The sequence below is a fragment of the Acidobacteriota bacterium genome, from assembly GCA_016208495.1.
Lineage (GTDB): Bacteria > Acidobacteriota > Blastocatellia > Chloracidobacteriales > Chloracidobacteriaceae > JACQXX01.
In genome coordinates, this window is sequence record JACQXX010000083.1 from 1 (window position 1) to 101,488 (window position 101,488).

Below are 101,488 nucleotides of genomic sequence, written 5' to 3' on the forward strand. Positions count from 1 at the left end.
GCAATAAATCGTTGAGTGATGGACTTATCTGCTTGCGGTAATTGACATAATACCCGGTCAATTCCTTGAGCGTCCAATCGTCGAATGGTTCTTGTAACGACTTGTAACTCACCAGGTTATGATCCGCCAGATTCTCTAAACCATCAGGCAATGGCTGCTCCCACTGCCCATCACCCCGCCGAATGATCACAATATCGAGCAGTTGCCGCTTCACCGACAGGTCTTTTTCCAACTCCACCTCATATGGCGACCCTCGGAAGAAATCCATCAACGCTATCCCAAACAACCGATGCCAGTTGATCATGTCGGGTACAATTCCTTATCTGGGTGATACTGACCAGAAAAGCGGCGTCAAGCCGCCGCACTCCAGAGGCAACTCCTTATGCGGGCGGCACTGAACCAACGATTTGAGGCTGTGCACCAGTACTCGATGCCACATTGACCGGCGCCGATGGAATCACCACGTGCAAGGTACTGCCTTCACCTTTTCCTTTGGATTCGGCCCAAATCTGACCGCCGTGGGCGTCAACATAACTTTTGGCAATTGCCAGCCCGAGCCCCGTGCCGCGAGCTGAAAACTCATACCGCCCGGAACTATGCGTCGAAGGATCCGGCGTCGTGTAAAACTTGTCGAAGATGCGCTCTAACTCGCTGGCGTCAATCCCGATCCCGGAATCAGTCACCCGAATGTGGGCTGACTCCCCTTCACGCTCCAGCGAAATTTGAATCGTGCCGGTGTCCTGGGTGAATTTGATGGCGTTTTGCACCACATTGAGTAAAACCAGGCCAAATTTTTCCCGATCAACCGTCGCCATTACATCCGGCCCGACAATTGTCAGTGTTTGCTTTCGTTTTTCAACAAAGGGCTGGAGTTCTTCCAAAACCGCCTGAACCAGGTCCTTGATATTGGCGGGCTCTCGCTTGAGCGTAAACTGGCCTTCGTTGATCTTGAGCATTTCCAGGATGTCATTGAAACTATTGACCATCCGGTCAATCATCCGCTGGGTGACCGAAAGCGATTTGTGCTGCATCGGATTTAATTCACCAAAAAATTCACCCAGGAGCGCTTCGTTATAGCCGCGAATGACCGTCAATGGTGTCCGCATTTCGTGCGAAGTAACCACGATGAAGTTGGTCTTCATCTGGTTGAGTTCCTGTAGCGTGCGCGAAACTTCCTGCTCCTGTTGATAGAGGCGTTCCAATTCGCGAAACGATTCGGCAATCATCAAATTCTTTTCTTCCAGTTCGCCATACAAACTGGCATTTTCAATCGCCACGGCGGCCTGACTCGCCAGCGATTCAATCAGGTTGATGTCTTCGTTGGTAAACGGAGGTCGCCCTGGTCGGTGACGAATATCCAGAACCGCCGCGACTTCACCGGTTCGGGTCAGAATCGGCACATCCATCCATCCGTCAGATGCGCTTTTTCGGGCTTGCTCAGGAACAAAACTGACAGGCTCATCATCCGGGTTGTTAACAATAATTGCTTTGGCTGACCTGGCGACTTTTCCCGGAGTTCCTTCCCCAAATTGGAAGGAAACATCACCCGCCTGCCAGCTTCCATTGACCCACTGCCGTTTAAACACCACCCGATCATCCTGAACCAGTCCAATGCCGCCGGGTTTGCCATCCACCAGCCGCGCGCTTTCTTCAGCGATATTTTGCAGTACAGCCGTGGTTTCCAGTTGTGAATTGATCACCTGGATGCTTTCGAGCAATTGCCGCATGACCATCATTCGCTGTTCCTGCAATTGCCGCAAATGCTCAAGTTTCTGTTGTTGCCGCTGATTGAGGGTATGAATTCGCCAGGTATAGAGCGCCGAAACCAGGGCGATGAACACAATCGCACTCAGGGCACGAAACCACCAGGTTTGCCAGAAAGGAGGGCGAATGGTGATTTCGAAATACTGTGGGTCGCTCCAGGTTTCCTGGACCGAACAGGCTTTAATCGCAAAGCGATAGCGGCCAGGCGGCAGATTGGTAAACCGGGCGGTGCGCTCTGAACCTGGCGCCGACCACTCCTGGTCAAATGGTTCAAGCCGATACGTGTACCGAACCGCCGTTTCATCAAGAAAGGTCAGGCCCAGAAATTCAAACGTCAGACTATTCTGGTCATAATCAAGAGTTGGGAGTGGTGGTGATTGTTCTTCACCTGGCGCCACCAGATTGGGGGCACCCGCGCCCGTCACGCGAATCCCGGTCAGGTGAACTTTGGGAGGCATCGGGCGCGCAATTTCCCGCGCAACTCGATATCGAACGACGCCTTCGGTCGTGCCAAACCAGACACTGCCATCCCGTCGCTGGAGACAGGCATTATTGACAATTTCATCATTGACCAACCCATCCCGAACCGAGTACACCCGTACCACGTGCTGTCCATCAAATTCGGCAATGCCCCGCTGGGTTCCAATCCACAGGTTTTTGTCAAAACGCTGGATGGTCCGAATCAGACTCCCCGGTAAGCCTTCTTTTTCCTTGAAGATCTGAGTCACCCGCGTCCCGTCGAACCGGCATAGACCATCGGTGGTCCCAACCCAGTATGTACCGTCTTGATCCTGGTAGAGGGTCCTGACACGGCGTGAAGGAAGCCCATCTTTTTGGGTAAACGTCTGAAACCGCTGTCCGTCATAGCGGGTCAATCCATTTTCGGTACAAAACCAGACATCTCCTTTCTGATCAAGCCGAATCCCCGAGACCTGATTGCTGCTGAGTCCATCCTGGTCAGTAAATCGTTGAAAGGTTTGCCCGTCATAGCGCACCACGCCATTGCTGGTGCTGGTGGCTGAACCAAACCAGATATGACCCTGGCGATCTTCGGCAATCGCGGTAATTCGATCTTGAGCCCCCATCTTTTCGCGCGGAAACTGGACAAACCGCTGGCCGTCAAAACAGGAAACTCCCTGGTATCCGCCAACCCACACTCGATTTCGATGGTCAACCAGAAGACACCACAAGTTGTTTTCTTCCAAAATGCCATCTTTGCTTGTATAGCGGCGCATTTCCCCAGATGGACCGAGCGATGACAGCCCGGTGGTCATTGAGGCAACCCACAACGTTCCATCCGAGGCTTCGCCAACCCCGGTCACCATGCCACGGGTCAAACCAGAGGTGTTATAGCTGGCAAATAACTCGCTACTGAACCGAAAAACCCCGTTGAGCAGTGTTCCGCACCAGAGATTTCCTTCTGTGTCTTCCAGGAGTGTCGTCAGGTAATTGCTTGGCAACCCATTGATATCATTAAAGTTGATAAACCGGTCATTTTCCAGCCGCGACAATCCACCGCCAAATGTCCCGCACCAGACGCGTCCGTGGCGGTCAACAATCACGCTACTGACCAATGGGCTCGAAAGTCCGTGTTCAGTTGAATATATCTTGATCTTCAATCCATCAAAAAAACACAACCCGCCACTGGTTGCAATCCACATTCCTTGATTGGGGTCTTCGGCAAAATCAAAGACATTGGCATCTGGCAAGCCCTGTTCACGACCCCAGGCAGTAAAGGTCAAATCATCTGGATACGCACGGTCCACAAAACGTTCAGCTCTGACAAACCCACCGCCGCGAATGCCGATCCAGAGGACTCCGGCACGGTCTTCGAGCAGTGTCCATACCCGGCCTGGTGGCAGCTTCCCAGCCCCATAGGAAAGAAAGCGCTGACCGTCAAACCGACTGATGCCCGTGGCGGTGGCAATCCAGACGGTTCCGTCACGTGCACAGAGCCCGGCGTAGGTTTCATTGCTGCCAAGGCCAGACTCCGCACGAAACGTCCGGGTGGTATCCCCGGCAATGCAATTCACCCCGCCCTGGGTTGCAACCCACCGACGCCCCTGATGGTCCTCAAAAACCGACCGAATGCTTGGGTCAGCCAGTCCATGCTCAACACTTTTCACCACGTAGTTCACCCCATCGTACCGACAGGCACCACTCCCGGTTGAAAACCAGAGATATCCTTTCTGATCCTGATACAGGTGATAAATGGCATTACTGGGCAGACCGGCACTGGAAGTGTAGGTTTTAAACCGATACACCTGCCCCTGCCCGCCAACTGTCAGAAACAGCCAGCAAACGGCTGTCAATACCCAATTTGCGCACAGAACTTTCCAATTTCGTCCCAACAGCGACGAATTACGGTGGCGCATGATCTTACCTTGAAACGCAGGCGGCTGCCGGGACCGGGATTTGGTTGCTGATCACGCAAGCCTGCGTATGGTGTTGTTTGGATTGTGGTTGAGAGCGTTGATGAGGAATGAGCGCCCTAGACTGCTTTATTGTTCTTATGAGTTGTAGCCAACCAGTATCCCACGGCCCGATGAAACGTGCAAGATGCAAGGTGACTGAATGACAAAATGACAAGGGGACAAGGTGGGGAGGGAGAGACGGAAATACCGGGACAACCGACAGGGAGACACAGGGGCACAAGAGCCATATGTGCCAAGATCAGAACTCACGTCCTAAATTGGACACACAGGTTATGAGCCGCATAAGCCCAGGATAAGGAAGAATCGGTCTTTCCGTTGTTTTTGAATGATGTGATGGTGAGACGCTGGGTTCGATCTGACCGAGACTGTGGGCTTCGCACCACGGCTATCCCCGACGACGACTCCGCAGGTCTGGAACCCTTATCTTGGCGACTATGGTGTTTCACCCGAGGCGTTTCCTGGGCTCTCAATCAATTCGATGCCTGAGTTTTAGGATAGACTCTCAGGCATCTTCCGCCCGGCACTGATTGGCTCCTGCGGGGATTGGGTTCAATTTGGGTTCGGTCGGGATAACCAGATGGAGGGTGCATCCTTTATCTTTGCCGTCAGAACTGGCCCAAATTCGCCCACCGTGCGCGATAACGTAGCTTTTGGCAATCGCGAGGCCCAATCCCGATCCGCGAGTTGAAAATTCATAGTATCCAGAACGGTGTGTGGAAGGATCAGAGGTGGTGTAAAACCGGTCGAAAATCCGATCTAATTCATTCGCTTCAATGCCAATCCCGGTATCTCTAATCTGAACGTGAATTGATTTTTCCTCACACTCCAAAGAAATTTGAATGGTGCCGTAGTCCGGCGTGAACTTGATGGCATTCTGCACCACATTGAGCAACACCAGGCCAAATTTCTGACGATCCACACTGGCCACAAAATCAGCTCCAAGGACTGTCACCGTTTGTTTCCGTTTCTCGACAAAGGGACCCAGTTCTTCCTGGACTTCCTGGATCAACTCTTTCAGAGACGTTGGTTCTGGGCAGAGTGTGAACTTCCCCTCATTGATCTTGAGCATCTCCAGGATGTTATTAAAGTTATCAATCATCCGGTCAACCGTGCGTTGGGTCACTGAAAGCGAGTGGTGTTGAACCGGGTTTAATTCGCCGAAAAATTCACTCAACAATGCCTCCGTGTAACCGCGAATCACGGTCAGCGGCGTCCGCATTTCGTGTGAGGTGACCACGATGAAGTTGGTCTTCATCTGGTTGAGTTCCTTCAGCGCACGCGAGACCTCCTGTTCCTGTTGATAGAGCCGCTCCAATTCGCGGAACGATTCGGCAATCATCAAATTCTTTTCTTCCACCTCACCATATAAACTGGCGTTTTCAATCGCCACCGCCGCCTGACCAGCCAGTAACTCGATCAGGCTGATGTCTTCACCGGTAAAGGGAGGTCGCCCAGGGCGATGACGGATATTCAGCACTGCGGTTACTTCACCTGACCGGGTCAGGATTGGCACATCCATCCATCCCTGGGGTGCGCTTTTTCGAGCCTGTTCCGGAGCAAAACTAATGGGCTCATCCTCCGGGTTGTTGACAATTATCGCGGTGGCGGATTTGGCGACTTTCCCCGGCGTTCCCTCCCCAAACTCGAAAGAAACGTTGCCAGGTTGCCATCCGTCATTGAGCCACTGGCGTTGAAAAACCACCCGATTTCCTTGAACCAGCCCAATGCCGCCTGGCTTGCCGTCCACCAGCCGGGCACTTTCTTCGGCGATGTTTTGCAAAACAGCCGTGATGTCCAGTTGTGAATTGATCACCTGAATGCTCCCCAGTAACTGCCGCATCGTAATCAGGCGCTGGTTCTGTAACTGCTTGAGATGCCTCAGTTTTTGTTGTTGCCGTGCATCCAGGGCCTGGATGCGCCAGGTGTACAGGGCATACACCGTGGAAAGAATCAGAAGTCCAGTCAGTAGCTGAAACCACCAGTTGTGCCAGAAGTGTGGTCGAATGGTGATTTCAAAGGATGGAGGTTCCCCCCAGGGTTCTGGCACCGTACGGGTTTTGACCGCAACCTGATAGTACAGGGTGGTAAAGCCCTTGGCCTGATCGAAAAAGGTAGCTTTGAGCGCATCAAGTGTCGGTAACAATGTCGCTCGTCGGTTACGCGTGGTCACCGGATTAGGGGCACGAGTTCCGATTGCGTGAATGCCAGCCACGGTTGTCAGCAGCCACATCATCACCACCAGTACCCTTTTGGCATACAGCAGTTCTCCACGTCGAATTTGCGACGAATCGCAATGGCGCATAATCTTGCTTTCCAATGCAGGCTATTGCCAGGGCTGAGCCTGAGCTTCCGGGAATACCAGAACCTGCCTATCATGTTGTTTCAATTAAGGTTGGAAGGGCGAATATAGGGCAACTTTTGAAATGAACGGTGAGCGGGAATGGATGAACGATGAAAATTCAATCACCCCTCAAACCCTCTTGGTTCAGTGGTTTGATTGAAAACCGGCGGAGTTTCTATTTTCAACATCACCTGAGTGCGGCACATAATCCTGAATCAGCCGCGATACCTCACCAATTCGTTCGATTTGTTGAATAACCAGTCTGTAATCTTGCAGTTGCTTAGATTTGAAGAAATGAGGAAGGAAGTAAATCGAAAGCTGTAAACTCGAGATTGGATACCAATAGCACTCTTTTTCTGAAAAAAACCTCAATAAAAGATCATTTTCCTCAAAATTGAGAGGTTTTGACACGTACGGGCTCTGTTTCTTGAGAATCTTGAGAAGCACTTGAGACAAAAAATACCTGGATTGAGTTCACTCAATCCAGGTATTTGCTTTTGGTAGGTTGTGACGCGTGAAATCGCACCCGTTTCGGGATTTTTCCTGGGTGCGTTCACTCAGGTTATGGTGCTATGGAACGATAAACTGAAATGGGGCTGAGGTGACTCCGTTCGGATTGACCACAACCCAGGTTGACGTGGTACCGCTTGGCAGAAATTCTTTTGGCGTCCGGTTGCCCGGTGTACTGCGGGCACTGGCTTTCACCAAAATCTTCCCGTTGACGGTGTTGTTGGTAATATCAAATGTTTCAGTCACCGAACCAACCGTGATGCGGAGTTTGGCCCCAGCTTGAATGTTGGAATTGGCGGCCACAAAAACGATTTTTCCAGTGCGTCCAAGTTTTACGCCGGGCTGGATGACTGGCGGTGGAGCAATCAGGAAATTAGCGTCGCTGTTGGCGCGGGCAATGTTTCCTGAAGCATCCGTCACAATAATCTGCACCCTGGCGCTGGTGGTATTCAGTCCACCGGGTACATTCCAGATCAAGCTTCGTGAATCAGCCGGGATGCCCGTCATAATCAGTGTTGAGTAGCTCACTCCGCCGTCGGTTGAGAGCCGGAGTTCCTGCGCGGTAATGCGGTCATTATCGGTGGCAGTCCACTCGATTGGTCGCTCAAATGGACGACCAGAGGCAATCGCTTCGCCACCGTTGGGCGATATGATTTTGACAACTGGCACAATGGTGTCAACCACAACAATCGCGGTGGATCGCGTGTTATTGGTTTCAACCGCTTCAGTCACCGTATTGGTGGCGTCGGCAATCACACCAATAAATTTGTTCCCAACTGTGGCATTGGTTGGAATTGGAATCGTCACAGTAATGGTTGCCGTGGCACCTGGTGTCAGCGACCCGGTTGGTCGGCTGATGAGAAAGACGTCTTCGCCGTTGCGGATGACTTCGTCATTTGACAGCACCACATCGTGGGTTGCACCGTCAGCCGTGGTCCCGCCCTGATTGCGAATTATGAACGTGAGCGTCACGTTGTTGCCAGGAATGACCTGGGTCGGTGAGACTTCCAGGCTGGTCACAACCAGGTCTGGCAATCCAGAAACTGAAAATGCCTGGGTCGCCGTGTTGTTGTCTTCCGCCGATTCATCAACCGCATTGGTGGCATCCACCAGTGCCCCGATAAAGTAATTTCCGGGTGGGACATTGGCGGCAATCGTGACATTGGCTGTTAACGGCAATGCCGATCCACCAGCGATGGAACCAGTGTTGATACTCATCAAAACGGTGTCGCCAGTTCCAATGACAGCATCTGTTGAAAGGACAATGCGTGTAATTGATGCTCCGGCATTGCCGGAACCAGCATTGCTCACCGTCACATTCACCGTCAGACTACCGCCCGGAGGTGTGGCTGAAGCCGACAAGGTCAGCGCCCCAACCACCAGATCGGGTTGCGGTGCCGCAATTGTCAGGTTATCGGTGGCGGTGTTGTTGTTTTCATTCGACTCGGTAATTGCATTTCCAGAATCAGCCCGAATCCCGATGAATCTGGCCCCAGGTGTCGCCGAAGCCGGAATGGTGACATTATTGGCGGTCAAATTGACCGATCCTGCCGCTGCCAGCGGTTGCGTCGAAACGGTGGCCAGAACCTGGTCTTCGGCATCAACCGTGTTGTCATTGGACAACACGATGGTTGCAGTGCTGGTCACCGACGTCGGCGCACTCCCCTGGTTGCGAACCGTGAACGTTACGGTGACGGTACCCCCAGCCACAACTGAAGTTGGCGTGACATTCGGAGTTTGAACAATCAGATCCGGCAGGGCCGTGACCGTCGCCGCATCCCCAAATTCAGAAGTATTCCCCTGGGCATCAGTCGAGGTGCCCGTGATGGTAAAGCTTCCAGATGGCGCCGGGACCGTCTTTGAGAAATCGCCGTCGGTTTCAGGCGTCACTGAATCCAGATACAGTTGGGTTGGCTGGCTCGCTGGCTGGGTGCTTGCGGCAATGTTGGCAAACAGTTCAACAATCGCCGTGTTTGGAGTGGTTCCATCCAGCTTTCCGACAATCACAATGTTGCTGCCATTGACAGTGACACTGTTGATCTTCGGACGCGGTTGGAGAGCATTGGGCCCGCTGCCGGTGGCATTCGTCGCTCCGTTGTTGGCCAAATCAATCCCCAGTTTATCGTTGGCATAAATTGAATTTCGTCGAAGGCTATTGCGAACGGTGCCGGTGTCCTGCAGGTTGATCCCAATCGTCACCCCATTACCACCATTAAACGCAATGCCATTGGCGGCATTGTCAGCCGTTCCACCAACCAGGTTGAGCGACGAATCATTGATGATTCGGATACCGTCTCCGCCATTCCCCAGGTCGGCCCGGCTGGCGTTGGTGCCAATCAAGTTTCCCTGAATCGTGTTGGAGATTGATCCATCCAGCGTGATACCGGTGCTGTTGGCACCAGTATTGCCACCGATCAGGTTTCCATCCGAGATTCCAGTTCCGCCGATGACGTTATTTGAAGCACCGGTGCGAATGGTAATTCCGTTGCCACCATTTCCAACGGCGGCAGTCGCGGTTCGATTCAGTCCAATCAGGTTGTTGCGAATGATGTTATTGGTCGTGCCGATCCCTTCGATCAGGATCCCGCCGTCATTGTTTCCGGAAATGATGTTTCGGACAGCCGCCGTGCTTCCACCGATGGTATTGACAGCCGCCGTGCTCCGGATCGCAATCCCCAGATCGTTCGGGTTGTCGTCAGTCGCATCGGCATTGGTGCCGATATAGCAGGACTCGATCCGGTTGTTGGTGGCCCCAGCGCCACTAATTTCAATCCCAACTGATGATGCCCCAACAATGCCCAGATTGTGGACCACGTTGTTTCCGGCTGAAATAATCCGGAGCCCGGTTGCCACGCCGGCATTGCTGGCATCAATAAAAATTTCTGGGCCGTTTGGATTGGTGTTTGATGTAGCCGCTTGTGAGTCGCCATTGATGGTAATGCCATTTTTATCAAGTGGCGGAAGCGGCGCACTGGCGGGCGGTTTGATAATGAAAATATTGCCGGTCACCTGAGCGCCAGGAATCGCAAACACAATTGAATCACCCGCCTGGGCAGCCAGCAACGCGGCGCGAAGCGAACCAGCCGTGGGGGATTCATTGTCGCCGTTATCCTGGGTTGTGGTCACGGTGCGGGCGGTTTGCTGGGTCACAAAGGTTCGAGTGGCGCCCGACTCAAGGCTGATCACATCGGCCATTGCATCCAGATTCATTCGACCGGTTTCCCAGGCAGTGGCACCGCTGGCTGGCAACCCTTGTGGTTGACCAAACCCGCCGTCACCTGTACCAGCGAGCACGACCAGTTGCCCGGTGCTGTCATTCATCACCACATCAAGTGTCCCATCAACATTCATCTGAGCAACTTCGAGGTGAGTACTTCCGGCCACGGCTGGAAATAACTGAATGCCGCCAAAGCCACCCTGGTTGATGCCCATCAGGACAGCCAGGGCGCCATCAGAGGTGGCAGCCAGCACATCCAGATGATGATCCAGGTTCAGATCAGCCACAGTGAGGGCTGAGACTGAAACATTCATTGGAAACGTCGAGGTAACGACCATCTGGCCGCCCTGCCATTCCCAGGTCAATAATTGCTGGGAAGCCGTGTCAACCGTCCAGACCTTTGCCGATGCGGGTGACGCCGCAAGAAATTGCACTGTGGCACCGGCAGGCGCGGCACTATGTTGTCCGGCAGCCAGTCCGTCACGTGTGCCTGAGCACAGGACAATTCCCTGGGCAGCACTGACAACCACATCCTGGATCTCATCCTGGTTGACATCGGCCACGGCCAGACCGGTGGCATCAGGTAAAACCGGCTGGATGGCCAGGATGGAAAGCGGTGACAGATTGGCTTCACCACGGACAGTCTGACTCTGGTCAACCTGCCCCCAGACGGTGACTGTGGCATTGCTGGCGCTGAGGGCCAGCAGTTCCGAATACCCGTCACCATTGACATCTGCAACCGCCAGCGCGGTGGCAGCAGAACCCGTTTCCAGCAGTTCAGGAAGACCAAACTCGGCGACTCCCTGACCACGTCGAAGCTGTAAGCTTCCATCTTTCAATGAGATCAAATCCCACACTCCATCCCCGTCAACGTCGGCATACTTCACGGCGGAAGGTTGGGCTGCGACGGTGGCAATGTCTGAAGCAGCTTCCAGATCAAGTGCAGCATATTGGGGGAGCGAAACAGCAACCTGACGTGATTTCTGCCAGACAGGTTGGGTTGCCGTAGAGTTGGCGGTTACAGAAAAACGACTACCTGCGGCGACAGCAAGTAGCGCTATAAACACCGATAACGCAATAAAATTGTTCCTTTTCTTCATAGAACACACCCTTATTTAATCCCCTTAATTTCTTCCCAATAGATCGCTCAAACTATAAAATATTGATTTCAAATAAATTATCAGATTAAGCAAACCTATCGAAAAAGCTCAATAGCAAATCACCCACCCCATAACGAGTGGGGTGTGGGCACGGGTAAGGCTCAGGTTTGATGAAACGTATGCGGAAAAACCCTATCCAGTGCAGGGTTTTGTGATCGTTGATTTCGGTGGAAGTGCGCGTACGCGAGATGCCGATGATGAAGATATCCAGCATCTGAAAAATGATTCTTGAAATTCAATAGAATTGTGAATTGGTCTGCCAGCTTGGTTGAATAATCCAGATGATATGTTGGTTTTCAAATGCCGGAAGAATAACGAATTGCGCCTACGGCTGAGGCTTAAATGACTGGAAAAACTGGTTAATCGCTGGTTTTTCAATTTCCGCCCGATTTCCTGAAACACAGGCAATCTGATAGAGCCGGGGTCTGGCAACAATATAGACATAGCGGCCATAGATCTTTTGGCCGGCTTTGGTTGCGGAAAAGAGCACCGAAGACGCCGGAAACCCCTGAATGACCAGTGCTTCCTGTCGTTCCACCACGCCGTCGAGTTGTCCAATCGCGCCATTGAGCACGCTTTCCATCACCGATTGCGGATCCATCAGGTCAAAGAGCTGGGGAGGATAATCGCTGTAGGCCACCAGGCACACACTTTCCTGCGATTCAACTGCAACCGTATGCAACGGCAGAGGTTGACCGTCTTCCGTTAAAGCCTTCATTTCATATTTCGGAGGTTGAAATCCTGGCGGGAACCACACGGAAAACCGTCCTTCAGCCGACTTGACTTCAACTGGGCGAGCTGATTGGCAGGCGATTCCAAACACGCCAAAGCTCATAATCAACACCCAGGTTGTGAGACGTGCTTGCCGCAGAAGATCCATCCGTCAGCTCCTGGCACAACTTCACACGTGCAGTTTCAATTTTTCGGGAAAACAGTGACTTGCAATGAGGTGGGACAAAAGATTCGTTCAGACGTGAACTGTCTTGGCACTCTAACGACCCGACACTGTCGTGTCAAACCAGAGAAGGCAGAACCAGGAATGAAGAATGTGGTTAGTGATTAGTGGTTAGTGGTTAGTGGTTAGTTCTTGGGGTTCTTTGAAAGTATTGATTTCTAAGCACTAAGTACAAGTCCCCATAAAAGAGGAATGAAATTCAACCACTCGCTGGGAGAACCATTGGTTTTCGCCCGGATGGGCGCTGGAAAATAGCCGGTGGCCAGTGTCGCTTTGGACACGCGGCCACCGGACAGAGCCGCCATCACGGGTTCGCGCCCGGATGGGCGCTGGAACAGGAGTCGTGAGCCAGAAGCCGAAAATTCGACGAAAACCGGGACCCGAACCAGCTTTCAGCGCCCATCCGGGCGCGAACCACTGCGGACCGAAGCTCCGGTGGTGTGCCCAAAGCGGCAAACCACCGGCTATTGTCCGGCGCCCATCCGGGCGAAAGCCAATTCAGAGTAACCGAATTTCCACCCCTTATTTATGGGGACTTGTACTAACCACTAACCACTAACCACTAAATGGTTTCTTCATTCTTCATTTACAGCGGATAAACCCGCAACTGGCCGTCACCAGTTGAAAAAATCAGACACAGCGTTTTCGAAGCGCCAACCTGAGCAATAATGGGTGAAGTGGCAAAGGCGCCAAGCGGTAGCTGCCAGACGGTATCGCCGGTGTCAGCTCGAACGGCCACCATCTGCCCATCCGCCGTACCAAAAACAAACCAGTTGAGGCCCTCGGTTGGGTCGCTTTCACGTGAGCCAAGCACGGTCACGATGTCGGTGCTGGTCCACCAGCCAGTGCGCTTGACCAGAAAACCATCGCTCATTCGATAGATCGAAAATGTGCCTTCAGGGCCATAATTGGCACCGATAAAGACATCCGCCGAACCAAACCCGGCGGGTGCCACACCGGGCAAGGCCGCCCGATTGATCCGCATGACGGCTTCGGTTCCAATGATTTTGGCAAAATCCCAGACGCGTTTGTTGTCTTTCGCCAGTCGAACCACACGCGCCGGACCAGCCAGCAATACCTCACTTGCCGGCAGCAAAAGAGCAGATGAATACAAATCACCTTTCAATGTCCGGGCATCAACCGGACCAAACAGCGCTTTGCCCGTGGCACCATCGCGAATGCTGTATTTGTCATTCGAAACGATATAAATGTCATCGTCTCCGTCACCATCATAGTCGCGAACGCTCACCGCATTGCTGAAGAAAAAGGCTTCGTTGGTACGCCAGATGGTGTTGCCCTGGGCTCCGCTGAGCAGCAAGCTGCCGGTTCGTGAAATGCTGATAAAAACACCAGCGGCCTGCGCTGCCCCGAGGAACTTCCCAGTGACCATGGTGAGTGCCGTGTCTGATGGGTATTCTGGAAATGTGATTCCCCACCGCTCACGCAGGGCAAAGGTTCCACCCGTAAACGTCCCGCTCGATTCCAGGACACTGATTCGCAGTCGCCCGGCATCATTGCGTGTCACCAGGATTTCCGGACGATTGCCGGTGGTCGCGGGGATGTCGAGGTCATTGATTACCGGGATCGAAGTACCTTCAAACATTGTCAGGCTTTGCGTGGTCCCGGTCAACGGATCACAACTAAACACCCCGATCCGCCGTGAAGGTAACCGCAACAGGATTTCATTGATTCCGTCGCCATCCAGATCCGCTACCCGTGATTCAAGTTGAGACGCGGGTGCTGCCACAAATGATGAAGTCGCCGGCAGAGCTTTGCGGCGGCTCTGGGGTTCATAAAACCCGACTTTGCCGGTCAATGCACCGTTGACTTCTTCAGCCACCAGAAATTTGAGCGCGCCAGTCACCGGATCACGCCAGATGGTTCGAACATTGCCTGACCGAACCAGTGATAAATCAACGGTAATTCCTTCCAACGTCGGCGTGGCTGTCGTGAGCCGGACTTTCCCGTTTCGCTTTTGCTGAAAATAAGAAAAGAAGAGCGGTGCCCGATTTGGTACCAGCAGACCGATTCGGGTTTCATTTGAGGCCCCAATCAGCGGCAAATCCGGAATGGACACACTACGCAGCAAATACTGTGACTGAGTGAGTGTTTTTCCATAAAGCTGAAGGACACCGCTGTTCCCAATAAGTGAAAACGCATACACCTCAAGTGCCGAAGCCAGCGTCATCGAAGGGAATTCTTCGGTGGCCTGTGAGGTATAGAGTTCGGGAACGCCATCACCGTTTATATCACGAATGTCCCACACATAATGGTTGGCCAGCCGGACCAGCAACACCGCATTTCCATTTGCATCCCCGGTCCCATTGTAAATGCGAATGTTTTGGGTGGTTTTGTCCCAAACATTCAGCACAATTTCGGCCCGTCCATCGGCGTTGAGATCAACAACGCTGTTTAAACAAGCGCGCGGGTTTTCATTGGGAAAGGTTCCACCCCACAAACGGGTTGGGGTCGGGGTTAACTTAAAGACTGTAATTGCCTGCAGTTTCCCATTTCCAGCCAAAACCGGGATTTCGTCACCGATCACCACAACTTCCAGGTCTTTCGGGTCAGCATCAACATTGGCCAGGGTCATCAACCCATAGTGGCGGCCTTCGGGGTCACCTTCGCGGAATTCGGTCTGGCTACGCAACGTTCCATCCACGTTGTAAATGAGCAGCCACGGACGGCCAACCACCACCACATCCAGCACCCCGTTGGTATCCACATCCCCGATTGCCAGTTGTGGCGAGTTGAGTTGCCCTCCGTTGAGGTTTTTGACAACTGGCGTGGCATAGGTCTGGAGCTGGGAATCAAAAAAATATCCCATCGCATCGCCTTCGGTCGCGGTGTGATCGGGAAAAACCACGATTTCCTTCCCTGGTCGCGTCGGAATCAGGTCGGCAACCTTAATAAAAGGTGCCGCCAGCAGAGTGAATTCCGGAAACCGGAAGCTGCGGCGAATCCCACCATCGGACTGAATGATCATCAGGTCCTGGGTTATAGTACTAAAGCCAATGATCTCAGCCGGTCCGTCTCCATCGAGGTCGGTAATCGTGGCGATATCCGTCATTCCATAGAAGTTATCAAAAATCAGTTGACCGTTTCGGGTGGCTGAAATCCGGCCATTGCGGATCATCACAATGTCAGCCGTGCCGGTTCCTGACAGGTCGCCAACCGTTGATGCGGCTGGGGACCCACCAGTGTTAATCGCGAAAAACGTCCCTGGTGGACGTGGGGGAGTTGGCAACGGATCCACCCGCGCCGCCAGCGTGTTTTCCTTGCGATATTGCGGCCAACCCTGGGCTGGCGCCGGGGTCTGTGCCCCCACCGAAAACGTGACCAAAAACAACCACACCACACCACACACAACAGCCAATGGTTTCATAAGCATTTCTTTGGAGGGCGGCCCACTTGACGCCGCTTTGAGCCTTAGGATTGAAGAGAATTTGCAGGATTTTGAATACGGCTATGACTAATGCTTGCAGCAACAGGTTGTATCAGCGAGGATTGCATCCAATCATAGCCCGCAAATCATACCAGTTTGTGGTCAGTAGTCAGTAGTCAATAGTCAATAGCTCGCTAAACCTATTTGATTGAACTACCAGGCTGCTTTCTTACACGAGTGCCTCATTGCCAAATGGTATCAGCTTACGGGCAGAGCTTGTCGCAACCTCTGTGATTCGGGCATCATCAGACGCCTGCTGACACGCACCAATTTAATACACAATATCCCAAACAATTGACCTCATTTTATGAAAAATCGGCTGAAGTTTTTGTGCATTCTTTTTTTCCTGGTTATACCAACCTTGCTGGCGGCGCCAGATCTTCCACTCGTCGTCTCAGCCTGGCAGCAAGTCGCCACAACTGAAGCGGCAATTGAAACGGTTGTTCACTCAAAACCAAAAACCACCAGTGGGTCCAAAGTTGACCAGGTAGTTGTCACCCATCCTTTTCCGTTTCAAGTTGGCGAAAGCCTGACCTTTGAATTTAAGTTTTCCCGATTTCCCATCTATGGCACCATCGGCCAGCTCAACATGAATGTGGTTCCACTCGAAAGCCTCACCGATGAAGTTAAAAAAGAAGACCCTGCCCAAATTCCAGCCAGCAAGTCCGCTGCGCAAGAAACGCGATTCGGATTGCGTGCCCTGGCCGAATCCAAAGGGTTTATTCCCGCGCTGTTTGGGCTCAAAGTGCGCGACACCTTTACTTCGATTGTGGATCTCACTGATTTTTCAAGTCTTTACATGCGAAAAGACATTGATGAGGGCAAGAAACACAAAAAACAGGTTTCCTTGTTTCAGCGTGAAAAACCCGAAGTTCAGTTTTTAGAAACTGATTTATCCGTGGCCAATGCCCAGCCGGCTGTCCGAACGATTGAAGGCGTTCCCTGGACCACTGATCTGGTGTCTTTCTGGTATATGTTGCGAATGCAGCCGTTCAAAGAAGGCCAGACAATTCCAATGGTCCTCTATGACGACGGTAAAATCTTTAATGTAGACGTTGTGGTTGGAAAAAGTGAAAAAATCTCGGTCGAAGCCGGAAAATACACTGCCCGCAAACTGACCATTAAAGCCCACGAAGCCCAGTTCATTCGCCGCAAAGGCGAGTATCTCATCTGGATTTCAGAAGATAAAAACCGGCTTCCACTCAAAGTTCGTTTCCGCACCAGCAGCGGTACGTTAACGGCGGAACTGGTCAAAAAGAACATTCCCAGCCTGAAGTGACTGGTGACAAGGTGACAAAGTGACAAGGTGACAAAGTGACAAAGTGACAAGGTGACTGGGTGACAAGGTGACAAGGTGACTGGGTGACAAGGTGACAATAGATCATTCTGTCACTGAGGACTGTCCAAATTTTTCTGTAACCAGTCAATTCAACCTGGAAAAACCAGGTGATCGGCTCTTTCTTTAGTCACTAAATATTGAATACAAACAGTTTATCTAAACTTAAAAACGAGCTAAAAATCCAGTCTAGCCATTTACACAAAAAACTAAAAAGTCTCTGCACTGTGTCAGATGTCACCTTGTCACCCAGTCCCCTTGTCACCTTGTCATTTGGTCACTTTGTCACCGTCTTCCCTGAAGTCGTCGATACTCAGCCACCGCTGCCGCATGTTCGGCTTCGTTTCGGGAAAAACGATGCTTCCCACCTTCATTCAAAACAAAGTAAATATATTCACTTTCAGCCGGATAGAGCGCGGCCTGGATTGATTTCAACCCTGGTGAGGCAATTGGTCCGGGAGGCAAACCCGGCGCCAGGTAGGTGTTATAAGGCGAGAGCGAACGCCGATGCTGAGGGTTATTGACATTTCCATCCCAGGTTCCGTCCAGCATCGCGGCATACATAAATGTTGGGTCACAATCCAGTCTCATGCCGCGTTTGAGCCGGTTGTGAAAGACACTGGAAATGAGCGCCCGGTCCTCGTCCACTTTTCCTTCTTTCTCAACCAGCGATGCCAGTGTCATCACCTGACGCACCGACATCCCAAGCTCTTTGGCACGCGCCTGAAACTGTGGCGAGAATACATCGCGAAACCGGCGTACCATCCGGGTCACAAGCTGGGCGCTGGTGGTATTTCCTGCGTAGACGTAAGTATCTGGAAATAAATACCCTTCCAGGTTTGAAGCCGACGGGTCGAGATCCCGGATCAAGGTAATATCGCGTAATTCGGCGACCACCGCCGGGCCATTGACAGGAGTTGATGAGTCACGATTTTTGAGCAACTCTTCAACTTCAAAGATATTCAAGCCTTCAGGAATCGTGAGTTCCCGAGTAACAACCTGCCCACGTTGGATCTTCTCAATCACCCTGAGCGGCGTAATCGGTGATTCAAACTGGTATTCGCCAGCCTGGAGCGGTCGTTGACTTCGATTGAGCGTCAGATACACCAGCAATGGAAACCGACTTGAAATAACCCCTTCCTGCCAGAGGCGAATCAGGATTCCTCGGGTACCCATACCGGATTCAATTTCAATAATGCGGTCCGCGGCCTCGTGCGTCAGGGGTGTTGTTAACGAGGAATACACCCAGTAGGCGAAGCCTCCACACAAAGCAATGATAATGCCGAGTCCAATCAGAACTGGCCTGATGCGGGCAAGAAATGGTTTTTTGGTCATGAGTGAGTGCACTAGGGCTCAGGGCTGAAAAATCCTCGGGCTGAGGGCTTGGGGCTGAAGAAGTCGGGCTGAAAACATCGGGCTGAAGACATTGGGCTGAAGACATTGGTTTTATACTATTTTGGGCTGAGGGTATCGGGCTAAGGGCTGAGGGAAATACAATTCTTTCAATAATTTAGCCTTCCCATAACAAGAGAGGTTCATTCCAAAATGGTATTATTTCATCCCTCATCCTTCATCCCTCATCCCTTCCTTTGCTCCGAGCTTGCGAGTCTTCAGCCCCAAGCCCTGAGCCCTGGTTTTCTCAGCTCTTATTCGTGCTTGATAGTTCCCTGCAACGAAAGGTCAACCATCATGGGTGGTGTTCCATCGCCAAAGAAAAATGAATCCATGGCGCCAAACAAAAACTTTTGGGCCTGTGGATCAATCGGATTCAGCCCGAAATGATTCATGAGGACAGTCTGCTGGCCAATCCACTTTTTCCAGCATTCGGTACAGGTTGACTGCTGTACCTTGCGACCTAAGTCGTTGTTGAACGGTGCTTTTTGCATTTGCTGCATTTCGCTCAGGCAACAGTACCGATAGGCCGCCCCGTCAGCCTTGGTGACTAACTTCATTTTTTCGAGTTCCGGAATGACCTTGCGGACTTCCTTTTCCGGATAGCCTGTTTCTTTCACGAGCGCCTCAACCGTGAGCGGGCCTTTTTCTTTGAGTAATTGAACAATGATGCGGGGAGTGCCTTTCAAAAGCACGCACAATGTCTCGACTGCCATAGGTTGTACTCCACAATGGAAATTCAAACTGGTTTTGCGAACAGGAAGGATTTTCTGCACCCCTTTCAATAGCAAGGGTGGCAAAGGTGATGCAAGCAGTCTTTGGCGGGCAATTGGGTATCTGCCGGCATTGACTATCCGCCAGCGTCATAAAGAGGAGCGGCCTGACGGAGCCGTTTCAGGAACTCTTCATCAAGCTCGGTCGCTGGATTTTGATTGATCGGAGATTTTGAAGTGTCGGTTGGCACAATGGTTTTTCCCTGGAACCGGACGGCGGCGCTATAGGCTTCATTGGCACCGTTGAGATCTCCGGTTCGATACAGCACGCGCCCCAAATCTTGATAGGCTTCGGAATAGTTTCCTCCACGCTGCTCAATCGCGGTGCGGTAAGCAGCGATGGCGGCGGTTGGATTTCCCTGCTGCGAATAAATCCGCCCCAACCGATAATAGGCTTCGGGATATTTGCCTTTGCGCTGTTCAATCGCGGTTCGAAAGACCTGAGTGGCATCAAGCCCGTTTCCGGCTCGAACCAGCAACATCCCCAGTTCATAGTGACCTTCCGGAAACAGTTGTCCAAGTTGCTCAATGGCAGTCCGGAGCGATTGAATGGCTGCCGGGAACTGGCTGAGGGCGGCCTGGGAATGACTGAGTTGATAGTGGGCTCGCCAGTACACCCCGCCCATTTCCGTGATAGTTAATTGAAATGACTTACAGGCCGCTTCGTGATCTCCCTGGGCAGCCTGGACCCGTCCCAAATCATATTGAGCTTCCGGATAGCGTCCGCCGCGCCGATGGATTGCAGTCGTCAATGCCTGATGAGCTTGAGAGAGTTGACCATTTAATAAACTCGCCAATCCGACCCCACGCCAACTTTCAGCATCAGTGGTTCGCTGCGCGACCGCCTTTTCAAATGCCTGGGTCGCTTCAGCGTATTTTTTCTGGCGCAGGAGCAAGATCCCCAGGTTGTGGTAGGCAGCCACATCGGTATCCCCATGCGTCAGGGCCAGTTGCAGGTGTTGGTGGGCTTGATCAAGTTTGTTTTGGCGAGCCAGCGCATTACTGAGGTTGCGATGGGCAAAAGCAAAATCCGGTTGAGCCTCAATCGCCTGGCGATAGGCTTCGGCGGCCTTTTCGATATTTCCCTGGGCGTAATAAAAATTTCCAAGATTGAAATAGGCTTTTGGATATGGCTGATCTGAATATTCGATGGCCCGCTGGATTGCTTCAAGGGGTTCCTGGGTGCGACGGGTTTCAAAATATTTCCCCTGCTCAAACAAGACGACCGCCAGATTATGATGGGCCCGGGGCAGTCTCGGTTCAATCGAGAGTGCCTCGCGAAAGGCTTCGGCGGCTTCCTCCAATTTGCCAAAATCCCGCAAGGCAATCCCCAAATCCAGATAGGCACTGGTCAAATCAGGATCAGACTTGACTGCGGTTTCAAATTCCTGGACGGCTGCCGCAACATTCCCGCTTTCATAAAACACCATGCCAAGTTCTTGATGGAGCTGGGCTCGACGTGGGTCAAGTTGGAGTGCCGCCTGGAAGCTGGCCACGGCCCTTCCCCAATCACCCAGCAACCGGGAAGCCTGTCCCAGACCAACCCAACCATCAATGGCCTGGGGTTGTGCATCAACCGCTGCCTGAAAACAGACCAGTGCGTCGAGATAATCTTTTTGCCCAAGCGCAATCTGGCCAAGCGTCAAGTGGCCAGCTAAAAATTCAGGCTGTTGAGCTAACAGGTCACGCAATATTTCGCGAGCCCGGTCTGGATTTCCGAGCTCATACCAGATGGTGGCCAGATGGATATAAGACCAGGGCTGCTGTGGTGCCGAGCGAATGGCTTCCTGAAAGGCGGTTTTGGCTTCGGCTGGGCGATGGAGTTGTTTGAGCAGTGCGCCGCGGCTGTAGTGGGCAGCAGCCAAATCAGGTTGCAGCCTCAGCGCCTGTTCAATTTCACTCAGCCCGGCATCGAGCCGCCCCAACTGGGCCAGGGTTAAACCGAGATTATGATGGGCTTCAGGATACGGTGTTGCAGATCGGGAGATCGCCTTCTGATAGGCATCAACAGCCTGTTCGAGCTTTCCCTGGCTGATCAAGGCGATTCCCAGAAAGTACCAGGCTTCAGCCGACTGGGATGGATAGGTGGTGATGACTGATTGAAAAGTGGCAATTGCGTCGGCAATTTCCCCCTGAGCAAACGCCTCTTTGCCGACCTGTAACAGCTCAGCCGCCGTTTCCCCCTCTTGACGCCCACCGCTGGACTCGACTGTGTTTGATAAACTTCCGGTGTTGCGCACAGCCATGTGCCCCCCTTTGCGTCAGAATACAATGTTTGGGATTTCCCTGGCCTGTGAAAATTCCACATCTCAGCTTTCTCAACTCACAAACCAGGGTGGACCCTGGTGTTGAGAAAGCTGCTCGGGTGACTATCATTGGGTGATAGCACGCCGAAGAATAATTGCTGGTTGTGTGCTCCGCGAGGGGATAAGCGGGGACAAAAACCTGCCTGAGGTTGGAATGGGACTCCAGTTCAGAGGTGTTTGTCGCTGAGTACCAGGTGCGGAACCGACGCTGCCAGTTGGTCGGGCTCAAGGCATCGGGCTGAGTCAATCCAAATCCGTTTCCGCCCGCTCAGTACTGAGCCGGGAATCAGGACTCTTCGAGTTGCAAGATGGCAATATACGGCAGATTGCGATACCGTTCGGCATAGTCAAGACCATAGCCGACCACAAATTCATTGGGAATGGTGAAGCCGGTGTATGCCACATCAACCTGCGCCAGTCGCCGTTCCGGTTTGTCCAATAGTGCGGCAACTTGAACGGATGCCGCATCCCGGCGGCGGAAATTGTCAAGCAGATAGTTGAGGGTCAACCCTGTATCCACAATGTCTTCCACCACAAGCACGTCACGCCCTTTGAGACTGGTGTCGAGATCTTTCAAAATTCGCACTTCACCAGACGACTTGGCCGCTGCTCCATAGCTTGATACGGCAATAAAATCAACGGTTAAGGGCAGGTCTACACATCGCATCAGGTCAGAGGTAAAGAGACTGGCCCCTTTGAGAACACTGATCAGCGCCAGCGATTTCCCGCGATAATCGGTTGTAATTTGATTGCCCAGTTGCTGGATGCGCTCCTGAATTTGAGCACGGTCAATTAAAACTTTGAGATTGGGTTGGATAAATTCTGACACAATACCTGTCCAAAAAAGAAAGAATGTGATTTAAACACAAGCAGATCAGCCAGTGCCTGATCTCTGATTGGGGGCTTGCTCGACCACGACCGTCACAAGTTCTGTCCAGAAGGAAACCGCGATCAGATATCAGAGATGGCCAGGTGGTGGCAGCTCAGGAAATGACATCTTCCCCAAACATGACATGGGTTTCTTCGTCAACTGGGCCAAGCCCAAGGTGGCGCTCGCCATTGATGTCGCGGATCCAGACCACGTTCATCAATTCCCGTCGTTCAGGGTTGATTGCCGGAACAACCAGCGCCAGTTGATCTCCCACTTCAACCTGAATGGCGGAAATGACACAGGCCCCTTTCCGGCTGATAGAGATACATTCCCCGGTGCTGTTAAAGAATTCACCGTCTTTGGCAATACCCTCCACCACAGCCGTCAGGCTACAAGGTAATCGTTTCTCTCGACGCGTTGATTCAAAATCCTCACTCATCGAACCCTCCTTGGGCTTCGCACATGAATTGAAAGACACCCCATTTTCTCAACTGGGAAACACAGCCATCGCTCAGTTAAGGACCGGCTTCTTCTATCGTAGCTAGGATTTGTAAGGTTGTTTACTTGGAAAAATGAGTACTTCTTCAGTATTCATGATGTTTTCGTGAAGTGCAAGACCAAACTGTGACTTCAGAACTTCCAACTCAAGACCGAAAGAATTTTTGGGAGGTGGAAATCAGCAGGAAAACTGGGATTTTGGAAACAAAAAAGCTCTGAAGCATGCATTCGACTTCAGAGCCAAAGTGAGGAGACGACCGTGAAAAATGTTCCAAATTCAACTTCACGCCTACACCAAATTGTTTTGCGACAAAGAGGCGGAAAAACAAATCGGTGAAGTCCAGGAACTATATGTCATTGCTGGTGAAACTGCCAAACGATTTTTTACAAGTCCAGGCAGGTTACACAAACTCAAAGCTTTCGCATCTGCTTTTGGAGTTGTTTATCAAATCGTCGAGGGCCTTCATCGTGACGTAATTCCATAAACTTGTGGAGTTGATCGGTGGTCAAAATCTGGCGGAGTTGGGATTGAACTTTGGTTTGGATCATCAACAACTGGGTTTGGGCTTCAGCCAGATCTTTGGCCCGTTGATTCACAGCCGCTTCGTTAAATTCATCGCTAAACAATGCATCATCCAGCGCAAACCGCCTGGCCCGCATATCCTTGAAGGCGCTGGCCATCGCCAGCCCATGTTGGCGATAAACCTGGCGAATCCGTATCTGCTGGTCTTCAGTGAGTCCAAGGGCCGCCGCCAGCAATCTGGATTCATACGGATTGCGCAACAATGATTCAAAAACCGGCTGGCGGCTGTTATAGGGCTCTGATTCGGCCTGATCAGCTTTTGGCCGGACCTGAGATGCGGGTGGCTGTTGGGCCAGCGCACTTGACGTTGCAACAACCATCACGATTCCAAGGACCGACCCGACCAGAAGATAGTTAAGGTTCAACGAGTAACTCACGTTCGTCATATGGAGTGTTTGATCCTTCAAGCCTGGTGAAACTGTACCAATCTTTTCAGTGACTGGATTCTTTGCCAGGGTTAGAGCCTGAGCGAGATTAAAAAGTTTGTCAAAAATCAGGTAAAACCACAATGAAAGAGAAATGAGAGAACCACAAATCCATTTCAGTCCCTAAAGGAGGTTCGGCGAAACTTTTTTGAAACTGGTTGGCTTGCTTCAAATCAGCGGCATAATCCACAAAATTGATCTCGGAAGGTTGGTTTGCTTTTCGGTCAATCAGCGATATAGGTTGAGGACCACAAGCATAACGCGATTCGTTTTGGTTCTTTTTTCTCTCCCGTTTTCCATCCTGGAACGGTACTGATCCGGTTGTCCTTCCTACTATTTACGGCCCTGGCTCTTGTTGCCGGATGGGAAACGTCGTTACGTCCCGTTGTTGGGAAGAAAGCGCATTTCCTGGTATGGACGACGCCCTGGCCATCAACCGATGGCAATTTACCTTTACCATTACCTTTCATTACCTGTTTCCTCAACTGACGATGGGGCTGGCGCTGCTAATTGTCATGCTCAAAAGCCTGGCGGTGTGGAAAAACGACGACCGTTTCAACCGGGCCGCGCAGTTTTGGGGAAAAGTCTTTGGAATCAGCTTTTTCTTTGGCGTGATTACCGGCATTCCCATGGAATTCCAGTTTGGCACCAACTGGGCACGGTTTGCCCGCTTTGCCGGAGGTGTCATCGGCCAGACACTGGCCATGGAAGGCGTATTTGCCTTTTTCCTGGAATCCTCATTTCTGGGGCTGTTTCTGTTTGGCGAAAAACGACTTGGCCGGTGGGGGCACTGGCTGGCGTCGGTGCTGGTTTTTCTGGGTTCGTGGCTGTCGGGCTATTTCATCATCGTGACCAATGCCTGGATGCAGCATCCGGTCGGGTACATTGTCGCCAGCGATGGATCGGTTCACCTCTCCAGTTTTTGGGCCCTCCTGTTAAACCCCTGGGCCATCTGGCAATACCTGCACAATATGAATGGTTCGGTGGTCACCGCCTCGCTTGTCATGACATCAGTGGGTGCCTATTACCTGTTATCACGTGAACAAGTCGAGTACGGTCAAATGTTTCTGAAACTGGGCGTCATCACCGCCTGTATCGCCAGTTTTTTGCAGGCCATGCCAACCGGAGATATGCAGGCTAAACTGGTCGCCCGCCATCAGCCAGCCGCATTTGCCGCCATGGAAGGGTTGTTCAAAACCGAGCAGGGCGCCGCCATGGTGATCATCGGCCAACCGGATGTTGAAAACCAACGGTTGGACAACCCCATCATGATTCCCAATATGCTCAGTTTTTTGACCTATCAGCGATGGGGAGCGGAAGTGAAAGGACTCGAAGCCTTCCCACGTGAAGAATGGCCCGACCATATTCCTCTGCTCTACTACAGCTATCACATCATGATTGGGCTGGGCACCATCTTTATTGGGATTACCAGCATCGCTGTATTCCTACTCTGGCGGGGATGGCTTTTCCAGTCCCGGTGGATGCTCTGGATTTTAATGCTCAGTTTTCCATTTCCCTTCATCGCCAACACCGCCGGATGGGTCACCGCCGAAGTCGGACGGCAACCCTGGCTGGTGTATGGATTGCTGCGCACCAGTCAAGGCACGTCTCCACTTGTGTCAGCCGGCAATGGACTCTTTACCTTGCTCGGGTTTATGGGGATGTACACGATCCTGGCAATCTTATTTTTGTTTTTGATGTGGCGTGAAATTGACCACGGGCCGAAAGCGCTCGAATCAACTCATGATCAGAGCCAACCAGAACAGGAAGGGGGGAAAGCCTGATGCAACCGGTGTGGTTTGTGCTTGTGGCATTGATGCTCACAGTGTATGTGGTACTGGATGGGTTTGACCTCGGCGCCGGAATCATCCACCTCCTGGTCGGAAAAACCGACCGCGAACGCCGGACTGTCCTCCGCTCAATCGGGCCGGTCTGGGATGGAAACGAAGTGTGGCTGCTGGCGACGGGAGGAACACTTTATTGCATGTTTCCAGTTCTGTATGCCGCCAGCTTTAGTGGATTTTACCTGCCCTTGATGATGGTTTTGTGGTTGTTAATGCTGCGCGGGATGGGGATTGAACTCCGTGGTCATATCGAGAACCCAATGTGGCATTCGTTCTGGGATGTAGTGTTTGCCGCATCAAGTGCTCTGTTAGCCATCTTTCTGGGAGCAGCACTTGGAAATGTCATCCGTGGCGTACCACTGAACGCAGAAGGGTATTTCTTTGAACCATTGTGGACCAATTTCCAACCGGGTCCACATCCCGGCATTCTCGACTGGTACACAGTGCTGGCTGGTCTGGTAGCACTCGTTGCTCTGACCACACACGGTGCGGCCTATGTTGCCGCCAAAACCCTTGAGACAGTGAATGAACGGGCCCGTCAGGCTGGCTTGCTCTCAAGCCGAATACTTATTTTGTTGACACCAATCAGCTTAGCGGCCACGCTCGTGGTACGACCCGCCATGCTCGATAATTACCGGGCACACTGGTGGGGGCTGGTCTTTCCACTGCTGGTTGTGGGCGGGCTCATCGGACTGGAATTCTTTTGGAGGACCGGAAAAGATGGAATGGTATTCCTGTCTTCGACAACTTATCTGGTGGGAATGCTTGGGGGTGCCGCCTTTGGACTCTTTCCGACAGTGCTACCCGCCAGTACTGATACAACGCACAGCCTGACAATTTACAACGCTTCAACTGGCGAATATGGCCTCAGTATCGGATTAACCTGGTGGTGTGTCGGAATGCTCCTTGCCACGGGGTACTTTACCTATCTCTACCGTTCATTTCAGGGCAAGGTTTTGGTTGAAGACTCGCAGGCTCAGGGCTGAAAACCAGGGCTAAGGGACTGTAAAAATACAACTTCCCGTTTTTATCGAAAGTCACCCGGAGAGATCGAATTTCAGAACAGGAAACCACGAAATACACGAAAAACACGAAAAAGAAATCCAAAGACTTCAATGGGGTCTGAGCTTTTGTCAGGGAAAGTGCCACCGAACTCAAAAGAAAATGGCTTCGACCCAAATGAAAATCGGGAAGTAATAGCCGTGGTGCGAAGCCCACGGTCACGGCCAGGACGCGCCCAATCCCGATAAAAGCATTGTTCAATTTTCTTTTTAGGGCTGAAGAAGACGGCTGAAGAAGCTTGACTGATTCGAAAGCGTTGATTTCTAACCACTAACCACTAACCACTCTTTAGTTTCTTCATTCCATCAGGGCCAACGACTGGCAATCACCAGAAATCCCTGTACCAGTCCAATCACAAACCCAACCACTGCCCCAAATCGAATAATCATCCGGAGTTCGCGACCAGCCGCCTGGTACACCAGGTCTTCGATCATTTCATCCGAGAACGCCATCAGTTGCTCTTTTAAAATCCGCTCCATATCCAATCGCTGGCTCAGTGTGATGACAAACCGATCAACCGCCGATAGATCCGGTGTTGCAATCGGAGTTCCATCCGGTTCATCCTGAGCCTCGCGAGTTGGAAAAATCTGATGACCCGCAGCGGCAATCGCTTCCAGCAAAGCGGCCCGCGAAAGCGGGTTTTGACTGATTTCGCTGGCTAAATCCCGAAGCGATGCAGCCAAAACTTTGCGCACCAATCCAGCTTCAACCAGAATTTTCGCCACGGTTTGCCCAAGTAATCCATATTTTTCGTCAATGGCGGCAATCACTCCGCGAGCGACAGACACATCCAGCCGTTCGGCTACGTGGCGATTATTGCCGGAATCCTCAATGACCTGAACCAGTCGTTCAGCAATATCGTGCAAAAAGGCATCGCTTCCGGTTTGTTCGGCATACTGCCTGGCGGATACCACTTCCATTTCCCGCCGGATACCCATCCGAAATAATTCATCGGCAATTGTTTCAACCGTCAAGACACGTTCAGCAATCACCTGGGCAAATGTGGTCAAGAAACGTTCGCGTTCGGCAGGGATCATGCCTGGAGTAAAGGGCAGTTGAATTCCCCACACCAGGATTGCTTTCCGCGGTCGAAAGACCATTCGGACGGCGAGCCAGGCTCCAAAAAAACCGTGGAGCGTGGCAATCACTAACTGGAAAAGCGCTGCCCAAATGACTGTGTCGGCCATAAACCTTTTATGCCTGATTCTTCGCTCTTGGTTTCGAAAATCCGGAACCCGGTTCTATACTTCGGGAAGTTCAAGCATTGCGAGGCTGCCTGGGTTTCGGCGATCTACGCGAATTCCAACTTTGCCCCGCAAAATATCAACCAGTAAGTTACCGACCACGGCAGCACGCCATCCTCGCAGCAAATTCAGGTCAGGGAGGGGGGATTGCGGATCCTGGGTGGCGGCCCAGTTGGCCAGCCGAACTAACTCGTCACGGGTGCTGACCAGTGCCGGAGCCAGTTCCAACCGGGTGGCCTGTGCGCGGACCACGGCACCGAGCAGTGAAGCAATCGTGTCGGCATCGGCATCATTTTCACGTGGTTGAAATGGCTCGGGTAATTCTGATTCCGGCAAGGCCAGCCCGCTCCGGATGGCCGCCAAAATTTCCTCCCGTAAACTGGGCGGGAGGTTTGGTTTAAATCCACGAATCTGGCGCAGTTCGGCATCTGTTTTCGGCAGGACATAACACAACTGGCGCATGACATCCTCGCCTAAAATTGTGGTTACCGGACGCGATTCGGCACGCGCGGTGTACTCACGCCACGCAGCCAGTTCACGCAAGACTCCCAGTTCTCGACGGGACAACCCGGCCAGCTTCCCAAAGCGAAGGTACGCCTGTTCCGGAGTCCGGGTCTGAAGGGCCTGTGTCACCATTTCCGCACAGGCTTCAGCGACCCAATCCCACCGTTGCCGCTGCTCGAGTTGCTCAACCAGTAATTGCGATAATGACAACAGATAGCGAACATCATTGAGGGCATAATCAACCTGTTCGCGATTGAGAGGCCGTCGCGTCCAATCGGTGAATTGCTGTCGCTTGCTCAAAAAAACTTTCAAACATCGCGAGACCAGCGCCACATAGCCGACCGATTCCCCAAACCCAAGAAATGCCGCTGCAATCTGGGTATCAAACACCCCAACCGGCGTGATGCCCGTCTCACGTTGCAAAATGGCGATATCCTGGGTGCCGGCATGGAATATTTTTTGAACCTCAGGTGAGGCCAGAATCGGTCCCAGCGGGGCAATATTGACTCGAAATGGATCAACCGCCACGATTTTGCTCGGCGTGGCAATTTGCACCAGACAAAGCTGCGGGACATAACGGCCCTCGCCCTGAAACTCCAGATCAATTCCAATCTGGGGCGATTCGGCAGCTTCATTGCAAAAGGTAGTAAAGGCACGATCTGAATCTATCCACATTCTTCCGTCACACTTTCTATCGTGGAAATTGGGGTCCGAAGACCCATGGGTCTACTTTTTATTGGCAATCGCCTGCCCATCAAAGACAATTTTGATCAGTTCTTTGATCAGAAATGAAATCTGAAAGCCCCTAAGCGGCGTCGAGACTTCCTGAAATTCCACTCGTCATCACTGAGGTTCACAGGTACAATCCCGACTGATCCCAGCATGTCACTCCTCTTGGCGAGAAGCTTCCCATGGCCAGTGCGCAAGACTTTGAATCAATCCCCTGTACCTGTTGCGGTAAACCACTGATGCTCGGTTCACTTTACTACAATGTCAGCCTCCGCGTCGAAGCCGCCTTTGATGGATATTTAAACGTTGATGAGGTGTTGGGCGATGGTGAGTCAAGCCAGTCGCAAATGAACAAGATGCTCAATTTGATCCAACATTCCTCCGCCGAAACCCTGCAACGTGAAGTCAGTCAGGTTGTGACCGCTCAACTCTGTGTCATGTGCAAAAATGCACTCCTGGGATTGGTTTTTGGCCATCTTCCTTCTGTGTAGTGTGAGCCAATTCTGAGCAAGTAGCGAATCCTGAGTGAGTAGTGAGTGGCGAGTAGCCAGTAGCCAGTAGTCAATCCAAAAAAGGTGAAAGAGTACTAACATTTTCGACTAAATCCCTCATATTAGCCGATATTTAAACAATTCAATCAAATAAACTTAGTGAACCATTAACTGCTGACTGGCCTAAGACACAAAAGCCCGCCACCAATGGTTTTTTCAAACCAGAGAGAGCAGGCTTTTAGGGTGTTTTTGAGGAATCCCCCTTAGCGGACCAACCCGTCAAGAGGGCTGCTGGCACTGGCATAGAGGCGTCGAGGCATGCGTCCGGCCAGGTAGGCAAGTCGCCCAGCTTCAATGCCCAGCTTCATTGCTTCAGCCATTTTGACTGGATCTTGGGCCGTGGCAACCGCCGTGTTTAATAAAACACCGTCCATGCCCAGTTCCATTGCCAGCGCCACATCTGAAGCCGTTCCGACACCGGCATCCACAATAATTGGCACCGTCGTGATCAATTCGCGCAAAATGCGCATGGTGGTGAGGTTCTGAATGCCCAGTCCGGAACCAATTGGTGCGGCCAGGGGCATAATCGCCACGGCACCGGCATCAATGAGCTTTCGGGCAGTGATCAAATCATCATTAAAATAAGGCAGAACAATAAAGCCCTCTTTGGCCAGAACGCGTGTTGCTTCAACCAGTCCCTCGTTATCGGGGAACAAAGTTTTTTCATCGCCAATGACTTCGAGCTTCACCCAGGGGGTTTGCAAAACTTCGCGCGCCAGTCGAGCCGTTCGGATCGCTTCTTCGGCGGTGTAACACCCGGCTGTATTTGGAAGCAACAGAAACCGATTGGCATCAATGTAATCAAGCAGTGATTCCTGTGAACGGTCGGTTAAGTTCACCCGTCGAACGGCAACGGTGACAACTTCGGCACCAGATCGCACATGAGCGTCGCGCATGATTTCAAAACTGGGATATTTTCCAGTTCCAATCAACAAGCGGGAGCTGAATTCACGTCCCGCAATTACCAGCTTGTCATTTTCCAGAAGTGTACTCATAAAAACTCGATGGAGAGGAAAAACGGAAAAGAATCCCGACTCAGGCCCTTTGCCCTCCGTGGCTACCATCAGGACTCGCCGCCACCGACAAAATGGACGATTTCAACCCGGTCAGCTTCCTGCATGCAGGTCGTGGCCCACAGCGCACGGGGACAGATCGAACCATTTAACTCAATTGCAAGTCGCTCGGGCTTTAAACCGAGATAAACCACTAACTCACTGAGGGAAATGGGGTTGTCAAAGGTGTGAGATTCTCCGTTGAGTGTAACGTGCATGGGGAGGAAGATCGTTGAAAAATCATCGGCGGCGAATCAACTGCTTAATTTCAGCTTCGCCCGCATCGGAAGATGTCTGGACCACAATGGCCGCGCTCCCTGCTGTGAAATTTGGCAGGGTGATCGTGGTCATGGCCATGCCATCGGGGCCAGTCATCATGGAGTGGGTTTGGGGTTTGAACGAAGTACCGAGCACTTTCACAATCACCGGGGCGGCGCCTAACGGGGCTCGGGTTTGGCCGCGGGTGACTTCAACTTGAAGGACCACGGTTTCGCCCGCATAAAACGCGGTGTTTCCAAGCAGACGGACTTCAACCTTTTCTTCTTTTGATTCGGTTTGCAGGTAATCGGAAATAATTCGATCCAGGTCAAATTCCCGAAATGCCTGTGTTTTTCCAAAACTCAGGCTTCCGGTTTCTGGACGCCCACCTGATTCACCCGGACGGATTGGCTGGGGCTGCATTTGGTTTTGGTCCGGAACTGAAAGATCAGTCGTGACCTGCCCTGACGAAATAATCTGATGGAGCAAGGCATCGAGCGACGCAGCCGTGTTTCCTTTCGAGGATTCAGCCGAAACAGGAGGCTCGGAAAGCAACCCGGCAACCAGCGGGGAGAGAACCTGGGTCACCCCCAAGGGCGCTTGCGGCATTGAGGGTGGCGGTGGCGGGAGCTTCCCAGCCGATTCGCTTGATTCGCCGAGCAAAGCTGAGAGTTCCTCGGAAACACCAACCGATGGAGTTGACTCGATGACTGGCTGTGGAGTTGAAGAAAAACTGGAGAGAAGCTGTTCAGCCAGTAATGGCGACAGCATTTGGGTGGTGCCAAGGGGAGGTGCCGCTGGGAGTGATTCAGCGCCCGGAAGCGTGATATCCGGCAGAACCTCAGCCACCGGTTCCGCTTGAACGGGTGAAGGGACTGACCAAACTGGTGCTTCTTGAGCTGGCGGAGGGGGTGAAAAAATGGGTTGCGGCGGCTCAGGAGCGGCAGGCTCACCACCACTGGTCTGAAGCGCGGCCTCACGCTCAGCCTGAACCTCGCGTTCGCGCATCTTCACCAGCTCATCAATTCGCCCACGACTGATGATGGCCAGGATTAACTTATGTTGTTTATCCAACTTCGCCTGTAACTCATCCTGGCTAATTCCCTCAACCAGGTCTCTGGCATAGTTGGTTCGTTTGGCAGCCAGAATATGACCACCAACATAAACCAGAGACAGAAGCAGCGGATTTTCCGGGCCTTTGTCTTCGGTTTGGACGTGATAGACGACACCATTGTATTTGATGTCGGTGTTAATACCGGTAATCATGGACGGTTACCACTAAAACCGAAATCAGGTAGATAGGCTGAGTTAGGATCAATCACGAAGAGAGTTCTGGATGTGCTCCGAAGGTATCGCACCATACCATAGGGGTTGAAAGGGCGTCAACGCTTCGGGATTTGTTGGATTTAGGCAGTTTTCCAAACCATTTCCGTGGTTGGTGCGTCATAGGCTGCGTTCCGTCTTTTCAAAAATTTCGAACATTCATTTTATTCCCCATCGAACTCATTCACCCCACCAGGCTTGTGAAAGCCCTAGAGAATAGTAAGGAAGGGAGACTGCCAAGACCTATGGCACCTGTAGCATGGAATACTTCAAATGCAGCGCATCTGCTTCGCCGGGCAGGGTTTGCCGGCAGCGATGTTGAGATTGCCGACCTGGTCAAACGCGGCCTTGAAGGCAGTGTTGATTACCTGCTCAATTATGAGTTGATTGACAACAGCGCGTTGGAAAAATTTCTGACTGAAAACATCAGGTTTGATGTCGAAGACCCGCGCTCGTTTAACCGCAATGAAATCCGACGTTTTTTCCTGTTGCGCATGGCCTACACCCGCCGGCCACTGGAAGAAAAATTGACTCTTTTCTGGCACGATCATTTTGCCACCGCCTTTTCCAAAGTCGCCGAGTACCCGATGTATCTCCAAAACCTGACCTTGCGCCGGTTTGCGCTGGCCCGGTTTGATGATCTGCTGCTCAATATTTCCCGTGACCCGGCCATGATTTTGTGGCTGGATAACAACACCAATGTTCGTGGCAACCCAAATGAAAACTTTGGGCGTGAGTTAATGGAACTCTTTACCTGTGGCGTCACCGACGTGGTCACGGGTGAATCCAATTACACCGAAGATGATGTCAAAGAGGGGGCTCGGGCGTTTACTGGCTGGACCGTGAAACGGGGCGAGTTTTTTTTCAATGAGAACCAGCACGATTTCGGGGTCAAAACCTTCCGCGGCACCTCAGGGAATTTTAACGGCGAAGACATCATCGCCAATCTGACCCAGGATCGTTCCACTGCTCGTTTTATTGCCCATAAACTCTTTGAATACTTTATTTATCCTGATCCAGGCCCGGCGGTCATCGAACGGTTCGCCGATGTGTATTTTGCCAATGACCACAGTATCAAAGCCCTGCTCCGGGCAATTTTCGTCTCTGACGAATTTTATTCGAACAAGGCCCGGTTTGCGCTGGTGAAAAGCCCGGTGGAATTTGCCATCGGCGCCATCCGTCAATTGAAAGCCACCGGAGGACTTCGCAATGTGGCCGACACTCTCGCGCTTCAAGGACAGGACATTCTGAATCCGCCGGATGTGAGCGGCTGGACCAGTGGGCTGGGCTGGATTGATACATCATCCATGCTCGAACGCTATAACTTTGCCAACGATATGCTCACCAACCGTAACCGTGAAATCACGGTCTTGATTGACCCGAAACTGCTGCTCCCCCCTGCTGACAAACAAAATAAGGCTGATCTGGTTGATCATTTTTTGAATTTGATGGGACCGCTTGAGGTTTCTTCCAAAACCCGGAAAGAACTTCAGAAATACCTCATCCTGGATGATTCCGGCCAAAAAGGAAAATTCAAACTCGACGATGCCACCATTGATAAAAAAGTGCGCGGCCTGCTGCATTTGATTATGAGCCTGCCGGAATATCACCTCAATTAAGGTCACAGGGAGGAACAACCTATGTTTTCAAAACACATCAATCGCAGAAATTTTCTTAAACAAGGGTTTGGCTTTGTGACCGCTGGGGTGGTTCTGCCGCACCTGGGGCTTTCCGGATTTGCCCAAACGCCGTCTTTTGCCCCATCGGATCGGCGGATTCTGGTTGTCATCGAATTTGCCGGTGGCAATGACGGGCTCAACACAGTAATTCCATATACTGACCCGGCTTATCTCAAAGCCCGACCAACCATTGGGTTAACGGACAAAGACGGGATTTTATCAATCAGCGACACCTATGCCCTCCACCCAGAACTGGCTGAACTGAAAACATTTTATGACGCTGGCAATCTGGCGATTATCCAGAGCGTTGGCTATCCAGACTCAACCTTGTCGCATTTCCGCTCACGTGATATCTGGCACACAGCAGATCCGGTCAAGATTTCGGGTGAAGGATGGCTTGGGAAAGCAGCCGAACAACTCTATGGCAGTAATGTCGGCCTCAAAGCCCTGAGCGTCGGCAATGGACTTCCAAAAACGCTGCAAAGCTCAGTGGCCGTGGTCCCAGCCATCGTGAAATTTCCACGTTACGACTACCAAACTGACTCCAAACATGCGGCAGATGGTAAAAACCAGGAGAAAACCTTTACCAATATTTATGGTCAGACACGTACCAAAGGCGCGCTTGATCAATCAATTGCCTCGGTTGGACTTGATGCACTTGAGGGGGCTGATACATTACAGGCAGGCATTGCGCAGTACCAATCCAATGTGGAATATCCGGCGAATAATCCACTCTCCGAAGGATTGAAAATGCTGGCTCAAATCATCACCACAATTCCCGAATCGCAAATCCTCTATGTCACGCTGGGCGGATTTGACAACCACAGCCAGCAAATTGCAGCGGCAGACCAAAAACTAAGCGGCGACCATGCGGCCCTGCTCAAATATTTCTCTGAAGGCGTGGATGCTTTTTATAAGGATCTGGCAGGTCATGGTCTCGCCGAGCAGGTGGTGGTGATGCAATGGTCGGAATTTGGCCGGCGACCAAATGAAAATGGCAGTCTCGGCACCGATCACGGGACCGCCTCTTCCCTCTTTGTCATTGGAAACCCAGTGAAAGGCGGTATTTACGGGATGCATCCCAATCTTACATCACTTGACCGGGCTGGAAATGTGACCTTCGATATTGATTTCCGCTCAGTGTACGGCACCATTCTGGACGGCTGGCTCAATGTGTCTTCCAGCCAGGTGCTGGGCGCGTCGTTTGAAAATATCGGCTTTTTTTGATCAGCGAATAAAAGAGCGAACATGCGAGTCGCACGTTCGCTCTTCGCCCTTTCACTCGGATTCCAAAAGGATGTATGCAGACTCAAATACCTTTTCTCCGAAAGGTCAAACGGTTGATTTTGTTGTGTTTCCTGGCAACGGGCTGGACGGTTGTCGTGGCAGCTTACTCAGGCGGCCCAGATCCGGGGTACACCAGTGCTCCAGGTGATCTTGGCTCCTGTGTCAGTTGCCATGATTCATTTGAACTCAACTCAGGAAGCGGAGTGGTGACCCTGACCGGGGTTCCACAAATGTATCAACCCGGACAGACCTACCCACTGACACTCACGGTCCAACAGGCTGGCCGCCAGCGCTGGGGATTTCAGCTTACAGCGGTGGCATCAACCGGTGAAACCGCAGGCACGTTTGTGGTGACAGACCCCATCAATACCCAGTTGCGAAGCACCACGTTTGATCAAATCACCCGCACCTACATTGAACATACCCAGACTGGGACCTTTGCTGGAACCCCGCGCATGGGACGATGGACTTTTTCCTGGACGGCACCGGCACAAGATCGCGGATCTGTTTCGTTTTACTTCACCGGAAACGCAGCCAACAACGACACCACCAACCAGCAGGACTTTATCTATTCCGGGGCCGAGATTGCGAACTCCCCCTCAACTCAGCTTGCCGTGCGACTGCTGACTCCGAATGGAGGAGAGAGCTTTGAAGCCGGTCAACCAGTTGAGGTGAAATGGGAAACAACCAATTTCTCACAGGCTGAAAGTCACGAGGTTCGACTTTCGACCGATGGAGGGCAAACCTTTCCAAGCCGGATTGCAGCCGCGCTTTCACCAGAAGCACAGGTCTTTCTGTGGACCTCGACCCCAACAATCAACACCAGCACGGCTCGGGTTCGGATCGAAGCCTACCCCAAAGGCGGACTTCCACCTGTTACTGTATCGAGCGCGGCAAATTTTTCAATTGTGACTTCAAATACAGCCGCACTTACCAGCCTCTCACCCACAAACGGCCAGCGTGGGACCAAAGTGGTCCTCAGCCTGCTTGGCCGGGGTTTTGTTTCTGGCGCCCAGGTTTTGCTGGGTGATGGAATCAAAGTCAAAAAAGTAGAACTGATCAGTTCGACTGAACTCCGGGTCACGATCAAAGTCAAGGCCACGGCCATTCCTGGAACCCGAACCGTTGAAGTGAGCCTGCCTGATGGGTCCAAACTCTTCAAGGACGCGGCCTTTACCATTCAATAAGCTTTTTTCTTCCCACATTTGAACCGGCACTCTATCTGTGTCTTATGCAGACAGAGTGCTTTTTTGTTGGTGCTCTCTGGCAAGCAGTGGAGTTTTGCAACTGTTCTCGGGTATTGTTTCTCGCAACACATTTTCTCCCCACCAACCCAACCAAATTTTTGCGAGCATCCACATGTCCATGACCGAAAAACCGATTGAGACTCAGCCAACCTCTGGCGCCCAGCCCTCAGCCTCACCCGATTTTCCTGACTCAATGAATAAAAAACATCATTCGAAAAAGCTTCCGCTTCACACTCGAATTCTGATTGGACTGGCAGTCGGGGCATCGCTGGGAATTGCGGTCAACAGCTTTGCAAACCGGTTGGGCCCTGAGATGTTGCAACGGGTTGATTGGGTCGTGATGAATATCACAGAGCCGGTTGGCGCCTTGTTTTTACGGTTACTCCTCATGATTGTGGTGCCGCTGGTTTTTTCATCGCTGGTGGTTGGCGTTGCCGGCGTAGGCGACATTCGCAAACTTGGGCGAATTGGGCTGAAATCATTTGCCTACACACTTGTGATCTCAGCCATTTCGGTGGTGATTGGCCTGGGACTGGCCAACACGATCAAACCAGGGAAACGCATTTCGCCCGCTACCTCCACCCAGCTTCAGGAAAAATATGGCTCTGACGCCAAAAAACGGGTTGAGGACATGCAAAAAACCGCGGCGAAAGATTCAGCGGCCATGCAGGTTGTTAAAACCATCGTTCCCTCCAACCCGGCTAATGCCATTGCCCTTGAAACTCCAAACATGCTGCACCTGATGTTTTTTGCCCTCGTGGTGGGTGTTGCCATTACACTGATTCCGGCTGAATCAGCCACACCAGTGCTTCAATTCCTTGAAGGAGCGTTTGCGGTAACCTCGAAAATCGTGGAAATGATTATGTATCTGGCGCCCTATGCGGTGGCCTGCCTGCTTTTCACCAATACCGCCCGATTCGGGTTGGAGTTGCTCCAGGCACTGTCCTGGTTTGTGCTGACCGTTTTGCTCGGCCTGAGCTTGCAAATGTTTGGGGTGTATTCGCTTTCGGTGTATTTTTTATCTGGACTCTCCCCGCTGGATTTCTTTCGTCGAATGGAAGTTGTGATTTTAACAGCGTTTTCGACTTCATCTTCAAACGCCACGCTCCCAACGGCACTGCGAATTTCAGAAGAAAATTTAGGTGTTCCACGTGACATCAACACCTTTGTGCTGACCATCGGAGCAACCGCCAATCAAAATGGCACCGCGCTTTATGAAGGTGTTACAGTCCTCTTTCTGGCCCAACTGGCTGGTGTTGACCTCACACTTGGACAACAGTTGCTGGTGGTGTATCTGGCAATTTTGGGCGGAGTTGGCACCGCAGGCGTTCCGTCAGGTTCAATTCCCTTTATTGTTGCGATTCTGGCCATGATTGGGGTGCCACCGACGTTGATTGCGATTATTCTCGGCGTAGACCGCATCCTGGACATGTGCCGAACGACCCTCAATGTCGTTGGCGATATCACGGTGGCAACCTATGTGGCCAGATCTGAAGGCTATGAACTGCTCAAAACGGCACCCGCGAACAATGACCTGTTGTAAAAAACAGGCTTCACAGGTCAGAAGCCATAATCAATCAACCCTGCTGGTAACGAACTGGTACCACACAAGTTAAAATTCAGCATCTTCCCAGCCGGATGCACTTGCTGATTTTCGCATCCGGCTCACAATGAAATCGTGATAAAATAACTGCTTCTTGTTACTTTCGGATCGGAGAGACGCTTATTGTGAAACGACAGAACCTCATTACCGCATTGGTTGGACTTGGATTGGCAGGTGGCTGGGTATGGCGGTATCAACGCCGTCCGCGCGATATTCGGTGGATTGATTATGCCGGTGAAATCCATCATCCGATGGCCAGTAATTTTGCCGTGGTGGATGAAGTGAGACTCCATTTTCAGGAAAAAGGACTGCACAATCCAGACCCCCTGATGCTCCTTCATGGGTTTGGGTCATCCAATTTCACGTGGAAAGATTGTCTCAATCCGTTGGCTGAAGATGGATATCGAGTAATCGCACCAGATCTGAAAGGATTTGGCTTTTCGGAAAAACCAGCGGATGGGCGCTATCATGTTCAGGATCAGGCACAACTGATGATTGGATTGCTTGATCAACTTGAAATTGAGCAGGCAACGCTATGTGGGACTTCGTATGGAGCCGCCGTAGCTCTGGCCTGTGCGTTAATGTGGCCAGGTCGGGTCAAACGGCTGATCTTAATTGATGCGGCTTACAATGATGCTCCGCTCCACCAACCACTTTCGACAGCACATCTTGCCCTGGCCCGAACCTATGGAGTCGCAGAAGCCACAATCCCAATCCTTTTTGGTTCCAAGGTTTTTGTGCGCAATAGCGTCAAGACGATGTTTGCCGATCCATCACTGGTTGATGCGGAACGGACACAAGCCTATTTCCGACCCGTTCAATCAATCAATTGTCAGCAGGCATTTATGACTGGCGCCCGTCAATGGGATCTGAACTGGCTTGAACTGGAATTAAGCGCCATCACTGTCCCAACACTGATCCTTTGGGGTGAGCAAGACCGGATCATCCCGCTTCATCTCGGTGGACAACTGCACCTGGCAATTCCACAGTCTGAGTTTTATGTGCTTCCGAAATGTGGTCACGTTCCACAGGAAGAACGCCCCCTTGAAACTGTTGAACTGATGATCGATTTTTTGCGGCGGACAGATATTCGAACACTTCCTGAAAAATTTCCTGAAGACGGTCCGGTTTCCGCACCACCCCCCGTCGAATATGGTGATTTAGACAGCTAAATACCTCTGAAAGTTGAGGTTTTGTTTATGGCAATACAACGCAACGACTGGAGTCTGCAGCGGAAAGGCATCATGGACCAGGAACGCCACGCTGAGCGTGTCCGTGAAGCAATCAAAAAAAATCTGGGCTCAATTGTGTCAAATGAATCCATCATCCTGTCGGATGGGAAGAAGTCAGTGAAGATTCCGCTTCGATCTCTGGATGAGTACAAATTCCGCTTTGACTATCGCAAACAAAAACAGGTCGCCCAGGGCGATGGTCATTCGCAGGTTGGAGATGTGGTGGCTCGGGAAGGAAAACCAGGGAAAGGACAGGGAAAAGGACAGGCTGGGAATCAGGAAGGACAGGAATTCTACGAAGCCGAAGTAAACATTGACGAAATCGCGGCTTTGATTTTTGAAGATCTGGCCTTGCCCTTTCTTGAGGAAAAAGCCAAACAGGCGGTGCCCTCCCGCTCGACCCGGTTCACTGAAATCCGACGGACTGGGATTATGTCCAATTTAGATAAAAAGCGGACGGTTCTTGAAAATATCAAGCGCAATGCAATGGAAAAAAAGCGGGTTGGCGTTGGAGGATTTCGCAAAGAAGACCTGCGTTTTAAAAGCTGGGAAGAAACGGTTCGCTATGAATCAAATGCGGTTGTCATTGCCATGATGGACGTTTCTGGATCAATGGGCGAGTTCAAAAAATATATCGCCCGCAGTTTTTACTTCTGGATGGTGCGGTTTCTTCGGACGAAATACGATACCGTCAAAATCGTATTCATCAGCCATCATACCGAAGCAAAAGAAGTGACAGAGGAGCAGTTTTTTACGCAAGGTGAATCAGGTGGAACAGTTGTCTCAAGTGCCTACAAACTGGCTCTCGAAATCATCAAGGATCGGTTTCCACCCCGTGACTGGAATATCTACCCGTTTCATTTCTCTGATGGGGATAACTACTACTCAGACAATGATGAAGCGGTTCGCCTGGCGGACGAGCTCATCAAAACCTGCAATCTGTTTGGGTATGGGGAAATTGGGGATGAAGGTGTCTCAAGCTATCGCCGTTCCTCAGGGGCACTTCTTTCAGTTTTTAAGGAGCACCTCAAAAACAAAGCCCGATTTATCGGTGTTCGCATTGATAATAAAGAGGATGTTTATCCGGCTTTAAAGGAATTTTTTGGGGTTCGGGGGATCAAAGTGTAACGAAACTTAACCCGACTTTAATTTCGAGTCACAAACGGGCAACTGGTAGAACCATTTTTTCACCGTTGCCCGTTTGTTTTCTGCAAATCGTTTGAAATTAAAGTGCCGACGCGCTATCCGATGAGGAGGAAAGCTGAGGGTCGGTGCCAAAGAGAAGTTGGGCTTCCAGAGGTGTTTCCACCTTTTCGTGGGCAAAGGAAAGAATCATTTTGAGATGATCGTCATTCAGTACCCGGTGAGCAATTTCCAGGTCAAGGGGTTTGGTATAACAATCCGGGCAGGAAATGACCTGGACGATTCCCCGGCGCAGGTAAGTGAGGTCAGATGGGGCGCCACAAAAGGAACAATGGGTCACAAGGTAAGAAAGGACTTCTTCCACAACCTGAAAATTGATTCCAGACGGTTGTTCTGTAAGCGTTAATGCAAGTTTTGCCAGCAAAAGATAGGACTCAGTGTAGTGTTTTTTTAAACACTGAGTTGATTGATCAGAAGAAACAAACTGCATATTTCACTTCTCTTTTTTTCAAATATGGCAGTTCCCAGTGTTACCCTGGATGGAACTGACATTGGGTTCCCCTGGCCAAATTAAGCGCATCAGATCACTACCGTTGATATTTTCGAATTAAACCAATTACCACACCTTGAACCTGAACTCGTTCAGGCGCAACCACGATTGATTGATATTCTGGATTGGCTGGTTCAAGCCGAACCTGATCAAGTTCCGAATAAAATCGTTTCACAGTTGCCTCCTGATGGTCAATCAAGGCAACCACAGTCTGTCCATTCTCTGCGGTCGAGCGTGAATCAACGACGATCAAGTCGCCATTACAGATTTGCTCGCCAATCATTGAATTTCCGCGAACTCGAAGGGCAAATGTCTTTTGGCGACCCAATAGGGAACGTGGAATCGAAATGGTCTCCTGATTTAATACGGCTTCAATCGGATACCCTGCCGCAATGACCCCTAAGAGAGGAATCTCGCATTCGGAATCATTTCCACTCGGGGAAACAAGCTCAATTCCTCGCCGGGCATTGGGAATCCGGCGAATACATCCATCTTTTTCCAATTCAGAAAGTAAATGATGAACCGAAGCCGGTGACCGCAATCCTAATTGCTCTTGAATCTCACTGATTGTCGGAGCAAAACCATGGGTTTCAACAAATCGGCGAATGCTCGTGAGGAGTTCTTGCTGACGTGGAGTTATCACAATTCACCCTATTAAACCATAACTTCAATTTCTCAAAAACAATTTTCGAAAACAATAGAAATATATTCGAAAATATTCGAAAAAAAGTCAAGTAAAAAGCTAGTCGTCAATAAGTTACATTTTGCGGCACTACCTGCTTGACAATATTTGTCACCAACTCATCATCTATGATGTAAGGGCTGAATCAATAAAAATTTAAATGTTCAGTATAAAGCACTTAGCAAACTTCATAAAACATCACAGGTTTGGCACGCCATTTGATTCAAGGGAAGTCACAATTCAAGCACTCAATTTCAAGGGGATTAGTTCATTTTCCAACATTTCATCCCCTTATTCACAACACACATTTGGGGTTGACCCATCAACCAAACATAGGGAGAGACTGAGCATGAAGAAGCAAAAGGGATTTTCACTTATCGAATTGCTGATCGTGGTTGCGATCATTGGTATTATCGCCGCTATCGCCATTCCAAACCTGCTGGCCGCCCGTCGTTCAGCCAACACGGCTTCCGCCATTCAAACAATTCGTAACCTCCATAGCGCCAACGTTGTATACCAGACCAGCCTGGGCAAAGGCAGCTTTGGTCCTTCGATTTCAGATTTGGGCGGAACAGGCGACAACCAGGCAGGCTTCCTTGACAACACCATTACCCAATCAGATTCTGCTGGCCCAGCCACTGCCAAGAGCGGATATCTGCTCACCTACACTCAGATGGCAGCCATGGCAGGCGCAGCGCCGACATATACCGTCACCAACACCCCGGTTACACAAAGCGGTGTTACCCGCACTGGAAATGATCAATTCTTTTGTGATGAAACAGGCGTGATTCGGCATTCAGCGGCTCCAGCTACTGCCGCTACTTCCGCGAGTGACCCAATTGAGTAAGCTTTCATCAAATTTGACTATTGCTTATCAATAGCAACCAAAAGGCAGGAGAAAATTTCTCCTGCCTTTTGTATTTTTAGCCATCACTTCAGCTCTGACTTTACACCTCGTCAAATCTCCAATAACATCGGTAATCTGTTGTGCCAGCTACTTTTAAGTTTCTCTGTAAATCGCTGTTACAACAGGCTCTTCATTCATACCGAACCCACCACTTCAATCTTTACTGCACTTATTACGAGGTTGTTATGTCAACAGGTCCATCCAAAGAAACTGAAGCTTTTGCACGCCCCAACTCCAAACGGCTCGCCCACCGATTTGATGAAGTTGGTTTCTCGGAAATTGTCAGGATTCGCAATCGGGTCATGGAACTCAAAGCCACAGGTGAAACCATCTTCCAGTTTGAAGGCGGCGAACCCTATATGAACACGCCTGATTTTGTGAAGGAAGCCGCAATCCAGGCCCTTCACGAAAATAAAACCCGCTATGCTCCGTCAAGTGGAATCAAACCTTTAGTTGATGCCATTACCGAAAAACTCCGCACGAAAAATAAAATTCCCGCCCAATCTGAACACGTTATCGTGGGCAATGGCGGGATGCAGGGACTCTATGGTGCCTTCAATTCCATTTTGGACCCAGGGGATGAAGTTCTTTTATTCTCTCCACATTGGACTCCGACCCGCGATCTGATTTATATGTCAGGCGGTCAGGTCGTCAGTATTAACACGTTCCAGGCCCGACAAACCGGAATTTCCCAGACGTTGCAGGCGCATCTCAGCCCAAAAAGCCGGGCCATCCTCCTCAATACCCCACAAAATCCAACTGGAATTGTTTTTACCCGTGCTGAAATTGAAGAAGTGGCTGCCTTTGCCCAAACACACGATCTGGTAGTCATTGCCGATGAAGCATATGAAGACCTGGTGTATGAGCAGGAACACATTTCAATTGCATCACTGCCTGGCATGTATGAACGCACGATCAGTGTGTATACACTTTCGAAAAGTTATGCCATGACAGGATGGCGGCTCGGATATGCGATTGCCGCCGAACCATTTATCACCGGGTTGAAAAAATCCATATTATATTCTTCGAATGGAGTCAGTACCCCAACTCAGTGGGCCGCCGTGGCAGCACTCTCAACACCTTCGGACTTTATCGAAAAAGCCTTTGAAGGATATCAATACCGCCGCTCATTGATGGTGGACGGACTCAATGCCCTGGGATTTCGCTGTAGTCCACCTCCGGCTGGGGCGTTTTATGCGTTTCCAGATATTTCCTCAATCGCCGCTGACAGCACGGCTTTTTCCCGCGAGCTTTTAGATAAAGCGCATATCGCCACGGTTCCAGGCGTCGTTTTTGGGAAAGAAGGCGAAGGACATCTTCGGTTTAGTTACTCGCTGGCTCCAGAAGTTATTGAAAAAGGGCTTGAGTCCCTCGGTACCTACCTTAAAAACCGCTAACTTCAGGAAATCCTGTCGCTTTGCCATCTGACACTATGCACGCTTCACCACCTCCGGCAGCCTCGTCATCGCCACCAGCGAATCACCCTGAATGGAAGTTTCTCTATCAGAGCGAAGGCTGCCCAATTTTTTTCGACCCAACCAGTCATCTCTTTCATTCGATTGTCCTGCTTGAAGAAACCACATCCTTGTACCAGGAACAGTTCTATGAAGCTGGTTCCGCAGCCCGTTTTTTTTCGCCGATTGAAGTGGTAACCCGCTTCTTTCGGCGGTGGCGAGCTGCCTACATCGCACGGTTTGTTCAATCAACCGGCGGTGTACTTGATATTGGCTGTGGAAATGCCTATGTACTCTACTATCTTCGTGAAGATCACAAGGTTCCAGTGGTGATAGGTACCCAGGTCTCTGCAACGGCTCAAGCCTTTGCCCGCGAGAAACTCGGAATTGACGTTCGACTCGGGGAACTCCCAGTCCTGCGGCCTGACCTTCCTACTTTTTCAGTCATCACGGCCTGGCATGTTTTTGAACATGTGGCCGACTATGAAAATTACTTCAAGGAAAGCTGGGAGATGTTGGCACCTGGCGGACATTTGATTCTTGAGGTTCCAAATGCCCAAAGCTGGACAGTTGGATTTTCCGGCCCAGGTTGGATGGGGTGGGACCCGCCTCACCATGTAGTTCATTTCACACCCGATGGGTTGGATAAACTCTTGAAAAAACATGGGTTTCAACCTGTTGCAAGGTCCACGTTTTCACTTGAATACAGCGTCTTTACTTCGCTTCAATCTATTTGCAACCGATTTTCACGGCTGCGAAATGCATTTTACGATGGGTTGCGACGTGTTGGTGGAAATCGTCCCCCTCTCTGGTTGATCCTGTTTCAGGGAGTATGCTTTTCCATTCTGTTTTTTCCAGTTCTTCTGATCAATCTACTACTTACCCCAACACCGTGGGGTGAAGTTCTCCATGTCATTGCCCAAAAGCCAGCACGCACTGCGTCAAACTGACCCAACTCACCTGGGTACCACGACTGCATTTTTTACTTGACCCGACCAATCACTCAAAGTCAGACTGTCTGGTATCTTCATAGGTTCCTATTTTTTCCAAGATCACCTATCCCCCAATTCTTTTTGTACACGAGTGTCACCATGTCAGAACAAGCCCTCTCCAGCCAAACCTATTGGCGCGAAGTTGATGTTGCCTGCCGACTGGCGCAGGAAGCTGGTAAATTGATCCTTGAATATTATGACCGCACAACCAGGGTCAGTTACAAAGCAGGGGATGAACCAGTTACCGAAGCTGATCAGGCAGCCAGTGATCATATTCTGGCGGGCCTCCATGAAGCATTTCCCGATGATGTTTTGGTTTCTGAAGAAGAACCAGACAATCCGCTCAGACGTGAAGATGCACGATTGTGGGTAATTGACCCACTTGATGGAACCAAAGAGTTTATTGCCCGCAACGGAGAATTTTCCGTTATGATCGGGTTTGTGGTTGGCGAACGCCCGGTGGTTGGTGTGGTGTATCAACCCACCCGTGACCGGCTGTGGTGGGCGGCACACGATCAGGCATTTTTGCGAATTGGTGGTGAACAAAAATCCATGAAAGTATCCTCGACGACCGACTATGCAGCCATGCGAATGGTCGTCAGTCGGTCACATCGCAATGCCCTGGTTGACCAGATGGCAACCCGGCTTGGAATGACCCAGGAAATTGTCTCCGGTAGCGGCGGCATCAAAGTTGGCCTGATTGCTGATGGTGATGCTGAAATTATGTTTAGTCCGAACCCGTATACAAAAATCTGGGATATGTGCGCCTGTGATGTGATTTTGCACGCCGCTGGAGGGAAAGTGACTGACTTGCAGGGGAACCTTTTGGCCTATCGTGGTGAAGAGCTTTTTAATTTGAAAGGGGTGCTCGCCACCAATGGTACTCGCCACGACGATATTATTCAGGCCGTGGCTGGAATTTATGTTCCACCGGTGTAGGCTTCTTCATTGGGGGAACGATAGATTTTCAGAATAAGAAACCACGAAATACACGAAAAAAATAAATCTTTTTCTTTCAATAATTTCTGTAATTTCAACAACTTACTCGCAGGGAAATCTTTATCTGATCTCTAACTGGATTACACAACATCTGACCTTTTGGCATCCTTCCATCTATGAACAGTACTTTTTTTCCGAAACCACCAGAGTCATTTTTCCTGATTGCTGGTCCTTGTGTCATTGAATCCCAGGACCATGCCCTGTTTATGGCCGAGGCAATTCAAAAAGAGGCGGTTGAACTCGGAATCCCTTACATCTTCAAAGCTTCGTTTGATAAAGCCAACCGGTCGTCAATTCATTCATTTCGGGGCCCAGGGTTGGAAGCCGGGTTGCGAGTTCTGGAATACATCAAAAAACAGACCGGGTTGCCGGTCATTACGGATGTCCATGAGATTGACCAGGCCCAAAGTGCGGCTGAAATTGTTGATGTTCTTCAAATTCCGGCCTTCTTGTGCCGCCAAACCGACCTTTTGGTAGCTGCCGCCCGCACTGGCCGAACCGTAAACGTGAAAAAAGGGCAGTTTTTGGCCCCAGGCGATATGAAAAATGTGGTGGAAAAAATACGCGAAGCTGGAGGGAAAGAACTCTGGTTGACTGAGCGCGGCGCATCCTTTGGCTACAATAACCTGGTGGTTGATATGCGGTCATTTCCAATCATGCATGAGTTTGGCTGCCCCGTGGTGTTTGATGTCACCCATAGCTTGCAACGTCCGGGAGGACTTGGAACTGCAACTGGCGGAGATTCACAGTTTATTGAGCCTCTGGCTCGGGCCGGAGTTGCGTGCGGGGTGGATGGATTGTTTATGGAAGTTCACGAGAACCCGGCCAAAGCCTTGAGCGATGGTCCAAATGCGTTGCCATTAAAGCGACTTCGTTCCCTGTTGCACCAACTCCATGCCCTGGATCAAATCCGAAGGCAGTATCCGATTTTGGCGAACAAGGAATAGGAGCGTGTGGTTATCCAGAGTGAACACTATCTTGGGCAACTTCAACCTCGCGTGGCAGATTAGCCAGGGGAAATTTAATGTGGAAACTACTGCCCTGCCCTTTCCCTTTCGATTCGGCCCAAATTTTCCCGCCGTGGGCTTCGACATAACTTTTGGCAATGGCCAGGCCAAGTCCAGTGCCACGAGCCGAAAATTCATACCGACCCGAAGTATGCGTTGATGGATCAGATGTTGTGTAAAACTTTTCGAAAATCCGTTCGAGGTCACTTGGTTCAATTCCAATTCCGGTATCTTCAACCGTCAAATGCGCCATATTGACTTCAGTGGTGATGGTAATGCGAATGAACCCTTCGTCGGGGGTAAATTTGATCGCGTTTTGAATTACATTCACCAGGACGAGCTGGATTTTTTCTGGGTCCGCCGCAATGAAAATATCTTCGGGAGATTCGACCTCAATCGTTTGCTGACGGCGTTCGATAAAGGTGGCCAGTTCAGAAAGAACTTCAGCCACTGTTCCGCGCAGGTTGAGTGCGGTATGTTTGAGCGTCATTTGGCCTTCATTGATTTTAAGCATTTCCAGAATGTCGTTAAAACTTGTGACCAGACGATCAATCATCCGCCGGCAGGTGGTCATTGATTGCTGCTGTCCCTTGCTGAGTGGCCCTAAATATTCTTCGGAAATGGCTTCGATATATCCCTTGAGCACGGTGAGCGGCGTTCGCATTTCGTGCGAAGTGACAATCAGAAAATTGGTTTTCATCTGATTGAGTTCTTGCAACGTGTGTGAAATCTCCTGCTCGCTCTTATAGAGCTTTTCAAGTTCCTGCATTGATTCAACGATAATCAGGTTTTTTTCTTCAAGTTCGGTCTTTTTCTTCTCCAATTCCCCATACAAAGCTGCGTTTTCAATGGCCACGGCGGCTTGATTTGCCAGTGATTCCAACAATTTCTGGTCGGTTTCAGTAAAAGGACCACGCATTGCCGGACGCCTGACATCAAGCACTCCAACCACATTCCCGGTCCGCGTAAAGATCGGAATATTGATAAAACCGTGGACATAGTATTTTTCCAGGATCTCGGGAAAAACAATCTCCGATGACGAGGCCGGATGATTGACGATCATCGGATTTCCAGTACTGGCAACCTGACCCGCCACACCTTCGCCCAACCGAAAAACAACGGGTGTTTCATCCCAATGATCACGACACCAGAGTCGTTTAAAGACGACGTGGTTTGCAATCACCAGACCGATACCACCCGGTTCACCCTCGATCAACTGAGCGCTTTCCTCAGCAATATTTTGCAACACCGTGGTTAAATCAAGCTGTGAGTTAATGATCCGAGTACTGTCGAGTAAATGGCGGAGGTAACGGATGCGTTCTTCCTGACGGCGTTTGATCCGGCGGATTCGTTCAGCATACAACTGATATCCGGCTGTACCGAGGATTGCCAGATACACCAGATACGCCCACCAGGTTCGCCATGGCGCCGGGCGCACGGCAAAGGCCATCCGGACTGGACCGCTGATGTTCCCGGCGTAATCACGGGCCCATAGTCGAAACTCATATGACCCTTCAGACAGATTGGTATACTCCTTCTTATAATCACTGGTCCAATCCGATGGCTGCGCTTCAAATCCAATCAATTGGGTGCGGTACCGGGTATCAGACTCACGAAAATAGTTGAGTAGCGCATATTCAAATATCAAGTTATTTTCGTCATAGGCGAGCGATGCGTGTTCAAACCCAGCCGTCGTTTCCTGCCATTTCCCATTGACCCTGACTCGTTCAATAAATAAGGGTTTGGCTGCTGTGTCATTTTCCTCAGTGCCCAAATCATAGATGGCCGCACCTTGAATGGTGCCAGCATACATTCGCCCCTGTTGATCAACCAGTGCGGCACCTTCAAGGCACTCGTTGCTGGGGAGCCCATCTTCAGAAGTAAATGAAAATACTGAGAATGGTGACGGGTCATCAGGTGTGACCTGACGAGGCGAGAGCCGTGCAACACCTTTATTGGTGAATAAATACAGCCGATGTTGATTGTCTTCACAAATTTTTTGAATGCAGTTATTGGGGAGCGCTGGCTGTGTCAGATCAGAAAAAACTTCCCACTGGATTGTCGGTTGATCAAGTCGGGCACGGGCAACGCCACCACTTTTGGTGCCAACCCACAGCCAGCGGCTTCCATCCATTGCCTGCGTTTCGTGCAAGCTGATAATGATGTTGTTTGGTAACCCTGAGGCAATGTCATAGGTTGTCCAAACTCCTTTTTCAAAGCGCGAAAGCCCTCCTCCATAGGTGCCAGCCCACACGGTTTGCGTTCCATCACCAGCTTTTGTGACGAGCAAACAATTGACTCCATTGTTTTTCAGCGTCTCGTTTCGTTTGCTGTAAGCTGTCCAAACACCATTTTGAAATCGCCCGAGACTGTCATAGGTGCCTACCCAGAGGGTCGTTGCGTTGTCGGGTTCGGTTGTGGCTGCCAGGCATCGAATTTCGCGATGAATTCCCGACCGGCTGAGGTCAACTTTGACCATTCGACCGTTTTCAAATTTGCTTAGCCCATCATCCGTTCCAATCCAGACGGTGGAGTCACCACCTGCTGTCCGTGTTTCAAATAAAGACCGCACTCGATTTCCTAAGAGACCGTCGCCAACCGTCAGTTTTTTCCATTGTCCGTCGGTCAATTGCATCAACCCGCTTCCCATGGTGCCGGCCCAAATCACTGGCGATCCCGTGGCCGAACGGGTTTCTAAAAAACAACGGGCTAAATGGTCAGCATTTGAAACTGGGAGATCAAGATTGGCCCAACGACCGTTTTCGACCCGCACCAACCCGTGCCCATTCGTACCAATCCAAATTGTTCGACGCCCTGAAGGAGAAACAGTCTCGGCCAGGCTGGCAATGTCATTTCCGGGCAGGCCCGTTGTGTCATCCAGTCGCAGCCAGTTTCCATTTTCAAGGCAAGTGACGCCGGCATCAGTTCCTACCCACAAACAGCTTTTTCCATCTGGAAGTTGGGTTATGGCCAGGGTTTGAACATTGTTGCTGGGCAAAATGGTTGGTGACGTGAAGGTTGAAAAAGTATCCCCTTCAAACTTGACCAACCCGCCGCCAATCGTGCCAGCCCAAATGATTGGCTCGCCGTTTGATCCTGGCATCAGTGCCAGAGACTCGACCTGATTGCTCACAAAACCATTGCTGGTTCGGTAGGAACGCCACTGACCATTCCTGAGCACAGCAAGTCCATAGTCGCGGGTGGCGACCCATAGACTCTTGCTTCCATCCGGTGAGAGGACAGGCAAAATGCTCAATACAATCGAATCTGCCGGGACTTCAGGTGATGAAACCTGGGTCCAGGTGTTGTTTTCAAACCGGGCCAGGCCGCCGCCATACATCCCCAACCAGAGAATCGAGTGGCCGTCCGAGGCAATTTCTTCAGCCAAACTAAAGACAGGGTTGGTTGGCAATCCAGAAGTTTGATCAAAAGTCCGCCACTGCCCATCTTTCAAATGTGATACCCCACCGCCATTGGTCCCAAACCAGAGGCTGCCGTCCTTTGCTGCCAACAGAGCACTGACGTCGTTGGAGCGGACTCGATTGGGCATATTCACCAGTGTCCAGACCCGTCCGTTATAATAAGCAGCTCCATCCAGTGTTCCCACCCATAAATATCCCCGCTGGTCAAACACGATTTTGTGCACCGTATTTTCCGGGAGCCCATCTCGATCAGTGAAGACGCGAAAGGCCGGGCGCCCAACAGGCCCAGATGCGGAGGCAAGGTGAGAGAGTGGATTGGACGCCGCCCCTAAGACAGACACACAAAAGCACTTACCGCCAGGCAGCAGAGTGAGGAGAAATAACAAGACCGTGACAAACTGACGCATAATGCGCCTCCAGATTGTCGGTTGATGTGCATTGTTCGGAAGGAAAATGTGGGGCCTCGACCTTCAAGTAAACACCATGAAACCTGGAGTTACAAGCACCTTTCTAGTTTTATGAACTGCTCATGGTTCATCCGAATAAGCACCTGAAGCTCCAGGGAAACTTCAAGTTTAACCAGTTTCGGCTGTGCCGATCTGTCATTTTGTAACTTTCTGCTCACATCGCTGTAACGCAAGGCTCACAGACCCTGGATAAGAATCCCTGTTTTCATTTCTGTCATGACTTCCCTCTAAAATCTTTATTTGTGCACGCTGGCGCAAGCCATTGATCTGGCTTATTCGCAGCAAGTGTGTGGCAACAAATAACTAAGGGAGTCGGATGGAAATATCATACCACCAGGGTTCAGGGTTCAGGGCCAGATACTCCACGTTGCGTGGTACCCGCCAGTTCCCCAGTCTTCATCTTGAGTGGGATCAGTCAACTCATCGCCGAAACCCTGAACCCTGAACCCTGAACCCGATTTCAGTGGGATTTTATGCTTTTCGCGATATGTTCGAATTTGTTTTCTGTTGTGTCTGATGGGGATTTTTGGCACAGGATCCTGGTCACTGGCCAGGTTTCAGACCGCATCCCAGGCAGCAGGTCAAGTGACTGGTGCACCAGCAGCCGTTCCAACCCCAACCCCGAATATTTCATTGACTCAAATCGGAACCTTCCGAACTGGCAAATTTGCCGTCAGCGCGGCTGAAATCGTGGTCCATGACCCAATTTCCCAGCGCTTGTTTCTGGTCAATAGCGACGAAACGGCACCCAGCGTTTATGTGCTGGATCTTTCGGATCCGACCAATCCAACCGAAGTGATGCAACTCACATTTTCATCCGGCCCAGTGATTGGCGACCCAAACAGCGTGGCCGTGAAGAACGGTGTTTTAGCTGTGGCGCTGGCCTCCGATCCCAAAACCGACAATGGAACAGTGGCTTTTTATAACACCAGCACACTCAACTTCTTAACCTCAGTCACCGCCGGGGCGCTCCCCGATATGGTGACTTTCACGCCGGATGCCACCAAAGTTCTGGTCGCCAATGAAGGCGAACCAGACGGCGTCAATCCTCCAGGTTCGGTCACGATTATCCCGGTTTCTTACCCAGGCGGCCCAGGTTCGCTTTCCGTTGGCTCGGTGACAACCGCCACGTTTACCGCATTTAATGGTCAGGAAACCACCCTGCGCACCCAGGGCGTGCGAATCCAATCCGGCGTGGCTGCCACTGACGATTTCGAACCGGAATACATTGCCGTTTCCTCTGATTCAACCACGGCCTGGGTCACTTTGCAGGAAAATAATACCGTTGCGGTGGTGAATCTCGGCACCAGTACCGTCACGTCATTGCTCCCGTTAGGTCTGAAGGATCACAGTCTGACAGGCAATGGCCTGGATACCAGTGATCGCGATCTGACCTCATCAACCGGGAAAATCAATATTCAAAACTGGCCTGTGTTTGGCATGTACATGCCTGATGCAATTGCCACCATGAATTTCAACGGTCAGACCTACTTTCTGACCGCCAACGAAGGCGATGCCCACGACGGTGAAGAAGTTCGGGTTTCATCCGGATCCTATGTGCTTGATCCCGTGGTGTTTCCGAATGCTTCAACCCTGAAAATGAACGCCAATCTGGGACGCCTCACAGTGTCAAATCGGGATGGCCAGTTGGAAGCCGATGGTGACACCCAATATGAAAAAATCTATGTGTATGGCAGCCGGTCATTTTCGGTGTGGACGGCCACCGGCACCCAGGTTTTTGACAGCGGCGATGCGTTTGAGCAAATCACAGCCATGCTCTTCCCTGCTGATTTCAATGCCAACAATGATGAAAACGGTACATTTGACACCCGAAGCGACAATAAGGGCCCTGAGCCTGAAGGTCTGACGCTCGGAGTCGTGAATGGTCGCACCTACGCGTTTATCGGATTGGAACGCATCAGTGGGATTATGGTGTATGACGTCACCAACCCACTCAGTCCGGTGTTTGTACAGTACCTTTCAAACCGTGATTTTGCCGGTGACCCCGAAGCTGACACTGCCAGCGACCTGGGACCGGAAGGCATCACCTTTATTTCTTCAGCCGACAGCCCAACCGGGAACCCATTACTGGTCATCGGGAATGAAATCAGCGGCAGCACGACGATTTTTGAAATTCGAACGTCAGAACAATCCGTCATTTATGTGGCTGACACGCTCAATAATCGAATTCAGACATTTGATGGCGACCAGTGGTCAATCTTTACCGGGGCTTCAGTTTCGCGTGAACTGGGAGCTGAAAAGAGCATCCGAGCCGCAGCCGGTTCCAGCAATGGCCAGTTCCGGTCGCCAGAAGCCGTTACCTCAAACAATGCTGGTGGTGAAAACCTCCGCGTCTATGTTGCCGATACTGGAAACAATCGCATTCACTGGTTTGATGGAGTTCAATGGCAGGATTTTGCCACCTTTGGTTCTGGGTTCAATCAAGTGCGGGCTCCGCAAGGCGTAGTCCTTGATGCCAGCGGACAGTTTCTTTTTGTGGCTGATACCGGCAACAATCGAATCCTGCGTTTTGATGCCCTGACACCATTTTCAAATGCCACCGTGGTGGCAACCACCGGCATCGGTGCTGGTCAGGTTCGTGCTCCACAAGGACTGGCAATTGATCTCAATAACACACTCTATGTGGCTGATACTGGCAACAATCGGATCATTAAATTTGACACGGCGACAACAACCCCTGTTTTTCAGGTGATTGCGACATCCGGTACCTCACTCAATCGCGTGCGTGGACCACAAGGGCTGGCGGTTGATAACGAATTAAATCTTTATATCGCTGACACAGCCAATAGCCGGGTGCTGTTCTTCCCGCTTGGAACCACTGCTGGCGCGCAGGCAATTGCCACTGTGGGTTCAGGTCCAGGCCAGGTTCGGTTGCCGGAAGGTATCACGGTCGTGACCGGACCCGAAGGCAAACGACTGGTGATCAGTGATACCGGAAATAACCGAATCCAAAGTACATCGCTCACTGATACCACCCCACTGACACTTGGAACCTGGAGCCTGGTGAATGGGCCGGGGACTCAAACCGGTGCCATCGGCTCGTTGATTGGGCAATTCAGAAGCCCAGGGAAGATCAGATAAAAATGACAAGATGACAGGGTGACAGGATGACAAGGTGACAAGATGACAAGATGATAAGGTGACAGAATGACAAGGTGACAAATTTGTTTATTTTCAACCTTGTCACCTTGTTGGGTTTGGGTCGTCCTGGCCGTGACCGTGGGCTTCGCACCACGGCTATTACACGATGACCCTCCGGGCCTGAAATCCTTATCCTGGCGCTTATGGGGGGCAGGGTTTTCGAAGAAATGTCGCCCTGTCACCTTGTCACCTTGTCATCTTGTCATCTTGTCACCGTGTCACCCTCTCTCCTTGTCATCTTCACCGCTTTTTTTCTTCCCTCCATTGCCAATTCCTGACTAACTCATATAATCGGGGCACGTCTTTATTTTCTTTTTCCTCAGCACCTTTCATCGCATTTTTTCTTCAGCATGCATCCTGGCATTTCTCAAGACTGACCAGATCAAATCGAAGGTGCCGTCTTCTTTTTTCGTTCAACCGAGGGCCCTGATATGTCAATTATGAATTTCGATCTGACCGAAGAACAGCTTCAGGTAAAGTATTCCGTTCGTGAGTTTGCCGAGGCTGAAATCAAGCCGCATATTATGGAGTGGGATGAAGAACAAATCTTCCCGCTCGACCTGCAACCCAAACTGGCGGACCTCGGGTTGCTGGGCATTATTATCCCGGAAGACCTTGGCGGTGCCGGAATGGGCTATGTCGAGTACGCCACGATTCTTGAAGAGCTTGCCCGCGTGGATCCATCCATCACCCTGAGTGTGGCCGCACATAACTCATTGTGCACCAACCATATCTACCAGATGGGCAATAAACAGCAGCGGGAAGAATTTGTGCCGCCGTTGGCACGTGGCGAACAAATGGGCGCCTGGGCGCTGACTGAGCCAGGCTCCGGAAGTGATGCAGCGGGAATGCGCACTCTGGCCGTGCGTGAAAATGGCTCGTGGGTTATTAATGGAAGCAAAAATTTTATTACCAATGCTTCACATGCCGCAGTCACCGTCGTGATGGCCATTACCGACAAATCCAAAGGAAATCATGGGGTTTCGGCTTACATTGTGAAAAATGACACGCCTGGATTTACCGTCGGCAAGAAAGAAAACAAACTCGGGATGCGCGCCTCAAACACGGCCAGCCTGAGCTTTGAGGATTGCCATGTTCCTGCTGAAAGCATGCTTGGCGAATACAACCACGGGTTTGTTGACAGCTTGAAAATTCTGGATGGTGGACGCATTTCAATTGCGGCTCTGTCACTGGGTATTGCCCAAGGCGCCTATGAATCCGCGCTGAAATATGCCAAACAACGTCAGGCTTTTGGCCGGGTGATTGCCGAATATCAAGCGATCCAATGGAAACTGGCGGATATGGCCACCCAAATCGAGGCCGCCCGACTTCTGCTGTATCAAGCCGCCGTGTCGAAAGACCGGGGCAAAATCACCACCCGTCAATCAGCGATGGCCAAACTGTATGCCTCAGAAGTGGCCGTGAAGGTCTCGGAAGAAGCCATTCAAATTCATGGCGGATACGGCTACACCAAAGACTATCCACCTGAAAAATTCTGGCGGGATTCCAAACTCTGCACCATCGGCGAAGGAACTTCCGAAGTCCAACGCCTGGTGATTGCCCGCGAAATTTTGCGCGCCAGCTAAATGTGGAGTGCGGCGGCTTGACACCGCTTTGGTTTTGATAAGCCGCCGCACTCTAAAAATTTCAGTGGATTGCCTTGTCAGAACTCCCTCTCTCCAAACGACTGCTTTATCTGGCACTCCCACTTGGTTGGATGGCCTGCCTGTTTTTCTTCTCAACCGATGTCCTGTCATCCAATCAAACGGGCTCGGTGATTGAACCCCTGATTCATAAAGTTGTTCGCACCATTGATCCAACGGCTTCGCCAAAAGCGGTCTGGCTGGGTCATCTCTTGCTTCGCAAACTTGGCCATCTCACGGAATATGCCTGTCTGGCAATTCTGTGGGCAGTTGTATTGCGGAAAGTCAGCGGGTGGTCACATCGCAGTGTGCTGTTGATGGCACTGATCTTTTCGGTGGGATATGCCGTGATTGATGAATGGCACCAGACCTTTACTTTGGAGCGATCTGGAACCATTCAAGATGTCATTATTGATGGGATGGGAGCACTTATTGGACTTGGAATCCTGAGTCTGATCTGGTGGTGGAAAATCAGGCGCGAACAATCGGTTTCGTTTCGCCGAACCATTTGACTACAGAATGAAGAATGAAGAAATAAAGCGGGTACCACCTTTTTTCGACATTCATCATTCTCAATTCTTTATTCCCTCAGACTTGCATAATGACTGGTAGAATCGTCGGACGCTGTTTGGTTAACTTTTGAATGTAGCGTTTGAGGCCGAGTCGGATTTTCTCTTTAAACGCTGACATATCGGAACGTTCGTCATACGGCACGGTGGTCAGTGTTTGATTGATCACTTCCTTGAGTTCATCCATCCACTCTTCATTCCCATCAAGCAGCATATATCCGCAGGTGGCAATTTCCGGATCGGTCTTCATTTCACCGGTTTCTTTATTGACCACCAGCACTGGGATAATGATTCCATCATACGCCAGATGCTTTCGGTCACGCATCACCGCCTCATCCACAATGACTGAGCGGCTGTCATCCATGTAAATCTTGCCCACCTGAATCTTATCTGAAATCAGCGCTCGCTCTCCGTCAAGGGCCAGGACTTCTCCGCTCTGCATCAGAATGACATTCTCTGGCTCATAATCAAGCTCCTGACAGGCATAGAGTTTGTGCCGATAAAGCTGGCGATATTCGCCATGAATCGGGATGAAATACCGTGGCCGGGTTGATTCGATCATCAAGCGCAAATCTTCCTGGGCACCGTGGCCTGAGACGTGGATACGTGCCGAGGAAGAGTCATACACAAAAGCATTGCGCTTGTAACATTCATTGATCAACCGGGAAATTGATTTTTCATTGCCTGGAATCTGGCGCGCTGAGAGGATGACCGTGTCACCGGCTTCAATAATCGCCTGTTTGTGGTTTTGATTGGCCATGCGCGACATCGCCGCCATTGGCTCGCCCTGACAGCCAGTGGCCAACACCACCACATCTTCTGAATTGGTTTGCTTGTATTCCGAAGCCGTGAGCAAAAGCCCGTCTGGAATGCGCAAAAATCCATTCTGGTCAGCCGTTTCCAGCGAACGCAACATTCCGCGCCCAACCGGAAAAACCGAGCGACCGAAATCATCGGCCAGATCCAGAATAATCTGAATCCGATGGATGCTCGACGCAAAACAACTGACGAAAATTCGCCCATCCGTTTGATCAAAGATATCTTCAAGCGCTGGAATCACTGCCCGCTCAGACGGCATTCGCCCAGGTCGTTCGACATTGGTGGAATCAGAAAGTAAAGCAAGCACGCCCCGGCGACCATATTCTTTCAATCGCTCGATATTAATTGCATCGCCACAGACTGGGGTTTCGTCAAATTTATAGTCGCCGGTATGAATAATCACCCCCACCGGCGTTGTCACAGCCAGCGCGACACAATCAACGGTTGAATGGGAAACCCGGATAAATTCAACTGTGAAAGGGCCAACCGTAAATGATTCTCCGGCATGGATGGTATGGGTTTGAGTGCAATCCGTCAGCTTATGTTCATCAAGCTTACGGTCGGCGACACTGAGTGTGTAGGGGGTGCCATAGACGGGTACATTTACCGCCTGAAGCAAAAACGGAAGCGCTCCGATATGGTCTTCGTGGCTATGAGTCAGCACAACCGCGAGCAGTTCGTCACGATGTTCTTCCACATAGGAAAAATCCGGGATCATGATGTCTACCCCATAGTGCCCAACTTCAGAAAACATCAAGCCCACATCAATAATAATCATTGAACCATCATAGCGAAGCGCCAGACAGTTCATTCCAAATTCACCTAACCCACCAAGAGGAATAATTTCAACCGGGGTATTTATCACGATACAAACGGCATCCTTTCAACATGTTGATCGAAACAGGCATATTACCACGCATCGGCCTCGGCGACACCCGAAGTACCGGTTTGGGGCTGAAGAAGCCAGGCTAAAGACATTGGGCTCAGGGCTTGGGGCTGAAGAAGACAGGTTGCAGAATTGGTTTTATTTCATCCCTCATCCCTTTGATCACCCCGAGCTTGCGAGTCTTCCACTCCAAGCCCTGAGCCTGACTTCTTCAGTCCGTTGTCTTCCGCCCGTCGTCTTCCGCCCGATGTCTTCCGCCCCAGAACAAGGGATAATCGCTTGCCGCATAACGGGTTTGCGCTTACCCTGGCGGTATTCCCGTTTTATCTTCAACCAGTCAATTTTTCAGAGGAGTCTTTCCAATGCCCAACGTCGGAGATCTCGCACCAGACTTTTCAACCAAAGATGCGTTTGGCAACACCATCACGCTTTCCGCCCTGCGCGGCCAGAAGGTCGTGCTGTTTTTCTACCCGAAAGACGATACCCCAGGCTGCACCAAAGAAGCCTGCAGTTTCCGGGATGCCAACTCGACGTATGCCGATAAAGGGATCCGAGTCCTTGGCGTATCGCTCGATGATGAAACCTCACACCAGGCATTTGCCACCAAATACTCGCTCCCCTTCACCTTGCTCGCCGATACCGATCACACCGTTTCTGAAGCCTATGGTGTTTATGGCGAACAGGAGTGGAAAGGCCATAAATTTTTAGGTGTCGCCCGCAAGACCTTCCTCATTGACGAAAATGGCGTTCTCAAGCAGGTTTTCGATACCGTCAATGTCGAAATTCACGCCCAGGAAGTTCTTGACGCGTTTGAAGCCTGATTGCTTTGGGGGCTGAGAAAACCAGGGCTCAGGGCAATCGAAGGGATGAGGGATGAAAGAAAACCAATTCTTCAGCCCTCAGCCCCAAGCCCTCAGCCCTGGTTTTCCCAGCCCAATGTCTTCAGCCCCAGATTCCTATGCTTAAAGTCGGTCTCACCGGAAGCATCGCCGTTGGCAAGTCCCACGTTTCGAGCTATTTGCGCGAACTTGGCTGCCAGGTGCTCGATTCTGACCAGATTGCCCGTGTCGTGGTTGAACCGGGAACACCAGCGCTGGCAGACATCGCGGAAACATTTGGCCCGGAAGTCCTCAATGACGACGGCACGCTCAACCGTCAGCGGCTCGGGACCATCATTTTTGGCCATGACAAACTCCGGCAAAAGCTCAATGCGATTGTTCATCCACGGGTTCATGCCGAGCAGGAACGCCAGTTTGCTGAAATCGCCAGCCGTGATCCGAAGGCCATTGTGATTGTGGATGCCGCCTTGTTGATTGAATCAGGCGGATATCGGCGGTTTGATAAAATCGTCGTGGTCTGGTGTCCGAAAAAATTGCAGGTCAACCGGCTTCGCAAGCGCAATCAACTCTCGCGAGCCGAGGCATTACAGCGCATCAACGCGCAAATGTCATCGCAAGAAAAGCGAAAATTTGCTGACTTTGAGATCAACTCGGCTGGAACTTTCGAAGAAACGCGCCACAAAACCGAAGAAGTCTACCATCAGCTTCGCGCCTTAGCCGATCAGACACCTGTAACGTAATCCACAACTTACCGACTTTTCCACAGACTTTTCCACAGGCCGTTTTGGTCGAAACTACGGCTTGTAGCTAGAAAAATCCAGCCCACAATATCTAGTATTTTTCCTTCTTGAAAACCTTGACAGGTTCGCCCTGGCTGAGTAGATTCAGGACATCAAACACAACTCCCAAGGACATACAAAATCCCCAAAAAGCTTCATCTGCGTTCACCAAAAAACCCAGGATGAGGTTTGCGTGTGCCTGCGTCGTTTTATTTTTTTCAGAGCACACACGTCGTTTTCATTTATTCAAGGGAAACAATTTTTTTGATCAAGGGGTTTGCTACGGGATACGTGTGACCATTTTGCAGCGGGACCAAGGCCAGGACGGCCTTTTTTTTGTCCTCACGCAAGGCTTCGAACTTCAAATCTGGGAGAACTCACCATGAAAGCTGCCGAATCAAAGCACCCCCACGCTGATGCACCAGCCGGGATCGGAATGCGCGTGCGGAAACGGAATGGATCGTTTGAGCCGGTTGACGTCAATAAAATTGTGCGCGCGGTCAGCCGCTGCTGCCATGGACTGTATTATGTTGACGCCCTGCGCGTTGCGACCAAGACCATCAGCGGTCTCTATGACGGAGCAACCACCAAGGAACTCGATCAACTTTCGATCCAAACCGCCGCGTCGCTGATTGTCGAAGAACCTGAATACTCACGCCTCGCCGCCCGGTTGCTGGGCACCTACATTGATAAAGAGGTCACCAATCAGGAAATTCACTCGTTTTCACAGTCCATCACGGCTGGTCACAAACTTGGGCTCTTTTCAGACCGGCTGGCCGAATTTGTGTCCGCCAATAGCCGCAAACTCAATGCCGCCATTACTGGGCAACGAACTGAATTATTTGAATTTTTTGGGATTCGCACCCTCTATGACCGCTATCTGGTCAAACATCCGACCAAACGCGATGTGATTGAAACACCACAATATTTCTTCATGCGCGTGGCCTGTGGACTGGCGGAAACCGTCAAGGATGTGATTGATCTGTATCATCTTTTTTCATCACTGTCCTATGTCCCGAGTTCTCCGACCCTGTTTAATTCCGGCACCAAACACGAGCAGCTTTCATCGTGCTTTCTGCTTGATTCACCCGAAGACGACCTCGAAGCAATTTATAAGAAATACACCGACGTGGCCCTGCTGTCGAAATTCTCAGGCGGTATCGGCATTGCCTATTCACGAGTGCGCAGCCAGGGGTCATTGATTCGCGGAACGAATGGCCACTCCCAGGGCATCGTCCCGTGGCTCAAGACCTTAGACGCTTCGGTGGCAGCCGTGAACCAGTGCTTTGCTCCGGAAACGCTGGTTTATACCGCGAATGGCGTGAAAGAAATCAAAGACATCAAAGTTGGAGATCTGGTCCTTGGCCAGCGTGGAAAATACCGCGAAGTCCTCAAGCATATGACCTATTTCCAACACGACCCAATGGTTGAAATCAAGGTCAAACACTCAATTTCCCCGATTAAGGTCACGGCTGGTCACCCAATGTGGGCGATTCAGGGCATTCCAATGGAACAATCCCTTGAGCGCACGATGTCACAGTTGGAGCGTGAAAAATTTGTTCCAGCCTGGGTTGAAGCTGGTCAACTCCGAAAAGGCGACTATGTGGCACAAGTTATTCCAACTGAGGTGGTTCCAGTTCAAGGATTCACTGAAGACGATGCCCGGATGTATGGAATTTTGCTGGGAGATGGTCATCTTGCAAAAGATAATGATGAATGGGGAGTTTCTGGAAACCCATTAACCGACACACACCTGGAGTTTGTTCGCCAATACCTCAACAATGCCAATATTCACTACTGGCAAACGAGTCGGGGTGAGAATTACCTGCAAATTCGGTGGGCAGCAGGACGTGGGGTCGTTCGGGAAGCAACCACTGGACGATTTCTCAGCAGTGGAGCGTCAACGTTGCCCTTCACACGAGAAGACATGTATGACGAAAACGGCCAAAAACATATTGCCCGCCGGTTTTCGCATCTGCCCCCGCAACAAACCCGCGCACTTATTCAAGGTCTGATTGAAACTGATGGCGGCGTAAGTCGTGGTAAAGAAATTTACTTCACCAACACTTCGCAAAAACTGGTTGAAGGGCTGCGCTATCAATTGCTGCGGCTGGGTATTCCAGCGGCGGGTCAATATCGCGAACGTGAAAATGCGCATCAGGGAATTCGGTCAGATGGATCAACCGCCCACTTCACAGGCGTGACCAAAGCCTTTGACTTGCGAATCCCAGCCGTTCCTGGAATTGCTGAACTCGTTGATTGTCATCCAGTTACAAAGAAGAACTGGTTTATTTGGGATGGCTGCGTCTGGTCTCGGATTACCAAACAAAAAGAAATTACACCCGTGGTTAAAGTCCATGACTTAAAGGTTGAAGGCGACGAAACTTATTTAACTTCCGCTGTTTTGGTGAGGAATGGTGGAAAAAGGAAGGGGGCGTGTTGCGTTTACCTCGAAACCTGGCATGCGGATATCGAGCAATTTCTTGAACTTCGCGACAACACCGGTGATGAAGCCCGCCGCACGCACAACCTGAATCTGGCCAACTGGGTGCCCGATCTATTTATGCAGCGGGTTGAAAAAGATGAGCTGTGGTCGCTGTTTGATCCAAAGGTTGTGCCGCACTTTACGGACCTGTTTGGCGAGGAATTTGAATCCGCCTATGCCAAAGCCGAAGAAGAAAAGCTGTACAACAAACAGGTTCGCGCCCGTGACCTCTATGGCCGGATGATGCGCACGCTGGCCCAGACCGGAAACGGCTGGATGACCTTTAAAGACAAGTCCAACAAAGCCTGCAACCAGACCGCCAAACCCGGCGCCGTGGTTCACCTGTCAAACCTCTGCACGGAAATCCTCGAAGTCACGTCCGCAAGTGAAACCGCCGTCTGCAATCTGGGTTCAGTCAATCTTGCCCGGCACGTGGTGGATGGTAAATTTGATTTTGAAAAACTGGCAACGACGGTTCGGCTGGCCGTGAAACAGCTTGATCGGGTGATTGATATCAACTTCTATCCGATTCGGAGCACGGCTGACTCCAACGCCCGCTGGCGTCCGGTGGGGCTGGGCGTGATGGGGCTGCACGACGTGTTCTTCCAGCTTAAACTGGCCTTTGATGCGCCCGAAGCCCGTGCCCTGTCGCGCAAAATTCAGGAAGAAATTTACTACACAGCGCTTTCAACCTCGTGCGATCTGGCGACCAAACTCGGAGCGCACAAGGCATTTCCTGAAACCCGCGCGGCCAAAGGTGAGCTGCAATTTGATGCCTGGGGCGTTGTTCCGGAAAACACCGAACGCTGGGACACACTCCGCGAGCGAATCAAAAAGCACAGCTTGCGCAACTCGCTGCTGCTGGCGATTGCTCCGACAGCCACAATTGCTTCAATTGCTGGATGTTATGAGTGTATCGAACCGCAAGTTTCAAACCTGTTCAAACGTGAAACGCTTTCTGGCGATTTCCTGCAAATCAACAAGTACCTGGTCAACGACCTGAAAGAACTGGGCATGTGGAATGAAGCCATGCGTTCCAGGGTCAAAATGAGTGAAGGTTCGATTCAGGACATTGAGGAAATCCCGGCCAACGTCCGCGAAATTTATCGCACGGCGTGGGAAATCCCGATGCGGTCGCTGATTGATATGGCGGCTGACCGAGGACCGTTCATTGACCAGAGCCAGTCGCTCAACCTGTTTGTCGAAAACCCGACCATCGGCAAGGTCTCGTCAATGTATTTCTATGCGTGGCAGAAAGGTCTGAAGACGACCTACTACCTGCGTTCACGCCCGGCAACGCGCATCGCCAAGACAACGGTTTCAACGACAACCGAAGCAGTAGCACCACCGCAACCGGTCAGCGAATCAAAGGCCATTGCCTGCTCGCTTGAAAACCCGGAATCGTGCGAAGCGTGCCAGTAAAAGAAGAACTGAAGAATGAAGAAACCATTTAGTGGTTAGTGGCTAGTGATTAGTTCTTGGCTTCTGACTTTTCTTCGAAAGTATTGATTTCTAACCACTAACCACTAACCACTAACCACTTTTTTCATTCTTCATTCTCAATTCTTCATCCTCTGTTTTTCTCTTTCCCGGAGACATTCATCATGCTTCTCGATCCGCAATTAAATTTGACATTGCGTCCAATGCAATACCCGGTTTTTTATGAAATGTACCGTCAGGCGATCCGCAATACCTGGACGGTTGACGAAGTGGACTTCTCGACTGATCTGGCTGATTTGCGCTCGCGTCTGACCCCGGCTGAACGTCACCTCATCAACCGGCTGGTCGCGTTTTTCGCCACAGGTGACTCGATTGTGTCCAATAATCTGGCCTTAAACCTCTATAAACACATCAATTCGCCCGAAGCACGCATGTATCTGTCGCGTCAGTTGTATGAAGAAGCCCTGCACGTTCAGTTCTATCTGACACTGCTCGACACCTACATCCCTGACCTCGACGAACGGGCCCAGGCATTCAAGGCGATTGAAAGCATTCCCTCCATTCGTGAAAAGGCGCAGTTCTGTTTCCGCTGGATGGATTCAGTTCAAAACCTGGATCAACTCAACACGATTGAAGAGCGGCGGCAATTCCTGCTCAACCTGATTTGCTTTGCAACTTGCATCGAAGGGCTATTTTTCTTTGCCGCATTTGCCTACGTTTATTTCTTGCGTTCAAAGGGGTTATTGCACGGATTAGCTGCCGGAACCAACTGGGTCTTTCGGGATGAAAGCGCTCATATGATGTTTGCTTTCGAAGTCATCAAGACCGTGCGCCAGGAAGAACCCGAACTCTTTGACGAAGAACTCGGCGAACGCATCGCCAGGATGATTGATGAAGCCATCGAGTGCGAAACGCTGTTTGCCCAGGACCTGCTCAGCCAGGGTGTTGCCGGGTTGTCAACCGGTGATATGCGTCAGTATCTGGAATATGTCGCCGACCAGCGGTTGACGATGCTGGAATTGCCGGTCCGCTACCACGCCCGCAACCCATTTCCATTTATGGACTTGCAGGACGTTCAGGAACTGGCGAACTTCTTTGAACGCCGCGTCTCCGCCTATCAGGTCGGCGTCACCGGCGAAGTGGCGTTTAATGAGGCGTTTTAGTGTTCGTCAGGAGTCAGCCACGAGTCTTAAAAACCAGAGTATCGCAATAAACCGACAAACTCCTTAATTGCAATATTTTGTGGCAGATACAGATCATCGAAAGATTAAAAAGCAGCCGAACAATGCTTCTTCAGGCTCTGTTCGGCTGTTTTTCTATTCGGAGTATATTTGATGAGACTTGATCTGGAAGCAGCACAAGAACGTGCCAGGAAATATCTGGAACACCGTGAAAGAGGCTATGCTGTCAATCTCGAAGAGGCAAACTGGTTTCGGACCGGGAGTCCCAAGCCTGATCAGCAATCTGATCGTCCCTCTCTCCGCCCAATTCACTTTGTTCTCGATGAAACCTGGCATCTGGAGTATGAAGATTTCTTTCTTTTGATGTTCAACTGCTGGGAAGAAACACCAGATGGACCAAAGGAAACGTTTCTGGGAGGCGGAGGACCAATGCTCGTTGATCGAGCGACTGGCAGAGTGTATTACCCGTTTACAGTGGAAGAGGCCGAAGATATTGAATTGGTGTTTAAAAAGCGCAGTTCCATCAAACGAGACCAGAAGAACAACCTCTTCTAAGTCGTTTGGAGCAATCCCGGATGAAACTCAGTTTGGAAGCAGCACAAGAATGTGTCAGAAAATATCTGGAACAGTATTCAAAAACCTTTCACCAAGAGCAAAATCGTGCTTTGGACTGGTTCATTGAACAACAACCAGATGCCGGAGAACGGCTGGAACCTTATCGTTCACAAACAGTTCTGATTCTCCTTGATGAAACCTGGCATGTGGAATATGAAGCGTTTTTTGTCTTTAATCACAAATGTTGGGAAAACACAGGTTGGGGGCTTCAGGAAGTTTTGACGGCTGGAAGTGGTCCGATTTTAGTGGATCGAGAAACAGGCGCTGTGTACCACACAGGCTCGGGAGAAAATGACGATGAGCTTGAAGCACTTTTCCTCAAACATAAAAATGCAATCAATAAACTATCCAACCAGCTATGAATGATAGAACTGATCAAATAAATCAGCCTCACTAATGAATGCACTCGCCTGTCGGTAAATAGCTTTCAATGTACCTGCATCAAGTTCAGTATGATTTGGAACGGTCAGTGTTTGTTTTGAACCACCCGTTAGAACACGCTGCAATTTGATGTGGCTCCCTCGTTGAGAGACTTTTTCAAATCCAAATAAAGCAAGAATCTTGAGGACATCACCACCGGAAAGACGTCTAAGCTTTGGCATAGGTCAAGGGTTCCAGTTCATAATGAATCACAATCGTTGGATTTTCTGAAAATCCAAGTGCCAGCAAGTCTTCCCCTTCAAGATGTAGTTCAATGGCTTCTTTGATGTTGACAATCAGTTCATCCAGCGTCTTTGCCTGAGTGACAACCGGCAAATCCAGACATTCCGCCACGTAATAAGCTTCTCCGCGAAACACATTGACTTGAATCTCTGTTTTCATAGCCTCACACCTGTTCTCAATTCTTCATTCTCCTCACGCTCCAAAAATCTCAATCTGAAACTCAGCGGCGTGAATTGAGATTTTCGGTTCACGGCGGGTGAAGTGGTGCATTTCCCGGCGGATCATCGGCAGCCCTCCGTGATGGACCGTGGCACCGTAGGCTTCATTTTTCATAAAGGCTTTCAAACGTGGATTGGTCGGGAAGCTTACGCCATAGAGTTCGACGGCTTTGCGCGGTAACCCTTTGGCAAACGCCGGGTTGGCGATTTCAATCCGTCGATCAAACACTACCAGTCGGATGCACTCTTCGCGGGCGCTATAGTCCCGATGTATCAGTGCATTGGTCACGGCTTCCATCACGGCTTTGCGGGAATAGTTTGCCCGGCGATGACTGGTTGGCCCCTGGTGCGAGGCACTTTTGCGATAGAGCGGCTGGTCGGTCAAATCAACGTAGCGATTCAAAAAGCCTTCGGCATATTCCGAAAGCGTTCCGATGTTTCCCGTAAAGGCAACCTGTTCAACAATCGGGTCGGTGACCGCGTCGCCTGAAAACCGTGTCGCCACCAGTCGGCTTCGTGGGAAAAGCCGCGCCACGCTTTTGCTTTTGCCAAACAGCAACAATCCAATCAAATTTGGGATGTATTCATCTGCGCGGGTAATTGCCAGTTGCATGTCCTGCAACACCATTGCGGTCGGATACCCGGCGGGAAGTTTTCCGGTATCTCCCTGTACGGCTTTGACATACGCCCAGACCAGCGATTCGTCAATATCATCCATCGAGGCTGGAAACCACGGAATTTGCTCGAAATGGGTTGGGCGATAGCGACGGAAAAGTTCGGGGATTTCGTCGAGTTCAGCTTCGCGTTTGACTGAGCCAACCCGGATGTAGAATTTCTGGTCACGCGTGGTGTGTGGCGCCCGCCGGTCGTCAACTTCGAGCACCAGCACCCGCCGGCCATTGTCAAACGACACTTTGTCCATGTAGGGATGGATCGGTGGAATGATGTCGTGCGCACAGACTTCGCGGAGTTCTTCCTCAACCCGGTCGGCATTGTCGAGGCCCTCAACCCGGCAGGTATCACTCACGCCAAATAAAATCGCGCCGCCGCCAGTGTTGGCGAGCGCCACAATTTCAGCCGCAATTTTTTCGGGATTGCTGAACCGGCTTTTAAACTCAACTTCGCTGTCTTCGCCTCCACGAACCAGATCCAGAACCTCTCGCCGGTCAAGGGTCTGGTGATTGTCGCGGGTGAACATGTGTTCAAAGAAAGAGCGTTCGGTCTCTGGCTCACGCCGGTTGGTGTGACCCATGCGAAATTTTTTTCGAGCCATACAGTTTGCGCTATGCGCGGGGGGTAATGATACCAATTTGCACTGAAGCACTCATATTAGGAAATAGTCAAATAGTTCAATCAAATAAACTTAGTGAACTACTGACTACTGACTACTGACTACAAACTGGCATGAGATATTGATCCACCCTTTGAAAAAGATCAGGGCCAGTCAATTCGGGGGATTCGCAGCCGTGGTAACTCGATGCGCGGCAAATCAAGTTCCGGTAAATCAAGCTTTGGCGCCAGGGATTCTAACGGAACCGTTCCTTTGAGTTTCCGCTCAACGTGTTTTTTAAAGAATAAAACAGGTACGTCAAATTCCGCACGGATTTCATATTCAAGCTGGGCGCCATCCAGCAAACCATTGATTCCAACTTCCGGAAGCGCCATTAAATCAACAGTCAGCGGTAAATCAATCGAAAGCGTTGATTTGGATGGAAGTTTCAGCGTGTCTTCATATTCCCCAACACCGCTCGGCACACCGTTGAGTTTGACGTTAAATTTGAGATTTTTGATCGTCACGGCTGATTTTGGATTCAGAATGTCCACACTGGCAATCAGGTCTGCCGTTCGAATCCGCAGTTTTTCCACTCGAATGCGCCGCAACGTCAATTGTGGCTCGTCACGTTCGTCTTTCTTTTCGGCAACAGGGCCTGTCCCCGCACACACCGGCTCACCAGCCACAACAAACACAATGCCTGTCGTAACAACCAGTAAAATCAGTAATTTGGTGAGTATTTGAGTGTAAAGCATAGGATTTCATGAGCGCCAGGAGAAGAGGTTTTAGGCCCGAAGGGTCGTTGTGTAATAGCCGTGGTGCGAAGCTCACGGTCCCGGCCAGAACCCCGGAACCCTATTTCGCATCCAGCCAGTTGTTGCCCAGGTGGACTTCAGCCACAAGAGGGACGTTTAGTTTATGAACCGTCTCCATAATTTCTTTGACGATTGCGGCCACGTGTTCGGCTTCGTCTTTGGGCGCTTCAAACAGGATTTCGTCGTGAACCTGCAGCAGCATCCGGGTTTTCAGGTCTTCGGTTTTGAACTGTTCGGCAATGCGAATCATCGCCAGTTTCATCAAATCAGCCGCGGCACCTTGAATTGGCGCATTGATGGCTTCGCGTTCTGCCCGTGAACGCACGGTGTAATTTCGACTGGTCAAATCTGGAAAGCGCCGCATCCGGCCAAACATCGTGCGAACATACCCGGTTTCGCGTCCTTTTTCCGGTGTTTCCTCCATATAGCGCTTGATGCCTGGATAGGTCGCAAAGTAGCTATCAATCGCTTTTTTGGCTTCCTTACGGCTAATCCCAACGTTGCGAGCCAGCCCAAAAGCCCCGACGCCGTAGGCAATTCCAAAATTGGTCGCCTTGGCCAGCCGGCGAGCCTGTTTGAGTTCTTCCGGTGTTTGCGCCCCAAACACCGCGCGGGCAGTTTTGGTGTGGATGTCTTCGTTGTGGAGAAACGCTTCAGTCATCACCGGATCACCCGTGATATGGGCCAGCAAGCGAAGTTCAATCTGTGAATAGTCAGCCGCAATCAGGATGTTTCCGTCTTCGGCCACAAATGCCCGGCGGGTACGGCGTCCAAATTCGGTTCGAATCGGTATGTTTTGGAGGTTCGGTTTGGTGGATGACAGCCGACCGGTTGCGGTTGCAGCCTGGTTAAACGTTGTGTGCAGCCGATGGGTCTGACCGTTGACCATTCGTGGCAGGACGGTCACATAGGTATTGAGCAGTTTCTCATACTCGCGGAATTCCAAAATCAATCGTGGTAATTCATAGGTTTCGGCCAGTTCTTCAAGCACTTCGGCACTGGTCGAAATCTTTCCGGTGGTTGTTTTCTTCGACACGTCATAGTTGAGCTTTTCAAAGACTTCCCCAACCTGTTGCGGCGAATTGATATTGAATTCCTGTCCGGCAAGGCCATGAATCTGACCCGTCAGCCGATCAAGGGCCACATGGATTTCCTTTTCCAGGTCCGTCAGGGGTTGCGGGTCAATCTTCACCCCAGCGCATTCCATATCAAACAACACATCAACCAGCGGCAATTCCATCGTCTCATAAACGCTGGTCAGTTCATCCATTTCCAGCCGTCCACGGAGCATCCGTGCCAGTCGGGAAGTTAAATCCGCCGGATCATGGTCTTTGAACTCTGTTTCGCCAACGCCAAGATAGGTTAAAGCCAGCGCCGGCAGGGCATACTCTTCCTGTTTGAGATTGGCATTGAGCAAATACGCCGCCAGCATCACGTCATCGTTGAGCCCTTCAAACCGAACCTTTTTCCCAAACGGCAAGCCTTCAAGGGTTTGGGAGAGCAAATCTTCGCCCGGTCCATAGGCGTGTGGAGGCCGGTTCAATGTATAGAGCGCACGCTTGGCATCGTGAACCTGTTTGGTAACCAGTCCATTTTCAAGCATTTCGGCCAGGGCTTCGCCGACTTGAAGCGAATTGAGAATCAGTTCCTGGTCAAGTTTCACCGCCTGCCCTGGTCCCAGCGAAACCGAACATCCACCAAACGCACCGTTCTGCTCGTCAACCGCAATCGCAAAACTATCGTGGGCAAACAGGCTATCAATAAATTTCAGGGCTTCGTCGGCTTTGGAAATCTGGCGATAGGTCCGTTTGACTTCAACGGTTTGCACCGGCGCGGCAGCCCGAGCGGCCGTGGCGCCGGCGGAAAATTCGCGCATCAGGGCTTTGAATTCGAGTTCAGCAAAGAGCGCATATGCCGCCGCCGTATCAGGTGGGCGCGCTGCAACGACATTCAAATCAAGTTCAACCGGCGCATCCTGGTGGATCGTCACCAGTTGTTTGGCCAGCAAAATCCGGTCGCGATTATCGCGGAGCGATTCGCTATACACACGGCGCTTGACCTCGGCAAAACCATCAAGTGCGGCATCCAGTGTCCCAAACTGTTGAATAATTTGAACGGCGCCTTTTTCCCCAATGCCGGGTGCTCCGGGAATGTTGTCAGAGCTATCTCCCCACAACGACAGCACATCAACGACCTTTTCCGGTTCAACTCCCATCCATTCAACCACTTCGGCCTTCCCACAGAGGATCATTTTTCCGCTTTTATTATCCAGCCGGAGAATTGAAACGTGATCATTAACAAGCTGGGTCATGTCTTTGTCGTTGCTCACAATCACCGTATCAATTCCCTGTTCGGTGGCTTTGCGGGCTAAGGTTCCAATCAAATCATCCGCCTCAAAACCTGACACCCTGGCCGTCGTCACGCCGAGCACGTCGCAGGCTTTGAAAATGTAGGGAATCTGCGTTTGCAAATCTTCAGGCATGACTTCGCGGTTGGCCTTGTATTCGGCATAGAGTTCCTGGCGAAACGACGGTTCTTTTGAGTCCATCGCGACCACAATGTAGTCGGGTTTGTAGTCACCGATCACTTTGCGCAGAATGGAGATAAACCCAAAAACAGCATTGGTTGGAATACCAGTGCTGGTTGCCAGTCCGCGAACTGCAAAAAAAGCGCGGTAGATATGCGCCATGCCGTCAACAATGAAGAGTTTTTTGGCCATATAATTGTTCAGGGTTCAGGGTTCAGGGTTCAGGGTTCAGGGTTCAGGGTTCAGGGTTCAGGGTTCAGGGTTCAGGGTTCGGGGTTCGGGGTTCGGGGTTCGGGGTTCAGGGTTTTCGAAAACCTTTTTCGGCCTTTTCGTCTTTTCAATCCTTATTTTCTGATTTCCCAGCTTTCACCATTGACCTGAGTCTTCAAGGATTCATCGCTCGCGCCAGAGATTATCAAAGCGGGTAAACTCTTTGATAAAAGCCATGTTGGCCGTTCCGGTTGGGCCATTGCGCTGCTTGGCAATGATGAGTTCAGCTAATCCGACATTTTCTTCGGTCGCATTGTACACTTCGTCACGATAGATAAAACCAACCACGTCGGCATCCTGTTCGATTGATCCGCTTTCGCGCAGGTCAGAAAGTTGTGGTCGGTGATCAGATCGGGTTTCCGAAGCCCGACTCAACTGAGACAGGGCAATGACCGGGACGTTGAGTTCTTTGGCCAATGCTTTGAGGTCGCGGGAGATTTGCGACACTTCCGTCTGGCGATTTTCAAACCGCCCTTTGCCGCGAATCAACTGTAAATAGTCTACGATCAACAAATCCAGCCCATGTTGAGACATCAACCGTCGGGCTTTGGCACGCATTTCCATGACGGTAATGCCTGGGGCATCGTCAATAAAAATCCGGGCCTGCGCCAGAACCTGCAGCGCCTCGCCGAGTGCCTTCCATTCGTCTTTATTGAGATATCCGCCACGCATACGTTGGGCATCCACCCGCCCCTGGGAACACAGCATGCGCGTGACAAGCGATTCCTTTGACATTTCAAGCGAGAAAATCCCGACGGATTTGCCGCTTTGAATCGCGATATTTTCAGCCAGATTCAAACAAAAACTGGTTTTTCCCATCGAGGGTCGGGCGGCAATGATGACCAGGTCCGAGTTTTGCAACCCATTGGTCAACCGGTCAAATTCCTCAAAATTTGTCATCAGCCCGGTCAAAAGTGCCGAGCGTTTTGAGGCGTCTTCGATGCGTTGGAGTTCAGGCCCGGCGACTTCTGCCACCGAGACAAACCCGGCCCGAATCCGATCTTCGCCGATATCAAAAATTTGTTTTTCAATTTGATCAACAATGCTTTCAGGGTCATCTTCCTGGTCCAGGCACGACGCAATACCATGCTGGCACACGCTGATCATCCGACGCAGCATGGCCTTGCCTTTAATAATCCGGGCATAGGATTCGACGTTGGAAGAATGCCCGACCCCATCCAGAAAGCTGGTCAGAAAAGCCAGCCCGCCAACCTGTTCCAGCTCGCCGGCACGGGCAAGTGCGGACTGCAGGGTAACCGGGTCAATCGGCATTCGCTGCTCAGCCAGCAAAATCATTTTTTCATAGATACGGCGATGGCTATCACGAAAGAAATCGTCGGGTTTGAGGAGTTCAATTGCCTGATAACACAAGGCGTTATCAATCAGGATTGATGCCAGCACACCCCGCTCGGCTTCAATACTTGAAGGCAAAGAACGGTCAAGCATTGGATTTGGATTGGGCGCATTTTTGGCCATGAGGCTACCTGTAACTCTATGATTGGGGAAAGTGGATTACAGACCGGCATCAGGTCACGTTGGGGTGTGCAACCTGAAGAGCAAGTGCCACGGGTTTGCGATCTTGCTCAAAGCATCCACCAAAACACACTGTAATGAGCAGTGCCAGAAACAGCAAGAGCGAGACGTTGCCTGTTACAAGCAACATTTCGCTCTCAAAAGATCTATCGAGTTTTCAACAGGTTAAAGTCAACCTATTTTGCGGCTGCTTCTGGTGTTGTGGAAGTTTCTTCTGGAACAACCACAATTTTGAGCAACGGTTTGACTTCGGCGTGGAGTTTGACCGCCACTTCATATTCACCCGGTTCTTTGATCGGGTCTTTCAACAGGATTTTCCGACGTTCAATTTCTGTGCCCTGAACTTTGAGCGCTTCAGCAATATCCATGGCTGTCACTGAACCATAGAGCAGGCCGTGAGCACCGACTTTGCGGGCAAAAGTCAACGTCGTGCTGGTCAACTGGTCGGCTGAGGTTTTGGCACTGGCCAGTTCCTGAGCGGCAAGTTTCAGCAAATGCTGCCGTTGACGTTCAATGAGGTTGACGTTGGTCGGCGTGGCTTCGACTGCCAGGCTGCGAGGGAGGAGATAGTTCCGCCCATACCCGGCACGGACGCGCACGATCTGACCGCGGGTTCCAAGGTTTTCAACATCGACTTTCAGTAACAATTCCATCGTGGCCATGACACATCATCCTTACTTTCAGAGCGTCTCGCTTCTGAGAGAATTCGGTCAACTCAATTGACCGACAACCAAGAAATTCACCACCAACCCGGAGCACATTTTAGGAATGAAGAGTTATGAATTATGAATGAGGCTCTGTTGATTGGACATCAGGTCAGGAAATTGCTCCTTCATTCTTCATCCTTCATTCTTATGCCTGTGGCGGGGACCAACTTTGCCGCATCAACGCAGCACAGCTTTACGCATTCGCATCATCCAGATCGGCCTCGTCGCCGCCCCGTGACCGTCGAGTGGTTTTTGACGACCGACGATCCTGAACTTTTTTGGCTCGCTTCAGGTCTTCATCAATCCGCACGGTCAGGTAGCGAATCACTGGATCCAGCACGCGCAACCGACGTTCGGTTTCCGCAATTTCCGCACCGCTTCCTTCGATGGTGAGCAGCACATAATAGCCTTCACGGAAGGTTTGATTTCCTTTGGGAATTTCATACGCCAGCCGCCGCCGGCCCATTTTGTCAGTTTTGGCGACTTTCCCGCCTTTATCACTGATGACATGAGTTAACTGGTTAATAATTTTGTCAATTTCTTCCTCTTCCAGATTGGGAAAGAGAATAAACATCACTTCGAAAATTCGGTTCGAACTCACAACAAAAACTCCTTCTGGATTTAGCTTTTACAGCCAAAGCCTCCGTCCGATGAATATGTCTCGCGAAAAACGGAAGCAAGGGAGGGAGCAAAATCAAATTATGAATTATGAGTTATGAATTATGAAATTTAGCCCGTGTTCAACCCTGATCACGATCAGTTTTTCATAATTCATAATTCATAATTCATAATTCATTCACTTCCCTGATTGAGGAGCAGGTTCCGTTCCCTGCCCGTTAAACTGTGCCATCGCCGGCTCAATGCCTTGAGTGATCCAAAGTTCGACGGCCCGACAACTCTGACTGAGGATGTCTTCAAGCCCTTCGCGCTCGCGGCTGGTAAAAGCCGCCAGGACAAAATCAGCCAGATTACCCACTGGATGCTCAGGCAAAATGCCTATTCGCAGGCGTGAAAACTCCTGAGTGTGTAATCTGGCAATGAGCGATTTCAGCCCGTTGTGCCCACCAGCGCTACCTTTTGGCCGCAACCGGAGCTTGCCAAACGGAAGTGAAATATCATCAACCACCACCATCAAGTCATCAGTCGGGTCTGCCTGATATTTGGTACAGAGCTGAGCCACCGACTGCCCACTCAAATTCATGTAGGTTTGGGGTTTCACCAGTAAAACCGACTCGCCAGCCAATGTGATGCGGCCCGTCAGGGCTTCACATTCGTTGAGTTTCACCGTGCGACCAGCTTCGGCAACCAGTCGGTCAATCACCATGAACCCAACGTTATGGCGTGTGTGGAGGTATTTCTCTCCTGGATTTCCTAACCCGACCAGAATTTTCACAGCTTATTTCAAGTTAAGGAATTATTGCGCACAGGCAGCGCTGACCACCGCTATCTTTTGATGGCTATCACTCAGCAGGCGCACTCCGTTTGGAAGCACCAGATCGCTGGCGAACAACTGATCGCCGATCTTGAGTTTGGTTACCGTGACATCAATGTGGGCTGGGATATCAGCCGGCAAACACTCCACAGTAACTTCGCGCACGCCGTGATCAAGGGTGCCGCCGAGTTTGACCCCTTCAGCGTCGCCAACCAGCCGAATTGACACTTTCACCTTCACTTTGACGGCCAGATCCACCCACAGAAAATCGGCATGGATGACATTTCCCCGAACCGGATGCAACTGCAAATTCTTGATTCGGACGGGTGTTTTTCCTTTTCCGGCAATATCAAGGTAAAAAATTGAGCTTCGTTTTTCTTCCGAACGCAGCAATGCCGCCAACTGACGGGCATTGACCTGGACGGAAACCGCGTCCTGACCACCAGAGTAAACACTTACGGGGACAATCCCTTCGCGTCGCATGCGGCGGGATTCGGTCGAGCCGGTTTTGGTTCGAGGTTCAGCACTCAGCGTGACATCAGAAATCATGACAAAACTACTCCTTACATGCGGCCTGTCTCCGGCGAAGTCCAACAGGTCGTTTAGATAAATAATTTGCTGACCGAAGTTGAGTTATGAATCGATTTAATGGCGTCAGCCAGCAACTTGGCAACACTCAGCGGTTTGATTTTTTGCGCCTCATCCACCACCCGCAAGGGGATGGAATTGGTGACCACTACTTCTTTAATCGGTGACGCCGCAATGCGATCCATCGCGGGGCCTGACAAAACGGCATGGGTACAGCAGGCATAAATGCCCTGGGCCCCTTTTTCCCGCAAGGCACCAGCCACCTGGGTCAGTGAGCCAGCGGTATCAACCATATCGTCCACAATCACCACATTCCGACCATTCACATTGCCAACAATGTTCATCACTTCAACAAAATTGGCACGTTCCTTTTCCCGGCGCTTGTCAGCCAGTGCCAGGTCAACCCCCAACCGCTTGGCATAAGCGCGAGCCCGTTCGACACCACCTGCGTCCGGGGCCACGACCACCAGATCCGGAATATTTTTGTTCGCCAGATATTCCAAAATCACGGGTGCGGCAAAGATGTGATCCACTGGAATATCAAAGAAACCCTGGATTTGACCAGCATGCAGATCCATGGTCAAAACCCGGTCAGCTCCGGCTTCAGTAATCAAATTGGCGACCAGCTTGGCCGAAATTGGCACCCGTGGACGGTCCTTGCGGTCCTTTCGGGCGTAGCCGTAATAGGGGATCACAGCCGTGATTCGGTCAGCCGATGACCGACGGAACGCATCAATCATAATCAGCAGTTCCATCACGTTGGCATCAACCGGTGGACAGGTTGGTTGAACAAGGAAAACGTCAGCCCCACGCACGTTTTCATTAATCTGATAGTTGAATTCTCCGTCACTAAACCGCGTGGTGTTGGCTTCCCCCAAAGGAATGCCCAGATGACGGCAAATTTCTTCAGCCAATGGTCGATTTGCGTTTCCAGAGAAGACCCGCATAAACAGTTGCCACCAAAAAAATCGGCGCCGCGGCCCGGTAACACGTGCCCTTCCAACACAGGCGGTCGAGTTAAAGGGAGGAGCGCCAAAACTCTGACATCACCGTGCCCAGCATTCCTGAGAGAGAGACTCCGTCAGTGTGACTGGGAACGACGACTGTCGCACAGGATAAATTTGGCTGGCGGGCAGGGAGTCGAACCCCGATTCTACGGTCCAAAGCCGCATGTCCTACCATTGGACGACCCGCCAGCAAAGAAGGCAAACTGGTACTTCTTTCAGTGTTTGGAAATTTGGGGATGAGAGAAATAAGCTTGAAATTCAGCGCGGTTGATGGTCCGACAAGGCCACAGGTGCCAGTGGTGGGCTTGTAACTGTCGTTGCGCTGTCTCCAAAGTTTCCCGATTTGGGAAAACCCCAAAAACAGTCGCCCCGCTTCCTGACATTCGGGCACTGAGCGCGCCTGAATCGTTCATTTCCTGCCAGACTCGGGCCACAATCGGGAACTCCTGAAAAACGCTTTCCTCAAGTGTGTTGTACAGAGACTGCAGGTAGGATGGGGGCTGAAAAAAGTAAGCGGGCAGTATACGTACTGAGTCTGGGCTTGTCAACTCGACTTTCAAAAGGCGAAAGATCTTGCCGGTGGGGACTTCCACGCCAGGATTGGCTAAAAGCAGATGTGACCATTCGAAATCAGGTACTGACTCAATCAGGTCACCGCGACCGGTTCCAGCAGCCGTCCCGCCAACCAGGAAAAAAGGAACATCCGCCCCAAGCCCGGCGGCTATGGTGTGCAACTCAGCGGCAGGCAACGATATGCCCCAGAGGTGTTGCAACGCCATCAAGGTCGTCGCGGCATCACTGCTGCCTCCGCCAAGCCCCGCCCCCAATGGAATATTTTTTTCGAGATGAATGCGTACCCCAGCGGCACAGCCAGTTGCGCGCTGGAGTTCCCGGGCGGCCCGCAGCACCAGATTGGTCTCATCCACGGCCAGATCGGGCCGGGAACAGGTAAGGTATATTTCAGATGAATCAAGCCGCTCAAAGGAGAGTTGATCCGCCAGCGAAATGGTCTGAAACAGGGTCAGAAGTTCGTGATATCCATCTGGGCGACGCCCAAGAACCTTGAGAAAGAGATTAATTTTGGCAAATGCCGGATATGTAAAAACAGTCATTGTCGAGTTCGGGGTTGGGGCATAAGCGCCAGGATAGGGAGCAGCGTCCGATCTGGACACGGGGACACGGAGACACGGGGAAAAAACCATTCCCCTGCTCCCAACCAGAGGTCATTCACGCTCCCACCGTTGGAGGGATACTCTCCTTGTCTCCCCAGCTCCTTGTCACACACCGACTCACCTTTCCTTATCCTGGCGCTTATAAGGTTGGGCAGCAAAGGAGGGCGTGGCTCAAAGCAACAGTGCCATTATATCACCCTGTCACCTTGTCAATTTGGTCATCTGATCACCGTTACACCTGAGACGGAGCTGATGGCATCGTCGCTTCTGATTCTGATTCGTCGCTTGAAGCAACATCGTCGTCGTCCTTCTCTTCGGCTGTCCGGGAGGCTTCGATCAATTCTTCTGAATACAACCACTTACCTGGTTTTTGGAGGAATTCAACCCCAAGCCGATGCCGCCCATCCTCATGACTTTTCCGAAGATTGCGAACCAGAGCAATCACATATTCTTCTTCATGCCCGGTTGGCGAAAACAAATGGACCTGATCGCGCAGGGCAAGGCTACGATGTGTCAGCAGGGTGGCACCTTTGGAACTGAGGTTTTCAACCGTGGCCAGTTCAGCAAAAAAGCGGTTGCGGTTGTCATGACCGACCAGAATGATCGGTTTATCAACCACAAACCGTGTGGCTTCCCGAGGTCGGGAAAATGGCGCCGCCTGGGGGAAAACAGTGGGTTGAGCCGCCTGAGGAGGTTCGATTTTTGGTTTGACGATTGGAGCATGAACCGCCTCCCGCAACCGATCCAACCGCGATTGTTCGGCTTGCTTGCCCTCCATAACCTGCCAGAGCAGGAGGTGAATCTCCATGTCATTGATGTTGCTCCACAACAACGCGTACAACTCCGCCAGTGCAGCGTCAAAGTCGCCGGCTTCGAAGTATTCACGCGCTTGCTGAAGATATTTTGGATCGGATTCAGTCATGGGCAGCCAGATGCCAGAGTAAAAAATCAAAAAATACAGTATTGGGTTAAAAGAAGTAACCGCAACGGGCAAAAACACACCTGACAAACATATATCACACGGAAGTCTTTCGGTTGAAAACAGATACCATATCTGAATCCGGAAAAACAGTCTTTTCCCAAACCCACCCCCTGAAACCATCTATTCTGAAACTAAGTCCTCAGGGGTTGAGAATTTTCCAGATTTAATGTTACGATTATAGCTTTCGTAAAAAACGGTCATTCCTGACCGGATTCGCTATTCATTTTCAGACGTTCAAAGTGCCCTGATCACCACGACAGTGCCGGTATTTTTTGTTGATGTTGTCATCCGCGTCCTCACTGCAGCCAATACCAACCTATATCCTGTCAGGATTCCTGGGCAGCGGGAAAACCACGCTGCTGGTCGAATTACTCAGATTTTCACGATTTCAGGGCCGCAAAGTCGCCGTCTTGATGAATGAGTTCGGCGATATCAATATTGATGGCGAATTGCTCACGGGTGAAGGGTTTAGCGTGATCGAACTGAGCGACGGCTGTGTGTGCTGCCAGATTGGCGAAGATTTCATCCAGGCATTTACTGAAGTGGCCCGGCGGTCACCGGAAATGATTTTTGTGGAAGCGACCGGATTGGCCGATCCGGTTGAACTTCTCGATCAAGCCACCATGCCCCATTTGCTCCCATTGATTCACGTGACCAAAATGGTGACGGTGGCGGATCCAAAAACTTTTCCACGGCTTTCAAAGGTGCTTGAAAAAATTGTGCGCCGACAGGTCCAGTTTGCGGATGCGGTGTTTATCAGCAAAACCGATGAAGCCACACCTGACCAGGTTGCTGAAATTCAACGGACCATCACCCACCTCAACCCTCAGGCCCCAATTTGGGCCGGCGTTCAGGGACACGTTCCGGATGATGCCGACTATCGCTGGTTGTTTACTGAAGAAGCCAGCGAAACACTTGCCGCCAAACGGGCAGCGATGCGGGCGGCGGTTGATGCACTCAGCGACGAAGAATACCAAACCCATCGTGATTTCCACACGCTCTCGTGCCGGCTGGTTCGCCCGCTCGAGCGCGAGAAGTTTGAAACATTTTTACGGCATCTGCCCCCCGAAATCTTGCGTGCCAAAGGATTTCTGCGTTTCGTCAATGACCCTCAACTGTGGGTTGTGATGTTTGTAAACGGAGATATTTACCTGCGACCCGCGCAGCTCTCGCCGGCCCCCGAAGAGCATTTGGTTTTTATCGGATCGATGCTGGATCACGCACGCATTGCTTTTGAACTGACGGCTTGTGAGGCAGGACGACGGTCATTGTCACTGGCCGAGCGCCTGACACCACCCGCAGTCACAGAAGCCTGATTTCCCATTGCAGAAGATAGATTGAAGAGAAGGAATTGTATGTCAAACGGCAAAAACCGAAAACCACGACGCAAAGAATCAGGTGCCAAGCAACCTGTGAACGTAGCCCAAATGCTCCAGCAAGGCCAAAAGGCACTCGAAGCTGGTCGCCCGGATGAAGCGCTGGAAGCTTTTGTGACCGCGCTTGAGTTGGATCCAGGCTCAGCCGAAGCCCATTTTCACTTTGGTGCCCTGTTACTTGATTCAGAAGAATTTGAAATTGGACTCGAACACCTGCAGGAAGCCCAGCGCCTGGCCCCTCAGGACGTCCGACCACTGTTGCTGCTCGGTGAGTTCTATCTGGAAGAAGATGAACTGGAGGAGGCGGAGCTGTATTTTCGACGAGCCGTCGGAATTGACCCACAGAACTCGTTCTGTTTCCACTATCTTGGAAACCTGTTGCTTGAACTGGGTCGCTATGAAGAAGCCCATTCCAGCTATGAAAAAGCGGTTGCCCTGAATCCGACCGAAGCCGTTCACCACCTCGGGCTGGGGAGCGTTTATGCCGATCAGGAACGCTTTGACGAAGCTCTGGTGAAGTTTCAGCATGCCTTGACATTAGCCAAGGACGACTGGCGCATCCATCACGATATGGCTGATTTGCTGGTGGCGATGGGACGTCCGGAAGAAGCCCTGCTCCACTATCGCAAAACTCTGGAACTTGATACCTACAACGTTGATGCCCGGTATGGCCTGGGAAACGCCCTGCTCTTGACCAACGACAGTGCTGGAGCAGTTGATGCCTTCAAACAAAGTTTGGAAGATGGGCTCGAAGCCCCACTGGCCTACATTAAATTTGGGATTGCCCTCACGCTCCAACACCGAGCCGAAGAAGCCCGTGAAGCCTTTCTGGAAGCGTTAAACCTGCTGGAAGAAGAGCAGGAAGAAGGCCACGCTCCTGAAACCCACTATGAATTGATCATTGCGGAGTTGGGCACCGGAAACAGCACCAACGCCCAAGATATTGCCGAACAACTGATTACCCACGGTAATCCGGACCCGGCTGCCCTGTCAGAACTGTTAACCGATTTGAAATTGCTGGTTCAATTACCTGGAGCCCAGGACGTCATTCATATTCTCAGCCGCCAAGCTGACCAATTTGTAAATTAAGAGGAAGGTGAGACCCCATGGAAGAACAATCGTCACTTCGCAAACCGTCCGGTAGTCGGTTGCGTGGCCCACGCCGCAAAAAACGCTGCCCATTGCTGGAGGATAAAATTGATTACATTGATTACAAAGATGTGAAATTGCTCAAGCAGTTTGTGAGCGAAAACCAGAAAATCCTGCCCCGCCGTCTGACCGGTGTCAGCGCCGCGATGCAACGTCGGCTGGCGGTTGCCATCAAGCGCGCCAAACAGGTCGCGTTATTGGGCTATAAGTAATACCAGTTTGTCGTCAGTAGTCAGTAGTCAATAGTTCACTAACTCCATTTGATTGAATTGTTTGACTATTTTCTAATACAAGGACTTCATTGCAAATTGGTATAACATTTGGGTCTGGGGCTGAAGGCTTGGAGCTTGGGAAAAGACAAGTTTTCAGTCATTTAGCTCCCGGCAAACCCAAAGATTTCATTCCAAGCTGAAGACTCTGAACAGGTCGAAAAAAGCGAGTGGCGATTCGAAAAAGGAGTGAAGGGAGGTCCCTTCATTCTGGTTTCCGGGTTCGCCCAAACCACTTTGGCGTCGCAACTCGCCTGAGACCGCGACTCACTTGAAAGCCTCCGCAAGGAGGCTTTTTCTTTGGTCGTATTACAACTTTCCCCAAAGAAAAAAGGCAGCGTCCAAATGGACGCTGCCTTTTTGAGACTTCAGGGCCTGGATTGTGAGAACCATGGGCTGAAAGCTGGGCTGAAAAAACTTCTTCAGCCCCTAGCCCTGAGTTTGCGAATCTTCAGCCCATTTTCTTGAGTCCAACCGGGTTTTTAATATTCACCCATGCCGCCGGGCATACCCGCCGGAGCCGCTTTTTTATCTTCAGGCAATTCGGTGATCAGGGCTTCGGTTGTCAGCATCAAGCCAGCGATTGACGCGGCATTCTGCAACGCCGTGCGTACAACTTTGGCTGGATCAATGATTCCGGCCTGCACCAGGTCTTCATACTGTTCGGTGGCCGCGTTGAAGCCAAATGATTCGATTTCGCTGCTCAACACCTTGCTCACCACGACCGCACCTTCCTGGCCGGAATTGGCCACGATTTGACGGAGTGGTTCTTCGAGCGCCCGGCGCACAATCTGCACACCAAAGCGTTCTTCTTCGTCACCATCAACTTTGAAGCTGTCGAGGGCCTGTTGAGCGCGGAGCAGGGTCACGCCGCCGCCTGGAACGATGCCTTCTTCAACCGCCGCACGGGTGGCGTGCATGGCATCTTCAACGCGGGCTTTCTTTTCTTTCAGTTCGGTTTCAGTGGCCGCACCCACTTTGATCACCGCCACGCCGCCGACCAGTTTCGCGAGCCGTTCTTGCAGTTTTTCGCGATCATAGTCAGAGGTCGTATTTTCGATCTGAGCACGAATCTGCTCGACACGGGCTTTGATGTCTTTGTCTTTGCCAGCGCCTTCGACGATGGTGGTGTTGTCTTTGTCAACCGTCACGCGCTTGGCGCGGCCCAGGTCTTCCAGTTTGACGTTTTCGAGCTTGATGCCGAGGTCTTCGCTGATCACTTTGCCACCAGTCAGCACCGCAATGTCTTCGAGCATCGCTTTGCGACGATCACCAAAGCCAGGGGCTTTCACCGCACACACCTGGAGGGTGCCACGCAGCTTGTTGACCACCAGCGTGGCCAGCGCTTCGCCGTCCACATCTTCAGCAATGATCACCAGCGGTTTGCCCTGACGAGCCACCTGCTCCAGCACTGGGAGCAGATCTTTCATGGAGCTGATTTTCTTTTCATGGAGCAAAAGCATCGCGTTTTCCAGTGACGCTTCCATCCGTTCCGGATCCGTCACGAAATATGGTGACAGATAGCCGCGATCAAACTGCATCCCTTCAACAACTTCGAGGGTGGTTTCGAGTGATTTTGACTCTTCAACCGTGATGACACCATCTTTGCCCACTTTTTCCATGGCTGAAGCAATAATTTCCCCAATCAGCTTGTCGCCGTTGGCTGAAATCGTTCCAACCTGAGCAATCGCATCACCTTTGACCACTGGCTTGGCCATGTCTTTGATTTTGGCCACGGCCACTTCGACGGCCCGTTCAATCCCACGCTTGAGGGACATTGGGTTGTGGCCAGCCGCCACCAGTTTGGCGCCTTCGCGGAAAATTGCCTGCGCAAGCACCGTCGCAGTGGTGGTGCCATCACCGGCAACATCCGAAGTCTTTGACGCCACTTCGCGCACCATCTGGGCGCCGGCGTTTTCCATATTGTCTTTGAGGTCAATTTCTTTCGCCACGGTCACACCATCTTTGGTGATGGTTGGACTGCCAAATTTCTTTTCAATGACAACATTGCGGCCCTTTGGACCGAGGGTCACTTTTACAGCATCGGCGAGTTGGTTGACGCCACGCAGAATTGCCTGACGTGACTCTTCTCCGTGAATCACTAGCTTGGCCATTGTAACTTGCTCCTTTTACGATAAGACAAATAAGTATTTATTAAGAAATAAACGACCCGGAAACGACTCAGACCAGCGCGGGCGCCGGCCTGGAATGGGTGCAACAGGAAAACTAAGCGGATTGACCCAGCGTGGCCCCTTCGATCACGCCCAAGATTTCATCTTCGCGCATGATGAGGAACTCTTCGCCATCAACTTTGATTTCTGATCCGGAGTACTTGCCGAACAACACCCGGTCGCCAGCTTTGACATCCAACGGGATACGGGTGCCGTCTTCTCTGACTTTGCCCCCGCCAACGGCGATCACATCGCCTTCCTGGGGTTTTTCTTTCGCTGTGTCCGGGATAATGATCCCACCGCGAATTTGTTCGCCTTCTTCACGGCGTTTGACAATGATGCGATCATAGAGCGGACGAATCTTGCTTGACATAGGCGTTAATGCAATCTCCTTGATTTCATTGAATTTAGCGTATGAGTGTTAGCACTCTCAGTAGGTGACTGCTAAAATACACAAAGAGCCCCAACCTTGTCAAGAGGTTCCACGGCTGACTTTTCCGACTTCACCCCAGATCCTGGTTCCCAGTTCCAGAGTTTCCCCTCCTGATGGTCAAGGCCACTTTTACTGCCAGTCTCTCCCTCCAGACCTTCTCGTGCACGCTTTTTCTTCCGTCAGGAAACAAAACCTGTTCCCTTTCCGCTAAATAATTGTGTAAGATTAGGCATTCACACTTTAGAGAAGACCTTACAGCCTTCCCGCCGTTGATGACGGCCTGGTTTACCTACCTGGAAACGATTTGTTGACGACGTATCGCTTGCCCACAACCACATCCAGGTACCTTCTTGAAAGGGTTCACACTATGAAGATACTTCACACACTGCGTTCAAGCGCAAAAGCCCTGGCAATAGTGCTGGGGATCGTATGGATCGGCGCTCTGCTGATAATTCCATCCATCTCAATCTTTCAGATACCGCCGGTGATGGCGGCGCCAGTCCTTCAGCAGCCCCAGCTTCCGACTGGTTTTATTCAAACAACGGTCGCCACTGACTTTGGCGGATATCCAACCTGCATGGCAATTGCCCCGGATGGCCGAGTTTTTGTTTGCCTCCAGAATGGAACTATTCGAGTTGTCAAAAATGGAAGCCTGCTGACATCTCCATTTGCGACCTTTACGGTTAATCTGTCTTTTGAACAGGGACTGATTGGAATCGCCTTTGATCCAAATTTTGCAACCAACCAGTTTGTTTACGTTCATTACACATCCCCAACCCCAACCGTTCATAGTCGAATTAGCCGGGTGACGGCCAGTGGCGATGTGATGGTTCCAGGAAGTGAAGTTGCCCTTTTGAATTTGCCCACTATCTTCTCTGGGGTCCATACAGGGGGTGAAATTGCCTTCGGTTCAGATGGAAAGCTCTATATCGGGCTGGGTGAGGATGCCAATCCCTCCCAGGCTCAAAATTTGACCACCCCCTTTGGCAAAATTCTCCGCATCAACCCAGATGGGACAATCCCAGCGGATAACCCTTTCTTTGCAACCACCACGGGTATCAATCAGGCAATTTGGGCCTATGGGCTACGAAACCCATTTTCCTTTGCCTTTCAGCCTGGAACCGGACGGATGCACATCAACGACGTCGGTCAGGATTCCTGGGAAGAAATTAACCTTGGGCTGGCAGGAGCAAACTATGGGTGGCCGGCAACCGAAGGACAAACCACCAATCCAGAGTTCCAAAGCCCGATCTTTGCCTATGCTCATAACACAAACAACCCACCGCCGTATGGTTGTGCCATTGTGGGCGCTGCTTTTTATAATCCCACAACTGTCCGATTTCCAACAACTTATGTTGGACGGTACTTTTTTTCGGATTTTTGTACCCAGTGGATCTATTCCCTGACACCTCAAGGTACAGTGATTGAATTTCAAACCGGAATTCCTGGCCCGGTTGATCTGGCCGTTGGACATGATGGTCGCCTGTATGTCCTCGCCACCGCAAACGGAGGCACGCTTCTGGTGATTGATTATAATGGTGGGGCGCCGGTCATTACCCAACACCCGACCAATCAGACAGCCGGTATCAACCAAACAGCACGATTTCAGGTCGCCGCGACTGGTATTCAACTGAAATACCAGTGGCAGCGCAATGGTGTGCCCATTTCAGGAGCTACTTCCAGTACTTACACCACCCCTCTGCTAAGACTCCAAGACAATGGAGCACAATATCGGTGTGTCGTTTTCAACCAGGTTGGGACACAAACAAGTACTGCGGCGACGCTCACGGTTTTGAGCACGCTCCAGACCGTCTTTGCAACGGCTGATGCCTATGTGCGAAACGGTACGTTTGCCAGTTCGAATTATGGAGGGTCAAGAACCTTGTATGTATCATCTTCAACGATGGCTGGGGGAAGTCGTCAGACATACCTGAAATTTGATGTTCGCAGCATCACCACCCCCATTACTTCAGCCAAACTCCGCATTTACGGAAGACTGAGCGGCAACCAGCAATCCAATATTCCAGCACAGCTTTTCGGAGTCGCCAACAATACCTGGGTTGAACAATCCATTACCTGGAATAATCGTCCCCCGGCTGGGAGTAATGCGTTTGCCTCCCTGATATTTCCCAATGCAACTGAACAATGGATCGAAGCCGATGTCACATCCTATGTTCGGTCTCAGGTTCAAAATGGAAAAACCATATTCAGTATGGTACTTTCGACCTCAACCAACTCAACCGTAATCCCACAATTGAATTCGCGTGAAACAACCAATACCCGTCCACAACTGGTGATTACCACCCAGTAACTGATAGAGAGTTCAAGCTTTTGCAGGCATAAAGCTTTGACCCAAGGAATGCCGTCCATAAGCTCACGCAAGCTCAAGCTTGAACTCTGAACTGAAATCATCTTCTGGATCTATAGAATTTCAGATAAAGAAACCACGGAAGACACAGAAAATAAATCCAAATTCTTCAATGAGTTATGAAACTTCAAAAAATAGAAACTCAGGAGATATTTATCTGAACAGCTATACCCTGGCTTTGGATTGAGTAACGGGCCTTGTGCTCTGTGGTGTTCAAGGTGGCAAGGGTTCAGGAGGCAACCTGGCTGTTTCTCCAGAAAAACCTGGAAAAACTAAACAATTTTCCGGCATTGTTTTTTCCATCCAAATACTTTCATCTGTATAATCGCCGGCATCGTGCCTGTCCAGGCACTCAAATCCCCCCAATCAGCTCCCCGTCCCGCACCAGGAATTCGATGTCCGCCCGAAGTCCTGTTACAGTCACACTCACAGTGTGTGAAATTTCTTGCTTATCGCCATGAAAGGGTGAACCCGATATGTCTCCCTGGAAGTTTGCGTCGCTCCCTCGTCGTGCAACCTGGATGTTTTCTGTGGTTGGGTTGTTGATTTTTCTGGCTGGGAATCTGGCCCTGCTCCGTTCACAGGCATCCGCACCATCTCCCGTTCAAGAAGTAAATCTGCCTGCCAATTTTTCACAAACGCTGGTGGTCAGTGGGATTTCAAACCCAACCACCATGGATTTTGCCCCAGATGGCCGCCTGTTTGTTTGCCAGCAGAACGGCAACCTCCGGGTCATTAAAGATGACATCTTATTGACCACACCATTCCTCACGGTGACGGTGAGTTCAGCGGGGGAACGCGGGTTGATCGGCCTTACATTTGACCCAAATTTTGCCGTCAACCGATTTGTTTATGTGTACTACACCGCCACATCGCCCACTATTCACAATCGGATCAGTCGCTTTACCGCCAATGGCGACGTAGCGGTTCCAGGCAGTGAGCGGATACTGGTTGACTTGCCGGCCACCACCAACACCAACCACAACGGTGGGGCGCTCCATTTCGGGCCGGATGGCAAGTTATATATTGCGGTCGGAGAGGATGGCGTTCCAAGCCGGGCTCAGGATCTGGCCAATCCCTTTGGGAAAATTCTGCGGATCAATGCTGACGGGACGATTCCAACCGATAACCCATTTTTTAACTCCACCACGGGCATCAGCCGGGCCATTTGGGCCTATGGTTTGCGCAATCCGTTTACCTTTGGGTTTCAGCCAGGATCGGTCCGCATGTTTATCAATGATGTCGGGCAAAACACCTGGGAAGAAATCAACGATGGGATTGTCGGGTCTAATTATGGATGGCCAACCACGGAAGGCGCCACCACCAATCCGCTCTTCCGAAGCCCGATTTACGCCTACCCGCATGGGGCTGGGACGTTTTCCGGATGTTCGATTATCGGGTCAACCTTTTACAATCCAACCACAGTCCGATTTCCACAACAGTATGTCGGAAGCTACTTCTTTGCAGATTACTGCAGTGGGTGGATCAATCGTCTGGATACCCAAAATGGCAATCAGGTCACGAATTTCCATACTGGATTTAGTTCAGCCGTTGATGTGAGGACCTCTGACGATGGTCGCCTCTATGTGCTCACACGCGGGAACGGCGGCGCGGTCTATCGAATTGACTACAATGGACCAACCCAGGCACCACAAATTACCCAGCAACCAGCCAGTCAAACAGTTGCCGTTGGTCAAACAGCCACGTTTACCGTCACGGCCAGTGGCCAGCAGTTGAGTTATCAGTGGCAGAAAAACAGTGCCAATATCTCGGGGGCGATCAATGCCAGTTATACCACCCCGGTCACCACGCTCCAGGACAACAATGCACAATTTCGATGTGTGGTTTCCAACGCCGCTGGTACGGCAACCAGTGACCCAGCCACTTTAACTGTCGTCAACAGCCAGCCGCCATCACCAACCATTGTGACTCCGACTGTCGGAGCGCTCTATACTGGCGGAGATACTATTTTCTATTCCGGCACCGCAACTGACCCGGATGAAGGCACGCTGGCCGGGAGCGCCTTTACGTGGTGGGTTGATTTTCATCACGATACCCACACCCATCCCCACGTACTGCCAACCACCGGTTCAACCTCAGGTTCATTTGTGATTCCAACCGGTGGTGAAACGGCCAGCAATGTCTGGTATCGGATTTACCTGAGAGTCACTGACGCAACTGGGCTTTCAACCACTGTCTTTCGCGAGATCTTTCCACGAACCGCCACGATCACACTGGCTTCAAATCCGTCTGGATTGGCGTTGACGCTTGATGGGCAACCGGTCACAGCGCCATTCAACTTTGTTGGCGTCGCCGGAATTACACGCACCCTCGGGGTGGTTTCACCGCAAACCGTGGGAGGAACACAATATCAGTTTGTTTCCTGGTCAAATGGCGGGGCGGCAACCCAAAACATTTCAACACCATTGATCAACACGACCTATACCGCCAGCTTCCAGGCAGTGCCACAGTCACCAACCATTACAACCCACCCGGCGAACCAGACCGTTTCAGTTGGACAGCCGGCCACCTTCACCGTTGTGGCCACGGGAACACCGTCACCGAGCTATCAGTGGCAACGCAACAGTGTCAACATCAATGGAGCAACCTCTGCAAGTTATACACTGGCTTCGACATCCGTGAGTGATAACGGGGCTCAGTTCCGCTGTGTGGTTTCAAATTCACAGGGTTTAGCCACCAGCAATCAAGCCACGTTAACCGTGGTGAGCGGGCCGCAGACATTTGCCATCTCGTCGGATGCGTATGTTCGAAATGGGTCATTTGCAAATGCCAATTATGGTCGCGTCAACGCCCTGTATGCCAATAACAGCAATTCGGCGGGTGCCGCACGGGTTTCTTACCTGCAGGTGACACTCCAAAACGTTTCGCCAACCTTTACCTCAGCCAAATTGCGGGTTTACGGCAGATTGCTCAACTCGCTTCAGCGCAACGTCGGTGTTTCAGTCTATCCAGTTGCCAGCACCACCTGGCAAGAAACAACCATCACCTGGAACAATCGCCCGGCGGCTGGTGCCACGGCACTTGGGTCGGCTACGATTGTGAATAACCAGTTCCGCTGGTATGAATTAGACGTAACCAGCTATGTTCGGTCAGAACTCCAGGCTGGACGGTCAACCATCAGCCTGATGCTTGCCATTCCAGTGCTAAACACCAAAACCTACCCCACCTTTAATTCACGCGAAGCCTTGACCAACCGTCCAGAAATTGTGGTGACCTTTTAGAATTCGGGTTCAGGGTTCAGGGTTCAGGGTTCAGGGTTCAGGGTTCAGGGTTCAGGGTTCAGGGTTCAGGGTTCAGGGTTCAGGGTTCAGGGTTTTCGAAATTGAGATAAAAACCCAAACCCCGCACGATCAGATTTTGATCGTGCGGGGTTTGGGTATTTTCCCGTGATGTCATGTTTCATTCAATTCCGGGATTTCAGGTCAGGTCATCTTCGCTCCTTATGTCCTTTTACTGAAAGCTAAATCATTGAAAAAATTGTATTTCCCTGAACCCTGAACCCAATACCCTGAACCCTAACTGGTATTACTTTCCCGCTGGCTTTACACCCGTAGTTTGGCGGCAGCGGCAATCGTGTTGAGCGACGCGAACGAAGATTGCACCGTCGAGGTCATCCGCCCAAGTTGCACCAACTGGTTGACGGCATTACTGATCGCACCGTCTTTTTCGTCGCAAACAGCACATCGGGTACAGGCATCAGCCGCCGGACAGGGTGGTGTGGTCCGCGAAGCCACCGCCCGGTTGTATTCCTTGAGCAAGAATTCGCGGCTCAGGCCGTTGTCAATCATATCTGAAGCCAGGATCTCATCCACTCCCTTGCGACGCAACGTGTAGAAATCAATATCCAGATCCGTCATTCGCAGCGCCTGTTTAAAGTTTCGCAGCCGGTCGTTTTCAATCAGGAATTGCGAGAGTCGCCGATCTCCAAGGCTGAGCATGGTCTGCTGATAGGCAATGCGGGACGACATGGCGCGGACTTCCACATTTTTGATTTTGGGCAACTCACGGGTCAGGTACTGGATTTTCTTGTCCAGTTGTTTTTCAGGAATCATCGGCTCCCACTGGAGCGGGGTATGCGGCTTTGGCACAAACCCATTGAGCGATACCACCACCCGGCCAACCCGACCAAAGCGACGGCCTTCATCCACCATCAATTGTCGGACACGCCGGGTGAGATCCACAATCGCTTCGATATCCTCCTGCTCTTCGGTCGGAAGTCCAACCATCATATAGAGTTTCAGGTTCAGGATACCGCGATTGAAAATGCGCTGGCAGATATCCAGGATTTCCTCATCGGTCAGGTTCTTGTTAATGGCCCGGCGCAACCGGTAAGACCCGGTTTCCGGGGCCACCGCAATTGTCTGGTCACAGCTTTCAACCAGGGCATCGAGTAATTCATCGGTAATCTGATCAAGCCGGAGACTGGAAACCGAAATTCGGTACTCCATTTCCCGCAAGCCGCCGAGCAACGTGGTGATTTCCGGATGGTCACACACCGCCGTGGCAACCAGACCGATTTCGTCCGTATGCGGACGGGCACGTGATGCCCGGTCGAGCAGATTTTCAGCCGCAAACACACGCGGCGGCAAATAACTAAACCCTGCCCAGCAAAACCGGCACCCCATTGAGCAACCACGCGAAATTTCCATCATAAACCGGTTGGACATTTCGGTGTGCGGCGTCAGGATGAGCGATTCAGGAACGAAATTGACATATTCCGGCGCATCCTTGATTTTTGATTCCTGTTTGCGCATCGCCGCTCGAACCCGGAGGACCCGCCGCGGCGCCCGTCCTTTGGGAACAATGTCTGCAATCGTGCCATCGTCGTTGTACTCGACATCATAAAAAGACGGCACATAAAACCCTGGTTCATAGCTCAATCGTTCGAGCAACTCGGCTCGTGACGAAGATTGCTCAATAAATTCAACCAGTTGCGGGACCAGGCCCTCGCCTTCGCCGACACAGACCACGTCCACGAAATCAGCAATCGGCTCTGGATTCAAAAACGTAGCAGCCCCGCCGACCACAATGAGCGGGTCACTCTCGGTTCGCTCTTCACGCAAAACCGGGATTCCAGCCAGCCGAAGCATGGTTGGCACATTGAGGTAATCGGTTTCAAAGGAGATTGAAAAGGCCAGAACGTCAAATTCGTTGACTGGAGTCTGGGATTCAAGCGTCACTAGCGGCAGACGAGCACGCTCCATATCCTCCAAAATATCACGATCTGGCAGAAAGGCACGTTCACAGGTGACCGTTTCATAGAGGTTAAAGAGCTTGTAAACCGCCTGAAACCCAAGGTTTGACATGGCAATGTAGTAGGTATTGGCATAGGCCAGCGCCACATTCAGCCCCAGGCCAAGCGGCTTGCGCAGGGTGCCGGTTTCACTTTTGAGGAGCTGCTGGTGATGTTCCCGAACTCGATGAGACATAAAATCTAAGAATAAAGAATGTGGTTAGTGGTTAGTGGTTAGTACTACAGTGAGGTTTTGGTTTTGAATCTTGGGTTTGAGCCCAGGAACTGGGCTCCGAGCCGTTACCTACTTCGCAGGCTAAAACTCCAGACTTCGTTGTAGTATTAGTGTTTAGAAATCAATGCTTTCGAAGAAGAACCAAAAGCTAACCACTAACCACTAAATGGTTTCTTCATTCTTCATTCAAAAGGGGTTATGCCCGGCGCAGGTAATACAGCTCCAGGGCTTTGACCGTGTTTTGCAAGATCAACCGGATGTCGGCGCCTTCACGGCCACCTTCTTTGGGATCAGTGTTGAGTTTGCAGCTTACAGTTCCTTCGGCATCCATCAAACAATCCACGTTGCCGTCTTTGGTTTTCACTTCAACCAACCCGCCCAACACATCCTGATTGATGACAACAACATAGTCCAAGGAGCCAAATGAATAGATCAATTCATCACCCGCCCGATGGGGCGAGGTGCGATGATCCTGCCAGAGGCGCACAATGGATTCATACAAGGCTTTCAGCTCCGCAGCGTACTCGCCCGTGAACAAACAGTCAGCCGTTGATTCTTTGGCCACAACCACTTTCCTTTTTTGATTGAAATGACTCAGTGAAAAACTGACTTGAGTGAAGGATCAGACATTATCTTGGTTTCACCTGATCTGAACAAGCTCAATCTGCAACTTCGTGTGGCCAAACCTTCGAATCCCGCGGCTGAGCCTGATGCAGCAGCGCCTGGAAGCGGGCTTCGTTCCCGGTTTGAATCGCCAATTCAATTGCGTCTTTCCACAATTGAAGCTCCGGATTGGTGTCAGCCGGGATTGATTTGAGCAACCGGCGCAAGGCGGTCACTTCAAAAATCTCAAGGCTGGCCAGTTCGTTGAGAAATGGCCTCAGGATTTCGAACGCCCCCGCCGAAAGCGCCAGATCTTCGGGTTCACCCATCACAAGTTGCACCGGAGCCGCGCTTTGCTGAGCGCGGGCGACGTTGGGCAACACCATCCAAAACAAAGCACCTTTGCTGATTTCAGATTCAACCCCGATAGTGCCGCCATGGGCTTCAATTGCCAGTTTGCAAAAGGCCAACCCTAAACCCGTTGACCGGACGCTGCCTGACGCCCGGGCCTGAACCTGACCATAGGGCTCGAAAATCAGCGCCTGTTTTTCCTTTGGGATCCCTTCGCCGCTATCCTGAATCGTGAGCCGGAGTCTGTCAGTTGTTTCCAGCACTCCTTTCAACGTAATTGTCCCACCAACCGGCGTGAATTTAATCGCATTGGTCAGTAAGTTGACGATAACGCGGCGCAAAATGGCTTCATCCACCTGAACTTCAAGTGTTTCATCAACTTCGATTTCAAAAACCTGGCCTTTGTTTTTGCGCAAAAAGTCAACGTCATCAATGGCTTGATGAAAAATATCTGCCAGCCGGCACACCTGACGATTAAGTTCAAATTTGGCATCTTGAAATTTCTGAACGTCCAGAATATTGAGCACCAGATAGAGCATTTGCGTGGCAAACCGCTTGATCTGCTGCAGCCTTTGTTCGAGTGGCTTGTCAATACCGTCGTGCAAAATCGCGCTCAAGGGGTTTTTCAAATCATGCACGATCATGCTCATCATGGCCTGTTTATACCGGTCCAGTTCCATCAGCTTTTGATTGGCTTGACTGAGTTCGAGCGTGCGTTCCTGGACCTGCGTTTCAAGCACCACCCGTTGGCGCTCTGAAATGACCAGTCGAATCACGGGTACCGCCAGCAAAATCAAAATGCCGGTAGTGTAAAAAATCAGCCTTGCCCACCAGGTTTTCCACCAGGGAGGCAAAATCACGACTTTTAACATTGGGCCGGCTTCATTCCAGACCCCATCATTGTTGGCGGCTTTGACCCGAAAGGTATATTCGCCATGTTCGAGATTGGTAAACGTGGCACGCCGGTTTTTAGCATCCGTAACAATCCAGTCGTTGTACAACCCTTCAAGCTTATAGGCATACTGGTTGTCTTCGGGCTGTTTGAAATTGAGCGCGCTAAACTCAATGGTAAATAGATTATCCGTATGCCGCAGCACCAGTGTTTCCAGCAGATTGATCTGAGTTGGAAGTGTTGAGTGGGCACGGATTGGCTGAATTTGATTTCCCAACAAAAATTCGGTCAAAACCACAGATGGCGGCATCGGATTTTGAGTAACTTCCTCTGGGCGAAATGAAACAACTCCTTCCGGAGTGCCGAAATACAACCTGCCGCCTTTTCCAAAGCAGACAACCCCGCGATCCAGCAATTCGTGAGGTAAACCGTCATTTTTTCCAAATCGCAGCGTGTGTCCGGTCCGTGGGTCAAATCGAAATAGTCCCTTGATGGTTCCAACCCATAAAGTTCTGGAAACATCCTCCACAACGGACATAATCGCAAACTCCGCCAGACCGGTTTCAACCGGCACCCGACTCAGTTTCCCGGTTGCCGGGTCAATCCAGCAGAGCCCGGCACGAGTTCCAACCCAGATCAACCCGGTTGATGCCCGGTACAAACAATCAATAAATTCATGGTTGATGCTGGCTGGATTATTTGGATCGTGCAGATATCGGGTCATCTGTCCAGTGGAGAGATCAAGCCGGTTTAGCCCGGAACCAGTGCCAACCCAAATAGTTCCATCCGGCCCTTCAGCCAGGGCTTCGATCATGTCGGAGCTGAGGGAATTGGGATCATCTGGACGGTGACGATAGGCCGTGAACACCGCTTTGGGCTGATCAGAGGTGGAGTCAGCCAGTGCATACAGGCCCTGATACGTGCCGACCCAGATCGTCCCGCGCGCATCTTCGAGTAAGGCCAAAATAGCATTGTTTCCAAGACTTTGTGGATCTTTTGGATCACGACGGTAATTGGTAAACACCGTCCGGTTCGATTGGTATCGTCCGAGAAAGAGCCCGCTGCTAATCGTACCGACCCACAGCCTGCCGCGTGAATCAGTGATGAGGGTTGAAATATCGTCAGCCTGTAAGGCAGTTGGGTCGCCAGGTTTGGGCTGGTAGCGAATATAGCCCGGTTGAGAGAAGGTATCGGCTGCTGGGACAATCTTTGTCAGACCAGAACCGCCAACCCAGATTGACCCATCTGGATCTTCCGCCACGCCCGTCACAAATCCTTCGGGGAGGCTCGGGACGTCGCCAGGATGATGGCGATACAGATGAAAAGCTGATTTTGCTGGATCGTATTTCAGCAAACCACCTTCCAGATTCGCAATCCAGATCAATCCCTGTTGATCCTGACACATGGCCATTGAGGTACCAGAGGTCGGGCTAAACGGATTGCCAGGGTCAGATACCAAACTTAAAAAGCGGGGGTTTGGCAGATCCCGTTCATCCCGACGCAGGCAGCACACACCTTGATCCCGACAGCAAAGCCAGAGATTCCCCTGGGCATCTTCGGACAGATCAAAAACCACGTCCACTTCAAGCCCGGTGTTTCGGGTCGCGTCATAAGGAAACTGAATGAAGGCCGGCTGCGCTTTGGACAATTCGGTCGCTGGAATTTTCGAAAGCCCTCCGCCACCCCAGGTGCCAATCCAGAGGTTTCCCTCCCGATCAAGCAAAAAGCTATAGATTTCATTATCCGGCAGGCTGGTGGGTACGCTGGCATCGTGCAGAAAGCGCTCAAACCGTGGTGGATTTTCAGAAATCATCCGGTTCAGCCCCAGTCGTGTGCCAACCCATAACGTCCCGGCCTGGTCCCGAACAATAGACGTCACCCGGCTGTGGCTCAGGCTGTCCGGATTTTTCGGATCGGCTCGAAATGATGTAAACCGAATACTTTCAACGGTTTTACCATCCCAGACAATTTTATCAAGCCCACCAACGTTCCCAATCCACAACGCACCTTGCGGGTCTTCATACAACTGGTAAATCCGGTTATCACTTAACCCGCTTGATTGAGTTGGATCCGGCTGAAAAACGTGAAAGGTCTCGGTATAGCGGTCAAAGAGATGTAACCCGCCATTTTTGGTGCCAACCCAGACGTTTCCGTGACGGTCTTCAAACAAAGTAGTGATTGAACCATCCTGTAAGCTCTTTTTCTTTTTGGGGTTTGGGAGAAAAACCTTGAAAGTGTATCCATCATAGCGGTTCAGGCCGCTTTCCGTTCCCACCCACAAATATCCGACATGATCGCGGAGCACGCAGGTCACAATCTGGCTGGAAAGCCCCTGGTCAACTCCAAACCGGTCAAACCGAAAAGCAACGAGCTGAGCCTGGACGGTGAGGGGAAGCAGCAAAAATACCAGGTAGAAACTGGTCAGGTAAAAAGTGAATGAACACACCATTTCCCAGGTCCGATCAACCGGGGCCATCACAAAGCGCATTTGAACAGTCTGGTTGGCCATAGAAAAACCTTCTGAAGCGGGAGCCGTCAAATAATACCGAATGATGAAGGGTCAACACGGAACTATAAAAAAGCTAAATATCTGTTTATCAATCAGATAGCTATTTCATAATTCATCATTCATCGTTCATAACTTTCGACAGAAGGAAACCGGCTAACCAGCCACAACCCGGTTGCGGCCAAGCCGTTTGGCCTGATAGAGGAATTCGTCAACTCGGTTGGTAAGCGAAGCCAGTGTTTCGGAACCCTGATATTCGGTGACCCCAAAACTTGCCGAAATCAGACCGACTTGATCCACTGGCGTCGAAGCCAGTTTTTCTCTGAGTTTTTCGGCAATTTCACTTCCGATGGGAAGCCGTGTCCGCTGCAGGAGCGCCATAAATTCTTCGCCGCCCCACCGGGCAATTGTGTCACTGGTCCGAAGCGATGATTGAATGGTTGCAGCCACATGCTGGAGGACTCGATCCCCCATGTCGTGGCCAAACTGATCATTAATCCCTTTAAAATGATCAATATCCAGCATCACCAGGGTAAATGGTGACTGATAGCGTTCGGCCACTTTCATTTGCTCTTCGACCACGACCATAAACTTCCGCCGGTTGGAAATCCCGGTCAGCGGATCAGTCGTGGACAAACGAACCAGTTCGGTATTGGCGGCTTCCAACGCCGCTTTCTGAGCTTCGAGTTTTTGGTTTTGGACTTTGATGATGCGGTAGGATTCAGCGAGTTTGAGAATCGTGCCAACGCGGGCTTCGAGTTCGGTGGCGTCAATTGGTTTGCGGATGTAGTCAACGGCGCCAGCTTCGAGGACGGTTTTGAGGTTGGTTGAGGTGGTCATCACTCCCGTGCACATCATCACGGGAATATCCATGGTCGCAGAATCAGCTTTGAGGCGACGAATCAGCTCCAACCCGTCCATTTGCGGCATTTCCCAATCAGTAATAATCAAATCAGGTATTCGCTGATGGGCAATGTGCAAGGCCGTTGGTCCATCCAGCGATTGAAAAACCTCAAACTGGCTGTAGTAGCGCTCAAACAGAGCCACCAAAACCACGAGGATATGGGGATCATCGTCAACAATAAGGACTTTTCGCTTTTCCATACAGGTGTCCCGGCAGGTGATGAGGATGGGACTTGTGGGAAGTGTGCGCACGAACGTGAGTGGATTGTTCACGAAAACCGGCATGGAGCAAAGCCTTTTTTCCTGGTATTTTCAGCCATCATTCTTCAACCCGTTGTCTTCAATCCGCACGGCTTTCTCAATGGTATCCATAATCACCTGGGCAATTTCGGATTCGGCATGCACATCGCGCAGGTAGAGACCCATACACGACATGGTCGCCTCCATTAACATTGGGGCTTCACGCGGTCCAATCAGGTCAATGCGTGAAATGATGCTGGGTAACTCCAGGTGTTCCAACACTTTCCGGCATAATGAAACTTCGGCTTCATTTGGTTCAGCCCGAATAATGGTGGCGCCATGTGAAAAATTCGACCGAAAATCGCCTTCGTGTGGGCGTTTTAAAATGGCGTAGGCGGCGTCTTGAAACGTCATCATGACGGACCGTTCGCCCTGAGCAATTCCTGGAATAAACTCCTGAACCAGTACTTCCCCGTCAGTGAAGAGAAATTGCTCAACCTGAGCCACTGATCCGCCGGGAAACCGTTCAATACCAAACCCGCCAAATCCCTGGACCGGCTTGATGACATAGCCTTGTGGAAGCTGCTTCCCGATTTCTTCGATTTCAGCCAGTGATCTCGCCAGATAGGTTGCAGGCATCGGAACACCCGCTGAAAACAATTTGACCAGATATCGCTTGCTTTCCAGGTCCGAAATAACTGTTTCCACCGGGTTGATGACCTTGGTCCGACTCAACTGTTTCAAAAGCTGAAGCCGCTCACAAATCGTGCCTCGAAAATCGTGCGCCCGTTGCGAACTTCCGACACCACGCACAAAAATCACATCCACCGTCTCGTCAATTGGCACCTGTTCGAGCCGTTCTCCGGTTAAAAGATTATGAATCTGGCGAAAAGTTAACTCTGGCGTGATGTCCTGCCAGGTGAAGTTAAACACGTCAAAGCGCCCATCCCGGTGCATTTCCAGGACCAATGCGGCTTCCTCATCGCCGAAGTCGTCATAATTCCCCCACCCAAAGGTCACTTCAGGGTTAATCGGGGAAGCAAAAGTATTATCAGAGTACATCAAGGCAACGCGAATTTTGGGAGGCATATAAAAGTGAGTAGTGAGTAGTCAGTAAGTCAGTAAGTCAGGAGTCAATCCGAAAGCAAGTGGCTCAGTTTTGAATCGAACGTATGTTCTGTCAACCATAAAAAACCAGGGTAAATTGTGGGGTTCAAGTCTTGAACCAAGCCCAATGACTGTCAACGCCTAAAAATAGAAGCGAGTAGCAAGCTGGGGAAATTGACTGCTCGCTACTCGCTACTCGCTACTCGCTCTTTTAGGGCCTATGGGTTGGACGGTGCACTCCGCTCGGGACGATACGGCGCCCCCATGTATTTCTGGGCCAGATCCTGCACATTGTCCGGGTTGTCCCCAAGTTTTTGAACTTTGTCGTATTCGGCCACCGCACGGTCACGTTGCCCGGCGGCATCATAGGCCATGCCTTTGTAGAGCAGTGACCAGACTTCGAGCCACGACGGCAGCAAATCGCCATTGTAGGCTTCATCAAAGGCATCAATCGCCCGCTGAAAGTTTTGCTGCTTCATATAGAGCAGGCCCAAATTGTAGTAGGCCCAACTGCTACGGCGATTGAGTTTAACGGCGGCTTCAAATTGCTGTTGGGCTTCAGCGTATTCTTCCTGCTCCATGTGCTGGATACCACGTCGCACCACCACGGCCACGCGAACTTCTTCAGACGTGCGCAGGAGCTTGCTATCTGGATCAATGACCAGATTTCCCGGTTCGGTATTGACCTTGAGCGTAAAATCAACCGACTTGCCATTGATTTGCACCTGGGTGCGCTCAATCCCGCCTTTTGATTCCAGTTCAATGTCGAGTGGGAATCGAAGTGTTTCCAGATCCTGCTCAATGGTTCCTCGAAGCCGGTAGCTTCCATCTTTGAGCCGAAGAATTTGATAGTCCGGACGAAATTCCGGCACGCCGGTTGAATCAACCCACTGCCCAAAGAAATATCGCATGTCCTCGCCGGCCACTTTTGAGGTTGCCCGCTCAAAATCACTGATTCCAGGGCGTTTTCCCTGGTTTTCAGCATAAAAATTCTTGAGGAGGGTTGCCATTTTGGCTTCACCAAGCACACTTGAAAGCATGCGAAACACAAAGGTGCCTTTATAGAAAATGATGGACCGATAGGCGGCTGATTGGTCATCCAGTTCAGCCGGAGCGCGCCCAATCGAAGTCTGGCTTTCAAACGCCAGCGCACGTTCCAAAATATCGCGGCACAACCGGGTAAAAGCCTGCTGATTCATTTGGGATTGCTCAAACAGCATATAGCAGTAGGTGGCCAGCCCCTGCGAAATCCAAATATCGTCAAAGGATTTGAGTCCGACCGCCTGCCCCCACCACTGATAGGCAACTTCCCGAATCAGCGTTTCCCGTGGCAACTCTTTTGGATTATCCAGTAACCGGCGGGCCAGCAGCGTTACCCCAGCGGCGGTGTAACTTTCCAGACTCTCGTTGTCAATTTCCGCCACTTGAAGTTTGGTGCCAAACGCATATGGGCCAAATTTCTGATTTAGAAAGCTCCCGGCTTCGGCCATGATTTCAGCGTAACGTTCAGCCGAACTTTCATTGCCAATTTTGAAATAGAAATCCACATCAAACCCGTTGCGCTGGATTGAACGAACCGAATATTCCCCAGCCGCAATCGTGCCAGGCAGCAACGGTTGGGTGACCACAAAGGTATGTCGGGTTCGATTGCCGTTGCCGGTCGGGAGCGGTTTTGAAGGCGATTGCTGGGCCTCGGTCGTTGATTTTTCCGTTTCGGCTGGTTGAGCTGGCCTTCGTCGCGACCCGGCTGGCTGGCGACGGGTTGGAGGTTTTGCCGAGTCAGTTTGTTTTCCCGTAACTGGTTTCACCGGGGCTGGCGGAACAAAAGGTTGTTCGGTGTGTTCGCCAAAAGCCACCACTTTAAATTCGCTCGGTGTCACCAGATTGATGGTGTAGGTGGCCACATCCGATGCGTAGGCGTGAAAGGGAAACCAACGGGCGGCATAGAGCAAATAACACCCTTCTTTCCCGACATACGCCAGACGTTTGAGCGCCAAAACCCCGCCTTCAGAAGATAAAAGCTGGCCAGCATACTCAAAGGTCAGGGTAAATGGTTGCCCCACCACCGGCGACTGACCAAGCGCAACCTTCACGCTTAAATCCTGTAACCGATCCTGGACAAACTGGAGTGGTTCATTATTGGGACCTGTCACTTTGGTGACTTCGAGTGAGCCGTTGAGTTCGAGGGTAACCGATTGAACCTGTCGTGTGACCTTCAAGGTGACAATGGCTTTGGCCGCCAACGTTTGGGTCTCAGGGATCAACTCAGCGTCAATCTTGTAGTCAACCACATCAATCACATCTTCCGCAGACTGAGCCTGCGTCGGGAGTGCTGAAAAAATCAAAAGCAGCATGACTCCCAGAGCACATCGCATCGCAAAACACACATTTACTTTCTTTTGTAGCCAAAAGGGGGAGCACATCGAGAATTCTCCTTGAAAAAACACCAAAAAAACCTGTTTTGGAAGTTGCCGGCAGTATAACTTGAAGCCTGGAGGCACGCACGCGTTCTGTTTCTGTTGAACTTCAGATGAGCGAAGTTGTCCACAATTCAAATTATGAAGTATGAAGTATGAAGTATGAAGAAGCTAAATTCTTATAATTCAATAAGATCATTTTTATGGTCCATATTGTATCAGCAATTCTTTGTTTGGAAAACAAAAGCCAAAAAAGATAAACTGAAGGGATGACAAACACCAAACAACCGGGAATCAAAGAGCGAACATTTGAAGAAATCTTCGGGAAAGTCAGCGCGAAGTTTGATGAAATCGAGGATT

At 51.0% G+C, this 101,488-nt stretch carries 72 protein-coding genes, 1 tRNA gene and 1 pseudogene; 30 read left to right on the plus strand and 44 right to left on the minus strand.

Going from position 1 to position 101,488, the window contains the following annotated elements:
• The 5 genes from HY774_16640 to HY774_16660 all read right to left on the minus strand — a co-directional run.
• Positions 1–304: hypothetical protein (locus tag HY774_16640; protein ID MBI4750115.1), on the minus strand; the 304-nt coding region annotated here is incomplete at its 3' end.
• Between the two features lie 76 nt (positions 305–380).
• Complete coding sequence (locus HY774_16645) at positions 381–4,139, minus strand: GAF domain-containing protein (GenBank protein MBI4750116.1); 3,759 nt, start codon at positions 4,137–4,139, stop codon at positions 381–383.
• 562 nt (positions 4,140–4,701) lie between these two features.
• On the minus strand, positions 4,702–6,501 hold the full coding sequence (locus HY774_16650) for a GAF domain-containing sensor histidine kinase (protein MBI4750117.1): 1,800 nt from the start codon (positions 6,499–6,501) through the stop codon (positions 4,702–4,704).
• Positions 6,502–7,110: 609 nt separating this feature from the next.
• The gene (locus HY774_16655; GenBank protein ID MBI4750118.1) at positions 7,111–11,367 is read right to left on the minus strand and encodes a VCBS repeat-containing protein; all 4,257 of its coding nucleotides are present in this window, start codon (positions 11,365–11,367) and stop codon (positions 7,111–7,113) included.
• A gap of 385 nt (positions 11,368–11,752) precedes the next feature.
• Positions 11,753–12,307, minus strand: coding sequence for a hypothetical protein (locus HY774_16660; protein MBI4750119.1), 555 nt, complete (start codon positions 12,305–12,307; stop codon positions 11,753–11,755).
• A 333-nt stretch (positions 12,308–12,640) separates the two neighbouring features.
• On the opposite strand from HY774_16660, the gene HY774_16665 reads away from it, so the two are divergent.
• Complete coding sequence (locus HY774_16665) at positions 12,641–12,889, plus strand: hypothetical protein (GenBank protein MBI4750120.1); 249 nt, start codon at positions 12,641–12,643, stop codon at positions 12,887–12,889.
• A gap of 79 nt (positions 12,890–12,968) precedes the next feature.
• Here the strand turns inward: HY774_16665 and HY774_16670 are convergent, their stop codons facing one another.
• Positions 12,969–15,767: a hypothetical protein gene (locus tag HY774_16670; GenBank protein ID MBI4750121.1), complete on the minus strand. Its 2,799-nt coding sequence runs from the start codon at positions 15,765–15,767 to the stop codon at positions 12,969–12,971.
• A gap of 367 nt (positions 15,768–16,134) precedes the next feature.
• Here HY774_16670 and HY774_16675 point away from each other — a divergent pair, with 367 nt between their 5' ends.
• Positions 16,135–17,106, plus strand: a complete 972-nt coding sequence (locus HY774_16675) for a DUF3108 domain-containing protein (GenBank protein ID MBI4750122.1) — start codon at positions 16,135–16,137, stop codon at positions 17,104–17,106.
• A 342-nt stretch (positions 17,107–17,448) separates the two neighbouring features.
• Here the strand turns inward: HY774_16675 and mltG are convergent, their stop codons facing one another.
• From mltG to HY774_16705, 6 genes are all read right to left on the minus strand, one after another.
• Positions 17,449–18,498: an endolytic transglycosylase MltG gene (gene mltG / locus HY774_16680; protein MBI4750123.1), complete on the minus strand. Its 1,050-nt coding sequence runs from the start codon at positions 18,496–18,498 to the stop codon at positions 17,449–17,451.
• A 311-nt stretch (positions 18,499–18,809) separates the two neighbouring features.
• Entirely contained in the window at positions 18,810–19,271 is a 462-nt protein-coding gene (locus tag HY774_16685) for a Fe(2+)-trafficking protein (GenBank protein ID MBI4750124.1), read from the minus strand.
• Between the two features lie 134 nt (positions 19,272–19,405).
• Complete coding sequence (locus tag HY774_16690) at positions 19,406–21,574, minus strand: tetratricopeptide repeat protein (GenBank protein ID MBI4750125.1); 2,169 nt, start codon at positions 21,572–21,574, stop codon at positions 19,406–19,408.
• Positions 21,575–21,920: 346 nt separating this feature from the next.
• Complete coding sequence (hpt, locus tag HY774_16695; protein ID MBI4750126.1) at positions 21,921–22,451, minus strand: hypoxanthine phosphoribosyltransferase; 531 nt, start codon at positions 22,449–22,451, stop codon at positions 21,921–21,923.
• 166 nt (positions 22,452–22,617) lie between these two features.
• Entirely contained in the window at positions 22,618–22,944 is a 327-nt protein-coding gene (locus HY774_16700) for a PilZ domain-containing protein (GenBank protein ID MBI4750127.1), read from the minus strand.
• Between the two features lie 470 nt (positions 22,945–23,414).
• Positions 23,415–23,972 carry a periplasmic heavy metal sensor gene (locus HY774_16705; protein ID MBI4750128.1) on the minus strand — a complete coding sequence of 186 codons (558 nt, stop codon included), beginning with the start codon at positions 23,970–23,972 and terminating at the stop codon, positions 23,415–23,417.
• Between the two features lie 452 nt (positions 23,973–24,424).
• On the opposite strand from HY774_16705, the gene HY774_16710 reads away from it, so the two are divergent.
• Complete coding sequence (locus HY774_16710; GenBank protein ID MBI4750129.1) at positions 24,425–25,795, plus strand: cytochrome ubiquinol oxidase subunit I; 1,371 nt, start codon at positions 24,425–24,427, stop codon at positions 25,793–25,795.
• Positions 25,795–26,841: a cytochrome d ubiquinol oxidase subunit II gene (gene cydB / locus HY774_16715; protein ID MBI4750130.1), complete on the plus strand. Its 1,047-nt coding sequence runs from the start codon at positions 25,795–25,797 to the stop codon at positions 26,839–26,841. Before HY774_16710 ends, cydB begins: the two co-directional genes overlap by 1 nt.
• A 381-nt stretch (positions 26,842–27,222) precedes the next feature.
• Here cydB and HY774_16720 read toward each other — a convergent pair whose 3' ends face one another.
• Together HY774_16720 and HY774_16725 are read right to left on the minus strand one after the other, a co-directional pair.
• Entirely contained in the window at positions 27,223–28,104 is an 882-nt protein-coding gene (locus tag HY774_16720) for a DUF445 family protein (protein MBI4750131.1), read from the minus strand.
• 54 nt (positions 28,105–28,158) lie between these two features.
• Positions 28,159–29,340, minus strand: coding sequence for an HRDC domain-containing protein (locus tag HY774_16725; GenBank protein ID MBI4750132.1), 1,182 nt, complete (start codon positions 29,338–29,340; stop codon positions 28,159–28,161).
• A gap of 236 nt (positions 29,341–29,576) precedes the next feature.
• Here HY774_16725 and HY774_16730 point away from each other — a divergent pair, with 236 nt between their 5' ends.
• Positions 29,577–29,885: a hypothetical protein gene (locus HY774_16730; GenBank protein MBI4750133.1), complete on the plus strand. Its 309-nt coding sequence runs from the start codon at positions 29,577–29,579 to the stop codon at positions 29,883–29,885.
• Positions 29,886–30,148: 263 nt separating this feature from the next.
• On the opposite strand, the gene HY774_16735 is transcribed toward HY774_16730, so the two are convergent.
• The 3 genes from HY774_16735 to HY774_16745 form a co-directional block, all read right to left on the minus strand.
• Positions 30,149–30,940 carry a thiazole synthase gene (locus tag HY774_16735; GenBank protein ID MBI4750134.1) on the minus strand — a complete coding sequence of 264 codons (792 nt, stop codon included), beginning with the start codon at positions 30,938–30,940 and terminating at the stop codon, positions 30,149–30,151.
• Positions 30,941–31,008: 68 nt separating this feature from the next.
• On the minus strand, positions 31,009–31,215 hold the full coding sequence (gene thiS, locus HY774_16740; protein ID MBI4750135.1) for a sulfur carrier protein ThiS: 207 nt from the start codon (positions 31,213–31,215) through the stop codon (positions 31,009–31,011).
• Positions 31,216–31,237: 22 nt separating this feature from the next.
• Positions 31,238–32,521, minus strand: a complete 1,284-nt coding sequence (locus HY774_16745) for a hypothetical protein (protein ID MBI4750136.1) — start codon at positions 32,519–32,521, stop codon at positions 31,238–31,240.
• Between the two features lie 302 nt (positions 32,522–32,823).
• Between HY774_16745 and HY774_16750 the strand changes: the two genes are divergently transcribed.
• The 6 genes from HY774_16750 to yhbH all read left to right on the plus strand — a co-directional run bounded on the left by HY774_16750 (position 32,824) and on the right by yhbH (position 40,754).
• A complete protein-coding gene (locus HY774_16750; GenBank protein ID MBI4750137.1) occupies positions 32,824–34,197 on the plus strand; it encodes a DUF1800 domain-containing protein in 1,374 nt (457 codons plus the stop codon).
• Between the two features lie 21 nt (positions 34,198–34,218).
• Positions 34,219–35,484, plus strand: a complete 1,266-nt coding sequence (locus tag HY774_16755) for a DUF1501 domain-containing protein (GenBank protein MBI4750138.1) — start codon at positions 34,219–34,221, stop codon at positions 35,482–35,484.
• 74 nt (positions 35,485–35,558) lie between these two features.
• Positions 35,559–36,731: a hypothetical protein gene (locus tag HY774_16760; protein MBI4750139.1), complete on the plus strand. Its 1,173-nt coding sequence runs from the start codon at positions 35,559–35,561 to the stop codon at positions 36,729–36,731.
• Between the two features lie 253 nt (positions 36,732–36,984).
• Entirely contained in the window at positions 36,985–38,334 is a 1,350-nt protein-coding gene (locus tag HY774_16765; protein MBI4750140.1) for a dicarboxylate/amino acid:cation symporter, read from the plus strand.
• Positions 38,335–38,519: 185 nt separating this feature from the next.
• Positions 38,520–39,566, plus strand: a complete 1,047-nt coding sequence (locus tag HY774_16770; protein ID MBI4750141.1) for an alpha/beta hydrolase — start codon at positions 38,520–38,522, stop codon at positions 39,564–39,566.
• A 27-nt stretch (positions 39,567–39,593) separates the two neighbouring features.
• A complete protein-coding gene (gene yhbH / locus HY774_16775) occupies positions 39,594–40,754 on the plus strand; it encodes a sporulation protein YhbH (protein MBI4750142.1) in 1,161 nt (386 codons plus the stop codon).
• A gap of 97 nt (positions 40,755–40,851) precedes the next feature.
• Here yhbH and HY774_16780 read toward each other — a convergent pair whose 3' ends face one another.
• Both HY774_16780 and lexA read right to left on the minus strand, forming a co-directional pair.
• Positions 40,852–41,259 (minus strand): hypothetical protein, encoded by a 408-nt coding sequence (locus tag HY774_16780; GenBank protein ID MBI4750143.1) that lies wholly within the window; start codon positions 41,257–41,259, stop codon positions 40,852–40,854.
• A gap of 97 nt (positions 41,260–41,356) precedes the next feature.
• Positions 41,357–41,962, minus strand: coding sequence for a transcriptional repressor LexA (gene lexA / locus HY774_16785; GenBank protein ID MBI4750144.1), 606 nt, complete (start codon positions 41,960–41,962; stop codon positions 41,357–41,359).
• Between the two features lie 388 nt (positions 41,963–42,350).
• Here lexA and HY774_16790 point away from each other — a divergent pair.
• From HY774_16790 to kdsA, 5 genes and pseudogenes are all read left to right on the plus strand, one after another.
• Positions 42,351–42,434: pseudogene (locus HY774_16790) on the plus strand (prepilin-type N-terminal cleavage/methylation domain-containing protein).
• A gap of 659 nt (positions 42,435–43,093) precedes the next feature.
• The gene (locus HY774_16795; GenBank protein MBI4750145.1) at positions 43,094–44,305 is read left to right on the plus strand and encodes a pyridoxal phosphate-dependent aminotransferase; all 1,212 of its coding nucleotides are present in this window, start codon (positions 43,094–43,096) and stop codon (positions 44,303–44,305) included.
• Between the two features lie 20 nt (positions 44,306–44,325).
• Entirely contained in the window at positions 44,326–45,312 is a 987-nt protein-coding gene (locus tag HY774_16800) for a class I SAM-dependent methyltransferase (protein MBI4750146.1), read from the plus strand.
• A gap of 141 nt (positions 45,313–45,453) precedes the next feature.
• Complete coding sequence (locus tag HY774_16805) at positions 45,454–46,293, plus strand: 3'(2'),5'-bisphosphate nucleotidase CysQ (protein ID MBI4750147.1); 840 nt, start codon at positions 45,454–45,456, stop codon at positions 46,291–46,293.
• Between the two features lie 176 nt (positions 46,294–46,469).
• Positions 46,470–47,300 carry a 3-deoxy-8-phosphooctulonate synthase gene (gene kdsA / locus HY774_16810; GenBank protein ID MBI4750148.1) on the plus strand — a complete coding sequence of 277 codons (831 nt, stop codon included), beginning with the start codon at positions 46,470–46,472 and terminating at the stop codon, positions 47,298–47,300.
• Between the two features lie 10 nt (positions 47,301–47,310).
• Here the strand turns inward: kdsA and HY774_16815 are convergent, their stop codons facing one another.
• Complete coding sequence (locus HY774_16815) at positions 47,311–51,189, minus strand: GAF domain-containing protein (GenBank protein MBI4750149.1); 3,879 nt, start codon at positions 51,187–51,189, stop codon at positions 47,311–47,313.
• 645 nt (positions 51,190–51,834) lie between these two features.
• On the opposite strand from HY774_16815, the gene HY774_16820 reads away from it, so the two are divergent.
• From HY774_16820 to HY774_16830, 3 genes are all read left to right on the plus strand, one after another.
• A complete protein-coding gene (locus HY774_16820; protein MBI4750150.1) occupies positions 51,835–54,351 on the plus strand; it encodes a choice-of-anchor I family protein in 2,517 nt (838 codons plus the stop codon).
• A 500-nt stretch (positions 54,352–54,851) separates the two neighbouring features.
• Positions 54,852–55,997, plus strand: a complete 1,146-nt coding sequence (locus tag HY774_16825) for an acyl-CoA dehydrogenase family protein (GenBank protein MBI4750151.1) — start codon at positions 54,852–54,854, stop codon at positions 55,995–55,997.
• A gap of 74 nt (positions 55,998–56,071) precedes the next feature.
• Positions 56,072–56,566 carry a VanZ family protein gene (locus HY774_16830; protein MBI4750152.1) on the plus strand — a complete coding sequence of 165 codons (495 nt, stop codon included), beginning with the start codon at positions 56,072–56,074 and terminating at the stop codon, positions 56,564–56,566.
• Positions 56,567–56,642: 76 nt separating this feature from the next.
• On the opposite strand, the gene HY774_16835 is transcribed toward HY774_16830, so the two are convergent.
• Positions 56,643–58,307 carry a ribonuclease J gene (locus HY774_16835; GenBank protein MBI4750153.1) on the minus strand — a complete coding sequence of 555 codons (1,665 nt, stop codon included), beginning with the start codon at positions 58,305–58,307 and terminating at the stop codon, positions 56,643–56,645.
• A gap of 383 nt (positions 58,308–58,690) precedes the next feature.
• Here HY774_16835 and bcp point away from each other — a divergent pair, with 383 nt between their 5' ends.
• The 6 genes from bcp (at position 58,691) to HY774_16865 (ending at position 66,029) form a co-directional block, all read left to right on the plus strand.
• The gene (bcp, locus tag HY774_16840; protein ID MBI4750154.1) at positions 58,691–59,149 is read left to right on the plus strand and encodes a thioredoxin-dependent thiol peroxidase; all 459 of its coding nucleotides are present in this window, start codon (positions 58,691–58,693) and stop codon (positions 59,147–59,149) included.
• 137 nt (positions 59,150–59,286) lie between these two features.
• Positions 59,287–59,907, plus strand: coding sequence for a dephospho-CoA kinase (locus HY774_16845; GenBank protein ID MBI4750155.1), 621 nt, complete (start codon positions 59,287–59,289; stop codon positions 59,905–59,907).
• A 421-nt stretch (positions 59,908–60,328) separates the two neighbouring features.
• Positions 60,329–63,853: a ribonucleoside-diphosphate reductase subunit alpha gene (locus HY774_16850; protein ID MBI4750156.1), complete on the plus strand. Its 3,525-nt coding sequence runs from the start codon at positions 60,329–60,331 to the stop codon at positions 63,851–63,853.
• A gap of 182 nt (positions 63,854–64,035) precedes the next feature.
• A complete protein-coding gene (locus HY774_16855; protein ID MBI4750157.1) occupies positions 64,036–65,034 on the plus strand; it encodes a ribonucleotide-diphosphate reductase subunit beta in 999 nt (332 codons plus the stop codon).
• 171 nt (positions 65,035–65,205) lie between these two features.
• Positions 65,206–65,607: a hypothetical protein gene (locus tag HY774_16860; GenBank protein ID MBI4750158.1), complete on the plus strand. Its 402-nt coding sequence runs from the start codon at positions 65,206–65,208 to the stop codon at positions 65,605–65,607.
• A gap of 20 nt (positions 65,608–65,627) precedes the next feature.
• Positions 65,628–66,029: a hypothetical protein gene (locus HY774_16865; GenBank protein ID MBI4750159.1), complete on the plus strand. Its 402-nt coding sequence runs from the start codon at positions 65,628–65,630 to the stop codon at positions 66,027–66,029.
• Here the strand turns inward: HY774_16865 and HY774_16870 are convergent.
• From HY774_16870 to HY774_16940, 15 genes are all read right to left on the minus strand, one after another.
• Positions 66,024–66,269: a type II toxin-antitoxin system HicA family toxin gene (locus HY774_16870; GenBank protein ID MBI4750160.1), complete on the minus strand. Its 246-nt coding sequence runs from the start codon at positions 66,267–66,269 to the stop codon at positions 66,024–66,026. The genes HY774_16865 and HY774_16870 overlap by 6 nt on opposite strands.
• Positions 66,256–66,489 (minus strand): type II toxin-antitoxin system HicB family antitoxin, encoded by a 234-nt coding sequence (locus HY774_16875; GenBank protein ID MBI4750161.1) that lies wholly within the window; start codon positions 66,487–66,489, stop codon positions 66,256–66,258. Before HY774_16875 ends, HY774_16870 begins: the two co-directional genes overlap by 14 nt.
• A gap of 33 nt (positions 66,490–66,522) precedes the next feature.
• Positions 66,523–67,821, minus strand: a complete 1,299-nt coding sequence (locus tag HY774_16880) for a putative DNA binding domain-containing protein (GenBank protein MBI4750162.1) — start codon at positions 67,819–67,821, stop codon at positions 66,523–66,525.
• 161 nt (positions 67,822–67,982) lie between these two features.
• Positions 67,983–68,576 carry an LEA type 2 family protein gene (locus tag HY774_16885; GenBank protein ID MBI4750163.1) on the minus strand — a complete coding sequence of 198 codons (594 nt, stop codon included), beginning with the start codon at positions 68,574–68,576 and terminating at the stop codon, positions 67,983–67,985.
• A gap of 100 nt (positions 68,577–68,676) precedes the next feature.
• Positions 68,677–71,355 carry a DNA polymerase I gene (gene polA / locus HY774_16890; GenBank protein ID MBI4750164.1) on the minus strand — a complete coding sequence of 893 codons (2,679 nt, stop codon included), beginning with the start codon at positions 71,353–71,355 and terminating at the stop codon, positions 68,677–68,679.
• Positions 71,356–71,556: 201 nt separating this feature from the next.
• Positions 71,557–72,909 carry a replicative DNA helicase gene (gene dnaB / locus HY774_16895; protein MBI4750165.1) on the minus strand — a complete coding sequence of 451 codons (1,353 nt, stop codon included), beginning with the start codon at positions 72,907–72,909 and terminating at the stop codon, positions 71,557–71,559.
• 49 nt (positions 72,910–72,958) lie between these two features.
• Positions 72,959–73,096, minus strand: a complete 138-nt coding sequence (locus HY774_16900) for a hypothetical protein (GenBank protein ID MBI4750166.1) — start codon at positions 73,094–73,096, stop codon at positions 72,959–72,961.
• A 46-nt stretch (positions 73,097–73,142) separates the two neighbouring features.
• Positions 73,143–73,619 carry a 50S ribosomal protein L9 gene (locus HY774_16905; GenBank protein ID MBI4750167.1) on the minus strand — a complete coding sequence of 159 codons (477 nt, stop codon included), beginning with the start codon at positions 73,617–73,619 and terminating at the stop codon, positions 73,143–73,145.
• 247 nt (positions 73,620–73,866) lie between these two features.
• On the minus strand, positions 73,867–74,274 hold the full coding sequence (rpsF, locus tag HY774_16910; protein ID MBI4750168.1) for a 30S ribosomal protein S6: 408 nt from the start codon (positions 74,272–74,274) through the stop codon (positions 73,867–73,869).
• A 195-nt stretch (positions 74,275–74,469) separates the two neighbouring features.
• Positions 74,470–75,066 carry an aminoacyl-tRNA hydrolase gene (locus HY774_16915; GenBank protein ID MBI4750169.1) on the minus strand — a complete coding sequence of 199 codons (597 nt, stop codon included), beginning with the start codon at positions 75,064–75,066 and terminating at the stop codon, positions 74,470–74,472.
• A 21-nt stretch (positions 75,067–75,087) separates the two neighbouring features.
• The gene (locus tag HY774_16920) at positions 75,088–75,654 is read right to left on the minus strand and encodes a 50S ribosomal protein L25 (GenBank protein ID MBI4750170.1); all 567 of its coding nucleotides are present in this window, start codon (positions 75,652–75,654) and stop codon (positions 75,088–75,090) included.
• Positions 75,655–75,707: 53 nt separating this feature from the next.
• Entirely contained in the window at positions 75,708–76,640 is a 933-nt protein-coding gene (locus tag HY774_16925) for a ribose-phosphate pyrophosphokinase (protein MBI4750171.1), read from the minus strand.
• Between the two features lie 175 nt (positions 76,641–76,815).
• Positions 76,816–76,889 (minus strand) — tRNA-Gln (locus HY774_16930).
• A gap of 26 nt (positions 76,890–76,915) precedes the next feature.
• Positions 76,916–77,812, minus strand: coding sequence for a 4-(cytidine 5'-diphospho)-2-C-methyl-D-erythritol kinase (gene ispE / locus HY774_16935; GenBank protein ID MBI4750172.1), 897 nt, complete (start codon positions 77,810–77,812; stop codon positions 76,916–76,918).
• A gap of 292 nt (positions 77,813–78,104) precedes the next feature.
• On the minus strand, positions 78,105–78,794 hold the full coding sequence (locus HY774_16940) for a PilZ domain-containing protein (GenBank protein ID MBI4750173.1): 690 nt from the start codon (positions 78,792–78,794) through the stop codon (positions 78,105–78,107).
• Between the two features lie 338 nt (positions 78,795–79,132).
• On the opposite strand from HY774_16940, the gene HY774_16945 reads away from it, so the two are divergent.
• The 3 genes from HY774_16945 to HY774_16955 are packed head-to-tail and all read left to right on the plus strand — an operon-like array spanning position 79,133 to position 81,591.
• A complete protein-coding gene (locus HY774_16945; GenBank protein ID MBI4750174.1) occupies positions 79,133–80,170 on the plus strand; it encodes a GTP-binding protein in 1,038 nt (345 codons plus the stop codon).
• Between the two features lie 39 nt (positions 80,171–80,209).
• Entirely contained in the window at positions 80,210–81,319 is a 1,110-nt protein-coding gene (locus HY774_16950) for a tetratricopeptide repeat protein (protein ID MBI4750175.1), read from the plus strand.
• Between the two features lie 17 nt (positions 81,320–81,336).
• Positions 81,337–81,591 carry a 30S ribosomal protein S18 gene (locus HY774_16955; protein ID MBI4750176.1) on the plus strand — a complete coding sequence of 85 codons (255 nt, stop codon included), beginning with the start codon at positions 81,337–81,339 and terminating at the stop codon, positions 81,589–81,591.
• Positions 81,592–82,130: 539 nt separating this feature from the next.
• Here the strand turns inward: HY774_16955 and groL are convergent.
• Positions 82,131–83,762, minus strand: a complete 1,632-nt coding sequence (gene groL / locus HY774_16960) for a chaperonin GroEL (GenBank protein MBI4750177.1) — start codon at positions 83,760–83,762, stop codon at positions 82,131–82,133.
• Between the two features lie 112 nt (positions 83,763–83,874).
• The gene (gene groES / locus HY774_16965) at positions 83,875–84,192 is read right to left on the minus strand and encodes a co-chaperone GroES (protein ID MBI4750178.1); all 318 of its coding nucleotides are present in this window, start codon (positions 84,190–84,192) and stop codon (positions 83,875–83,877) included.
• Between the two features lie 427 nt (positions 84,193–84,619).
• On the opposite strand from groES, the gene HY774_16970 reads away from it, so the two are divergent.
• Together HY774_16970 and HY774_16975 are read left to right on the plus strand one after the other, a co-directional pair.
• Positions 84,620–86,563 carry a PQQ-dependent sugar dehydrogenase gene (locus HY774_16970; protein ID MBI4750179.1) on the plus strand — a complete coding sequence of 648 codons (1,944 nt, stop codon included), beginning with the start codon at positions 84,620–84,622 and terminating at the stop codon, positions 86,561–86,563.
• A gap of 533 nt (positions 86,564–87,096) precedes the next feature.
• The gene (locus tag HY774_16975; protein MBI4750180.1) at positions 87,097–89,862 is read left to right on the plus strand and encodes a PQQ-dependent sugar dehydrogenase; all 2,766 of its coding nucleotides are present in this window, start codon (positions 87,097–87,099) and stop codon (positions 89,860–89,862) included.
• Between the two features lie 321 nt (positions 89,863–90,183).
• On the opposite strand, the gene HY774_16980 is transcribed toward HY774_16975, so the two are convergent.
• The 6 genes from HY774_16980 to HY774_17005 all read right to left on the minus strand — a co-directional run bounded on the left by HY774_16980 (position 90,184) and on the right by HY774_17005 (position 101,086).
• Positions 90,184–92,070, minus strand: a complete 1,887-nt coding sequence (locus tag HY774_16980; GenBank protein ID MBI4750181.1) for a radical SAM protein — start codon at positions 92,068–92,070, stop codon at positions 90,184–90,186.
• 235 nt (positions 92,071–92,305) lie between these two features.
• A complete protein-coding gene (locus tag HY774_16985; protein MBI4750182.1) occupies positions 92,306–92,674 on the minus strand; it encodes a hypothetical protein in 369 nt (122 codons plus the stop codon).
• A 94-nt stretch (positions 92,675–92,768) separates the two neighbouring features.
• The gene (locus HY774_16990) at positions 92,769–96,464 is read right to left on the minus strand and encodes a hypothetical protein (GenBank protein MBI4750183.1); all 3,696 of its coding nucleotides are present in this window, start codon (positions 96,462–96,464) and stop codon (positions 92,769–92,771) included.
• Between the two features lie 153 nt (positions 96,465–96,617).
• Positions 96,618–97,565: a diguanylate cyclase gene (locus HY774_16995; GenBank protein MBI4750184.1), complete on the minus strand. Its 948-nt coding sequence runs from the start codon at positions 97,563–97,565 to the stop codon at positions 96,618–96,620.
• A 111-nt stretch (positions 97,566–97,676) separates the two neighbouring features.
• Complete coding sequence (locus tag HY774_17000; protein ID MBI4750185.1) at positions 97,677–98,693, minus strand: ATP-grasp domain-containing protein; 1,017 nt, start codon at positions 98,691–98,693, stop codon at positions 97,677–97,679.
• A 236-nt stretch (positions 98,694–98,929) separates the two neighbouring features.
• Positions 98,930–101,086 carry a tetratricopeptide repeat protein gene (locus HY774_17005; protein MBI4750186.1) on the minus strand — a complete coding sequence of 719 codons (2,157 nt, stop codon included), beginning with the start codon at positions 101,084–101,086 and terminating at the stop codon, positions 98,930–98,932.
• Positions 101,087–101,488 lie beyond the last annotated feature (402 nt).

Coding starts and splice junctions, on each gene's coding strand:
- HY774_16645 (MBI4750116.1), bottom strand. CDS start 4,139: ATGCGCCACCGTAATTCGTCGCTGTTGGGACGAAATTGGAAAGTTCTG.
- HY774_16650 (MBI4750117.1), bottom strand. CDS start 6,501: ATGCGCCATTGCGATTCGTCGCAAATTCGACGTGGAGAACTGCTGTAT.
- HY774_16655 (MBI4750118.1), bottom strand. CDS start 11,367: ATGAAGAAAAGGAACAATTTTATTGCGTTATCGGTGTTTATAGCGCTA.
- HY774_16660 (MBI4750119.1), bottom strand. CDS start 12,307: ATGGATCTTCTGCGGCAAGCACGTCTCACAACCTGGGTGTTGATTATG.
- HY774_16670 (MBI4750121.1), bottom strand. CDS start 15,767: ATGAAACCATTGGCTGTTGTGTGTGGTGTGGTGTGGTTGTTTTTGGTC.
- HY774_16675 (MBI4750122.1), top strand. CDS start 16,135: ATGAAAAATCGGCTGAAGTTTTTGTGCATTCTTTTTTTCCTGGTTATA.
- mltG (MBI4750123.1), bottom strand. CDS start 18,498: ATGACCAAAAAACCATTTCTTGCCCGCATCAGGCCAGTTCTGATTGGA.
- HY774_16685 (MBI4750124.1), bottom strand. CDS start 19,271: ATGGCAGTCGAGACATTGTGCGTGCTTTTGAAAGGCACTCCCCGCATC.
- HY774_16690 (MBI4750125.1), bottom strand. CDS start 21,574: ATGGCTGTGCGCAACACCGGAAGTTTATCAAACACAGTCGAGTCCAGC.
- HY774_16700 (MBI4750127.1), bottom strand. CDS start 22,944: ATGAGTGAGGATTTTGAATCAACGCGTCGAGAGAAACGATTACCTTGT.
- HY774_16705 (MBI4750128.1), bottom strand. CDS start 23,972: ATGACGAACGTGAGTTACTCGTTGAACCTTAACTATCTTCTGGTCGGG.
- HY774_16710 (MBI4750129.1), top strand. CDS start 24,425: ATGGACGACGCCCTGGCCATCAACCGATGGCAATTTACCTTTACCATT.
- cydB (MBI4750130.1), top strand. CDS start 25,795: ATGCAACCGGTGTGGTTTGTGCTTGTGGCATTGATGCTCACAGTGTAT.
- HY774_16720 (MBI4750131.1), bottom strand. CDS start 28,104: ATGGCCGACACAGTCATTTGGGCAGCGCTTTTCCAGTTAGTGATTGCC.
- HY774_16725 (MBI4750132.1), bottom strand. CDS start 29,340: ATGTGGATAGATTCAGATCGTGCCTTTACTACCTTTTGCAATGAAGCT.
- HY774_16730 (MBI4750133.1), top strand. CDS start 29,577: ATGGCCAGTGCGCAAGACTTTGAATCAATCCCCTGTACCTGTTGCGGT.
- HY774_16735 (MBI4750134.1), bottom strand. CDS start 30,940: ATGAGTACACTTCTGGAAAATGACAAGCTGGTAATTGCGGGACGTGAA.
- thiS (MBI4750135.1), bottom strand. CDS start 31,215: ATGCACGTTACACTCAACGGAGAATCTCACACCTTTGACAACCCCATT.
- HY774_16745 (MBI4750136.1), bottom strand. CDS start 32,521: ATGATTACCGGTATTAACACCGACATCAAATACAATGGTGTCGTCTAT.
- HY774_16750 (MBI4750137.1), top strand. CDS start 32,824: ATGGCACCTGTAGCATGGAATACTTCAAATGCAGCGCATCTGCTTCGC.
- HY774_16755 (MBI4750138.1), top strand. CDS start 34,219: ATGTTTTCAAAACACATCAATCGCAGAAATTTTCTTAAACAAGGGTTT.
- HY774_16760 (MBI4750139.1), top strand. CDS start 35,559: ATGCAGACTCAAATACCTTTTCTCCGAAAGGTCAAACGGTTGATTTTG.
- HY774_16765 (MBI4750140.1), top strand. CDS start 36,985: ATGAATAAAAAACATCATTCGAAAAAGCTTCCGCTTCACACTCGAATT.
- yhbH (MBI4750142.1), top strand. CDS start 39,594: ATGGCAATACAACGCAACGACTGGAGTCTGCAGCGGAAAGGCATCATG.
- HY774_16780 (MBI4750143.1), bottom strand. CDS start 41,259: ATGCAGTTTGTTTCTTCTGATCAATCAACTCAGTGTTTAAAAAAACAC.
- HY774_16795 (MBI4750145.1), top strand. CDS start 43,094: ATGTCAACAGGTCCATCCAAAGAAACTGAAGCTTTTGCACGCCCCAAC.
- HY774_16805 (MBI4750147.1), top strand. CDS start 45,454: ATGTCAGAACAAGCCCTCTCCAGCCAAACCTATTGGCGCGAAGTTGAT.
- kdsA (MBI4750148.1), top strand. CDS start 46,470: ATGAACAGTACTTTTTTTCCGAAACCACCAGAGTCATTTTTCCTGATT.
- HY774_16815 (MBI4750149.1), bottom strand. CDS start 51,189: ATGCGTCAGTTTGTCACGGTCTTGTTATTTCTCCTCACTCTGCTGCCT.
- HY774_16825 (MBI4750151.1), top strand. CDS start 54,852: ATGAATTTCGATCTGACCGAAGAACAGCTTCAGGTAAAGTATTCCGTT.
- bcp (MBI4750154.1), top strand. CDS start 58,691: ATGCCCAACGTCGGAGATCTCGCACCAGACTTTTCAACCAAAGATGCG.
- HY774_16845 (MBI4750155.1), top strand. CDS start 59,287: ATGCTTAAAGTCGGTCTCACCGGAAGCATCGCCGTTGGCAAGTCCCAC.
- HY774_16850 (MBI4750156.1), top strand. CDS start 60,329: ATGAAAGCTGCCGAATCAAAGCACCCCCACGCTGATGCACCAGCCGGG.
- HY774_16855 (MBI4750157.1), top strand. CDS start 64,036: ATGCTTCTCGATCCGCAATTAAATTTGACATTGCGTCCAATGCAATAC.
- HY774_16860 (MBI4750158.1), top strand. CDS start 65,206: ATGAGACTTGATCTGGAAGCAGCACAAGAACGTGCCAGGAAATATCTG.
- HY774_16865 (MBI4750159.1), top strand. CDS start 65,628: ATGAAACTCAGTTTGGAAGCAGCACAAGAATGTGTCAGAAAATATCTG.
- HY774_16870 (MBI4750160.1), bottom strand. CDS start 66,269: ATGCCAAAGCTTAGACGTCTTTCCGGTGGTGATGTCCTCAAGATTCTT.
- HY774_16875 (MBI4750161.1), bottom strand. CDS start 66,489: ATGAAAACAGAGATTCAAGTCAATGTGTTTCGCGGAGAAGCTTATTAC.
- HY774_16880 (MBI4750162.1), bottom strand. CDS start 67,821: ATGGCTCGAAAAAAATTTCGCATGGGTCACACCAACCGGCGTGAGCCA.
- HY774_16885 (MBI4750163.1), bottom strand. CDS start 68,576: ATGCTTTACACTCAAATACTCACCAAATTACTGATTTTACTGGTTGTT.
- polA (MBI4750164.1), bottom strand. CDS start 71,355: ATGGCCAAAAAACTCTTCATTGTTGACGGCATGGCGCATATCTACCGC.
- dnaB (MBI4750165.1), bottom strand. CDS start 72,909: ATGGCCAAAAATGCGCCCAATCCAAATCCAATGCTTGACCGTTCTTTG.
- HY774_16900 (MBI4750166.1), bottom strand. CDS start 73,096: ATGTTGCTTGTAACAGGCAACGTCTCGCTCTTGCTGTTTCTGGCACTG.
- HY774_16905 (MBI4750167.1), bottom strand. CDS start 73,619: ATGGAATTGTTACTGAAAGTCGATGTTGAAAACCTTGGAACCCGCGGT.
- HY774_16920 (MBI4750170.1), bottom strand. CDS start 75,654: ATGATTTCTGATGTCACGCTGAGTGCTGAACCTCGAACCAAAACCGGC.
- HY774_16925 (MBI4750171.1), bottom strand. CDS start 76,640: ATGCGGGTCTTCTCTGGAAACGCAAATCGACCATTGGCTGAAGAAATT.
- ispE (MBI4750172.1), bottom strand. CDS start 77,812: ATGACTGTTTTTACATATCCGGCATTTGCCAAAATTAATCTCTTTCTC.
- HY774_16940 (MBI4750173.1), bottom strand. CDS start 78,794: ATGACTGAATCCGATCCAAAATATCTTCAGCAAGCGCGTGAATACTTC.
- HY774_16945 (MBI4750174.1), top strand. CDS start 79,133: ATGTTGTCATCCGCGTCCTCACTGCAGCCAATACCAACCTATATCCTG.
- HY774_16950 (MBI4750175.1), top strand. CDS start 80,210: ATGTCAAACGGCAAAAACCGAAAACCACGACGCAAAGAATCAGGTGCC.
- HY774_16955 (MBI4750176.1), top strand. CDS start 81,337: ATGGAAGAACAATCGTCACTTCGCAAACCGTCCGGTAGTCGGTTGCGT.
- groL (MBI4750177.1), bottom strand. CDS start 83,762: ATGGCCAAGCTAGTGATTCACGGAGAAGAGTCACGTCAGGCAATTCTG.
- groES (MBI4750178.1), bottom strand. CDS start 84,192: ATGTCAAGCAAGATTCGTCCGCTCTATGATCGCATCATTGTCAAACGC.
- HY774_16970 (MBI4750179.1), top strand. CDS start 84,620: ATGAAGATACTTCACACACTGCGTTCAAGCGCAAAAGCCCTGGCAATA.
- HY774_16975 (MBI4750180.1), top strand. CDS start 87,097: ATGTCTCCCTGGAAGTTTGCGTCGCTCCCTCGTCGTGCAACCTGGATG.
- HY774_16980 (MBI4750181.1), bottom strand. CDS start 92,070: ATGTCTCATCGAGTTCGGGAACATCACCAGCAGCTCCTCAAAAGTGAA.
- HY774_16990 (MBI4750183.1), bottom strand. CDS start 96,464: ATGGCCAACCAGACTGTTCAAATGCGCTTTGTGATGGCCCCGGTTGAT.
- HY774_16995 (MBI4750184.1), bottom strand. CDS start 97,565: ATGGAAAAGCGAAAAGTCCTTATTGTTGACGATGATCCCCATATCCTC.
- HY774_17000 (MBI4750185.1), bottom strand. CDS start 98,693: ATGCCTCCCAAAATTCGCGTTGCCTTGATGTACTCTGATAATACTTTT.
- HY774_17005 (MBI4750186.1), bottom strand. CDS start 101,086: ATGCGATGTGCTCTGGGAGTCATGCTGCTTTTGATTTTTTCAGCACTC.